The following is a 113,349-nucleotide window of genomic DNA, read 5'->3' as shown; positions in this document are numbered from 1 at the left end:
AAAGTAGACAAATAAATTCTTTGAGGAAAAGTTCTGTTAACTTACCTGAATGTAGCTATAAAAAGTAAGGTAACGGTCCTCATAATCTTGTTGTATTTTGATTAAAAAATTGATGTCTGATGGCAAAAAAAGGCTAATTACCTGAGTATAATTATTTAAACAATGATGTATGTAATGAGCTGTCGATTAACCTGAGATACACCGTTTTGGTAATCCTTTATATTGGTTTGATTATGTTTCGTTTAATGTTTTTTTTAATGTAAAATTGGTTAAAATGATAAGTTGTTAAGTTACACCGACATGAAGAAAAAACATTGTACTTTAATTATTTTTCCAATCTGAAGTATGAAGAAATATATTTATACGTAGAGCCTATACGTATACAAAAACTTTATGCATAAAATTAACGATGAGAGCAAATGTATTTTATAGGGAGTTAATGACTTTAATGTTCAGATATCTCCCTATGTGATATGAAAATTAATGATGAGGAGTCCAGGATAAAGGCCAATTTCAGGCGAGCGAAAGTATTGATCGTTGAGGATAGCGATGATCATTGGGTTCTGATCAAACGAGCCCTACAACACTGCCTTTCGGAGGTGGTGGCCGAACGGGTTTCTTCTCCCGAACAGGCATTGGCATTACTGAATACCTGGCGCTATGAAGAGTGGGAAATCCCTAAACTGATTCTTCAGGATTTATATTTGCCGGATAGCAAAGATGGCTGGGGACTGCTGCAACAAATTAAAAAAATGCCTGTTCCGTTTTGTCAGATTCCAATTGTTATTCTCAGTTCATCGGCTGTTCGTAGCGATGTTATGGAAGCCTATTCATTAGGCGCTTCTTCTTACATGATTAAGCCCATTACGTTTGACGAGTGGATTACCTATTTTCGGGAGTTACGCACCTATTGGTGGGAGACCGTTAGCTTACCGCCCCTGAACTATACCCTTTCCTGATAAAAATTCCTACGTCGACGAACCAATTTTCGCGCTGGCCGGGCAAAGCTGTTGCCAACTCGTCCGACCGGGCAATAACCGTTGCTCATTAACTGGACTAAAGACGACAAAAGCCCTGGGTACTGGCCTCTCAGAAATTCAGTGTAATCATTTATAAACCAATGGCTCATGTCCAGCCCCGCTACCTCAATTTATAAACATTCTTTCATTGGTTAGGGTAACTGTACGAAATGAATCTACAGTAGTACTATTTTTTACTTTACTCAATGAAAAACATCAACGATTTCAAACAAACAGCACCCACATTGATAGATGGCCGGCGACGGTCATTTCTGCGGACTGTTGGCGCAGCTGCCGTAACGGGCGGGTTGCTCACGGCCTGTTCAACAGCCGATGTACAAGTTAGTCCCGAGCGGGGTCGGGTAGCGGGCGATGTGATCACCTTACCGGGTGGCGACCTTGGTATTTTGAACTACGCCTTTGTGCTGGAACAGATCGAATCCCGCTTTTATGAATTGGTGCTGGCCAATCCGTACGAAGGCATGACCGCCATGGAGATGATGCTGTTTCAGGATTTGCGTAATCATGAAGTAACCCACCGTGCTTTTTACCGGGCGGCATTGGGTAGTGCCGGTATTCCGGATCTGACGCTCAACTTCAGCGACATTAATTTCCGCCAGCGTACCGATGTGCTGGAAGCGTCGAGGATGTTTGCTGAACTCGGCACGGCTGCCTACAATGGGGGAGGTAAGTACCTGACGGACCCCGAAAATCTGGCGGTAGCGGGCAAGATTGTGTCTGTCGAAGCCCGGCACGTGTCCATTATCCGCGAGATGGAATACCCGAACCAAACCGCTTTTTCGGGCGATAACATTGTACCTGAGGGGCTGTTCATCAAGCTCGAACCGTCTGAGGTGCTTCCCAAAGCGCAGAAATACGTGCTTGAAACCATCGATGCGCATAACCTCCCGACCAACCTCTCCTAACCCTTCTGAATACTCATGAATTTACAATCTATTTTTACCGAACTCGAAAAGGTTGATAGCGACTTCTTCGACCGGTTGGAGCATGTATCACGTCGGGGCCTTTTCAGCTCACTGACTCGTAAAACAGTGGCCGTAGCGGCTCCGGCTATCCTGGCCTCAGCCCTCACCAAAAGCTACGGACAAAGCAGTGAACTGCCTCAGAATGTAGTCGATGTGCTGAATTTTGCCTTACTGCTTGAATACCTGGAATCTGATTTCTACGAATTTGGCACCAACGTACCCGGTCTGATTCCGGATCAGGACAAACTGGCCTTCGAATACATTCGCCGGCATGAGGAGCTGCACGTTAAGCTGCTGAAGATGGTACTGGGAGCCAGGGCTATTGCCAAACCCCGCTTCGACTACACGGGCAAAGGGAATTTTCCGGATGTGTTCTCTAATTTCCAGACCTTCGCTGCGGTATCGCAGGCGTTTGAGGATACGGGTGTGCGGGCCTACAAAGGACAGGCGCCTAACCTGATGAATGCCAAACCCATTCTGGAAACGGCCTTGCGCATTCACGCCACGGAGGCAACGCATGCGGCCCGAATTCGGTACCTGCGTGGTCAGAAAGGATGGATTCCGCTGGCCAGTCCATCGGGTTTGCCTCAGGCAGCCGCAGCCGTTTACATGGGCGACGATAATGTGGTACAGAAAGGTATCAACCTGGCTGAACTGCTGGCAGGGCAAGTGCCCCTCGAAGGCCTCACCGAAGCATTCGACGAGCCACTGACAAAAGAGCAGGTGACGGCTATTGTAACGCCGTTTCTGGAATAGGAAAGCGTTGTATCGTAGACGGATGACAAGCCGCCGGGGTATTTTACCATACGCCCCGGCGGCTTGTTTTGATTACGGGAAGATGGCACGCCAATTTTTTGAATGCGGCAATAGGATAAACTAGAATTATCGCTTTACTTGACGGGCATAAAAACAGCCGTTTGGGCCTTAATTATCAACGTTCGCGATTATCCATGTCTGACGAAAACTTACCGCCTACTTCGCCACTTACGCCTGAAGAGCAGGACAAGCTAAAGGAATTGACCGCCCAAAGCTGGAACCTTGAATTAGCTATTTCCGGGGTTGCCATGTTTGCTATCCTGCAGTTGCCCGACCTGCTCGACTCCGCGTTTGGTTACATCCAGTTTAATTACCTGACCCAGGCCAACGGGATAGCGGGTATGTTGCCGTCACTCGCCTACAGCATGATCCGGGCCACTTGTTACGTCTTGTTTGCGGCCTTTCTGGCCAACTTCGTGATGCGGGCTTTCTGGGTGGGGCTTGTGGGTTTACTGGCCGTTTTTCCGACGGGTATCCGCTACGATCGTCTTCCATTCGCAACACCCTATTCGCAGCAACGCATGGCCGATGAATTTGGACCTCTCGATCGTTATATTCTCTGGCTCGATAAACGGTGTAACATCGTGTTTGCGCTCGCCTTTCAGATGGCATTTCTACTGATCGTGATAGCCTTTTTGTATGTGATGGGGCTATTGATCTACCTGGTCGTTCAGCCAAACGTCCCTGCCGACGTTTGGTATGGAATCAAAATTGCTGGCGCTGCGCTGGTAGTTCTATTCTACCTGGCCATTATTGTACTGAATCTAAAAAAGGTAAAAGAAACGCCAAGGGGTATGCAACTCCATTACCGGCTAACGAAAGGGAGCCGTCTATTTATGTACAAGCATACTTCATACGTCACCAACACATTTTACAGCAATATCCAACCTGGAAAGTTATCTCAGACGATAGTGATTTTCATGGTGGTGTTTTTGGTGGTGCTCTCCGTCGAGGTCATGACTGATGCCTCCCGCAACAACGGTCGTTTAAACAACCGACACCTCTATTCCGCTCGTGTCGATAGCCTTTACATTGAGCCAACGGCTTACGATAACCAACGTGCCGAGGGTGCGTTTATCAGCGTGGCTTCCATTCAATCAGACGTAATTCGGGAGCCTTACGTGCGCTTGTTCATTGCCTATCCCAAAGCCCTCGATACGCTGCTCACACGAGTGGCTCCCGAACCTGCCTGGAGCGATACGCTGTCGAAGCAAGCCAGGCGGCAACAGTATGCTATCTGGAGCCATCAGCAGATCAGTCGGTTGATTCGCATCACCGTCAACGATTCGGTCTACGTCCAGCCTGAACTGCTTTTTGCCAAAGCCGGGAGCCAGGAGCAACGTGGCTGGCAAACGGTATTAGTGCCGGGCAATCTCAAAACAGGTCATAACCTGCTCCGCATAGCCTTGCAGGACCCCCGAAAAAAAGAGGCTGATGAGTTGGTGGCTATTCCATTCTGGTATGTACCTGAGCCGTGACCCGTCCGCAGGTCGTGTAAGGCTGGTTTCCTGGTTTTGAGAAACCCCGCTGGTTTAAGGACCCGGCATTACTGAGAGTACAAAAAATGCTGGCGAAGCCGATTGATCGGCTTCGCCAGCATGATAAAAACGTTATCAACTAATTAGGGCTCTAATTAATCGCCTTCGCTACGGTCAGTTCCTGTGGCTTTTTGGGCTGGGTTTTCTTGCCCGTGAACCGGGCAATGATCCGGTCGACGACCAGATAAACCGATGGGACAACCAGCAGCGTGAGCACCAGCGAACTGCTCAGACCACCAATGATGACCCAGGCCATGCCGTTCTTCACTTCGGCACCGGCACCACTCGCCAGCGCAATAGGCAGCATCCCCACAATCATCGCCAGGGTGGTCATCAGGATAGGGCGTAACCGCTCCTTACCTGCTTCGATCAGGGCTTCTACCACGGGCATTCCTTCGGCTTTCAGCTGGTTGGTAAAGTCGACAATCAGGATGGCGTTTTTCGCTACCAGACCCAGCAGCATGATCATCCCCACAATGGAGAACACCGTCAGGCTTTGCATCGATAGGGCCAGTGCCAGCAACGCACCTACCAGCGCTACCGGGATGGAGAACAGCACGACGAAGGGATATACCACACTTTCGTACAGGGCCACCATGATGAAGTACACCAGCAGAATCCCTAATATCAGCGCCTGACCCAGGCTGCCAAAGGCGTCGGACTGTTGCTGTAACTGACCAAGGTACTGAATGGATATGCCTTCGGGCAGTTTCACATTCGCCATCTTCGCCTGTATATCCGCCCCCACCGAACCCGATGGGCGACCCACTACCTGCGAGTTGACCGAGATGGACGATAGCCGGTCGATACGTTGCAGCACGCTTTCGCCCACCTGCTGCTCAACTCGTGCAAATTGTGATAACTCGAAGGAACGGCCCTGGTTGTTCACAAACGTCAGTCGGCTTATGTCGGCGGCATTCGACCGGTCGAACTTGTCGAGGCTGATCAGGATGTCGTATTCGTTGCCGTTCTCCTTGAACTTGGCCCGGTCGTCGCCCCGGAAGGCAATTTGCAGCGCCTGCCCTACGTCGGTAGCGCTAATGCCCAGTTGGGCCATCCGCTCCCGGTTCAGCCGGACGTTTACTTCGGGTTTGGGGTCTTTCACGGAATACTGCACATCCTGCGTGCCCGGTATCGACTCCACCACTTGTTTAACCTGGGCCGCTGCCTGCCGTATAGACGGCAGATCGGTGCCTTTGATGGCAATCTGAATAGGGGCCTGCGTACCACCGGCAATGGAAACGGGGCTCACCGTTACCCGAACGCCGGGAATCCGGGCAATTTCCTGTTTGACCTCACTGCCAAAGTCTTCGGTCGACATGGTCCGGGCTTTTTTATCGACCAGCTTTACGTTCATATCGGCCACGTTGCTGTTCGAAGAAGTAGTAATACCACTGCTGGTGTAGCCCACGTTGGTGAAAACGTTCGTTACTTCGGGGTGTTTCAGCAGGAGTTGCTCAACCCGCTGCGAGACCTGATTGGTCTGATAAATGGAGGCCGTAGGGGACAGTTCGAGGCTGACGTTAAACTCGCCCTGGTCGCTTTGCTGCATAAACGCGGCTCCAATGAAACCACCGGGAACCAGCGCGATTGAGCCGACAAACAACACAATGACGGCAATAAATACCCAGCGTTTATGCCCCAGCGCCGATGTCAGAATACGGCCATAAGCCTCTTTCAACCGGTCCAGAAAGTTCTCGAAGCCGAGATTCAGCTTGCCCCAGAGGGTGTTGGGATTCAGCACTTCCAGCTTACCGAAGCGCGACACCAGCAAAGGCGTCAGCGTAAATGATACGAGCAAGCTCATCAGGGTCGAGAAAACCACGACGAGCGCAAACTCCCGCAGGATATTCCCGATCAGACCCGACGTTAAGGCCAGCGGCACGAACACCACAATATCCACGAGCGTAATGGCGAGGGCCGTGAAGCCGATCTCATTCCGCCCATCGAGCGCGGCTGTGCGCTTATCTTTCCCCATTTCCATGTGCCGGTTAATATTTTCCAGCACCACAATGGAGTCATCGACCAGAATACCAACCACCAGCGACAGGGCCATCAGGGTCATCAGGTTCAGCGAGAAGCCAAACACATACATCAGGATGAAGGTCGGGATCATGGACGACGGCAGCGCCACCAGCACGAACAGCGACGAGCGGACACTGTGCAGGAACATGAGCATAACCACCGATACGATCAGTACGGCCAGAAACAAATCGTCGACAACCGCTTCAGCAGACGCCAGCGTGTAGATCGACTGGTCGGCGGCAATGTTGAACTTCAGCCCAATGTTGGCATATTGTTTCTCGATGGAGGTAATCCGTTCGCGCACCAGCTGGCTTACGTCGACGGCGTTGGCGTCGGACTGTTTCTGCACCTGAACCCCGATGGACGGGCGGGCATTGATGTGGTTGATAGCCGTGGCTTCGGCCGTACCGTCGACTACCTCGGCCACATCCTGCAGTAGAATCTGCCCTCCATCGGCCCGGCGGGCAATGATCAGGCTCCGAAGCTTGTTGGTGGTAGCCACCGTAGCGTCAAAACGAATGGAATACTGGTTTTCCTGCGTTTGCAGCTGACCCGCCGGATAGCTCGCGTTGGCCGCGTTGATGGCTTGCGACACCTGCCCAATGGACAAGCCATAGGCCCGCAGTTTCTCCTGGTTGACGTTCACCTGAATTTCCCGCTCGGACCCGCCAATGATGCTGATCTGACCCACACCCGGCACGTTCGACAGCTGAGGCTTTATCTTGTCGTCCATCAGGTCGTACAACTGGGTCGGGGCGAGGTTCGCCGTCAGACCCATCCGCAGAACAGGCAATTCATCAGTGGAGAATTTGTTGAGTGTGGGCTTATCGGCTCCGTCGGGCAGCAGGTTCACGATCTGGTCTACTTTCCGCTGGGCGTCCTGCTGGGCAAGGTTCACGTCGATGCCGTTCTTCAGCTGAATAATCACAATCGACGCGCTTTCCTGCGAGGTGGAGTTGATCCGGTCCAGCCCTTCCAGCGACGACAGGGCGTCTTCAATCCGTTTGGTCACGTTGGTCTCTACCTCATCGGCAGAGGCCCCCCGGTACACGGTCGAAACACTAATGACGTTGGCTTCAAACTTGGGCAGGAGGTTGTAAGACAACTGCTTATAGCTCAAAAAGCCAAACAGAACCAGCACGGTGAAGATGGTCGTCACCAGCAGGGGTCGTTTTATGGCTATTTCGGTAATTGACATAGAAAAGAGTTGTTAGCTATCAATGGCTACTGTTTATTTCGTTACCTGAACCGGCGAGCCGTCGCTGAGGTTGATCTGGCCGGTTGTTACAATCTGTTCGCCCGCTGTCAGACCGCTGGTTACTTCGATGGTATCGCCGAAATCGCGGCCTACACTGATCTGACGCTGACGGGCCTTGCCGCCTTCGATCACGTACACGTAGGGATTTTTGACGCTGGCCACCAGTGCCGTACGGGGAATTTGCAGGGCCTGCTGGTTGGATTTCTTCGAGAAATCGACGTTCACGAACGTACCCGCTTTGAGGAGACCACCATTGGCAAGCGTAATTTCTACCGGGTAATTGTGCTCTTCATTCCCCTGTGGGGCGATGTACGAAATGCTGCCGTTGAATACCCGATCCGGGAATACATCAGCCGTAACGCGCACTGACTGGCCTTCGCGCAGGGCGTACACGTCTTTTTCGTTGACCAGCACCTGTACTTTCAGGCGCGAGATATCCAGCACCGTACCCAATACCGTTCCGGCGTTTACGTACTCACCCGCTTCAATGTTTTTCTTCACCACCCGACCGCTGATGGGCGCTTTTACGTCGGCATCCTGGATCTGTTTCCGAATCTGTTCGGCCTGGTTCACCGCGTTCTCGTAGTTGTACCTGGTTTCGTTCACCTGAATTTCGGTGGTGGCATTGCCCGCGAGGAGGGTGTTGTAGCGGGTCACGTCTTTCTTTAACTTCTCGATGTTCAGCTGCGTGGCCTCCAGCGACAGTTCTTTGAGTTTGCTGTCGACCTGAATGAGCGTAGACCCCTGCCGAACCGATGAGCCCAGATCGAAATTCACGCGCGTCACTTTACCGGCCGCCGTCGCCATGATGTCGGCTTCTTTGAATGGAATCAGGTTACCGGTTTTAATAAGTTGCTGCGACACGGTAGCCTCTGCCACGGTGGCGGCTGTTACCGGAATAGCTGTATTCGTATTGGTCGGCATCTGGTTCTTCTTATCAATTTCCTTCTTGTTGGAAGCCAGTCGAAAGCCGATCAGTGATACAACAGCCAGTATACCGGCAATCACGATAATCGTTGTCTTTTTCATAATGCAGTCAGTGATAGCGTTACAGTTGGTTATAGAAATTTAGGAGTGTACCCTGCGATTGCTCCAGGTCGAGCCGGGCCTGATACAGGTTGATCAATGAGTTAATGTAGTTCGACTGGGCCTGCCGGTAAGAGGTGTCGGCGTTGAGCAGATCGGTCAGTGATTTAGTACCCTGTTTGTACTGAAGCGTCGTGACGTTGTACACTTCCTGCGCCAGTTTCACATTGCGGTCGTCGGTCTGTACGCTCGTCTGCGCCCGTTGAATCTGCGACTGCGCGTTGTTGAACTGGAGCCGATAAGCCGCAATATTCAGCCGTTGCTGTTCTTCCTGAGTCAGTACCGTCAGGCGTTGTTGCTGTACCTGCGCGTCGCGCTGTAACCCGTCGAAAATGGGAATACTCAACCGAAGTCCCACGTTACCAAATCCAACGAAGTTGCTGAACAGCTTGTCGAAGGTTTGCGCACCGAGGTTAACGGCACCGTAGCTGGCGGTCAGGCTCAGGGTGGGTATGTAGCCTGCTTTAATCCGTTGTAGTTGTAAACGCTGCAAACTCAGGTTCGTTTCGGCCTGCTGCACAGAAACCAGACTACGGGCCTCAAAGGGTGTTTGTTCAATGGTGGGCAGTTGATTGAGCAGTGTGGAATCCGATAAGGTCAACGCCTGATCGGCGGGAAAACCCATCTGGTACTTGAGCCGGTTCAGGGCCAGATTCAGGTCATTCTCGGCCAGGCTCAGCTGCGACTGGGTGCTGTTGAAATTGACTTCTGTCCGGGTGTAGTCGACGGGTTGAATTACGCCGTTGTCCCGCTGTAATTTCAGGATATTCAGTACTTGCTGCGTCCGCTGGAGGTTGTCCCGAAGCAGGGCGATCTGCTGCTGGGCCACAAACACCTGGTAGTAGTTGCTGGCAATGTTATAAACAATGTCTTCGCGCGTTTTGCGGGTGTTCAGTTGCGCCAGTTGCTGGTTCGGCTTGCTGGCTTTGATTCCCAGCAGCAGCGAGCGATCAAAAATAGTTTGGGTCGCCTGCGCTGACAACGTCGTCTGGTATTTCTGACCAATGATGAACACGCGGGGTTCCGGCCCGAACACACCCGCCGGAATGATACTCTGCTGGAGCTTCAGGTTGTCGATGGCTGTTCCGGTAGCCGATACCTGGGGCAGGTAGAGGCCCAGCGCCTGCCGAGCCTGCTGGTTCGCATTTTCGGTCTGGTACTCCGCAATGCGGGTTGTGCCAAAGTTTTTCAGACCGTAGTCCACGCAGTCTTTCAGTCGAAATCCGGTGGGGGTCTGTGCCCATAATCCTGCTGGTAGTGCTGACAGCAAGACTAAGGCAAGTGCAATTTTACGTCTCATAAATACAAAAGTTGAGCTATCAACTGTAGACATATCAACTATTAAAACAAAAAAAGAGAACTATTGATCTAGAATGGTTGAGATTTTTTTCAGGACGCTTACGAGCGAATCGACTTCTTCGGTGGTTAGCTGGCTTGTCAACTGGCGGTCAAACATGTCGGCTGTTTCCAGAATTTTCTCCATGATGAGTTTACCGGCGGGCGTCAATTGAATCAGATTTTTGCGTCTGTCAGCGTTATCGGCGACAACGCGTAAGTAGCCATCCCGTTCTAATGTGCGAATAGAGCGTTGTATGCCTGATTTGTCCTTTTGTAACTGGTTGGCGATTTCCTGCTGCGAGGGCAACTCCGTTCCCCAGAAGTAGGCCACAAACAGTACGGGCAATTGCTCAAACTGTAGGGAGAAGCCCAGTTTTGCCAACTCTTTATTCGTCCGCCGAGAGAGCAAATGAGCCACCGTATTAATATTGAACACAACCAACCGACTCAGTTGAGCCGCTATGCGTTGCTGTACATCCATAGGAGGGTCCGTTATCATAGTGCAAAGGTACTAACGTTGATATATCAACCAATTGATTCGGGGAAAAGTTTTTTAGTTAAATACAATTTGATAGTGTGCCTGTGGCAGGCGGTGTAACCCGGGGGCTTCGCTCCTGCCGGGGGTCGGTGCCTACCGGGGGTCGGTGCCTACCGGGGGTCGGTGCCTGCCGGGGGGCGGTGCCTGCCGGGGGTGTAGCCCTCGGTAGGGGTGTAGCCCTCGGTAGGGGTGGACTACATTACCGTGCCAGCCGGTACCAGCCGGACCCGTAACCGGCCAGTTTTACCGGATAATTGCCTTTTTCACCAATCTGACTCTTTGCTTTTGTCATTAAGTTGAGCAATTGATCGTTGGTCTTCAAGCTGGTTTGAATCTGGCATTGCTGCGGCTCCTTGCTGAAGTTGTAGACCATCAGCAGCGAGCGGCCCTGGTAATCGTACTGGATAGCCATCACGTGGTTGGACCCTGTGTCGAGGAGTTTCCAGTTTCCCCAGCCTATTTCGGGACATTGTTTCCGTAATTGGGCGAATCGGGTCACTTGGTTGAGCAACGAGGCTGAGTCGGCACGTTGGGCGGCTACATTGACTTTCGTGTAGCTGTAAGGCCCCTGGCTAATGATGGGCCGGACAGGTTTGGTCCCTTCCGTAAATCCGGCATTTGGCCCGCTCGACCACTGCATGGGCGTTCGGATGGAAAGCCGCTCCTGTAGACTCAGGTCATCGCCCATACCGATCTCTTCGCCGTAGCGGATAACCGGCATACCCGGCAATGAAAACAGAACGCTGTAGGCTAACCCGACCAGCCGGGGATCGCCCAGCATAGGGGCCACCCGCCGACGAATGCCCCGGTCGTAAAGCTGCATGGTCGTGTCGGGGCCAAAGCGGGCGTAGACTTTATCCCGGTCCTTATCACTCAGCCGCCCCAGGTCGATTTCGTCATGGTTACGCAGAAAATGAGCCCACTGAGCCGTAGGCGGGATGCCTCGGGTATCGGTAAGCGCTTTTTTTAGCGACTCAGTTTCGCCGGTGGCGAGGGCATAGAACAGGTGCTGATTGGCGAAGAAATTGAACATCGTCTGCATGTTTTCGCCTTCCTTACCAAAAAAAGGCTCCTGCTCCTTTGGGTCGACGTTGGCTTCGCCCAGCAAAATAGCGTCCCGTTTGTGCCATTGAATATACTGGTGCAACTGTGTGATGATGTCGAACTGGTGTTCGGGTTTGTCGGGGTCAAAATCCTTGTTAGCCACCTCGATCAGGAACGGAACGGCATCGACCCGGAAACCCGCGACACCTTTATCCAGCCAGTATCGGACAATCTTCCGCATTTCCCGCTGCACGGCCGGGTTCTGCATGTTCAGGTCCGGCTGGAACTCATAGAAACGGTGGTAGTAATATTCACCCGCCTGTTTATCGAAGGTCCAGATGTCTTTCTGAACACCCGGAAACACCATACCGGAATCCCATTTCTTTGGGCGGTCTTTGGACCACACATACCACGATCGGTAGGGCGAATCATTGCGTTGCCGGGCTTGCTGAAACCACGGATGCTGGTCGGAGGTATGATTGGTGACCAGGTCCATCATCACCCGAATGCCTTTTTTGTTGGCCTGCTGCATAAACGCATCAAAATCCTGATTGGTACCCAGGCGCGTATCGATGCCGTAAAAGTCGGACACATCGTAGCCATCATCTTTGTTGGGCGTGGGCTGAAACGGGGCCAGCCAGATCGTTTCGACACCCATTGTTTTCAGGTAGTCCAGTTGCTGGGCCAGCCCGTTAAAATCGCCCACGCCATCTTTGTCGGAGTCTTTAAAAACTTCCACATCGACGCTGTAAATGAGTCCGTTTTTATACCAGAGTTCTTCGATAAAATCGGTTGGAATGGGGGCGGGAGGAACTTTGTTGGATTTAGTGTCATCGGCGTCTTTCTGACAGGCGACAAGGAGAACGACACACAGAAGTAGGGCTAGTTTTTTCATTGATAACGCAGTGATTTTCTTCGCTATAAAACCAACCACCTTATCAACCATCCTGTTAGCCGGAAGACCGTTTCCTGATTGTCTGGTCTATTAATTAGGCATACTTTATAGGTTATATGAAAAAACTTAGATTCTTCTCTCTATATCAATCTTTTTAGATAATCAGAAAGTTAAGCGGTCATGCAGAAAGAAGACATCCATCTAAGCGATTGGCAGCGAATTCTGATTGGTGATGCGCCCGTTGAGTTTTTATTGGAAGTGTTTATCCGTACATCCATTATCTACCTGGTGCTCCTGGTTGTGATGCGGTTGCTCGGGAAACGCATGAATGGGCAACTGACCAATCTGGAACTGGCCGTTATGCTCACGATGGGGGCTATTCTGGCACCGGCCATGCAGTTGCCAGACAGGGGCATACTCTCAGGTATATTGGCTCTGGTGTGTGCGCTGGGTTTTTTGCGGGGTACCAATTGGCTGGGTTTTCAGAACAGTAAAGCCGAAAAGACAATTCAGGGAACATCAACCGTACTCGTAAAAGACGGCGTCCTGCAATTGGAACAGATGACTGAAAACCGCCTGTCGCACCAACAGATTTATGCCGCTTTACGAAGTGAAAACGTCTATAATCTGGGTAAGGTAAAGCGCCTGTACCTGGAGGCTTACGGAATGTTCAGTATCTATCAGGACGAGAAAGGCAAACCGGGCTTATCCGTTTTACCCCCGGGCGATGCTGAAATTCAGTCGATTTATGACCAGACCACGGATCATCTGTCTTGTGGCAATTGCGGTAACACTATCCCCGCTCATCCAAAACCCGGTAATTGTTCCGTTTGTCAGGCTGACCAATGGGCAAACGCTATTTTATAAATTTCCATGCATAAGGAAGACCTTCATCTATCGGACTGGCACCGGATACTCGTCGGCGACGTGCCCGGTTTGTTTTACGTTGAGATTTTGATCCGGGCCGCCGTCGTTTATGGGCTGCTCATGGTTTGTTTGCGCCTGATGGGCCGACGCATGTCGTTGCAACTGAGCCGCAACGAAATGGCCGCTATGGTGTCTCTGGCCGCTGCCATCGGGATTCCTATTCTGGATGCGCAGCGGGGCCTCCTGCCGCCTTTTGTCATTGGCCTGATCGTTGTGGTTCGTCAGCGGTTTATTTCCTATTGGGCGTCCAGAAATCAGACGTTTGAAATGATCTCCCAGGGTCGCATCAGCACGTTGGTCGAAAATGCCGTTATTCAATTGCCGGGTATGAAGGAGTCAACCGTAACCCGCGAGTTGTTGTTTGCGCAGCTCCGTTCCAGCGGTATTACTCATTTGGGGCATGTAAAGCGGTTATACATGGAGGCAAACGGTGAGTTTACGCTTATTGAAGCCCCCGAGCCCAAGCCGGGCCTGTCCATACTGCCCGAATGGGACACCGATTTTATTGACCAGCAGGAAAAAGCACCCGACCAGCTTGTCTGCCTTTACTGTGGTAACGCCAAACCGGAATCGGAGCAAAAGGAAAAAGAAGATAAATGCGCCAACTGCGGGCATGATGAATGGGTGACGGCGTTGAAGTAAAAGTTATTCAATTACAGAATGGTGTCAACCAATTGTGGATTGTACAAGAACAAGCTTACCGCCTATAGCATGTTACAATCCGCTTTCGGTAATAGATTATTCTCTTTGCAGAGGGCTACTCAGGCACTGATTGACATGATGTGTTAATTTCTTGGTGGTATCTAGTAAATGCGCTAACTAACCATTCACTTGCTTGTAGCGAATACTAAACTGGTAATACCCCATGGCGCCCAGACTATTGATTGACTCGGTTAGAAAGCCCTGATCATTGACCAACGACTTCTTGATCATCACTTCATCAATTTCACGACAGCCATACGCAGGATCACAATTCTTGCGTTTGGTGTAAATCAAATTATTTGTTGTCAAACTGCTGCCCAAACCCACCAGCCCACTTGAATAAATCCGTCGATTAACCGTGCTGAGAATACCCTCCAGCAACTGCATTTCGCGTACCTGACTGAATACCGTCCGCTGATCGTCATACCGTTGCTCAATAATTTCCGTGCCCTTAACCGGGTTTTGTCTGGAATGAGCCACCCAATCCAGGTTTCCCTTTGGGTCAAATATGAGTCGTGTCAAACTGTTTCTAACGGGGAGTCCCTGCTCATCAATGGTCAGTGAACTTTGCTGTACCTCTTTGCCGCCAATCAGTAACCGAACGGCTACATCATTTCCCGAGTAGGCGAGTTCGAACCGGGCCGGTTGCTTTTCTTCATCGGCAACAGGGGCGTCAGCATTAACCGAAATCGACGTTAGATCAATGCGTGTCAGCCGATTGTCGGTGTAGGTAAACTGCACCCAGGGCGAACTGCTTCCTGAACTGCCCAGCCGCTCATCGCTGATGGACTGGAGTCGATTTCGCCCGTCGTAAGTCAGCGTAGAGCGATAGACGAGTGATGCGAGCGTACCCCCGTCGTCATGGTAATCGATGGTGACGGGCAAGCTAAGGGTCGGAGCCAGAGGCTTGAAATCGGGCTGGGGCGTCTGGACTACCTGAGGGGACTGTGCAGAAGGAGCCAGAGTTGACTGAGGCTGGCAAGCGGCCAGCAGTCCCCCAAGGAATAAACTGCCATAGCTAAGGATTGATGTAATTCGTAAAGAGCGCATATTCGGTAAGGTTGAACGAGTTAGTAAAAGCAGAAATCTGGCTTACAGGTCGTATATCAATAAAGTCATCGTCGCATTCTCGGAAATCACCAAAGAGCTAGCAAACAGACAGCTATTACCGAAACCGGTACCGTAAGCGGCCTTTACGCATTGTTCCGTGCTATTGGTAGTTGCCGGTCGCGTTTGTCTGGTGCTGTTCGGGATTAAGGAGATTGATTGTATGATCATTTTTGTGTCAAGTAACGCACGGTGAAAGACAACACAAAGAATAGTCATACACGATGAACTAAAATTTACTGATTGGTCAAAAACGAAGAAGCCCAATAAACGCGTGTTTATTGGGCTTCTTTAGTAAGAGTGGTAATAGACGGTTTCCTTGTGGGGGTGGGTGACTGTGACGTTCCCTTTGTTCGTTAAGCCTCTTCCGTCTGCAACTGTTTTTCGTACAGTTCGCGGTAGGCACCGTTTTTGGCGAGGAGTTCCTCCTGCGTGCCTTCTTCCACGATCTCCCCATTGTCGAGCATGATGATATAGTCGGCCAGTTTCGCCGACGAAACACGGTGCGAAATCACCACCGAGGTGCGGTCGGCCATGATGCGCTGGAGGTTGTTGAGGATAATGTTTTCGGTGTTAGTATCTACCGCCGAGAGGCAGTCGTCCAGAATCAGAATCCTGGGGTCGCGGGCGATGGCACGGGCAATACTCAGCCGCTGTTTCTGCCCGCCCGATAACGTGACGCCCCGTTCGCCCACGCGGGTTTCGAACTGCTCGGGGAAGTCCAAGACGTTTTGATACAGGTCGGCATCGCGGATGGCCTGATCGACTCGGGCCTGCGGCAGGTCGGGTTTGCCAAAGCGAACGTTATTACTGATCGTTTCTGAAAACAGAAAAACGTCCTGCGGCACGTAGCCCATCTGCCCTCGTAACGACGTCAGGTTGTAGTCCTTGATGGAAATCCCGTCGACCCGAATTTCGCCCGATGTCGTGTCGTACATACGGGTCAGCAGGTTCGCCAGCGTACTTTTTCCGGAGCCGGTGGTTCCCAGAATGGCCACTGTTTCGCCCGCCCGAACGTGCATCGAGAAGTTCTTGATGGCCACGATGCCCGAGTCGGGATACACAAACCGGACATTTTTGAATTCGATTTCGCCCTTGATCGAATGCTCGATATTCTTCTGCGAAACGATATCGGTTTTGATGTTCAGAAATTCGTTGATACGCTGCTGGGACGCGGCTGCCCGCTGGGTCTGGCTGGTGGTCCAGCCGAGGGCCATCACCGGCCAGGTGAGCATGTTGACGTATAAAATGAACTCCGTAATGTTGCCCGGTGTGAGTCGACCGGCAATGATTTCCTGACCACCCACAAAAATGACCAGCACATTGCTTAAGCCCACCAGAATGGCGACAATGGGGAAAAACAGCGAATCGACCCGCGTCAGACTCAGTGACTTGCTGCGGTACTCATCACTTTCAAGCTCGAATTTTTTGGCAGAATTATCTTCCTGAACAAACGCTTTCAGCACCCGGATGCCCGAAAAAGCTTCCTGCACATAGGTCGACAGTTGCGATAATGACCGCTGAATTTCTTCGGAGCGACGAATAATGATGTTATTGACAATGTAAATCGCCACCGACAGAATCGGCAGGGGCAGCAGCACATACAGCGATAGCCGGGCGTTGATGCTGACCATATACGTGATGACCAGAATGAATAGAACGATCAGGTTCAGGCCATACATGATGCTCGGGCCAATGTACATCCGCACTTTGCTGACATCCTCCGAAATACGCGCCATGAGGTCGCCGGTGTTGTGCTGACGATAAAAGCTAAGCGGAAGGGTCTGGTAGTGATCGTAGATTTCGTTCTTCAGGTCATACTCCACATGCCTCGACATGACAATGAGCGTCTGCCGAACCAGAAACAGAAAGAACCCTTTCAGCAGGGCCAGGGTAATGGTCATGACGCCAAAGAGCAGGATGCTCACTGTGAACACCTCATAGAGCGACGACTGAAGCGGTGATTTATCGTAGAGATAATAAATGTCCAGCGTTTCGCGTACCAGATCAAGGGCATAGCGCACCAGCTGCGCCGGGAAAATACCGAACAGATTGGAGATCGCCGTAAAGAGCGTCCCCAAAATCAGGTACCATTTATACTTGAGGAGGTATTTATTTAAATAGGAAAGTGCTTTCACAATAAGACCAGCAGCGTTTTGTTCGTAACCGCTCGGAACGGCGAAAAGTTGCAGGGAAGTTAGTGGAGTGGGTGGAGTAAGTGGAGTGGGTGGAGTGAGGATAGCAGGTGAAGCCAGTTAGCTATTTGCCCGTCTCTTTTTTCTACTTACTTTACCCATTCCACTATTTCACCCACTCCACTCACTTCACTTACTCCCCCGCTTGCCTTTCTCCCCGAAACTTCCTACTTTTGCACCCGATTTAAGCAGTTCTTTTTCATACTGGTAGCAAAATTAGACTTAGGCGGGATGCTCAATAGGCGACTACTCCGAATAAAGGTCATGCAGGCGATATATGCGCTTCGGCAGGCTGAATACTCCAATCAACAACTAGCCGTAGACGGCATCAATGATCTTTTCCAACCCGACCTAAACTCGATGCTGCCGCAGAACAAGCGGCAACTCGAAGGCTACCGGAAACTGGCCGCTCTTCTGTTTGAAGAAGCCATCAAAAACAACCAATCCGCTCAGGACGACGACGCCCCCCGTAACGTGCTTAAAGCCGCTAACGATGGGTTTGTGTTTTATCAGATTCGTACGAGAAAAGATCGCCAGCACCTGGCGCAGATGATGCTGAAGCAGGTGAACGGCATCTATGACGATTATCTGCGGGTAATGCTGCTGCTGGTTGAACTGGGTCATGCGGCCAAGATCGACAGCGAACGCCAGTACCGCGACGTGGACGAAACACCCTTCCCCTTCGAGTCGAACCTGAGCGATAATACCGTTATACAGGCCCTGTCGGAACACCAGCCGTTGACGAACGAAGCCGTTCGGCACGGGATCTCGTGGGTCGATGATCTGCCCTTTGTCCGCAAAGCCCTGCGCGAAGCCCTGAAAACGGATGATACCTACCGCGCTTACTGCGACAAACGCACCCATAGCGCCGATGAAGATCAGGCATTGGCACAACATGTGCTGCGTACCCTTATATTCAAGCACGAGGTTATCCGCGATCATCTGTCTGAAATCGACCTGAGCTGGGCCGAAAACAGCGAAGTGGTGCGGGGACTGGCCATTCGAACGCTGAAATCGGTTCAAAGTCCGACGGGTCTGAAACTCGAACCGCTCACCGACGATTGGGAAGAGGATGAACTGTTCCTGAACACCCTGTTTGAGAAAGCCATCGAGAACGACACTGACTATGAACAACTTCTGGCTGATCAGCTTCAGAACTGGGATGTTGAACGGGTGGCGATGATCGACAAAATCATCCTGAAATTGGCCGTTTGTGAGTTGCTCAGTTTTCCAAACATTCCGGTCAAAGTAACGATTAATGAATATATCGAGCTGGCGAAGGCGTACAGTACGCCTAAAAGCGGTAAATTTGTCAATGGAATCTTAGACAACCTGTCCGAGAAGCTACAAGCTTCGGGGCGTCTGCGGAAGAGTGGGCGTGGGTTGCTGGACAATAAATAAGGGCATTTGGGGTTTATGGTTACAGTTCGCGGAAGCTGATTTACCTAATTGCCAGTGCATGAGGAATCAATACCGAAGACATGTTATCATAAGTCCCAAAACCACAAACTTTTTTGAAAAATGAGCAGAATTGGCCGTGATTTAACCTTTTTGCTGACCGGTATTGCTGCCGGATCTCTTGTTGGATTACTGTATGCGCCCGACAAGGGCAAAATCACCCGTGATCGGTTGTCGTTCCGGTTGTCGAAGTACAGAGAGCAGATCAACCAGTTGCTGGAAGAGCTGGGCAACTCCGTGGAGCTTCCCGAAAATTTGTCGAAAAACGAAGGCCAGCGGGTTGTCAACGACGCTCGGGAGAAAGCCGAACGTTTGCTGGAAGATGTTGACCGGCTTATGGCCCAGATCAAGCAGCAAAACGCGTAGTAGTTTATAGTTTCAGGTTCGGGGTTTCAGACTGGCTGAGGCACGCCTGACCAGATACCGGAAGCCTTGAACCTTGAACGAAATAACGAGAATCTTTACCATGCAAGTTAAAAAGTGGCTGCTACTGGCAGTCGTTGGCGGTATAAGCTTTAGTCAGATAAGCTGCGATAACCGGCAGCAGGGGCAGGCCTCCAAGGCAACAGCCTCGGCCAAGATGCCCAGAATCACGTTTGCCGAAACAGGCATTTACGATTTCGGCACCCTCACGGAAGGCGACACCGTTGAGCATGTGTTCGCCTTCACGAACACGGGTGAATTTCCGTTGATTATCAACAACATCACCGCTTCGTGTGGCTGCACAACGCCCGAGTGGCCACGGGAGCCGGTGGCCCCCGGTGCCAAGTCGTCGGTACGGGTTCGCTTCAATAGTCGGGGCAAGATGGGGCAACAGAATAAAACCATCACCATCTTTGCCAACACCGAGCCGTCCATGACCGATCTTCAGTTCAAAGCCCTGGTGAAAGCCAAGGACGATACCACCAAAACATCCTAAAATAAGACCCCCATGTTGTCAATTCTGTTACAGGCCGCAGCCGGCTCCAACACCTCAATGATCTATAATGTGCTCCTTTGGGTAGCTATCATTGGTGTGTTCTATTTCTTCATGATCCGCCCGCAGCAGAAAAAGCAGAAGGACCAGAAGAGCTTTGTCGATAGCCTCAAAAAAGGGGATAATGTGGTAACCATTGGTGGTTTACACGGTAAGATCGCTTCCGTTGAAGCCACGACCGTGACACTTGAAGTGGATCGGGGTGTTAAAATGACCTTCGAGAAAACATCCATCTCGCGGGAAGCAACCGTGAAACCGGCTGAAGCTGAGAAACAATAGCGTGTGAATACCGTTCAAAACGTCCGCTCGTTTCAACCCACCAAGGCGTTGCTGTGCATAGGCGCAGCCGCGCTGTTCTGGTTTCTGAATGCCCTCAATAAACAAGGCTATACGCTAAACGTCGACTACCCCGTTCGGTTCGTCTACGACGACTCGTCGTTCGTGGCCACCTCGCCATTGCCGCACGCGGTGCGGGTTAATGTGTCGAGCGATGGCTGGGGATTGCTGCGCCATTCGTGGTTGCCCTTCCGTGTCGAACCCGTCGATTACATTGTTCAGAACCCACTGCGGGCCACGGCCATCAATACGTCATCGCTGGCAGCGGCTCTGGCGGAGCAGGTCAAGAAACTTCATGTCAATTACGTGGTTGCCGATACCCTCGCCATGAGTTTCGACCGGCGGCTAACGAAAACGGTACGCCTGCTTCCCGACAGTATGCACCTCGATATGGCTCCCCGGTTCATGGTATCGAGCGTTATTAACATGACACCCCGGACCCTGCAAATCGACGGCCCCGCCAAACTGGTTCGTGGCTTGCCCGATACAATCTGGGTACGCATTCCGCGCAAACGTATTTCCGATAACTACGACGAAGAACTGCCCCTGAACCAACTGCGTCACCCGCTCCTGCACACCAGTGCCGACCGGGTTGCCGTCAGTTTCGAAGTCGGCGAACTCTTATCACCTCCGGTAAAGAGCGAAAGAGCGAAAGAGTGAAAGAGTGAAAGAGTGGCAAACTCACCAGTGAGCCACTCTTTCGCTCTTTCACTCTTTCACTCTTTCGCTCTTTCATTCTTTGGCTCTTTCACCCTCATGCAAACACCTCTCCAGATTGGCGTAACGGGCGGCATTGGCTCAGGTAAGAGCGTTGTTTGCAAGGTATTCAGGGCGTTGGGTATACCTGTTTACGAGGCCGACGAACGGGCGAAATGGCTCACAGAACACGACCCAATTCTGAAAGCCGATATTCAGCGGGTGCTGGGAGCCAACGCCTACGATGCCACCGGAAAATACAACCGGGCCTGGGTAGCCTCTCAGGTGTTTTCTGACCCGTCGCTGCTGGCGGCACTTAACGGCGTTATCCACCCGAGAGTGTTTGCCGATACGGCCGCCTGGGTAATTGAACACGCCGACAAACCCTATGTGGTAAAAGAAGCTGCCCTGATGAAAGCTGCCGGAGACCACAATTCACTTGATAAGGTAGTTGTGGTTCAGGCACCCGTTGCGTTGCGCATCGCCCGTATTCGCCAACGCGACCCCCACCGGTCCGAAGTTGAAATACAGCATATTATTGATCGTCAGATCGACGATGCGGAACGGTTGCGGATCGCTGATTATGTGGTTGATAATGATGAGAGCCAGTTGCTGCTGCCACAGATAATTCGGTTACATGAAGAATTTTTATTGCTAGCGGCTGACTAACGCCCTTTCTGCCGTAATTTGGCTTATTACTTTATCAATAAGCCAAATCGAATGAAACAACGCTTACTTCTGCTTACTGCCTGCGCCAGCAGCTTTCTTCTTGGTGCGTTTATTACCAACGACGACCCCCAAAAACCGCTGACCACCGAGATGGTGGAAGTAGCCGCCAAAGTTTTCGGACTTGAGTTTACCCCCGCCGAGCGCGACTCGATGCTCGGTAACCTGAATAACGCCCGCACCAATTACGAGGCCCTTCGTAAAATTGATCTCCCTAATGATGTTGCGCCCGCTCTGTACTTCAATCCGCTTCCGGCTGGGTTTGTTATGCCCACCGGGCCATCATCGTTCAAAGCGTCGGTAGCAGGAAAGGTTTCATTGCCTCAAAACCGCGACGAGCTGGCATTTTATACTGTTGGGCAGTTAGGCGAATTAATTCGTACAAAACAGATTTCGTCGGTCGATCTTACCAAGTTTTTCCTGAATCGACTCAAAACGTACGACCCTAAGCTACACTGTGTGATCACGTTGACCGAGGACCTGGCGCTGAGTCAGGCCAAACGTGCCGACGACGAACTGAAAGCGGGTAAGTACCGGGGACCGCTGCATGGTATTCCTTATGGGGCGAAAGATCTGCTGGCTAAAAAAGGCTACAAAACAACCTGGGGGGCAATGCCCTATAAAGACCAGACGCTTGACGTCGACGCCACCGTTATTCAGCGACTCGAAAAAGCGGGTGCGGTACTCTGCGGCAAAATGACGCTGGGTGCCCTGGCGATGGGCGATGTCTGGTTTGGCGGCATGACGCGCAACCCCTGGAGTACCACGGCCGGTTCCAGCGGCTCGTCGGCTGGGTCGGCATCGAGCGTGTCGGCGGGCTTATTACCCTTTGCCATAGGCACGGAAACACTGGGATCTATTGTTTCACCATCGACGGTTTGCGGCACCACGGGTCTGCGGCCCACCTTCGGGCGGGTGAGTCGGCACGGGGCTATGGCGTTGAGCTGGAGTATGGATAAGATCGGGCCCATTACCCGGAGCGTGGAAGATTGTGCCCTCGTGTTCAATGCTATTTACGGACCCGATGGAAACGACCCTACCGTCATGGCGGCTCCGTTCCGTTATACACCGCTGACCACCTTGAAAGGTATGCGGATCGGCTACGTGAAAAAGGCGTTCGAAAGCAATTATCCCAACCGGGCCAATGACTCCCTCACGCTACAGACGCTGCGAACGTTAGGGGCCGAACTGGTTCCTTTCGATTTGCCAACGGGCGTTCCGGCGGGCCGTATTTCGTTTTTGCTGACGGTTGAAGCGGCTGCCTCCTTCGATGAACTGACCCGCTCGGGCCGCGATGACCTGATGGTGCGGCAGGGAAAAAATGCCTGGCCAAATTCGTTTCGCTCGGCGCGGTTTGTGCCCGCCGTTGAGTACATACAGGCAAACCGTGCCCGAACCAAGCTCATCAATGAGATGGCCGCGCAGCTAAAAGCGGCCAGGATTGATGTGTATGTCTCACCGGCCTACGCGGGTGGGAACCTGACACTCACTAACCTGACGGGTCATCCCTGCGTGGTATTGCCGAATGGGTTTACGAAGCAGAATCTACCCACCAGCATCACATTCAACGGGCAATTGTTCGAAGAAGGAAAAGTGCTGGCAGTGGCAAAGGCGTATCAGGATGCTACCCAGTGGCACCAAAAACATCCCACGTTGCAGTAGGAACCTTACCTCACAAAATACAAACCTTTGAATAAGACTATAAGTTAAGTAGAGTGAACAACAAACAACTCTACGTTATGAAGCGATTACTGAGTATAGTTACTTTTTTAGCATTGATTTATGGCTGTGCACCACGCGTAACCGTCGACAGCAACAGTCGCGCTGATTTTAGCAAGTACAAGACATTTGCCTGGATGGACAACGATGTGAAAGCGGGACAAAATCCATTGTATTACAATCAGATAGCCACCGAGAATGTGGAGAATACGATGGCTGGCGTGTTAAAACAGAAAGGATTGAATGAAGTCCAAACCCGCCCTGATTTATTGGTAGGCTATCATTTTTTTGTTGAGGATAAAACCCGGAACGTAGCGACACCGTCGCCTTTTTATGGTCCCTACATGGGTTGGGGACGTTGGGGATACGGCGGCTGGGGACCCGGCTGGTGGGGCTGGGGTGGTCAGCAATACACCCAGGAACAGTACCAGGCGGGTACACTGGTCGTCGACATGGTGGATGCCCGTACGCACAAGCTGGTTTGGCGGGGTTCGGTACAAAACGCCGTTGGCGACCCGGCTCAAATTGCGGCTAAACTAACGAAAGAAGCTGAGCGAATCGTCGAGAAATTCCCCGAGCGTACGAGTTAGGATTACAGTGATTAAACGCAAAAAGGTTTATTTACCACAGAGGCACAAAGTGCACATAGGTTTCATCAAGAGCCCTCTGTGCACTTTGTGCCTCTGTGGTAAATAAACCTTTTTACCTATACTTATTATGACTTCCTGGTATGGCTACTAAACGTAAACATCCGACCGCTACGGCACGTAAAACCTTGAATGTCAAACGCTGTGGCTCATTATTTATGTTATTTACCACAACGTTGACGGATAGGCTCCATCATCGTGCAACTGCTTCAGGGCAGCCTGCACCACGGGCTTATCGTCGGGGTAGGTAACGCCGAACCAGGCCGACTGACTGCGGAACACTTTGCAGTGACCCGTATCCGTCTGAATCAGGTTTGACATCACAGTAGGAATGTAAAATTCTGCCTTAGGCGAATTGATGTTCGCGATGGCATAGCTCTCAAACTGGTGCTCCACCAGCGGGAACACACTTGGTTTAAAGCCCCAGAAGTTCATCGAGACAGGCGTGTCAGGAGCCAGTGGCGTCAGGCCGTCAGCTTCTTCAAAGACAATCTTCTTCTCCGTCGCACCATTTTCCTGCTCATAAATTTTCGTGCGCTCAATGACGGAAATCAGGTTGCCGTTTTCGGCTACTTCACAAACTCCCCTGGATACCGACCCGTTTTCTGACAAGGTATTTTTGACTTCATAGCCCACCATGGCGTGCAGCTCGTCATTGGTATCGGTAGTGAGGAAATTGCTGATGAGCTGAAACGCTTCCAGACCGTAAAAATCATCGGCGTTAATGACTGCAAATGGAGTCTGTGTATGATCTTTGGCGCACAGCATGGCATGGCCGGTACCCCAGGGCTTGGTACGTCGTACTTCGCCCACTTCAGCAGGCACATACGAATCAAGCGCCTGAATGGCATAATCGACCTCGAGTTTACCCGCTAGCTTAGCACCAAAAACTTCCTCAAAATCGTGGCGGAGTTCTTCCCGAATGATAAAGACAACCTTACCAAAACCAGCCCGGATGGCATCGAAGAGAGAATAATCTATAATGGTTTCGCCATTGGGGCCAAATTGGTCCAGTTGTTTGATACCACCGTAACGGCTGCCCATACCGGCCGCCAGAATCAAAAGGGTAGGTTGCATTTCAGAGATCACCGGCGAACCGGCGCGTTAAACAGTTAATAGTCTTCAGGTATAAAAAACGTTGCCCGCCCAAAATTAAAAAAAGGGGGTGGGCTTTACTATTCAAAGCAAATTTTAAGCATTCCTGTTTGTAGCTACTCCGTTTAATAAAATTTTATCTAAACAATATACCATTTTAAGTAGTTGTCGTTATAATTGTGTGTTAGACAATAGTTGTTGTGGCAAATAAAAATAACTAACTGGATTCGCTACCACAATCGCCTGTTTTATCTGATTAACGAACGGGTTAAACTTTTACAGCCATGCCTTTTTATCACACGCTGGGTCAGATTCCGCCCAAACGCCACACCCAGTTTGCCCGACCCGGTGGCGCTGCGGATGGAGTGACTGGTCAGCAAAACGGGCCGTTTTACTACGAACAGTTGTTTGGGACCATTGGCTTCGAGGGCATGTCGTCGCTGCTGTATCACGTTCATCGGCCAACGATGGTGCGCGAAGTGCTGGAGAGTGTGGACATGACGCCCAAACCGGCGGTGCCGAAGAATATGCTATCCCGGAAGTTGCTCGGGTTTCAGGTCGAACCCGCCGATGATTTTCTGGAAAGTCGGGTGCCGCTGCTTATGAACAACGACCTGGTGTTCGGGCTGGCGGCTCCTCGTCAGTCGTTGACGACTTATTTCTATAAAAATGCCGATGCCGACGAGCTGCTGTTCGTGCATCGCGGCTCCGGAAAGCTCCGAACGCTCTTCGGGACAATTCCATTTCAGTATGGCGATTACCTCGTTATTCCGCGTGGGGTGATTTATCAGATTCAGTTCGATTCGGTCGATAATCGGCTGTTGTACGTTGAATCGCATTCGCCCATTTATACGCCAAAGCGGTACCGGAATCAGTTTGGCCAGCTGCTCGAACATTCGCCCTTCTGTGAGCGGGACATCATTCGTCCGGGTAGTCTGGAAACGCACGACGAAACCGGCGATTTCCTGTTGAAGATCAAAAAACAGGGATCGCTTCATTCGCTGGTTTATGCCTCGCATCCGTTCGATGTGGTTGGCTGGGACGGCTACAATTATCCCTATGGGTTCTCGATTTTCAATTTCGAACCCATTACCGGGCGCGTGCATCAGCCGCCACCGGTACACCAGACTTTTCAGACCGATTCGTTTGTAGTGTGTTCCTTCGTGCCGCGTCTGTACGACTACCATCCGCAGGCGATTCCGGCTCCGTACAACCACTCAAATATCGACTCCGACGAGGTTATCTATTATGTCGACGGTGATTTTATGAGCCGCAACGACATTGCGCCCGGCCATATCACCCTGCACCCCGGCGGTATTCCGCACGGCCCGGCACCGGGTGCCATGGAGCGGAGTATCGGCAAAAAAGAAACGCAGGAATACGCCGTCATGGTAGATACCTTCCGGCCCCTCATGCTCACCGAGCAGGCCGTAGCGATTGACGACGGGAAATATTACAAATCGTGGATTGACTAACCTAACGTGGGTTACCACCCGCGCTACACATCAACAAACATGGAAACACTCGAACTTGAACAACCAACAATTCAATCTTCAACCGAGGATTTTCTGCCGCTAAACGGCACCGATTACATTGAACTGTATGTCGGCAATGCCCGGCAGTCGGCGCACTATTTCCAGACGGCCTTCGGGTTTCAGCCGGTAGCCCACGCAGGCCTGTCGACGGGTTTGCGCGACCGTGAGTCGTATGTCCTGCAACAGGATAAAATCCGGCTTGTGCTGACATCGCCCTTGCACGGTGATACCGAAATAGGCCGCCATATCGACCAGCATGGCGATGGCGTTCGGGTGGTGGCCCTGTGGGTAGACGACGCAGCGAAGGCCTTCGAGGAAACAACCAAGCGGGGAGCAACCCCATATCTGGAGCCTCGTCGCGAGCAGGATGAGCAGGGCTATGTGGTGCGGTCGGGCATCTATACCTATGGCGACACCGTGCATGTATTTGTGGAGCGGAGTCAGTATAACGGGGTTTTCCTGCCGGGTTATCAATCCTGGACACCCGCCTATCAGCCGACGGATGTGGGTCTGAAATACGTGGACCATATGGTTGGCAATGTAGGCTGGCACGAGATGAACCAGTGGATGGCTTTTTACCACGATGTAATGGGTTTCCAGCAACTCGTTTCCTTCGACGATAAAGACATCTCCACCGACTACACGGCGCTGATGAGTAAAGTCATGAGCAACGGAAACGGGCGCGTGAAATTTCCGATCAACGAGCCGGCCGAGGGTAAAAAGAAATCGCAGATCGAAGAGTATCTGGATTTTTACGGCGGTCCCGGTATTCAGCATATCGCTGTGGCGACCAACAACATTGTGGAAACGGTACTGGCCCTGCGCGATCGGGGTGTTGAGTTCCTAACCGTACCCGAAACGTATTACGAGCATCTGTCGGACCGGATCGGGCCGATCGACGAAGCAATCGACACGCTACGTTCGCTGGGCATCCTGGTCGACCGGGACGATGAAGGCTACCTGTTGCAGATTTTCACCAAGCCCATCTGTCCGAGACCGACGCTCTTCTTCGAGATCATCCAGCGCAAAGGAGCCCGTTCGTTCGGGAAAGGTAATTTCAAAGCCCTCTTCGAAGCCATCGAACGCGAACAGGCGCTACGGGGGACGTTGTAACCGCTGCGAAAGAGTGAAAGAGCGAAAGCGCGTTTCGTGCAAGGTTTCGCTCTTTCACTCATTTACTCTTTCGCTCTTTCACCATGAACCAGACATACACAAAATACACCCCCAACGATCAGGCCGTTTGGCGGCTTTTGTTCGAGCGGCAGATGGCGCAGCTGCCGGGAAAGGCCAGTCAGGCGTACCTGGATGGGATCGAGACCACGGGTTTTCGGGCTGATCGCATTCCTGATTTCGAGCAGGACCTGAACCCGCGTTTGCAGGCACTTACGGGCTGGCGGGTACAGGCTGTGGAGGGATTGATTCCTAATCGAGACTTTTTCGAACTGATGGCCAACCGGAATTTTCCGGCCACCACCTGGCTGCGTCGGCGTGACCAGCTGGATTATTTGCCCGAACCCGATATGTTTCATGATACGTTTGGGCATGTGCCCATGCTGTCGAATCAGGCGTTCTGCGATTTTCTGGCGTCACTGAGCCAGATTGCGCTGCATCATATCGACAGTGACGAAGCGATTGCCATGATCTCGCGGCTGTACTGGTATACCGTTGAGTTTGGACTGATTCAGGAAGGCGATCAGCTGCGGATTTATGGGGGTGGCATCCTGTCGTCGGTTGGCGAAACGACCTATAGCCTGTTCAGCGACCAGCCCAAGCGCATCCCGTATGATGTGGAGACATTGCTCAAAACCCCGTACATCATCGACCATTTTCAGGAGCAATACTTCGTCATTCAATCCTACGAACAGCTTTATCAGTCCGTTCCGCAGATCGAAGAAACACTGGAAGGCTTATTAGTGAGTTAGATTGGTTATTTTTGTCAGTTATCAAGACCACTTTCTGCTAACCGACGCCGATCACCGACAATGACCCACCCCTCCGATACGCGTGCTTATTTTTTTAAGATTGATACAACGATCAAGAAAATCCGCAATGCCCTTCAAAAGCAATTTACCGATGCGGGTTTCGATCTGACCGTCGATCAATGGGTAATCATTGACCACCTCTACCGCAATCCGGGTATCAGTCAGAACACGATTTCGGAGATGACGACCAAAGATGCTCCCACCGTCACGCGAATCATTGACCTGCTTAGTCAAAAAGGGCTGACCGAACGGCGCATGGCGGACACGGACCGGCGTAAATTTCTGGTCTACCTGACCGAAGCTGGTGAAGCGAAGTACCACGAAGTGCTGCCCGTAGTATCGGCCATGCGACGAAAAGGCTGGGGTGACCTGAGCGACGACGATTACCAGCACTTTGTCCGGATCATGGACTCCATTTATAGCAACATCAGTGAGTGATGCTGGCGCGAGCATAGGCTCGTGCCATTTCAAAAAGTCAGTATTCACTGACGCAAGCGAATGCTTACCATATGAAGCTGGCACGGGCAAATGCCCGCGCCAGCTTCCGAAATCCGCGTTACTTCAACGGCAGCGTTAACTCGACAGACTGCTGGTTTCGCATGACGGTTACCGCTAGCCGACCGGTCCAGTTTATTTGCTGCTGAATGGCCATGAGCCGCACGATCGTCGGCACATCTTCCTGATTGGCGGTTCGAATAACGTCGCCCTTTTTCAGCCCGGAGGTAGCCAGCAAACTGCCCGCCGGAACGTCGACAACAATCACGCCTTTCTCATCAGGAAGCCCAAACGCCGACCGGTCGCCCAGGCCCTGCACATTACGGACCGACGTTCCCAGCCAGACCATTTCCTTCACCGTTTGCTCCAACTGTGTATTGAACAGAACGGGTATTTTTGGCGTGTCGGCAATGAATCGCAGCGCGGGCCGCTGCACACCAAACTGATTCATCGGAAAGTTTTGAAACCCCAGTTTGAGTGCCGGGCTGTCTTCCTGCACCCGGTAGTCGCCTTTGGCGGCATTCACGAAATGCGGGTCACCTGCCAAACTATGCGTATCAGTGCCGTTGGCCTGCGCTTTTTGCAGGGCAGCCGCATCGGGGAAGAGGTTTAAATCTAGCTCTTTGCCCCAGTCCTGGATGCCGATGGGCGCGTAGGGGCGCATCACGATATTCTTCCGAAACACATCGCCACTGTTCCGAAACCACACATGCGGGTGGAAGGAGTTGTTGATCAGAATATTATTTTCGGCTACCCGGTTGAATCCCTCCCGAAACTTGAGCCCGCCGTTGAGCAGCACATTGTTGGCGATGTAGTAATTCGTGCTACCGTCGTCGAGGTCAATATCCCAGCCATGATCGCAGCGGAAACGGTTATACTGAATGATGGTTGTCGTTTGCGCATCGAGCTGAATCAGTTCGGGGTGGGCCGCAGCCAGACTGTCCATCGTAGCGCGGTTGGGATGCCAGAAACGGTCGCGCCCCCACGAATTGAACGAGCCGTGATCGCCCGTTTCGAGCACCGTATCGAACACATCGTTGTATTCGAGCAGATGCCCGCCCCAGGTCCCTTCGCTGATGTTGATGCCCGCCCGGGGCACCTGATAAATGGAGTTGTGCCGAACGATAATGCCGGCCGCCATCGAAATTTCGACGCCCGTAGCCTGTTTTTCGATCTGGCCAATGTGGTGAATCAGGTTATCCTGAGCGATGCACTGCGCCGGATAAGCCTCGCTCTTCGGCCCCGACTGGCGGTCCAGTTTTGCATAGGGCATCGAATGTTCATAGCGGAACAACGGCGACCGCACCGCCGACGAATCGCCGACAAAGCAAATCGCACTGGCACCGATGGCGTGAAAGTAAGAGCCTCGCACGCCGGAGTTTCGGTTGTAGGCGCTCAAAAACAGGGCGTTGCCGCCCAGCTCCGTAAATTCGCAGTTGGCTAGCTGGCAGTTTTCGGTGTTTTCCAGAAAAACAGCCGCTCCCCGGTAAATCATCCAGTCGCTGCGTAAAAGCGGCTCGTTGGTTTGCATGAATGTTCGCTCGGCGTTGACGAACCGGATGCCCTGAATGTGTACGTTTTTGAGCGGAACCTGCGGGCTGCCGGTCAACTCTAACAGTCCCTTCAGCCTCGACACATCGACTCGGGCGGTGGTCAGATTGACACCCGGCGGAGGAATGACGGATAACGTATGCGTGGTTCGGTTATAAAACCACTCGCCGGGCGCGTCCAGTTCTTCGGCAATGTTCTCCACAAAACGCTCCTGTGGGTGCATGGGCGCGGGGCGGTTGTTCTGCCAGCCGCCTTCCAGCGTTACCTGATTGCCGGTTTTGCCCGTAATTCGATAGTGGAAATCGCCCCATTCACCTTTGTGCAGCGCATGAACGTAGCCGCCTTTGGGATTTTTCCAGCGGCTCACGCGCTCTTCGCTCAGGGCATCGGCGGCTGTGCCGTTGTAAACACGGGCGTTAACGTCATAATTCGGGTAACGGGCTAAGGTCTGTTTCTGGCCGTTGAGGAAAAACTGCTCGAAAGCAGGCCCCGGCACAATGGCCGTCCAGACACCCCTGGCATTCTTTTTCCACCGAAGTTGTAGCCGTCGGCCACCACTGAGCTGAGCGGTTTCGGTCTGGTAGTTGCTGATGGTCAGGCTCTTTCCCTGCGTGACTGTCGGGTCAATATGAATCGTTTTCGGGAGGTAATAAATGCCCTTCCGCATAAAGATCTGAACCCGCTCAGAGGGTGCCGATTTTACCTTTTCCAGGGCTTTGTCCAGGCTGGCGAGCGGCCGCGTAATCGTTCCCGGATTGGCGTTATTGCCGGTAGGAGCAACAAACAACTGCGTTTGCGCACAAACGGCTGATGTAACAGACAGCAGAAAAAGGAGTAAACGATTTTTCATGTAAAGTCGTGGCTAACCATGAATAGACGACAAGGTATTTAAATCAGATTACAGTACGTTGAGACGGTAAATTGGTTTATCATTACCAATAATTATACCCGCTGGTCAGCTTGTTTGGCAAACATACTAAAGACAGAACGCATTCTATAATTGATTGACGCCACAGTGGAACTACTGCCGCGTCTAAATCAAATTCCTTATTACTTAACGCCTATGCTCTACGGCATTTTTAGTTACGATACCTCAACGCCCCGTGTGGGGCTGAAACACAACGATCACGTTCTTGATCTGGAGGTAGTGGGCTTGCTGGGCTATTTCGATAGTCTGTCGATTGATTCCGCCGTGTTCACCAGACCGTTTCTCAACGATTTCATTGCTCTCGGTAAGCCGGTACACCGCGCCATTCGTTGGCGGCTGAGTGAGTTACTTGCCGATGAGGCTACGGCCTTTGCCGAGGTGCACGACCAGGTGTTTATCCACGAGTCGCGGGTGCAGATGCACCTGCCCGTTCGTATTGGCGACTATACCGACTTCTACGCGGGCATTCACCATGCCGAGAATGTGGGCCGCATGTTTCGCCCCCAGGCCGATCCGCTGCTGCCGAATTACAAACATATGCCGGTGGCCTACCACGGCCGGGCGTCGTCCATTGTGGTATCGGGAACGCCGGTTCGTCGTCCGAATGGACAGTTTATGGCGGGCGATCAACTCACCTTTGGTCCGTCGAACGCGCTGGATTTCGAACTTGAGCTAGGGCTGATTATTGGAAAAGCATCGACATTGGGTGAGCCAGTTTCGGTTGACGAAGCGGAAGACTATATTTTCGGGATTACGCTGTTCAACGACTGGTCGGCCCGCGACATTCAGCGGTGGGAGTACCAGCCGCTGGGTCCTTTTCTGGGGAAGAACTTTGCGTCGAGTCTGTCGGCCTGGGTGCTGCCGTTTGATGAGCTGGAGCCTTTTCGGGTGGTTGGTACGCCACAGGAGCCAACGCCTTTGCCGTATTTACAACCGTCTGATAGTTCTGCTCCCGGTCATTTCGATCTTGAACTGGATGTATGGCTAAAGCCCGCCGATGGCGAAGAGGTCTGCATCTGTCGCTCGAATGCCCGGTATCTGTATTGGACCTTTGCCCAGATGATCGCGCACCATACCGTGGGCGGCTGCAATCTCAACATTGGCGATGTGCTGGCAACGGGTACTATTTCGGGGCCCGAACCCGGCACTTTTGGGTCGCTGCTCGAAAGTAGCTGGAACGGACAGCGCCCCCTGCACTTTTCCCACACGCTATCCCGGACATTTCTGGCCGATGGCGATACAGTAACGTTGCAGGGGCGCGGATTCCGGGAGGGTACGCGCGTCGATCTGGGTGAAGTAACAGGAAAAATCTATCTATGAAAACAGTCAACCCGGCTGATCTACAGCCTAACGAATTTTACCGGTACATGATCGGTACCATTGGCCCACGCCCTATTGCCTTTGCCAGCACCGTTGATGCGGAAGGTACGGTTAACCTGAGCCCGTTCAGTTTCTTCAATGTATTTGGCTATAACCCGCCAACGCTGGTCTTTGCACCGAGTATCAATCGGCTGGGCCAGAAGAAACACACGCTCCTGAACCTCGAAGAGGTGGGTGAAGTGGTGATCAATATTGTCAACTACGCTATGGTGGAGCAAATGTCGCTGGCCAGTGCCGAGTTTGATCGGGGCGTTAATGAGTTCGGTAAAGCAGGGTTTACGGCTATTCCGTCGGATAAAATACGACCGCCAAGGGTGGCGGAATCGCCGGCTGCTTTTGAGTGCATTGTGAAGCAGATCATCGCTACCGGCGATGGACCGGGTGCCGGGCATCTGGTCGTATGCGAAGTGGTCATGGGCCATTTTCACGATACCATTTTCAACGAAAGGGGGGGCGTCGATCCGCACCAGCTCGATCTGATCGGTCGTATGGGGGGCGATTGGTATTGCCGCGCGAATGGCGACGCGCTGTTTGAAGTAGGGCGGCCGCAAGTGGGTATTGGTGTAGATCGGATTCCCGCCCGTATCCGCAACAGTGCTATTTTATCGGGGAATGACCTGGGGAAGCTAGGCAGCTTTCCGGCTTTGCCCAATGCGGAAGAAATAAACGCCTATCGGCAGTCGGGCGTCCTGAATCCGTTGGTCGACGAAGCCCGAAACGGGTGCCAGTATCTACCGGATCTGCTTCACCTTCGGGCGAAGCAGCTGCTGGCCGAGCGGAACGTAAAAGAAGCCTGGCTGACACTGCTGGCCTATCAGGGGTAGATTGTTTATGCCTTTTAGGTGAAACATGTAAGCAATTATGTAAGAGTATTTAACGTGGCTAATGGTCATATGCATTGAATTGCAAACCGCAACGTGGTCATTACTCACTTTATTTAACGACAGACCGTCTCTGTCGTTAAATATCCTTTTACTGATATAATTCAATTTTGGCCCGGTTCGAAACCACATAGCTTCTGGATTTTTCTTGAGTAAATAGGTAGGCTTTAACCTTATTTTAATAAGTTGCCGGCCTCAACTAATTACTGAAGAAAAATATGAAGCTTTTTTCTACTTCTCTGGTAGCGGCTCTGCTCTTATGTGTACACGTTCAGGCTCAGGATGCGCCCACCCGCGAAATTGGCTTGCGAACAAGTGACCTTAGCAGCGTGGGATTGGTTTACAAAAAACAGGTCAGTGAAAATACCTACCGCCGGTATCGGCTGGCGTTTGGCAGTCTCAGTGGTACATTCGTCAGCAGTAATTCATTAATTGGCTTTTCGGTGGGTGGCGCTATGGGCAAAGAAAAACGCAGGTCCCTCTCCGATAAGTTACAATTCGTGTATGGTACCGAATTAATTGCCAGTGTCAACCTCAACTCCACGAACACCGGCAAATTGACCATTGATAATGGCTTAGGTGGTACAACTACTTATACCGGTTCCAGTATTTTGGTCGTGACGCCCTCCGTTGGCGTCGGTTTTGTGCTGGGTGCCCAATATAATTTCAACCCCCGTTGGTACCTCAGTGCCGAACTGATCCCGTCCATCACCGTCAGCGGTGCGTTTGGGGGCGAAACGTCGATATATAATTTTCAAGCGGGCTTTAATTCGTCGAGCGCGGGTATTACGGGCGCGTATCGGTTCTAGAACGCTGATTCGTTCATCTTCGTAAAATACAACTTTCAGTTTCGGCTGCCCGTTTGCATACTGCAAGATCGGCAGCCGAAACTGCTGATAGCTACTCCGGCAGAAAGCAAGCCCGACTGATGCTCCGGCATACCGTAAATAAATAAACCGCTTGAAGGAAGGTTATTTGCTGAATCTATTCCAACCTTTTGGGTCATTTCTTCCTCTTCCTGTTGCTTTGACGGGTTACTGTTCATAACGGTCGGCAACCTGGTTTGTATTGTTTCTGAATTCATTGTCTGCATGCTCAACTCACGTTATAGAAACCTGACTCAATTTTTTCGTAAAGAATCTGTTCTGCTAAGCGCTTATGTTGGCATAACGCTTCTGGCGAGTATACAACAGTACCTCTTGCCCGACCAACCCATTGGGCCCAGTGTACAACGCTACTCAAATTATAATAACTACGTCATTTTTGAGAGGTCGTTCGATCATCTGCTTGCCAACAAAAATCTATATATACTTTACCTGACGGAGCAGTGGGATCTGTTCAAGTATTCGCCCACCTTCGCCCTGGGAATGGGTTTGCTGGCGTTTCTGCCCGCCTGGCTGGGGCTAACGGTCTGGAATCTGTTGAATACGCTGGTCCTCTTTTTTGGCATTAAACACTTGCCCGTACTGACCGAAAGCAGTAAGGTGAAAATCCGTTGGTTTATTCTGATCGAGCTGCTCACCTCCATTCAGAATTCGCAGAGTAATGGATTGATCGCCGGACTTCTTATCTGGAGCTTTATCTGGCTGGAGCGGGGAAAATCCGTATGGGCTACGTTGCTGATGCTCCTTAGTGTTTTTATCAAGATTTTCGGTGTGGTAGGCTTTGTCCTGTTTTGGCTCTACCCGCGAAAATCAGCGGCTTTTTTGTACACCGCTGTCTGGACAGTGCTGCTGATGGCGTTACCGCTGCTGGTGGTGTCTGATCAGGCGCTGCTGGCTCAGTATCAAAACTGGTGGGCTATGCTCCAGACCGACCACTCCAATTCGGTGGGCCTGTCGGTGATGGGCTGGCTAACGACCTGGTTTTCGCTCGATCCTTCTAAACTCATGGTGGTGCTTACCGGCGCTGTGTTGCTGGTGCTGCCTTTGCTCAGAACCAGTCAGTATAAGGCCTATCAATACCGGTTGATGATGCTGGCGTCGGTGCTGGTCTGGGTCGTCATTTTCAACCATAAAGCCGAGTCACCCACGTTTATTCTGGCTATAGCCGGGGTAGGTCTGTGGTACTTTAGCCAGCCGGTTACGGTCGTTAACCGGGTGCTGGTGATTGCCACGTTTATCTTTACTTCCCTCTCCTCAACCGATGTGTTTCCGGCTTTTCTGCGGGATCAGCTGGTACTGCCTTATGTGTTGAAAGGCTTTTTCTGTATAGCCGTATGGGCGAAAATTACGGCAGATCTGTTGATGAACAACTGGATATCCGGTGAGGTGATCGTGGAAGAACACCCCCTGGTGCTTCAATAGCCAGTTAGGGCTACCCGGTGGCTCTTACTGCTGGCTGTTGCGGATCAGGGTAATGTAAAACAGGATCAGATTCCTGTAATCCTTGCGGCTAATGCGCTCGTTGGTGCCGTGAATACCTGCCATTTCGGCTTCGCTGATGGGAAGGGGCGAAAATTTATAGATGGAAGGTGTCAGGGCCGAATAAAATTTGGAATCGGTAGCCCCCAGCATAACGAAGGGTGCCACGGCAACATCCGGGAACACACTCTTGATCGTTGTGTGAATGGACCGGAAGGCTGCGTTCTCCGTACTGGCCAGCGGGGAAGGGTTGTTTCCTTTCCCCAGCACACTTACGGTAATGCTGTCATTATCGATAACCTCTTTCACCCGGCTGATAACCCCTTCAACCGTATCGCCCGGCAGTATCCGGAAATTGACGGTAGCGACGGCATCGATGGGCAGCACGTTATCCTTGGCTCCGGCCCGGAAAATGGTGGGGGCCGTTGTTGTGCGTATGGAGGCATTGCCCGACTTCGTTTCGCTTAGGAAAGACTTGATGACGGGGCCAAAAAGCCAAGAGTTGGCGAAGACAATCCGTTGCCCGAAAGACACTTCTGAAGAGAGGTAATCCAGTAATTGACCGGTACCCCCATCCAACCGCGCCGGAAAGGGGTTGTGCTCCAGCTTACTGACGGCTTCGGCTACCATGCCAATGCTGGTTTCTTTTGGAGGCATGGAGGAGTGTCCGCCCTTGCCGATAGCGGTTAGTTCCAGACTCATATATCCCTTCTCGCTGATCCCGACCAGGGCAACCGGTTTGTTGATACCCGAAACGCCTTCAGGCCGGATAACACCCCCCTCATCCAGAATATACTCCAGCGAAACAGACCGTTTTTTCAATGCTGCGGCAATGGTCTGGGCACCCCGCTGGCCCGATGTTTCTTCATCCTGCCCGAAGGCCAGCATCAGGGTCCGTTCAGGCTGAAAGCCGGTACGCAGCAGGTATTCAACCGATTCGAGCAGGCCCATCATGCCCATCTTATCGTCGAGCGTACCGCGCCCGTAGAGATAGTCATCGTCCAGTATACCTCCAAACGGTGGCCGTTTCCACATCCGCTGCGTTCCCTGAATAACGGGCACCACATCGTAGTGAGCCATCAACAGAACAGGTTTCAGGGCTGGATTTCGTCCTTTCCATTCATACAATAAGCCATAGTTGTTGAAGGTCTGGGGGTTCAGGCGTTGATGAACGAGTGGGTAAGAAGCTCGGATGTACTGAACATATTTGTCAAACTGGGTAGTATCCGTCAGCTCGTAGTCGGTATAGGAAACCGTTGGAATGCGAATGGCACCGGCAAGCCGCTCTATGGCCGAATCGGGAATGGAAACAGGCGTGGCGGGCGGCACGTTCGTTAGCTGATGAGACGTGAGCCGAAAGGTATTAACGAGCAGAACGATCAGTAAAAGGACAAGCAGAATACCGATAACTCGTAGAATGAAGCGCATGTACAGACGGTGGTAAAGAGTGATGTGAATCGCCTGATAACCTGAATGTCCAGACGGTTTACGCTAATGAAGTTGCCAAAAACGGCATTATTTGTCAAATGCAAAAGCTTAGTTGGATAAGCCGGTGCTATTCGTTCGAAATTAGCTGGAATCCTGATAGTTATCAGGTTAAACAACCACCAGGTCAATAGTTCGGATTACGGGTATGTGCAACCGTTGTTTGGGAAGTCGCTTTTTTGGGTTAAGCTTCCTCCAGCACTCGGGTATCAATCTTTGTCATCTGCAGCATGGCCTGCATCACCCGCCTGCCTTTTTCCGGATCTTTGCTGGCTAACAATCGGCCCAGCGCTTCAGGCACGATTTGCCACGAAACGCCGAACTTATCCTTTAGCCACCCGCATTGGCCGGGTTCACCGCCTTCGGTTAGTTTCTCCCAGTAAGCATCCACTTCCTCCTGCGTATCGCAATGGACGAAGAGCGAAATGCCCGAGGCAAACGTAAAGGAAGGTCCACCGTTCATGGCAATAAACTCCCGCCCGTCAAGGACAAAGCTGACCGACAGAACGGTGCCTGAAGGTAAGCGCCGGGTCTGTGTGATTGTTGAGTTTTTGAAGATCGACGTGTACAGGGTCGCGGCTTCTTCGGCCTGGTTGGCAAAGGTCAGGAAGGTTGTAATTTTCGGCATGTTGTTTACGGGTTATCGTCAGACAAAAGTAGGGTAGGGTAGTGTCGTTACAGTAGCCAACGGGTTGTTCCTGTCTTTTGTCATCACAGCCGTTTACCTCGAAATCGAAATGGGTCGGGTAGACTGTATGAATAAATCAGGTTGTTTCGAAACCCTATGAAGAAGTTTGCTGCCCTGTTTTTACTTACTTACCTGCCCGGTCTTTTATTGGCACAGCAACCGTTTTCGGGCGGGCGGCTGCGGGTATCGGATACTAAACGGTACCTGGTTCATCAGGATGGTACACCGTTTTTCTGGCTGGGCGATACGGCCTGGGAACTGTTCCACCGGCTCAACCGCGAAGAAGCCGACCAGTACCTCAAACGCCGGGCCGAGCAGGGTTTTACGGTGGTACAGGCGGTAGCCCTGGCTGAGTTCGACGGCCTTAAAGAGCCGAATCCCTATGGCGAAGTGCCACTGGTAGACAACGACCCGACCAAACCAAACGAAGCCTATTTCAAACACGTCGATTACATTGTTGATAGAGCCGCTCAGTACGGCATCGTCGTTGCTTTTTTGCCCACCTGGGGCGATAAGGTCTTTAAAAATACCTGGGGTAATGGCCCGGAAATTTTCAACCCGACCAATGCAAAAGTCTATGGACGTTACCTGGGTAACCGCTATAAAAACCGCAATAACATCGTCTGGGTACTCGGGGGCGACCGTCAGCCGCGAGATGGTTCATCGGATGTTGACCTTTGGCGATCAATGGCCGCCGGTATTCAGGAGGCCGTTGGTGGAGCTGATAAAGCACTGATGACCTATCACCCACAGCCCAACGGTCTCGACGGGGGCGCATCGAAGTGGTTTAAGAATGATGCCTGGTTCGATTTCAACATGCACCAGAACGGGCACTGCCGCAACAACGCCATGTACGACAACATCACGGTGTCGTACAACAACCAGCCCGTGAAGCCTACCATGGATGCCGAACCTATTTACGAAGACCATCCGGTTTGCTTCAATGCCAAAGATCTGGGTACATCCAACGCCTATGATGTTCGGCTGTATGCCTACCTCGATTTGTTTGCCGGGGCTCACGGCCACACCTATGGCTGCCACGACATCTGGCAGATGTATAGTGCCAAACGACCGGCTGTTAATAACCCGCATATTTTCTGGCAGGAAGCCCTCGACCTGCCGGGCGCGAACCAGATGAAACATGTCCGGCGGCTGATGACGGCCCGCCCGCTGCTTGATCGCGTACCCGACCAGTCGTTGATCGTTGAAAACAACCTCGGCCCCGCCGAACGCATTCAGGCTACTCGGGGTACGGATTATGCCTTTGTGTACTCCGCCGTTGGGAAGCCGGTTACGGTCAATCCGGGAAAAATTTCGGGGAAAAGCATTACGGCTACCTGGTTCGATCCGCGTTCGGGGAAGACGCAATCAGCGGGTACGTTCGACAACCAGAAACCTATGCAGTTCAAGCCCCCCACGCAGGGCTACGGGCAGGATTGGGTACTGGTGCTGGACGATGCCGCAAAAAACTACGCGGCTTTGTAAATAGAACACTGATTTTTAGGATCACTATGGTTTACACTGTTTTTGTATAATTCCTGTATTGAAACCGGATGTCCCGTGGTTCCCGTGGTGCCAGGTCCTTATACCTGACACCACGGGAACCACGGGAATAAATCTTAACGATCCTAAAAATCAGCGTTCTATTATAAAAAAGGCCACTCATCCGCAGCCCTTAAAAATGCCTATCCTTATGAAGTTTTGCTTGAATACATCAGGACGATTACTGCTCTTGCTCGCCGTTTTACTTAGCCAGACATCGGGTTTTGCCCAGTCGCCAGAAAAAGTGGTGTCGCTTTTCGATGGAAAAACCCTGACGGGCTGGAAGACCGTAGACCCGGCCCATCAGAAACTATGGTCGGTTGCCGACAGCATGATCATGAGCGGTGACGGCGTTCATAAAATACCCGAAAACACCTACCTGCATACTCTGAAAGAATATGGCGATTTCGAGTTTCGCTGCCTGTTCCGGCTGCATGGCGATCCAAAAACGGGGATGATCAACAGCGGTATTCAGTACCGGTCTGTGCTGGAAGGCGGTAAAATAGTGGGTTATCAGGCCGACATTGGCAACGGGTTCTGGGGTGATCTGTACGACGAACACCGGCGGGAAAAACTCGTGAGTGGCGACCTGCGAACGCTCCGGCACATCCTGAAAGAAGACGGATGGAACAGCTACATCATTCGCTGCAAAGGCAACCGCCATGAGCTGTACATTAACGGTGTAAAAACCTGCGATTACATTGAGAAGGACCGTGAGATTCCAAAGAAAGGCGTCATTGCTGTTCAGATTCACAGTGGGGGCGTCGCGCAGGTCGAGTTTCGGGATCTGGTGATTGTGGAGTTGTGAGGGGACCACCCCCAACCCCCTCCTAAAACAGGAGGGGGCTCTAAAACGGGCTACCCTTCGGTATAGCCCCCTCCTGTTTTAGGAGGGGGTTGGGGGTGGTCCCCTTCTCCAATCAGTAGAAAATCAAGTCATTTAGTTTCATAGATAAACACGTTTACATTCACCGGCTTACGACTTATTCCCATGAAGAGGTCCTGTTTATTCATCCCCTTTGTCGGCGCGGCCCTTGCTCTGACCAGCCTACAGAGCATCGCCCAATCGACCAAAGTCAAATCGGCTGCTCAGGCACCGGAGAAGGTTGATCGTGAGTATGCGATGGAGGCTACCATGCTCGGTTATTTCTCAAAAGACGGTGCCCGCAACCCTACGCTGAAGGCCAACAAAGGCGACCGTGTTCGGATCACCATTACCAACGGCGAGCAGATGACGCACGATATTTCGCTGGAGAAGCTGGGCGTTAAAAGTAAGTCGATCAATGATAAGGGAGCCAGCACCAGCATTACGTTTACCGCCGACAAAAGCGATACCTATTACTGCTCGGTACCGGGTCACCGGGCGGCTGGCATGGTCGGTAATTTCGAGGTGGTGGAAGGCTCGTTGACCACGGCCACCGTTGCCGGACAGGTGCCGATGAAAAACGGGAAACCGCTCAACCTGAACTTCGAAACGGGCACCCTGGCCGACTGGACCGCTACGGGCGATGCGTTTACCAATCCACTGGTCGATAAGGATCCCTCGCCGGTACACGATAAGGAGATGCACATTGGCTTCGACGGCAAGTATTTCCTGAGCAGCGGGGGTACCGTCAACTACAAGCAAACCGGTACGTTGACCTCTGTTCCGTTTACCGTCACCCAGCCGTTTGCGGCTTTCAAGGTATCGGGTGGGGCGTTGCAGGATACGCGGGTTGAACTGGTACAGGCCGGAACCGACAAAGTTATTTTTCACAGCACCGGGCAGGGGCGGGCCACGCTACAACCGGTGGTGGTCGATCTACAGCCTTATCTGAACCAGGAGATCTTCATCCGGATCATCGACAACGAGACGGGTATTTCGCAGATTCCATATATCCCGAATGATAAGCTGGCGCATATTAACTTCGATGATTTTCAATTCTACGCCACCCGGCCCGTTTTTCCGAACGAGCTGAACCAGAAAGACATTATTATTCTGCCGCCCCTCGATCCCGTTCTTCACGCCGGGCTGTCGGGCATCGAAGCGGCCAAAGTAATGACGCTGCCCAAAGGATTTAAAATCACGCTGGCAGCCGCTGAACCGGACGTTGTCAAACCCATCTGCTTTACTCTCGATCCACGGGGTCGTCTTTGGGTCGTTGAAGGGCATACCTATCCCGTTCCGGCACCGGAAGGCCAGGGTCGCGACCGCATCCTGATCCTCGAAGATACCAACGGTGATGGCACGCTGGATAGCCGGAAGGTCTTTGCCGAAGGACTGAATCTGGTGAGTGGTATCGAAGTGGGCATGGGGGGCGTATGGCTGGGGGCAGCTCCGTACCTGTTGTTCATTCCCACCGATTTTAAAACGGATAAACCGCTGGGGCCACCTCAGAAAATGCTCGACGGCTGGGGCACCGACGATACCCACGAAGTGCTAAACAGCCTCCGCTGGGGACCCGACGGCTGGCTCTACGGCACGCATGGGGTGTTTACGCACTCCAACGTTGGCAAACCCGGCGCGCCCGATTCAGAACGGACGAAGCTGAACGCCGGTGTCTGGCGTTTTCATCCCACGACCCAAAAGTTCGAACTGTTTTCTGAAGGCACCAGCAATCCCTGGGGACTCGATTTTAACGATTACGGCCATGCGTTCGTGACAGCTTGTGTGATTCCGCACATGTACAACATGATTCAGGGCGGGCGTTACTTCCGGCAGGCGGGTAAGCATTTTAACCCCTATACCTACGACGACATCAAAACCCACGCCGACCACGTTCACTGGGTGGGCGAACGCGGACCCCATGCCGGTAACTTCCGGTCGGCTTCAGCGGGTGGTGGCCACGCCCATTCCGGCGCTATGATCTACCTGGGGGGCGATAGCTGGCCAAAGGAATACCGGAACGATATTTTTATGAACAACATCAACGGGGCCAAGCTCAATAACGATCACCCCGTACGGGCCGGGTCGGGCTATATGGTTACCCACAAGCCGGATTTCCTGACCATGAACGACTCCTGGTCGCAGTGGCTGAATATGAAATACGATCCCAGCGGTTCGGTCTGGGCCATCGACTGGTATGACAAAAACCAGTGCCATAGCCCAAACCCGGATGTGCATAACAAAACGATGGGCCGGATTTTCAAGATCACCAACGACAACGACAAATGGGTTCAGGTCGATCTGGCTAAAGCATCGGACATGGAACTGGTCAATTACCAGCTAAACGCCAACGAATGGTACGTACGTCAGGCCCGTACCCTTTTGCAGGAGCGCGGCCCGAATAAAAAAGTACACAAAGCCCTCAAGGAAATACTGGCGAAAAACCCCGATCCGACCCGCAAGCTCCGGGCCTTATGGGCGTTGCACGTCACGAAGGGCCTTTCGGAAAAAGAGCTGACGGATTTGCTGGCGAACGAAAATGACTACGTCCGGAGCTGGGCCATCCAGTTGCTGACGGAAAATAAGAGCGTATCGCCCGAAACTCTGAAACGGTTTGCGGCTTTGGCGCAGAATGACAACTCGGCGCTCGTTCGACTGTACTTGACGTCGGCCATGCTGCGGCTGGACCCGGCTCAGCGTTGGGACGTAATGGACGCGCTTGTTCAGAAAGTTCAGGACAAGGATGACCACAACCTGCCGCTGATGGTATGGTATGCCTCCGAACCGCTGGCCGCTATCGACATGAAGCGGGCGCTGTCCATGGCTCAGAAGTCGAAGCTGCCGAAACAGTTGGCGTACACGATTCAGCGCATTGGTGCCATCGGTACAGATGAGGCCAAGAAGCTGCTCAAAGAACTGAACGACCGCGTGGGTAAACTCGACCATTCGCACGAGAACCACGAGATCCAGGAGCTGATCGCCAGGGTACTGGAAGAGTGATAGGATGACGATGTAGGGATATATACAAGGGCTATGCCCTAGCGGGGCTGCACCCCTGACCACAGTCCCCTACCGAGGACATAGCCCCTGACCACAGTCCACCACCGCCGAGGGCTACGCCCCCGGTAGCAAGCCTGACCCTCATCATGACCATGAGCCTAACTAACCAACTCCTACATACCATCCTGCTCACCTGCTGCCTGACAAGCGTCTACAGCCAGGACAAGAAAACCCTCTTCGACGTCCGCCAGAAACAGGCCGAGACGGCGACGAGGGCTTCCAGTTCAGCAACCCCCGTCGTTCCGGCGGGTGATTTTAAAAAGACGACCCTCACCCGTGATTTCCTCTCGGAAGGGGTGGCCGTGGCCGATCTGAACAAGGACGGACGCATGGACATTGTGGCGGGCTATTACTGGTTCGAAGCCCCCAACTGGACCCGCCACGAGATGGCCCCCTCCCGCACATTCGACCCCCGGAAGGAGTATAGCGAATCATTTCTCAATCTGGGCATGGATGTTAATCTCGACGGGTGGGACGATGTCGTGATCATTGACTTCCCCGGCAAACCCGCTTTCTGGTTCGAGAATCCAAAAAAGAAGATGGGCGAATGGCAAAAACACATCATTGCTGATTCGGTCGGCATTGCTAATGAATCGCCGGGTTTCATTGATATTGATGGCGATGGACGGCTCGATATTCTGTGTGGCGACAAGGCTAAAAAGCAGATTGTCTGGTTGAAACCCCCATCGAAACCCGGTGAAACGGCCTGGGCGCGCTACCCGCTGAGCAAAGAAAATGTACCCGGCACGGAGATCTTCTCTCACGGTATCGGCTACGGTGATGTGGACAAAGACGGTATCAAAGACGTGGTAATTCGGGATGGCTGGTTTAAAGGAACGGCCGATAACAAATCCGGCAATTGGGTGTTTCACCCGGCCGACCTGGGCGAACCCTGCTCGCATATGCAGGTGCTGGACGTGAATGGCGACGGTAAAATGGATGTTGTCAGCGCATCGGCCCACGCGTTGGGTATCTGGTGGCACGAGCAGGTAGCCGATGAGCAGGGTAGCATTAACTTCAAAACTCATATGATGAGCAACACCACCGCCCAGACCCACTCGTCCATCATGTCTGACCTCAACGGCGACGGCCGCGCTGACTACATCACGGGCAAACGGTTCCTGGCGCACCACGGCCGCGACCCCGGCGACAGTGATCCGGGCATTCTAATGTGGTTTGAGTTTACCCCCGGCAAGGCCCCTTACTACAAAGAGCACATCATCGACAACGACTCCGGCGCGGGCCTCAACATCGTAGCACAGGACATGAACGGCGACAAAAAGCCCGACATTGTTATTGCCAACAAGAACGGCGTTTTTCTATTCGAGAATAAGGTAAAGAAGTAGGAGGTCCGGTTTTCGGGTTATGGTTTACGATTAGGCGGGACTTATGGAGAATACTAAATTCAATCGTACTTAAGAGAAATAACAGGGCGTTCCAGGTTGGCTAAGCTCCACTCTAATCCCGTCAATATAGAGGAGGAAGCTAGTTCCCAAGCTAAAGCTTGGTTGTCCGTTGAACGCCATATGATATTTTGCTGCACTTGGAGATAATATGTTTTTGATGTACCATCTACAATTTCAACCGTCGAGACTGGCGTAATATGATATAGTTTCTTCCTCTTCGTAATCTGTAATGCAGCAGCGCACTGGTCTGCCAGATCAAAAGGCAAATAACAAACAGGTTGGTCCGAGAGAAGCATTTCTTGCCAAAGGCGGATTAACAAAGCAACATCAGCTTTCTTGCCCGCTATTATTTCTTCTTCACTCCATACCGGACTGGTATCACTAGCAGAAAAGTCTGCGGGGTCGAAAAACGCACCTAACCAGGTAGTATCAGCTACCCAAGCTCGGCTTGGGCTTCCATCGATTTTAATGAATAAATCATTCGTGTAGCTTCCTTGCTCGTCCAGTATAACTCTTAGCATTCGTTTGAAATTTATCGATTAAATCACTAGGTTCTCACTCCACCACCCACCAGCCGTAACTCTCCGGCTCAATATCCACTGTCAGGTCAACTTCGTAATTCCGGTTCAGTTTGTACGATTTCGCTTTGCCTTCGCCCTGACGAATCATCGCTGTTTCGCGCAGGCCAGTGTAATACAGCGGCAGTTTAATGGTACGGGTAATTTTTGTTTTAAGGGGGTTGAAGAGCATCATCAAGCCTTTCTCCTTACCCGTTGCGTTCACGTGCATGAACCCGTCCCAATCGCGGCCGTCGGCCCGGCGGAGGTGAATCAGGTCGGCGTTGAGGATGGGGCGGTACTTTTTATACCAGTTGATGACATCCGTTACGGTTTGTTTGGTGGCGTCGGTGTCGTAAAGTCTTGGGCCCCGGTAGCAGGCTTGTACACCCGCGCCGTAATACTGCATCATCAGCTGTTTGTAGTCGGTCAGGTGTTCGCTGAGGGGTTCCAGTACGGCTTCGGGGCCACCGCCCTGGTACTTGGTGAGGGGCACGAAACCCCAGCCCATCGTGGGCGTTTTCTCCCAGGTGCCGTCGAAGATATTCTGTCGGTTCAGGATTTTCTGCTGCTCGCGGGAGAGCGAGAAGTTGACCTCCCGGTAGCCGAGAGCAATCTTGTTGGTGCCGTCCATGAAATACCAGTCGGGGGCGTTGATGTACACCCCTTTTTCGTTCAGGAAACGGTAAAAGCCTTTCTGCATTTCCATCTGCACCCATTGCGAATCGTCCAGCCCTTTATGGCCGGGGTGTTTCGTCGATGCACAGACATCGCCGGGGTAGGGGCCATCGTGTTCGAGCAGGTCAAAGCCGGTTTCGGTGATGAACTTCTTCAGGCTGTTGAGGTAGTTGATGCCCCATTTACTGGCCAGACAGGGTGCGTTGCCAAAGAAAGCTCCTTTATCGGGCAGGCCGGTTTTGGGGTCGATTACGTCGTTCTCATCGTCGATTCGGCGGCTGCTGAACAGCGAATAACCACCCAGCAAAATGCCCTTTGAATGGGCGTAATCCGCTAGTTCTTTGAATTTTCGGATGTTCGCGTCGCTGGCATCTTCCATGTTCAGGCCACTGCCGAAACTCAGAATCACCATTTCATAGCCCGTTTCGACACATTGGTCAATGGCCCGTTTCACAATAGCCGGATCGGTGCTGACGAGGTGCATGAAAATCGGATTCTGGCTTGTCCAGGGCGTAATGGTCTTGTAAAACTGCCGACGCGCCAGCCCGTTTCGCTCCCGGTCGTAGCTGTCCAGCAGGAGTTCGTAGGTGCGGATGGAGGTATACGTATGCCCCGGTTCGGCCTCAATGCCAACGCCAAGGCCGGGGTAAACTTCGAGCACGCAGGGTGTTTCGTAATTGTAATTGACCTGCGAGGTGTAAAGCGAATCCGTTTTCCAGTGCGTCGCCTGATCGGAGAGGTCGTATCGCATGGCGTTGTTGAAGGCAAAGTTGTTCTCGATGTAGATTCGCTGGGGTTTCTTCATCTGCTCCGGCTTACCCACCACCGCCGACTCTTCTTCGGGCGTGGCCAGAATTTCATTGACGACCTGATTGATATGAAGGGCTTTCTGTGTTTTATTCGAGATGGTCACCCACTTGCTGAGTGCCGGTAGTCCATCGTAAAGTGCATAGTGAACGGCCACGTCGACGCCCTGCAAATCGGGTTGTATTGAGGAAAAGTGCAGGGTAAGTTCCTGGCCGGTGGGCTGCTTTCGGTTGAGTGTCCAGGTGCGGGATTGCCAGTTGATATACGGCTGTATCGGAGAAACGCTGAAGGATGTATACTGAAAATCAGTGGGATTGGCGGTAAATCCATCGAGCCATTCTTCGCGCAGATATGCCCGTTCTTTCTGGCCATACAGTCCACCAACGGCGTAGGTTTTTCCATTCAGGGTCACCCGTGCTTCGGGGCTCACCGACCGTACAAACTGCTCATTCGTAGATAAATTCTGAAAATCGACCGTTGCCAGGTTCGGACTAATCCGAAACCGGCGGCTGATGAGACCGTTTGACAAAACCAGCTCTTTGCCACCATTGGCCTGATAAACCCCTGCTTTCTGCGCAACGGGTGTAATGAGCCAATCGTTCTTGACAGGTGTAGGCTTGTAGATGGGTAAGCTAGCCAGTTGGGCAAGGCTGTTTTGAGCCACAAGTCCGCAAACCAGCAGCCAATAGAAAGTACGCATTCTCGTGTAGTTTTAGTGAGTAGCCCTTCACGTTAGGTATACAAACTACAAAAGATGCGTTTTGGTAAGAGATACCGTATTTGGTTAAAAACAGGTCATGAACACAGAGAGACAAAAACGCGGAGAACACAAGGAAAAATAAAATTCTGTGTTCTCCGCGTTTTTGTCTCTCTGTGTTCATCAACTTTATAGACCCTTATGCGTGCTGGCCCTGGTGCTTGCCCTCGCGGATTTCTTCGATCATTTTGCGATTGAAAGCCGGAATATCGTCGGGTTTGCGGCTGGTTACCAGACCCTGATCCGTTACGACCTCTTCATCAACCCAGTTGGCCCCGGCGTTGACCAGATCCGTTTTGATCGATGGATAGGAGGTGAGCTTACGCCCGCTCACGACGCCCGCTTCGATCAGCATGGTTGGCGCGTGACAGATGGCCGCTACCGGTTTGTGTGATTCGAAGAAGTGCCGGACAAACTGCACGGCTTTAGGCTCCGTGCGGAGTTTATCGGGGTTCATGACACCACCGGGTAACAGAAGGGCATCATATTGACTTGGGTCGGCTCCGGCCAGGGGCAAATCGACGGAGAAACTGTCGCCCCATTCGGTTTCGTCCCATCCTTTCACTTCACCCCCATTCGGGGCAATCAGGTGCGTGGTAGCCCCTGCGTCCTGTAAGGCCTTACGAGGCTCGGTCATTTCAATCTGTTCAAAGCCATCGGTTAGCAGAATCGCCACCTTCTTTCCCTGCAATCGTTGCTGCGTTTCCATACTACGTTGAGTGTTTTGTTGTTCTGTTATTAATCATTATCGCGTCAATTCAATTGACCATTGTCTGCTATGGTGATGACATGGATTGAAGCGATAGTCTTGTTTGTAACTAGAGAAGTAAGGAGAAGGTTATCAGGCAGGCAAGTAGTCAGTAGGAATCATCTGATAAACTACTTCCGGAAAATGGGTTGTCAGATGGATGATCAGGCAGTCTTTGAACCTATAACTCACTGAAAAGCACCTTGACGAGTCGTTTTTTGTTACGTTTGTACTATGGATTCTAAAGCATGTGAGAAGGCAACCGGCGCCATTGCTGATAAATACCGGCTCTCGATTTTACTGGAGCTGGCACAGCGTGAACGGATGACACCTTCCGAAGTTCAGGAGATGACGGGGCTTTCGCAGCCTTGTGTATCACACCATGTTAAACTTCTGACAGATAGTGAGTTAGTGACAGCCGATAAAGAAGGGCGAAATGTGTATCTGCGTCTGAATAAGGACACGACGCGTCAATTGTCGCTTTTTCTGTCGAAGCTGACCTAAAATTTAATTAAAAACATTTAAACTTTTAAATATATCAAACGGTTTTCTGTCCGAATACGACCAAAAAACTCGTACGTAAACGGATACTACACATGGCACAAAAACTTTTCTCGGCGGCAACGCTGGGCAACCTGACGCTTCAGAATCATATTGTCATGGCTCCCATGACCCGGAACCGTGCCACAGTTGATCATGCTGTAACGGATATAATGACAACCTATTATGAACAGCGCGCATCGGCTGGCCTGATCATTACGGAGGGCGTTGCGCCTTCGCCCAATGGGAATGGCTATGCTCGTGTGCCGGGTCTGTATACTCCCGAGCAGGTTGCAGGCTGGAAGAACGTGACCGATGCCGTTCATGCAAAAGGCGGTAAAATTTTCGCCCAACTCATGCATAGCGGACGTGTTGGTCACCCCGTTAACATGCACAATGGGGGCGAAGTCATTGCGCCATCGGCCATTGCTGCGGCCGGGCAGATCTATACCGACACAGACGGTATGGTCGACCACCCAACTCCACGGGCGTTAACTACAGAAGAAGTAAAACAGACGGTTCAGGAGTTTGTCGAGGCCGCTAAAAACGCTATTGAAGCTGGTTTCGACGGTGTAGAAATTCATGGTGCAAACGGCTATCTGGTGGAGCAGTTTCTGCGTTCAACTACCAACCAGCGTACCGACGAGTACGGTGGCTCGGCTGAAAACAACGCCCGCTTTGCGCTGGAGATCGCCGAACAGATTTCGGCTGCTATCGGCAAAGAGAAAACCGGTATTCGATTGTCGCCTTATGGTGTGTTCAACGATATGCCTTACTCACCGGATGATGATAAAATCTATCATTACATAGCCGAGAAGCTGTCGGATTATGTCGTGTACGTTCACCTGGTCGACCATGAGTCGATGGGCGCACCAGCCGTTGATCCCGCTATAGTCGACGCGATTCAGGAAAACTATAAAGGTACGCTGATTTTGAGCGGAGGTTATGATGCCGAGCGGGCAGAAGAAGCGCTGACAAGTGGTAAAGCAGATTTGATCGCTGTAGGTCGGCCGTTTATCGCTAACCCCGATCTGGTAGAGCGTTTGAAAACCGGTGCTGAACTAAATCAACCCGACTTCTCGACCTTTTATACCCCCGGCGAGAAAGGCTACACCGATTACCCGGTGCTGGAGTCAGTAAAAGCTTAAGGAGAAAAGGGAGGAGGGGGAGTAAGGGGAAGAAAGGAAGAACTGCGTTGTGCGTTAGTATCCCTTTCTTCCCCTTACTCCCCCTCCTCCCTTTTCTCCTTTTTTATACCAATACTGCCTTCAAAATTTGCTCCAGAATGAGCCGTCCGTCGGTATTGCCGAGGACGGGGTCGGCAGCCCGTTCGGGGTGGGGCATCATGCCGAAAACGTTCTTGCCTTTGTTGGTAACACCGGCAATGTTTTCCAGACTTCCGTTGGCGTTGGATGCCTCGGTAACGATACCGTTTTCGTCGCAATACCGGAACAGCACCTGGTTGTTGTCATTGAGCGCTTTCAGCGTATCGGCATCGGCAAAATACCGGCCATCACCATGGGCAATGGGTATCTTGTACGCGGGCTTATCCAGACCCGCCGTCAGCAGCGCATCGGTCGATTCTGGCTTCAGGTAGATGTTTTTGCAGACATATTTCTGGCTGCTGTTTTGCAGCAGGACACCCGGCACCAGCCGCGCTTCGGCCAGAATTTGAAAACCGTTGCAAATGCCCATCAGGTAGCCGCCCCGATTGGCATGGGCAATCACTTCATTCATGATGGGCGAAAAGCGGGCTACTGCTCCCGTGCGCAGGTAATCTCCATAGGAGAAACCGCCGGGCAGGATAATGAAATCGCAGCCTTGCAGGTCATGATCTTTATGCCAGAGTTTTACGACTTCCTGGTCCATCAGTTCCAGAGCGTCTACTGCGTCCTGATCGCAGTTAGAGCCGGGAAAAACAACAACGCCAAATTTCATAGCGGGAGAATTGCTAAATCCAAGTAATACACAAAGATAGCAGTTCAATCGCTACTTATGCGTATCAATTGCCGGAAAAGGGATGATGGGGAGGAAAGGTAGGAGAGCGGCTCCTGATTTTACTTCGTCCGTTTATTCCCTTTCCTCCCCATCATCCCTTTTTCTTACCTTTACAGCATGCAATTGCTCTTTCACCGGGTCGACCTCCGCCTGAATCATACCTTCACCATTGCACACGACAGCCGCGATGTGCAGCCAACCCTCATTGTCGAATTACGCGATGGCGAGTACAGCGGTTTTGGCGAAGCTACCGCCACCCGCTATTATGGCATTACTATTGACGGTATGGTGGCCGCTCTTGAAGCCATACGGGAACTCATAGAAAGCCATTCCCTAACTGATCCCGCAACATTCTGGGCTGACATGCAGCCGCATCTGGCGCAAAACCCGTTTGCCCTTTGCGCCCTCGATCAGGCTGCCTGGGACTTATTTGGTAAACAACAGCACCAGCCGCTGTACAAACTCTGGAAGCTGGACCCGGCCAACAGTCCCATCACCGACTACACCATTGGGCTCGACACGCCCGAACGGATGGTCGAAAAAATGCAGGAACGGCCCTGGCCTCTGTATAAGATCAAGTTGGGTCGGCCAGAAAAAGACATAACGCTTGTCACCAGCCTCCGTGAGCATACCGATTCGGTGTTTCGGGTCGATGCCAACTGCGGCTGGACAGCAACCGACGCCATTCGTAAATCGCAGGTGTTGAAGGAGCTGGGCGTCGAATTTATTGAACAACCCTTGCCTGCCGACGATTGGGAAGGAGCCAAAATGGTATATGAACAAAGTGCATTGCCCATCATTGCCGACGAAAGCTGCATAGTCGAGAGCGACGTGGACCGGTGCGCGGGCTATTTTCACGGGGTGAATATCAAGCTGACCAAATGTGGCGGCATAACCCCCGCCCGGCGCATGATCAGTCGCGCCCGCGAACTGGGTCTGAGTGTGATGGTGGGTTGTATGACCGAATCGAGCGTCGGAATTTCAGCCATTGCACAACTCCTGCCGCTGCTGGACTATGCCGATCTGGATGGCGCCATGCTCATTGCCAACGACCCCGCCAGGGGCGTTACATTCGACTACGGTAAAGTTGTTTACGCCACGGAAAATGGTACCGGGGTGAGTTTATTGTTGAGCAATGAGTGAGATTTTTTACATAGACCAGCTCCCGAACCGAACCGTACGTCATAACGGCCAGGACTACCTTTTTTTTAGTGGAACGGCTTATCTGGGCATCCCGCAGCATCCTGCTTTTCACCAGCTTATGATGGAGAGTATGCAGCGTTACGGAACTGTTTTTGGCAGTTCCCGAAACGGCAATGTTCGAATTCGGGTCTATGAAGAGGCCGAAGCCAAACTCGCAGCGGGTATCGGAGCCGAATCGGCCCTGACGTTGTCGTCGGGCATGATGGCCGGGCAGGTGATCAGCCAGTGGCTTCGGAGCCAGAACACGACGTTTGTTTACGCACCTCATGCGCACCCGGCTCTCTGGCATCAACCGGTTGTTGACCTGCCTCAGCTCCCGTTTGGTGAGTGGGTGGCGCAGCTACCCGGACAGCTACAGGCGTTGCCGCCCGGGCCGGTCGCTATCCTGATGAACTCCCTCGATGCTGTTTGTTCGGATTATTATACCTTCGACTGGATCGACAACTTACCCGATGACCGGCCCATTACGCTGGTCGTCGACGATTCGCATGGCCTGGGCGTACTTAATCAGGGGCGGGGAATCTGGCCGCAGATTTCCCATCACACGAGTGCGGCTAAAAATCAATTAACGGTATTAGGAACGGGCTCGCTGGCCAAAGGCATGGGGTTGCCGGGAGGGGTGGTTTTTGGCGATGCCGACACCATACAAACACTACGGCAGAGCGCCTTTTTTGGGGCTTGCTCACCCATAGCACCCGCCTGTCTGGACGCTTACCTACGTGCCGATGCGCTCTATGCCGAAGGCTACGAGCGACTTCAGGCGAATATTCAACTGGCAGAAAAATTACTGCTGCCCACCGGTTTGTTTCGTCATGCCACCGGTTATCCGGTCTTTTATACCGAACAGGATGAGCTATACACCGACCTGTTAGAGCATGACATTCTCATCTATTCGTTTGCCTATCCGACCCCGGCTCACCGAGCCAATACCCGTATTGTGATCAGCGCCTTTCATGAATTGTCCGACATTCAGCAGGTCGCCAATAGGATTCTGGCAAGATGCGGGACCGTTCTGTAAAAAATTAGTAATTAATTGCCATAAACTATGATTAATCTGCGTATATAGCGTAGCTGGTAGTCAGTTACGAACATGCGATACGCTCTCCTTGCCTTTGTTTTATTAGTTTTTGCCGCTTGCAGTAAAAAAACGGATGTTCATCCGCACGATCCCGTTGCACAGGTGGCGGGCACCTATAAAATGACTGCCCTGCGCTACGATTCAGCAAACGTAAGTATCTATAACCTGACGTTGCCAATGACTGGCCCTCTAACCGGGAAGATGGTCGTTCGCCGGGATTCGGCCACGGTAATTTCGACAACCTACACCGTTAAACAGCCGGGGAGCGCCGATATTTATGATACGTTTGGCCAACTGACATTGAAAGGAATCACATCGCCCTACGATATTTATTATGGCGATAACAAAATAGGCAGTACAGATGGCAAAACGTTTACCATCGACTATGCCTACACCGACAATGGCGTTCTGTATCGGGAAGTATATACCGGAGTTAAGGTAGTCGGTAAGTCGGTAAGTCAGTAAGTGATTCTACCGCAATCCCGATAGAAACGCCAGGCTTGGCATCATTTGCTCCACCGACCGGGACGATTCATCTTCAATAAAAAAGTGCTTTACGCCTGACTTCTTCGCCTGCTTCATAACGGCGGCAATGCCCACATCGCCCTGCCCAAGCGTAACATTCGATTCTACGTCTGAACGCCCGTTGTTACTGTCGGGCGTGCCGGGTTTGCGGTCTTTCAGGTGCATCAGTAGAAACCGTTTGCGGTACTTCTGGAGTAGAGCAACAGGGTCGTAGCCGGGTGCTTTCACCCAGAACACATCCATCTCGAAATTGACCGACTTCGGGTCAAGGTTCTCCGCTAAGTAGTCGAAGAAAGTGCCGTCTTTGTAGGTCTGAAATTCGTAGCCGTGGTTATGGTAGCAGAACGTGATGCCGTTTTCGGCCAGTAGTTTTCCGGCGGTGTTGAACACGTCGATCGCCCGGTCGGCGTCATAAATGGTGAAGGCGTCGCCACCGTGGGGAATCCAGGTGCAAACAACGTATTTGGCACCCAACGCCTTAGCTTCGGCAATAATCTTCGGTACGTTGTTATCCAGATCCTCGAAGCTGGCACCCGTACTGATGGCTTTAATGCCATTCTGGTCCAGCAGTTTCCGAAAATCGGTCAGACTCAGCCCATAGGTACCCGCAATCTCTGCTTCCCGAAAGCCCATCTCCTTTACTTTGGCCATTGTTCCCGGCACATCTTTCGCAAACTGGTTGCGGAAACTGTATAACTGTAAACCAACGGGAGCGGGTTTCTGTGCTAGCGACACCAGACAGCAAAGTAGCAGGCTGGCAAGGAGTAAAGTAGATTTTATAGTCATGGAGCGAAGGGGTTTAAGGCGTATTTGGGTTACGGTTTACAGGACGTCAGTTAACCATAAACCGTAAACCGAATACCGTAAATTATCTACCCGTTTGGGTCGTGAACGTGCTTTCGAAGATCTTGTCAGCGTTACCGGTTTCGAATCCTTCGCGCCGGTGCTGGCGGGTAACCTGATCGGTGGGTAGATGCTGAAACTCAGGGAGTACGCGCCGTTCGGCAAATTCGACATACGACCCCGCAATGCGAAACACGTCACCCCCGGCAAATTCGGCGTCGATCATCTGGGCCACGGTAGAGGACTGCCGGAGCCCACCGTCCGGGCTGACTTTGATAACACCCCCCGCCGAATTGAGCTTGAATCCACGGTTTTGCAGGAAAGCCACGTATTCATCGATGGTGTTATAACCCGGCTTCAGGTTGTGCACGCTGATCGTAAAGTGGTTCAGGTAATAGCGATTATAGATCACCCAGGCCGCGTATTCGCTTTCGGCCAGCAGGGTCTGGTAATCGGCCAGCGTAGGCGTTTGCCAGAGGGGCTGGTGCAGAAAGCGGTCAACGGCTTCGGCATCGTCCAGGTCCAGCGAATCGACGGGATCGCTCGTGACGGTATCCGTATAGGTATGAATGATGCGCTGGGCTTCGTCGGAGAGTTCATGCACGCGTAGTTCGCTGGCGAATATCCGGGGGAAGTGTGGTTGCGGAGGGCTATACCAGTAAGCCGTTAATTTTTTGCCGGTAAAGTCAAATTCGTCGCGTCGTTCGTAGCCGTAGTGCAGGAAAATCTTCTCGAACGAAGCCAGTCCCAGATTTGGCACGCCCATCGTCCGAAAGGCGATGTGATCATTCTCGATATCCTCCGGCGACTGAATAATGCCCGCATCGATCATGGCATTCACCACGTTTTTCACGTCAGGAACACGTTCGCTGTACCGGCGCATCAGGCCACTCATGACAGCGTCGAGGGTTTGGATGGTTGATGAAGTAGTCATGGTTGTTCTTGTCATGCTGGAACGCCAGCCCGGTAAAACTAACGCCATCGGCTCCGCGCCAGGATCACATCTTTGCCCGATTCGGTTTGAACGATCCGGTGCAGCAGCGAGTCCGACGTTTCGATGGCGGTTTGTACGTCCAGCCAATCGTGCCAATGGCTTTCGGTCCTGTAAACTAAATCAATTTCAGCAATTTCCCGCGTTTGTAACGTATCTGTATTGATCGATTCGAGTAGCCACTGCACATACGCCACATTGTTGACATGCTGGTTCTGGTCGATGCTGAGCCAGCCCACCTCTACCGGGCGGGTCTCATTCGGCATAAAGGGCAGCGTCTGAAAATCGGGCTTGAGGGGCAGCGTAGGCAATGGATCGACGTTAGTGGGTGCGCTTAGCCGACGGATGAAGTCGGGGAGGGGCACCATGCTTCGTTTTTCCATGCTGAAAACCAGCCAGATACTGCCCGCATCGGCCAGTAATGTGCCATCCTCGGCCAGTACCCGAAAATCGCGGTGAATAAAATATTTCTCTACCGTGGTCGGGTAGGTCATTAGCTGAATCGTATCGCCATAGCGCGGGTACTGGTGCATCCGCAAGCAAAAGCGCATGAGCATCCAGCCAAAGCCCTGCCGGGCCAGATCAGTAATGCCGATGCCGTAGTCGATGGCATTTCGGTTCGCTGACTCCTGCATCAGGTTCATCAGGGCCGGTAGGCTCATTCGCCCGAAGGCATCGCACTCGTAGCCGCGTATGGTAAAGGTATCTGTCTGAATAAACGCCATGCTGCAAAGAACGATGAAACGCGTATTGGTACGATTAAACGGGGCGAAACATTGTCCTGTTATTGTACCGGACCGCATCCTGCTGTCCAGCCGTTAGGCTAAAATTGCGTGTACTAATGTAAAAAAATTAGCCTGACGGCTGGACAGCAGGATGCGGTCCGATACATCAATCAAAATACAACATAACGTATTGTACACTGTAGTCAAAAATCCTAAAAATACCGGCTTTTCTGATTTCTTTTGCCGGGAATTAGTCTGCTCAGTCAATAAGATTATTATCGGTAAAATTTTTTGCTATGACAGTCTGGTACATAATGGATCTGGTCGGTACGGGCGTCTTCGCGATTTCGGGAGCTTTGTCGGCGCTTAGCAAAAAGATGTACCACGATCTGTTTGGCCTCTTTTTTATCGGGTTCGTCACGGCCGTGGGCGGGGGCACTCTCCGCGACATCATCATCGGGGCGCATCCCCTTGCCTGGATACGCGACCCTCACTACCTGATCGTTATCCTGAGCAGCGTGCTGCTGGCCATCTTCTGCCGGAAATGGTGGCTGGGGGCTTTGCAACGGCCACTGCTCGTTTTCGATACCCTTGGCGTCGGAATTTACACCATACTGGGAATGCAAAAAGCCCTGGCCCTGGGCGTTAACGACTGGGCTTCTATCCTGCTGGGCATTATTTCGGCCCTGTTCGGGGGCGTCATCCGGGATACGCTGGTTAACGATCTACCCCTGATTTTCAGCAAGCAACTGTACGCCACGCCCTGTCTGGCGGGGGCACTTCTCTACCTGGTTGGCCGATCACTCCCTATCGAGCCAAACGTAACCTTCATGGCATCCGTCGCCCTGATTACCGCATTCCGGCTCGTAGCCATCCGCAAGAACTGGTCGTTGCCACAGATTCGATGAGTGGCTTGTATTTGGTATTGTAACCTTTTTGGGTGATTTCAGACATAAAAAGGTTGATTTCAGCCATATTAAACTGGCTTTATTAGGTGGGGTACCACAAATTCCTTAATTCGCCTGGAATTGAAATGTGGTTACATGTCTTCGTGTCTCCGCATCAGACAAGCCCTAGTATGCTCCAACCACACCCTTTTGAGAATCCCACAGACTGTACCTTATTTTCAGGTCTGGTTGACCTGACGCCCTGCGAATGGAAAGTACTATTTTGTGTAGCCAATGACTTAACAACGGTTGAGATTGCCGACAAACTTGCCCTGACGCCAAAAAGTGTGGAGAACTACCGCACACGTATTGGGCGCAAACTGACTATGCAAGGCCATCACAAACTAGCCCGGTTTGCCCGGAAGTATGCTAGTGAACTGCGGCAATGGCATGACGAGTTATTGCGGGCATTACCCCCCCCCTAGAAACAAAATAAAGTTACATAGATGTAACGGTTAGTTTGATGTGAAACTATCAATCGACTGATTGTGATAAATCGTTTCAAAAATTGAGGGGTTTTCCCTCTTTCGCGCGATACATCATCCGAATACCTTTGATACAGAAAAAGCCCCACGACAGTTTGGCGACCGGACGCGGGGCTTTGAAGAAGTTCAATGTTTCACCATTATACATGTCAAATGTAATGAAAAAAACAGCGTTTACCCTTGTATTCTTCTTACTAGTCAGTCTTGCTTGTGAACGGCCCGAGTCCTTGACAACTAGCCTGCCCAAACTTGCCAATCAGGAAAGCCTGTCCATTGCCGACGCCAAAAACTATTTTATCAAAACAGTTTTACCTTCAAACCCTTCTGGCAGAGTAGCGAGCCAAAACAAGTACGAGCGTGATATTGACTGGAATGCGGCCAAAAAAGTAAAACAGACCAACGGCCTGGAAGTGGTTGCCGCTCCCGTGATCTACAAGACCAATAGCCGGCCGGGGGTAATTCTTTGGGATGATAAGACATCGGACGATGAAAAGCGACCTAAGATCGAGAATGTACTGGACGCCAGGGAGTGCTTACTGACGTATAAGGACAAATCCGGCAATTTCCAGACTCAGATCGTCCAGTATATTCCCAGCAAAGAGTACAAGACAAAGAAAAAGGGGGTTATAGCCGATGATTTTAGTGGATGGGTGATGGCCCTAACTTGGGATGAGAAACTCATTACAGGTTATGAATTTAAGAACGGGAAGGATGTCCGGCAACTAACAACGACAAAAGCGGCTGCTGGCGGGCGTTTATCCTCCTGTGATTTTACGTACTACCAAAGTGTTACGGCGAATTGCTATTCCTGTGGGACTAATTGTACGGCCTGCGATGTGTCTGTGTCGGGGGGCTATCAGGGTTATTGCACCGGCCCTTCCAGTGACAGTGCGACGGATCCAAATACGAACGTAAGTTATGGGGGACAAGGTATTTACTATTATACGGCAGCTGCGCCATCAGATTATAACTATGGTATTAGTTGCACTACATTTGTATTTACCAAAACAACACCATCTTGGCAAGAAGCAGGTGTGAAAGGGTTTTATATGAATATTGTCTACTGGACCCAGCAGCGTAGAGAAGTCCGTCGATACGATATACCAGGTCAAGTAGTAATTGGTATGCCCCTTAATAGATCAAATGGGCAAGCAATATCGACTGGGCAAGCCGCAACTATCGCAGCGTATATTGTAGCCAATGCTTCTGATCAAACATTTCTAGAATACCGTGACCGGGAGGATCAGCCAAGCGATTGGGAAGTAGAACGATCGTTCCGAAATAATCTAAAAAATGCTGCCACTGCTATGGGCATAGGCGCTAATGCTAGCACAAATGGCTCTGGTTCTCCACTTATTCTTATAAAGCAATCTGAGTTCACTTTCTTAGGAAATGGAAACTGTGACAGTAATTAATTTTCATCTTGGTAATAGCTACGAATTAGTTCGTAGCTATTACATAATTCTGCAGCAATGTGAAAGATTTTCGTTTTATTCAAGAAATAATAGACTTCGTTAGTACCATCAATGACCAGAATAACGAAGTCCAAGTAGTCTCCATGGATAATTTGGAGAATGAATTTTCGCGATTAAAAGCTACCTATAGAATTAAAGATTTTGAGGCACACTTATATAATATTCCCCTTGAACGGTTTACGCTCTTTAAATTAAATGACAGTAATGTTGTAGCGATACATCTTTTTGTAAAGCCCAATAAAAATTTAATTGGCCTTATAGAAGCTGATTTGGGAGATTATCATACAGCAGCGAGTTGGGGTATTGAAGAGAAGGCGGATTTGAAAATCGTTAGTTGGAATTATGGACGTTTTATCGTCGATTTACGAAAAAACGTCAAGAACCTTGACCGTGATTATACATTTATGCCACCTTATGATGTCATTACCATTAGTAACGATGTTTATAGAAAGCTAAAATAGGAGACCCTTTAAAATTATTGGTCTACCCATACTTTAAACAGGTTTGCTGAATACAAGGCTAACAAACCTAGTTCCATCAGCATCAACAAAAACTCCCCCGCTGCGTTTGACCGCAGCGGGGGAGTTTTTGTTGATGCTGATGGAACGACTACTGGGCAGTCGAAGTCGGCGTTGCGTTTCTTTGGTGCCATACCGCTTGCGGAACTTGTCCACACGACCGGCCGTATCGAGCAGTACCTTCTTAGCCGATTGATATGGGAAGCGTTTCAGCTGTAAAAAAGGTGTTCAATAAATCATCGGCTGTTTTGAAAAGCTGAACGTTGGCCTTTACCGTGATAGCCGAGGCTAACTGAAGGGAGTCCAAGCTACGGAGTCCGCGCTGTCCGTATTTATCAAGTAACTGGCGGGATAACTCCAGGAGAGACTCATCCGTAGCGATAATTGTGTAAGAGGCATAGTCTTCATCGAACGCATTGAGAAGCAGGGTGGCCTGCTGAACCGTGATTTCGTTCATGCGGACTCTGCGCCATACAATGGATCGAAATTCAATGCCAGCTAATGCCGATAGATAAATCTGCTCGATGGAGTGCAACTCAAATAATTGATCTAATTCGGTCGAGCCATTTTCCTGAAAATATAGCTTAAACAAAGACGATGTGTCCAGGAAGATGTTCATAATGCTTCCCGGCGTTCCCGAATGACTTCGTCGCTCAATGAACCCTCGTAGTTTTTCAGCGCTTCCCGAGTCTTACGGAAAGAGAAATCATCCATCGTCAACCGTTTGTGCTTTGATGCGATGGTCGGGTCTTCCAGAAACGTGACAATAACCTTTGTCTCATTCTCGAACGGAACTTTGTCATGCAGGTAAACCTGGCCATTTTGATAGACGCCCTCAACAGCTACTAACATAGTCTTCAGTTTTTATCAAATATACAAAAAACTCCCCCGTCGCGTTTGACCGCAGCGGGGGAGTTTTTTATTGGCGCTGATGAAACGACTACTGGGCAGTCGAAGTCGGCGTAGAGTTTTCTTTGGTGCCATAGCGCTTGCGGAATTTGTCCACACGACCGGCCGTATCGAGCAGTACGTTTTTGCCCGTGTAGAACGGGTGCGACTGCGAGCTAACTTCAATCTTTACGAGCGGATAGGTCTGGCCTTCATACTCGATACTGTCTCTTGTTTGAACCGTAGAGCGAGTCAGAAATTTATAATCGCTCGACAGGTCGTGGAATACCACTTCGCGGTAGTCCGGGTGAATGCCCTTTTTCATGATTAATCTCAGTTTCTTGTCATCTTCTCGGTTTCCGACCGAAAAGGACTGCAAAGGTACGGCGTTTGCCCGGAATACCAAAGTCTTTTTCAGCTTCTTTTAGCAGTTGATTATGAAGTCACTAAATCAGTGCCGTTTCCTAATATTAGCATAATCCCGGCTTGTGCCTATCCCGCTTTATTCTTACTTTTCCATGGAAATATACTTCCTCTGGAAAACAGTTCAGGGCGGAGTTTGACCTGGCTGGCCGATCAATAAAATCTCAATTTTTTATTTCCAAGACTAGCGCTACAGTGGGCTATTGGTAAGTCGCTAAGGCTGACGACTTAACAATTTCTTAACCTGTCTGATAGAGTTGCACCTTTCAATGAATTCCGGAAATTCCCGAACCTTCCGGGTTGCTTTTCCGTCTATTTCAAAGGAACTTTAAAACGGCATTTGATTTCGGTGATAGCGTTCAACAGTTGTTGACTTCGCACGATCAGCTTCCTGATGAATGTCGACCAGGGGAGAAAACCCGCCTATGGCGCAGCTAAAGCCCTTTATTCATAACATTTACCGCATTTATCATTTTTTCATATAGTATAACTAACCCAAACGCTCATGTTTGTTGTTAAACGCGATGGCCGCCGGGAGTCGGTTAAGTTCGACAAAATCACGGCTCGGATCGAGAAGCTTTGCTACGGCCTCGACCCCGCTTATGTACAGCCGGTAGAGGTGGCTGTAAAGGTCGTTAGTGGACTCTACGACGGTGTGAAAACCACCGAGCTCGACAATCTGGCGGCCGAAACAGCCGCGTCGATGACGACCAAGCACCCCGATTACGCTATTCTTGCTGCCCGGATCGCCATTTCGAACCTGCACAAAGAGACGAACAAGTCGTTCTCTGGCACCATCAAGAAACTGTATCAGTACGAAGACCCGAAAACCGGCGAAAATGCCTCGCTGATTTCGAAAGAAGTGTATGATGTAGTTCGACAGCATGCCGCTCTGCTGGATTCTACCATTATTTATGATCGGGATTACGGCTATGATTACTTTGGCTACAAAACGCTGGAAAAATCGTATCTGCTGAAACTGGATGGCCGCATTGCCGAACGCCCGCAGCATATGCTGATGCGCGTGGCAGTCGGTATTCACCAGGAAGACATCGACTCGGCGATTGAGACCTACAATCTGCTCTCCGAGAAGTGGTTTACCCATGCCACGCCGACGCTGTTCAACGCCGGTACGCCTAAGCCACAAATGTCGAGCTGTTTTCTGCTGACGATGAAGGACGACTCCATTGATGGTATCTACGATACGCTGAAACAAACGGCTAAAATCTCGCAGTCGGCGGGGGGTATTGGCTTAAGCATTCATAACGTTCGGGCTACGGGTACCTACATCAAAGGCACCAACGGTACTTCCAACGGGATTGTACCTATGCTGCGTGTGTTTAACGACACGGCCCGCTACGTCGATCAGGGTGGTGGCAAGCGCAAAGGCTCTTTCGCGATTTATCTGGAGCCCTGGCATGCCGATATTTTCGACTTCCTGGATCTGAAAAAGAACTCGGGTAAAGAAGAAGGCCGCGCCCGCGATCTGTTCTACGCCCTCTGGACGCCCGATCTGTTCATGAAGCGCGTAGAAGACGACGACGTTTGGTCGTTGTTCTGCCCGCACGAGTGCCCCGGTCTGGCCGATTGCTACGGCGATGAGTTCGAAGAACTGTACACGCGGTACGAGCGCGAAGGCCGCGCCCGTAAAACCATCAAGGCGCAGGAGCTGTGGTTCAAAATTCTGGAATCGCAAACCGAAACCGGCACACCTTATATGCTGTATAAGGATGCGGCCAACAAAAAATCGAACCAGAAAAACCTCGGTACCATCAAGTCGAGTAATCTCTGTACCGAAATTATCGAGTACACGGCTCCCGACGAGATCGCGGTTTGTAATCTGGCGTCCATCGCGCTGCCGAAGTTCATCACGCGCGGCACCGATGGCATCATGCGCTTCGATCACCAGAAGTTGTATGAAGTGACCAAAACGGCCACCCGCAACCTCAACAAGATCATCGACATTAACTATTATCCGGTCGAAGAGGCTCGTCGGAGTAACATGCGCCACCGGCCAATCGGTCTGGGTGTGCAGGGGCTGGCCGATGCTTTCATTATGCTTCGGATGCCGTTTGAATCGGATGAAGCGCGTCGCCTGAACGAAGATATTTTCGAGACTATCTATTTCGGCGCCATGACTTCGTCGATGGAGCAGGCTAAAGAATTCGGTCCGTACGAAACCTGGAAAGGGTCGCCGATCTCGGAAGGCAAGTTCCAGTTCGATATGTGGGGTGTTAAACCAAAATCAGGTCGCTGGGATTGGGAAAGTCTGCGGAAAGATGTTGTTGAACACGGCGTTCGGAACTCGCTGTTGCTGGCTCCCATGCCAACAGCGTCGACCTCGCAGATTCTGGGCAACAACGAATGTTTTGAGCCGTATACGAGCAACATCTACACCCGTCGCGTATTATCGGGCGAGTTCGTGGTCGTGAACAAACACCTGCTCAAAGACCTGGTGAAGCTGGGCCTGTGGAACGATGCCATGAAGAACAACCTGATTCTGGCCAACGGCTCGATCCAGGCGATTCCGAACATTCCGCAGAATATCAAAGACCTCTACAAAACGGTCTGGGAGATCAAGCAGAAGCACATCATCGACATGGCCGCCGACCGGGGCGCTTACATTTGTCAGTCGCAGTCGCTGAACATCCACATTCAGGATTCGAACTTCGGCAAGCTGACGTCGATGCACTTCTACGCCTGGAAAGCGGGTCTGAAAACGGGTATGTATTACCTCCGCACGAAAGCGGCTGCCGACGCTGTGAAGTTCACCGTGGTACAACCACAAGCCGAGCCTCAGCTGGAGCCGGTTATGGCCGAAGCCGTAACGGTAGAGAAACCCCTCGATTACGTACAGTACGCCAAGGAGCACGCCCAGAACACAACCCCGCAACCCGTACCGATGGTAACGGACCTCGAACAGCAGTATGCCGCCATGACCTGCTCGCTCGACGATCCGGAAGGATGCGAGATGTGCGGAAGCTAGTTTAGACTGACATTTTGCGAGTTTTTAACTCCCGGCTGTGGTTAACATGGCCGGGAGTTGTGTTTTAAAGAGCCTCATGAACGCTTTAGGAGGACTATCATCCTACCCCATCAGCATGCAAATACACTAGCGGTTGTAAGTTGACGTGAAGGATACGGTTAAGGGTGGTGTTGGGTTCTTCAACCCGACACAGTAAGGTTTCTTAAAACCTTCTCTTAAGAATAGTGAAAGGTAGGTTTTGAGAAACCTCCCCTGTCAGGTTGAAGAACCTGACACCACAGGAACAGAAGATGATTGTGTATTCGGGTTCGCCAACGGCCATTGTAGGGATTTTAAACGAAACAAATTATACGAAGCGTTTAGGATGCGGGGAAAATTCCCTCTTCCTAAGGCTTTGGGTTTCTTCTATTAGACTGAATCACTTCGCCACCGTTGTCACCATGCCATCCGGCGATAATTTGCGGATGCAGTCATTGCCTCCATCTATGATGTAGATGTTTTGCCGGCTGTCAATAGCTATGTCGCAGCCCAGAGGAAAGTTGAATAAGGCCACCAGCGCGTTGCCGTCTTTGTAGCCTTCCTGTGCCCGGCCACCCATGTTCACGCTGTTAGACTGAATGACGCTACCACCGGCAATGGTTGTTACTTTGTTGTCCGCAATTTTGATGATGCGATGCAGGCGTCCATCGGAAAAAATAACCTCCCCCTTTTTGTTGATGAGAATATCCTCTGGGGCCATCAATTCGGCTTTGCTGATATCGCCCTGCACATAAATCGGTCGAAATTCCCGTTTTCCGCACAGCCCGGCTACTGTTGTGACGGTGCCATTGGGAGCCAACTTCTTAATGCACCGGCCATCGCCGTCGCTTAGGTAAAGATTACCAACCGCATCTATACCCATGTCGGCGATCCACTTGGTTTGTAAAGCCGGATTTTCCCGGGTGTTCACCAGCGTAGTGACCATCCCTTTGGTGTCTATTTTTCGAATCAGGTAAAAGTCGCCGAGGTTATCTTTGTTGGTGTTATCGCGTTCGGCAACGTAGATAGTACCGGCCGGGTCAATTTCAATGAGTTCGATACTCCTGAACTGAGCCGTTTGTAACGGGCCGTCTTTCACGCGGCTCATAAACGGCACACCGGCAAAGAGCGTTATCTTACCGTCGGGGGTGAGCTTCCAGATCACGCTTTCGTCGGCCATGTAAATGTTATCCTGACCATCAATGGCCATGGCGTTGCAACCCGGATAAGGCGGCCGCTTTGCTTCTTTCTGAATGTCTTCGTTGATGTAGGAAAGTTTTCCATCGGGGGTTAGCTTCATTATCCGTCCCCGATAGATATGCACAATCACATTGTCTTTGCTGTCGACCACAATGGATTTAGGCGTCGAGGGTAGCTTAGGAACAGGCGATTGAGCCCTTGTTGGCAGGGAAAGCAGACTGAGCAGAAGAAACAGTGTGTAGTGCATCGCTTATGTCAATTTATTACCCATCCACCGGCCGCGTAGAATCCTGAATGACCAGCTCGCCCTCCAGATTGGCCTGTGTAATGGTGTTGTTTTTAATAATACTCTCCAGTAAAATTTTGGTGGCCAGCTGGCCCATCTCCAGCAGGGGCTGTTTGATGTAGGTGATCGACGTATGGAAGAGGTTATAAGACTCGGCCTGGTCGATGCTCACGACGGCTACCTGTTCTGGAATGCTCAAGTGCAGGGTATTCATCTGCTGCAGGCCGTAGAGGGCGAGCCTGTTGGACGCAAACAGAATCGTGTCAACGGGTTTGGGGCCCTTTAGCAGCTCGTCAACGGCTTTGGCTATTTCGTTTCCGGTCGTATCGAGTCGCAGTTCTTTCAGCCACGTTTTCCGAAATGGGATTTTATGCTCTTTCAGGGCTGTCAAATAGCCCCGTTTGCGTTCGTTAAGGTTAAATAACGTTGTGTTGAAGGTAACCATACCGATGCGCCGATAGCCGGAGCCGATCAGATGATACATGGCTTTATGAATAGCCCCGAAGTTGTCGAGCGCCACATAACTGGTCTTAAGGTCAGGGAAATAGCGGTCAATCAGAACAAAAGGAATGCTTTTTTTCTGTAGTTCGGCCAACTGGCTTTCGGATTCTTCGGAGGGGAAAATGAGCAAGCCATCGACCTGGCGGTTGAGTAGGGTTGTGATGAGTTTCTGAGCTTTTTGCGGCTTTTCGTCGGAGCTGCCGAAAAGCACCGTGTAGTTGTATTTGTCCGCTTCATCTTCAATGATCCGGGCCAGCGACGAGGAGAACGGGTTTGAAATATCGGCTACCACCAGGCCGATCGTGTGAGTCTTGTTTGTCTTGAGACTCCTGGCAATCTGGTTCGGTATGTAGTTCAGTTCGTTGGCAACGTCCCGGATTTTCTTGGCGACCAGTTTACTGATTCGGTTTTCCTTTTGATTATTAAGAACATACGAAACAAGCGCCGTTGACACCCCTACGGCTTGGGCGATATCTTTTAATGAAGTCTTTTTGGTCATAACAGACAAACATAGAAAAATCCTATTAATAAGTTAATCGTTTAAACAATCTTCTTGTTTCTTAAACATATGAAGTAAGTGGTAAATCATAAAAAAAGAATATAAATAGGCTATTTATTGTATTATACTAATATTTTTACGCGGCTATATAAAGAACTTTCCCGGTTTTGGGTGCTTTGTGTTTAAACGTTTAAACCAATATCTTTTGGTTGTGGTTTTTATAGCTGAAATGCCTACGATAAATAGTTGGCAAACAAGCTTACTAAGAGCGAGTTATCGAGTTATGTAATTAGTCCCGTTGACGAATGAGGAGAGTAGCGTCTCAAAAGGGTTGAGACCAATATTTACGGGAAATAAGTAAACCGGGACTGTTCAAAAAAGGAGACCTGCCTTGTGCACACTTTCTGAAACGGACCCATTAACAACCGAGAAAGCAATGAAACTACCATACGCCCATACGAACAAGACGACGTCAACTGACTTTACTCTTTCGTTGCGAAGAACAGTTTTAACATTTATCAACCAACATGCGGGGGTGTTCGAAGCACTGGCCCGCCAGCAAACGCCGTTCGGCGGTTCGCTCCTGGCAAACGATCGTTGAGCCAGCAAAATCAATCGAAAGAGTAGCGGGAATAAACCCCGGGTGACAATCCGTGTCTATACATTCAATCCATTAAATAGGGACGAACGTACTTAACCGGATGGGGATCGCTTACTCAGTATCAACATTAACTTCCATCAACATGAATCGTTTCTCTGTTTTATATATGCTTAAAGGGCAGTACCATCACATTGGTGCTCCTACCCATTCAGAAGCGCTGTCCATTCTGCAAAAGCTGTCAGCAAGCACAAAACGGGTGCCGGTGGGTATCTACGACGCCAAAACTGAACTCATTGAGTGGGAGCCCGGCCGTCAGCAGAACTACGATCAGGCCGACTTTCAGGAGCAGGGTAAACTGGCTGATCAGGTCATTACCATTGCGCAGGCCTTACGGCGCAGAGATGCTACCTGGCAGCCCGCCAGTACGTTCAAACAGCCCAGCTTCTTCGCCTAAAGAACGAACCCGTTCCGAAGCGTCGCCTATACAATCTGACTCAACAACATAAACTTATTTTTCGATATGTTCACAACTATTCAGGAGGTGCATACGGAAGACCGTACTCTCCGGATGCTCGACACATCCCACACACTACTGGCTTATCCGGCTTTTCTGGCCGGGTATCGAACAATACACGAGGCTGTAGCCGATGGCTGCCTTAATACATACCTGCGGACTTCTCTAACCATAACGAATAAGTCGCTGATCAATGCCCCCACTAATGAACTGGAAGAACGCATTGACCAGTTGATGTACCACGTGGCGAGCCCGGAAGAGGACGATTCTCTTGTTGACGTATGCCGGGATGGAGCCTCCAAACTGGCTACTTACATCCTTCCTGCCCTTCGCGACCGGCTCGAACAGGGTAAAGATGTATCATCTTTTGCCTTCCTGCTGGCAGCCTACGGGCAGTACCTGAAAGCGGGTGTGGATGATAAAGAGGAGCAGTATACGGTCGATGAACCGGACTTGACACCGAACGACTGGAAGATACTGACGCATGGCGATGAGTTGTCTCTGCTGGACATTTCGGCATTTGCACCGGCACATTTGCGTTCGTTCCCTCAGTTCGTGACCCGCTATAAGTCGTACAGTCGCCAGATTGCTTCCCATGGTCTTATCTTTTCGCTCAAACAGACGCTGTGCGCGTTTGGGGAAGACGACAGTCCGGTGAGCGATAGATAAACGATTGAAAGGACTTTTGTCTGAAAAACACGCCGGCAAGTCCGGTAATGGCAAGAAATATGGAATACAGACAGCTAGGGGCATCGGGCCTGCAGGTTCCGGTGTTGAGTTTCGGCACGGCTACCTTTGGGGGCGGTAATGAGTTTTTTAAAGCATGGGGCAGCACCCAGGTCGACGAGGCAACCCGCCTGGTCGATCGCTGCCTCGATGCGGGCGTGAATCTCTTCGATACCGCCGATGTTTACTCCGATGGCCTTTCGGAAGAGATTCTGGGGAAGGCCATCGAAGGAAAACGCGACAGACTGCTGATCTCGACCAAGGCCACATTTCCCTTTGGCGAAGGACCAAATAATCAGGGGTCGTCGCGTTTTCGTCTGCTCAAACAGTGCGAAAGCAGTCTCAAACGATTAAAAACGGACTATATCGACATCTACCACATGCACGGCTTCGACGGCGTTACACCCCTGGAAGAAACCATGCGGACGCTGGACGATCTGGTGCAAAGCGGCAAGGTTCGCTACATTGCCTGTTCCAATTATTCGGGCTGGCATCTGATGAAGTCGCTGGCTATTTCGGAGAAATACGGATGGAATCGCTTTGTGGCCCATCAGGTTTATTACTCGCTGGTGAACCGGGAATACGAGTGGGAGCTGATGCCGCTGGGCATCGACCAGAAGGTAGGAGCGTTTATCTGGAGCCCATTGGCGGGTGGTCGTTTGGGCGGTCGATATGGCCGCAACAAGCCCGCGCCAACCGAAGGCCGGGTTTCGGAGGGTAAAAGCCCGGTGCCGCAAGCCGTTGTTCCGGAAGAAACGTTTTATAATATCACGGATGCGCTGGACGAAGTGGCGGCCGAAACCGGCAAATCTGTAGCGCAGGTGTCGCTGAACTGGTTGCTACAGCGCCCAACGGTATCGAGTATCATCATTGGTGCCCGTAACGAAGAGCAGCTTACCCAGAATCTGGAGGCCGTAGGCTGGAATCTGACAGTCGATCAGGTCAAAAAACTCGACGCTGCCAGTGATGTACCGACCATTTACCCATACTGGCACCAACGACAGAATCTAACCCTCAATCCACCCCCGAAATTTTACTAAGCGCATGATTCAGTTTACCCGGTTAGATCATGTGCTTGTCTCCATTCCGGAGGGGAAAACGATGGAGGCCAGAGCTTTTTATAGTGAGGTGCTGGGGCTTGCCGAGATCCCGGGCGAACATCCGGGTGGGGCAATCTGGTTTGCGATTGCCGACATTCAACTGCATTTGCGGGAAGAAGCTGGTGGCAGTTTATCACTGCGGCATCCCGCTTTCGAGATTGTAAATCTGGAAGCGGCCAAACTCGAACTACAGCAAAAGGGCGTAGCGCTTTCCTATTCATCCGACATTGATGGGCGACAGCGGTTCTTTATCCGCGATCCCTTTGGTAATCGGATGGAATTTCTGGAATTTGTGCGCTGAACGAGCCTTCATAAAAGGCTGAATGGATGCCTATGCGCTACGTACTATTGCTGATGATGGGTTGCCTGGCTACGGCAGTCATGGCTCAAACGCCTTTTGCCGATCAACTGGCCAAACATCGGGAAACCTATAAAAAGGACTTGCTATCGACGGCGGGCGGGCCCTTGACCGAGGAGGGCGATTTAGCTTATGTGACGTTCTATGCACCCGACTCAACGTATCGTGTAACGGCTACGGTAGAGCGGATGCCCAATGCCGAGCCGTTCGAGATGCCCACGTATAACGGAAAAACACGCTCGCACGTGGCCTATGCCTTGCTGTCGTTCAAGCTGAACGGTAAGCCACAGACATTGACGCTGTATCGCAACCTGAACGTGATTCGAATGCCTGAATACCGTGATTACCTCTTCCTGCCGTTTAAAGACGCAACTTCAGGTACGGAGACCTACGGCGGAGGCCGCTATCTGGATTTACGCACGGGCGAGATCCAGAACGGACGTGTAACGCTCGATTTCAACAAAGCCTACAATCCATACTGCGCGTTCAAAGAGGGCTATCCCTGCCCCATTCCCCCTAAAAATAACACGCTGACGGTGGCTGTGAAAGCGGGAGAAAAAGCCTTTGGAAAAGATCACTGACTAATGGGTCTTCTATTAAAAACCATTTCCCCTCTTCCTGAGTCCGCGTGGACATAGGAAAAGGGAAAATGGTACAAGCACACGTTTATAGATTAGGTTGGTTAATTTTTCACGAAAGACAGGTGCTCATCTTCGGCTGGCTCTTTGTCATCGAGTTGTAGATTCGACGAGGTCGATGCGCTGTTCAGGTTCCAGGTGCCGTTTAGCAGATCGTATGGCTTCGAGGTGCCCATGTTGAGAGTTATGGATGCTAAACCGTTGCCGCCATAGTAGGTTACGGCCGGTGAGTACACCCATGTCCCTTTGGTCGTTTTGTTATTCTCGGTGGCTGTAACTGTGCCATCGGCTGAGAAAACAAAATTTATATTTTTGAAATTGGATGATTTATCTTCCGTTCGCTGACGCAGGGAGCCAACAGACCAGTTGCCAACCGGCATAACGGCTTTTACGTCGATGCCAGACGCTGTTGAAGCGGGCACGGCCTCATCGGCCTTCTTGCAGGAGAACGTGGTAGTAACGAATACCAGGAGTAGGAACACGACAGATTTCATGGGTAAAGCGCGTTTAGGATTTCCCTCAATACGGAAACGCACTAAGTTGAGTTGCGTGAACTACTTAGAAAATTTTGCAGGCTATAAATAGAGGACTCTGTACCGCGCGGGAAACCCGAGTAGCCAAAGCCAGCAACCTATTCTTCTGGTTAATCTTTGGCTACTCGGGTTTCCCTTCGGCATACGAAAATTATATTTTTCGGGCCCAGATCAGGCTGTAGTCCATTTGTGTTGGAATGTTGTCGGCAGTGGGGTGCAGACCAGCTTCCGTAAACCAGCTTCGGTACTCGGCCCGGCTGTAACAACGGCCTTTGGTGACCCAAAATAACTGGGCTGAATAGTCGGCTACGGCCAGGGGACCGTCGAGCGTATCGTTCAGGAACGCATCATGAGCCCACAGTTCGCCACCCGGTCGCAAGGCCGAAGCAAAGCGATGGGCCAGCGACTGGCAGGTTGATGTGGGCCAGTCGTGAAACAGGCTGGCGGCCAGTAGAATATCCGTTTGCGGAAGCTCGTCTGTTAGCATGTCGCCCGGTAGCAGGCGAACCCGTTCCCTGAGGCCATCGGCTCCCGGACGACCACTTTGGCTAAGCTCGTCCAGAATTTCAGCCGCTACCGTCAATACCGCCGGGCGATCCAGGATGGTGGCAGTCGATGTGGGGTTGTTCAGCAACCATTCGTAGGTATAGTAGCCCGTACCCCCGGCCACATCCAGCAGATGACCTTCGCGTTTCGGCATCTTTGCCGCCACCACGGGCGACAGGTATTTGGCACGCCCGGCCAGGCTTAGTGTAAATTTTCGGGATAGCTCAGGGTCATCCATGGGCGAAGGGCCATCGCCTTCCTTCACAAACGAGATGCCGTCCGGAGCTGCCAGAGGGCCGTCGTTTTTCAGCAACTCAGCCATTTCCAGTGCGCCTGCATCGTCTTTTTCCAGACCTGTGTAGCCTGTCAGGTTGGGCGTTTGGGTCTGTGTAAGATACTGCCCCAGTGCTGTGACATACAGGTGGCCAGATTCATTGAAGGCCAGAAGATCCATAGCGCAGAGAGCCGGGAAGAGCACCATAGCCGGGCGCTCTTTTAACCCCAACCGAGCACCTGCTTCTGCTAGTGAAAGGGATTCTGTGCTTAACAGCTCGAAGACTTGCAGGTGATGAACGGCTGCAATCAATAAGCGCGAGCCATACATAGCGCGCAAGTGGCGGGTAATTGGGGCGAGGTCGAGTTGAGGGTTCAGCGGCATCGAAAGAGTAGGTTTCCAGACCGGATTAGCCGGCCTGGGCGAACGCCAAAGATACAAGCACTCTATCGAAAAAGAACCGCACAAATGCCGGGCTTCACCTCAATTGGCCGTCTTGACAGCCTCCTTGTTCGATGCGGCTTTGGGGTCATGCTGCACCATCCAGTTGAATCTGTCGATCAGCACAAGACGGCCGGCCAGTGTTCGATTATTGATATTATGATTCAACACATACTGGTTCAATTCCCGATCGTAGGTAGTCATCAGTGGTGTGTAAATGTCTTTATGGAACCGGTCGAGGTTCAGCAACTGACCGGCGTCGTATACAAAATAGTTGAACAGATCCGTATCCTGCGCTATTTCCGGCTGGTCGTTGATCGTGGCCGGGTGACTAAGCCAGCGCTTGAATAACCCACGCGGCTTTTTTAACCGTCGAACTACCGTCAGGGGGCCATCCATGCAGATTTCGTGAAACACCTGACTTTCGTAGTCTTTATTAACGGGTTTTGCCAGCGAGATAAAAACGCGCAGTTTATGCGTCGAGTAATCAAACCAGGTGAAGCGACCAACCTGATTGGCCGAAAAGGTTCGAATCCGTCCGTTGGTTTCACGCAGCGATACCATCTCGGCCGCCCAGTTGTAGGCAAGGTCGCCTTCTAGCGTTGTTCGATCCCAAAGTTCCAGCTGACCCGCTCGCCAGATAATTTTCGGTCCGGCCGCCTGACTGGAGTTAACAAGAAAAAATACAAATAATAAGGCGAATGTAAATTTTAGTAAATTTTTCATAGGTATATTATTCAGGTTGTATGCGTAGAATTGCTCAGAAGCTACCCACGTAAGTCGAGGTGATCAACGAGCTCTGTCATGTCAATATAATCAATAGGTAACTGCTTTGTTTTCAGATAATATATTGTTCTATTTTTGCTTTTAAGACTATATTTAGATGGAATTGAATCCGATTGGGAAAAGAATTGTATTGTTCTATTTTTCTGTTTTTAAGTCAAATTAGACCGGAAGGAAATAGTTATCCAACGGTTAGTAAGTATTCGTGCCTGTTTAAGTGATAATGGTATAGTGCAAAAAAAAGACGCCCTGTTCAGGGGCGTCTGTGTACATAGTTGAAAGCAATGAGGCTGAGCAATCTATACCTGCGTAGCGTAGATCGTTGAGTCCAGGAACGCGTTTCGGAACTTGCCTTTCGGGTCATATTCTTTGACCAGCTGTTTGAAGGCAGGCAGTTTCTCATAGCGCGATTGAAGTACCGATGGAGCCATGGTAAATAGCTTACCCCAATGGGGTCGGGCTTTAAACGGGGCCAGTTCTTTCTCGATCATGGGAAGCACTTTTTTCACCGACGCCCAATCCTGTTTCCATGTAAAGTGAATAGCCAGACTGGGCTGCTTGTAACAGGGGCTCATCCAGAGGTTGTCGGCGTCGATGGTGCGGAGTTCCGAAATCATCAGGTGAGGGCTTATCTGATCACGCAAGCGCTCAACGGACAGAATGGCTTCCATGGCGTTTCGGCGAGGGACGAAATACTCGGATTGCAGTTCTTTGCCACTGCTGGGTGTAAAGCCCATGCGGAAGTGGGGCATGCGCTCATACCACGGGCCGGGCACCCCCATTTGCTCAGTGCAGTTCACGGCCGAGAGTTCGGCAATGGGGTGTAGGTTCTTCTTGGCAAGCGTTGCCCCGAAGTAGTCCGATTTGGCATCCAGTTTTACGCCCTTGTCAATGCGTCGTTTAATCCAGACTTCACTAACACGGCTCTTCTGCCAGTCGGTGAATAAACTCACGCTATACCCGCCCGACACGATAGCGTCAAAATGCTCTTTTAACTGGGCCATGGGCAGATTCTCGTAAACGTCCTGCCGCATCTGGAAAGTCGGCTGAATATCGAGGGTCACTTTTGTCACCACGCCCAGCGCCCCCAAATGCACTACGGCCGCCCGAAATACATCGCCGTCTTTAGCGCGGGAGAGCGTCCGGATCTCGCCCTCGGCGGTAACGATTTCCATAGCCGCCACCGCCGTCGACAGGTTACCATTTTTCACACCCGAACCATGGGTTGCTGTAGCACAGGCTCCGGCAATGGAAATATGGGGCAATGACGCCAGATTATGCAAGGCAAACCCTTTTTTATCGAGGTAAGGGGCCAACTGGCCGTATTTCATACTGCCGTCGACGGTTACCGTATGGGCTTTTGTATCGAGCGAGATCACGTCATCCATGGCCTGTAGCGAAAGCAGGTTGTCTTTGCTGTCGGCAATGGCGTTGAAGCAATGGCGAGTGCCCAGAACCTTTAACTTCGGCTGTTTTTTGACGAATTCCTGTACCTGACTGATGGATTTAGCCGGGTACAGTCGGTCGGTGCTGTATTGTAAATTACCAGCCCAGTTTTTCAACTTCTCGTCGGCTGTCCAGCCAACCAGGGGAGCTAATGCAGGTGTTGCCAACAGCGTAGAGGACAGTTTAAGGAATGTTCGTTTATTCATCGTTCAAGGGTTTAACACTAATCTAATTAGATAATTCTTGAAAATTGGCTGGGTGCAAAATAAAGAAGGAAAAATACCGGAAATTTTAGTGATAAACAGGGTTGGTGAGTAGCCGGTAGGCTAAACCAGACTTTATAAATGCAAGCTACATACAAGCCTGATTGAATGACACCTGCCAACATTACAGCACTTTTCCACCGATTTTCTACTTCCAGAGTCGGTGTTATCGGCGATTTTGCCATTGATCTCTATTTTACGCTGCAAACCAAAACGGGCGAACGCTCGCTGGAGACCCAGAAAGATGTGTTCTGGGGAAGTCGGCCGAAGGCGTCTTTGGGCGCAGCGGGTAATGTAGTGCAGAATCTGGTTGCTTTGGGTGTATCGCACTGTCAGGTAATGGGCTGCGTAGGCAACGACCTGTTTGGCCGGGAAATGAAACACCTGCTGAATGAGTTGGGCGTGAATACGCACGCGCTGCACACACTTGAAACCGACTGGGATACCTGCCTGTATACCAAGCCTAACCTGGATGGACAAGAAGCCAATCGAATCGACTTTGGCATCGCCAATCAACTCTCCGATGCCCTTTTTGCGGATCTTATTGCCAGTCTGGAGCGGGCACTTGACAGCCTGGATGTGGTGGTCATTAACCAGCAGTTTGCCAATCCCCTGCTCACAAAACACCGGGTGGGCGTGCTCAACGATCTGATCGCCCGTTTTCCAAATGTGCGCTTTCTGGCCGATATGCGCGATGTAGGCACACTAATTCGGGGAGCCACCTTAAAAGTGAACACCACCGAACTGGCCAACTTTATGTCGCTGCCCGTACCCGAGTCGCCTGATCTTGATTGGTGCGTTCAGCAGGGCAACGCCTTCAGGAAGCAGTCGGGTGGTCCCTTACTGATTACGCGCGGTCCGGCCGGTATTCTCTATCTGGACGATCAGGGAATGCATCTGGTTGACGGACTGCCCCTACAGGGAGAACTCGACACGGTGGGGGCTGGGGATACGGTGGTGGCTACCTGGGCCGCCTGCCTGGGAGCCGGAGCCACGCCTGACGAGGCTGTGCAACTGGCCAATCTGGCGGCTGCTGTAACGGTTCAAAAACTAAATCAGACGGGCACGGCGAGCCTGCCCGAAATCCTTGACTTGTATCAAACCGCACACTAATTGGTTCACAGAGGCTAGGGATTGAATAAATCAGCGCTGATTTTATCCGTGACAATCCGTTTAATCTGCACAATCTGCGAGAAATATTTATTATGACGAACGAAGCCCTGCTCCAGTGCCGTCAGGAACTGCACACTCATCTAACCACAGAATTGCTGCCTTTCTGGACTGCCCGTACCGCCGATTACGTAAACGGCGGTTTCATTACTCACTTCGATCAGGATGGCCATGACTCGGGCGAGGACGAGAAGTCGCTCATTGCCCAGACCCGCTCCATTTATACCTATGCGTCGGCCCATCGGGCGGGCTATGGCGGTGGTGCCCTTGCCGATCTGGCCCGTCATGGCGTCGACTACCTCCTGAACCGGATGTGGGATACCGAACATGGTGGGTTTTACTGGATGACCAACCGGAGAGGTGAGGTGCTGAATGACCAGAAGATCGTATACGGGCAGAGTTTTGCTATTTATTGCCTGAGCGAATATACCCTGGCTACGGGCGACCCGCGTGGCGTTGAGTATGCTCAAAAGGTATTTGATTTCCTGCAAAAGTACGGAGCCGATACCTGTTACGGGGGCTATTTTGAAGTATTCGACCGTCGGTGGACCTTAACCGGTCCGGGCGCTGCCGGTGGAAATCGCAAAACGCTCGACGCCCATATGCACCTGATGGAGGCCTTCACGACCCTGTACGAGTGCACGGGCCAACCCATTCACCGCCGTAAACTGCTGGAAGTGATCAGCCTGCTGGTTGGGAAAATTATGCACCCTGTTTACGGTACGGGTGTCCCGCAGTTCTGGGCCGACTGGCGCGTGGCTCCCCAAATTAAATTCGATGTGATCTGGGGGTGGGATCGCTTCACCGAAGATGGCGTGAAGCGTGAAGCCGAAGACAACACCAGTTACGGCCACAATGCGGAATTCGCCTGGCTGCTGCTGCATGCGCTGTCGGTGCTCGATATTCCGCACGAGACTTATTTCAGCCACCTACAGAAAGCCCTTTCCCATGCTGCCGACCACGGTGTAGACTGGGAGTTCGGGGGCGTATTTGTGGAGGGGTCGCATAGCGGGAAGGTGTATGATCGGGAAAAGGAATTCTGGCAGCAGGCCGAGGTACTCATTGGCTTTCTGGACGCCTACCGCATTTTCGGAGATGAGAAATACTGGCGGGCTTATGAGAACGTTCACCGTTTCGTGATGGATAAAATGGTGCATCATGAAGTAGGGGAGTGGTGGCCACTGATGACCCGTCAGGGGGTGCCGATCTGGACGCACATGAGCCATTCGTGGAAAATAAATTACCATACCGTTCGGTCGATGGTGCAGTCGATTCACCGGCTCGATCAGTTGATGAGTCAGTAAACGGCTTCGCCTGAGTTGGTAAGTCAGTAAGTTAGTAAGCGGCTTCGCCCAAGTTAGTAAGTCGGTAAGTGGCTTTGCCTGAGTCAGTGGTTATGAGAGACTAAAAGGGCATTTATGACTTTAAGTGATTATACTTTACGAATGAGAATAAATACATACAGATAATTCATTATTTGTACAATAAAAGTGCAAAATAATGTTTGTTTATTCTTATTTTGTTTATTAGATTGACCGGTAACTAAACACTTTCTGGTCATGAAAACGCTCCTTTTGGTAACCGCCTTGTTGCTGAGTACCGTTATGTGTGGGTTGGCCCAGGCCGACAACGATGCCATTAAACGTGTGTTGCGGAGTGAAACGGAAGGATTTTTTAAGCGAGACAAAGCCGAGTGGTCGAATGCCTGGGCACATACACCCTACATTCATTTTGCGGCCAACTTGTATGGGGGCGATTTTATGCTGATAAAAGGGTGGGATAATCTGGAAAAGCAGTTTGCCAGCCAGTTCAGAAGCTCAAAAGTATCAGACAAGGTTACCGTACAGAACGCCAATTATACTATTCATCAGAATGGCAACATGGCATTCGTTGCGTACGACCAGACGCTCGTGGACAGCCACGGGAAGACAGAGTCGAAAGAGTCGCGCACACTCGAAAAGATTAACGGACAGTGGAAGATCATTAACGTTACAGCCCTAACGAACCTGAAGAGTTTCGGACTGGCGCAGAAGTCGAATTAAGATTGATGGACATAAATGTTACAAAAAATCCGGCCACACACTGTGGCCGGATTTTTTGTAACATTAGGGTGTAAAAACCTTATTGGTTTGATGAAAATTGCTTCACAAGCCCTTCCAGCGTATGCAGGTTCTGCACGCCCGACTGCCGCCAGACGATCTTGCCGTCTTTAAACAGAATCATGGTTGGAATACTCCGAATCTGATATTGCTGAGCTGCCGCCTGGGCTTTATCGACGTCGATTTTAACGACGCGAACTTTATCGCCGGAGCGCTCGGTCAGTTGCTTTAAAATAGGCGCCTGTTGCTTACAGGGGCCGCACCAATCGGCATAAAAGTCGACCAGTACCGGCTTATCGCCATTGATCAGGTCTTTAAACGATTGCTTATTCATGGTCTTTGTGTTTTTAGGATGGTAAGCGGCTTCGCCCAAGTCGGTAAGTCGGTAAGTGGCTGACCGTACCAGTGGACCGGTGCAGCAACACTTTTGCGCCAGCCACTTACCGACTTACCGACTTAGGCGAAGCCGCTTACCCACTTTTACTGTTCCTCATTCACCGGCTCATTCATAATGGTATGACCCATTTTGTCTCGTTTTGTTCGGAGGTAGCGCTCGTTGTGTGGGTTCGAGGCAATTTCGATGGGTACCGTATCGACGATTTCAAGTCCGTAGCCCATCAAACCAGCCCGTTTTTTGGGATTGTTCGAAATGAGTCGGAGTTTACGAACGCCCAGGTCCCGTAAAATCTGCGCCCCCACGCCATAATCGCGGGAGTCCATCGGCAGGCCCAGGTCGAGGTTGGCTTCAACGGTATCGCGGCCCATTTCCTGAAGTTTATAGGCTTTAAGCTTATTGATCAGGCCAATGCCACGACCTTCCTGAAACATATACACCACAATCCCTTTTCCTTCGGCTTCCACCATTTTCATAGAGGCCTGAAGCTGTGGGCCGCAGTCGCAGCGGCACGAGCCAAAGATATCTCCCGTCACGCAGGAGGAATGCACGCGTACCAGCACCGGCTCATTCGGCTCCCAGGAGCCCTTCACGAGCGCCAGGTGTGTATCGCCCGTATTGCTTTGTTTATAGGCGATCAGGTCGAAATGGCCCCACTGCGTGGGCATGTCAACACCGATCTCACGACGAATCAGGGTTTCGGTACGCAGCCGATAGGCAATCAGATCCTGAATGCTAATGAGCTTCATGCCGAAACGATCGGCCAGTACGCGTAGCTCGGGCAGGCGGGCCATGGTGCCGTCTTCGTTCAGTACTTCAATCAGCACACCCGCTGGCGACAGACCGGCCATCCGTGCCAGATCAATGGCAGCTTCGGTATGGCCTGCCCGACGAATAACGCCACCTTCAACGGCTCGCAGGGGAAAAATATGACCAGGTCGGCCCAGATCATCCGGTTTCGTGTTGGGGTCGACCAGCGCCTGAATGGTCTTGGAGCGATCAGAGGCCGAAATACCGGTTGTACAGCCATTCCCCAGCAGGTCGACCGATACCGTAAACGGTGTTGTATGCACAGAGGTGTTGCTGGTAACCATCATATCCAGTCCCAGTTCGTCGCAGCGTTCCTGGGTGAGCGGGGCACACATAAGACCGCGGGCTTCGCGAACCATGAAGTTAACCAGTTCGGGGGTAATCATCTCGGCCGCGCAGATCATATCGCCTTCATTCTCGCGGTCTTCATCATCCACCACCAGGATAATTTTGCCCGCCTTAATATCGGCGATGGCGTCTTCGATACGATCCAGTCGAATAGCCGCTGACTCGGTCGAAATTCCCGAATTTTCGGGAGTGGTTTCAGAGTTGGTACTATTATTGCTCATTTTTTTGGTTGATGCGTGTCTGTGCCGGTATTTTTGGTAAGCAGTTCTCCGCTTCAGTTTAAACGGAAAACTGATTTTAAGAAAGATACGTTTCGCCGGATGCGAAAATGTAGATTGAAGCCGTTTCCAGGTATAGAAACGTCTTGTTTATACAAACGATAAAAATTTACCCTTCGTGCGAATTTTACGACTGTGGCCGACTGATTTCAGGGTGAAGACCAGCCTATCTGCTGGTTGGCTAATAGCCATATTTTTTTTTATTGTACTTCCAGTCAACCCTTTGTTTGCTCAGGTTGACCCTAACTCTGACGCTAACAATAATTATTGCGTGAATCCTAAAGGTGCGTTAGCTGGAGGGTTTCTTTTGGAAAGCAACCGAATATGTGTTGGTGGATTTGTTCGTGTTAAAAATGGTAGTGTTTCGTCCAATTTGAGGAATGTTGGTTATGTAAAAGATTACAATGGTAAGGGAATTCCGCTTTCCTCTGAACTAGGGCCAAGTTTTCAGTATACTAAGCCCGGTTCATATACCATTTTACAGGTAGGTACTATTAATGGAACAAGTGCTTTGGCCTGTCAAACCATTACCGTTCTGCCGCTCGATGCCGTTTCTTTCACCGCACAGGCCTGCCTGGGCCGTCGGGCAACGGTAACTGTTGATCCATCGACATTGGGTCAATATGATAGTTATAACGTCCGTTGGGGCGATGGGGTTGTTGCGAACTTAAGTCGCGACGAAATGCTGGCGAATCCAGCTCATACCTACAACACATCGTCAACGGGTACGCCGACCATTATTATAGAAGGAATATACGGTTCGGCTGCCTCACCGCTTTGCAGCGGTGCGCAAAAGTCCCAGTCTATTACACTACTGGCTACGGCCACCCAGCCTATTATCAACGCCTTAACCACAACGAGCGATAAAGCGATTGATATCCGGTATCAGACCAGCACAGGAACGTCGGTACTGCTTTATCAGAAAATAAACGGCGCCTATACATCGACGGGCCAGAAGGGATCAGGTGCGGGGACTTTTACCGTACAGACCGATGCCAGCCAGGTTCAGTGTTTTCAGTTGGTTACGCAGGATGCCTGCAACAGCACGCCCCTGAAGTCGGATGAAGTGTGCAGTCTGGTACTGGACGTCAAGGCCGCCAGTAAACAAAACAATCTGAGCTGGCAACCCTATGCCGGGACAGCTTCACTCTTTCGGTACTACCGCATCACACGGAACAATGCGCCAACTGGTGGCACAATAACGAACCGAACAACCAACACTTATGCCGACGCCAACAATATTACCTGCGGAACGCAGTATTGTTACGCACTGGAAGCTACCGTTGGGCCAACACTGATAACATCTGCCAGGGTATGTGCTACTGGTATTAATGGCGACACGCCCGGCGATGTCGGGAATGTGATTGTATCGGTCGAAGACGGGCAACCCAGGTTAATTACGACGCCCCCCGCCACCATTGGCGCCACAGACAGTTATACCATGATTGTAAGCCGGGCCTCTTCGCCGTCGGGGAGTTTCCAGCCCATTGCTACCCTTGAACGCAAGAGCACCTACACTGACGGCAGCGTCAATCCAAATACGGGGTCCTATTGTTACCAGGTTGTCTATCAAAACAGTTGTGGGTTGTTTTCCAAGCCGTCAGTGCCGGTTTGCACGGTGTTTCTGGAGGCCAAGTCAAACACGGGTATCGACTGGAACGCTGACTCACCCTTCACGCCCGAATCGATTGACAGCTACACGGTTGAAGTTATCGACTCGGTGAATGGCACCAAGCGCGAAATTCTGGTTGGCGGTAATACGCACTACGAGCCCGACCCGAACGATCCAAACCTCCAATCGCAGAAATACCGCATCATTGCCGTATCAAGCAGTGGAACTGTTTGCTATTCTAATTTTTACACCTTCCGGCGGGAGGCCAGAATTCTGGTGCCCGATGCGTTTACGCCCAACGGCGATGGCATGAATGACGAGTTTCTGGCCAGAGGGATTTACGTTGACCGTTTCATGATGAACATTTACAATCGCTGGGGAGAGGTTGTATATAGCACAGTGAACAAATCTCAGGGTTGGGATGGTACGATCAATGGCCAGAATGCCGAGGCTGGCCAGTATATGTATCGAATTGAGGTCGTCGATCTGACAGGACTGAAAACTGTTCGTACAGGCGCGTTGTTATTGATACGATAGAGTCGGTAAGTCAGTAAGCGGCTTCGCCTAAGTCAGTAAGTGGCTGAAGCAAAAACAGTGATCATGCGTCAACCGCTTACCGACTTAGGCGAAGCCGCTTACTGACTTACCGACTTACTGACTAAAAAGACTACAAGTATGAATATGATGGATATGTTTGGGAAAATGAAGGAAGTTCAATCCCGAATGAAAGATGCTCAGGAGAACCTCAGCGCCGTTACCGAAACGGGTGAATCGGGCGCAGGGCTGGTAAAAGTGACTGTGAATGGTCTGAAAAACGTCCTGAAAGTTGAGATAGACCCGGATTTGATAAAGTCGAACGCCCCCGCAGATCGCGAAATGCTGCAGGATCTCATTGTGGCGGCTACCAACAAAGCCATGGCAAATGTGGAAACAAAAGCCCGCGAACATCTGCGTCAGGCAACCGAAGGGTTACTGCCCAATATCCCTGGCTTGAACCTGGACGGGTTAATGTAGGAAAGTGTTCGTAAGTTTACGGTTTATAGTGCGCGCGTTCTGGTTTGCCACTGCCCGGTTGGACCGTAAACCAAAAACCGCCGACTGTAGACCGTAAATTTTAAGCGCATTTTGTGGATACCCTTGCCATTGTTATCCTGAATTACAACGGACAACCGTTTTTAGCCAAGTTTCTTCCCACCGTACTGGCCAATGCGGATGGTCACCCGGTTTATGTGGCCGATAGTGCATCGGCAGATTCCTCAGTACCTTTCCTGCGGGCTAATTTTCCTACTGTCCGCGTCATTGAACTGCCTCGTAACGAAGGGTATGCGGGGGGCTATAACCAGGCACTCGACTACATCCGAAAACACTACGGCGGTGCCAAATACTATGTTCTTCCCAACTCCGATATTTCTGTAACAACCGGCTGGATTACGCCGGTCCTCAGTTTGTTGGAGGCCAATCCCGCCATTGCGGCCTGTCAGCCTAAAATAAGATCATACGATCAGCCTGAGATGTTCGAACATGCGGGAGCGGCCGGAGGCTTTGTCGACTGGCTGGGTTACGTATTCTGTCGAGGGCGGGTATTCGCTACTTTTGAGGCAGATAAAGGGCAATATGACGATAACAGGCCTGTTTTTTGGGCTACCGGTGCCTGTCTGTTCATGCGCGCCAGCGTATTTCACGATACCGGTGGATTCGATGCCTCTTTCTTTGCCCATATGGAAGAGATTGACTGGTGCTGGCGTATTCAGCGGCTCGGCCATGAGGTGTGGGCCTGTGGGGAGTCGACGGTCTATCACGTTGGGGGCGGCACCCTCCACAAATCCAATCCGCATAAAACGTACCTCAACTACCGCAACAGCCTGTTGATGCTGTATAAAAACTGGCCTGCCGATGGCTGGTTATGGCCTAAAATCATGTTTCGGTTGGTACTCGATGGGTTGTCGGCGATTCTATTTCTGAAGGTAGGACAGTGGCGCGATGTGTGGGCCATTGTGCGGGCGCATTTCGCTTTTTACGGTCGATTGCCGCAGCTCCGCCACCAGCGCAGACAGTTAAATGCTCAACAAAGGAGGGAGGTAGGCTTATACCCGCGCAGCATTGTCTGGAAATACTTTGCCGAAGGCAAAAAGACGTTTAGAGAGATGTATGATGTATGATGTAGGGTATGTGATATGGCTGGACACATTTTACAGCGTACATAAAATCACAGTTCCCAGATAGTTGGGTGGGCATGTCGACGGAGATGTTTGCTCATTTCCATCCAGAAAGCCATAATAAGATATAGAATAACGGGTGAGCCTAACGTTAAAAACGACGTATAAATAAAATACAGCCGAATACTGCTTGCCGAAATATTCATTTTCTCGCCAAGTCGAGAGCAGACGCCAAACGCCTGACTTTCAACAAAATATCTGATCTTATCCATGTCTCTAATTTGCGATGCGTGTTTAGGAATAGGCACTCCATTTAGCCGAACTAACGTCTACACCTGATAGATTGTTTGCCGTTTACACAAAATGCCCATATAAACATAGTGAAAATAGCTAAAAAAACGTCGGTCTCTACTTGTAGTAAGAACATTTTTCTTTTCTTTGTAGTGTAACCACGTGACTAGTCTTTAAAGGCTATTTTTGGTTTTACGTCCAACAAATATCGCAGATTTTACCTATGTATCTATTGAATAAGATACCCTGCTGTTTGGTTCGCGTTCTTTGTTGATAACTGACCCTTTAAGTTTTTAAATTGTTAAATTGTTTAAGTTTTATGCAAACAGGTGTAGTAAAATTCTTTAACGAAAGTAAGGGTTACGGATTCATTGTTGAAGACGATACCAACCGGGACATCTTCGTCCATATCACCGGCCTGAACGGTACGACCATTCGCGAAAAAGACCGGGTTCAGTTTGAGGTGGTTGACGGCAAAAAAGGACTAAATGCCGTAAAGGTAAAAAAGTTAGACTCAGAATATTAAGCTTCTAGCTCGTCTACATATGAATGTGTAACCCCCGCCCGATAATGTCAGGCGGGGGTTTTTATTTTTAGTTAGTAAGCGGCTACGCCTAAGTTGGTAAGTCAGTAAGTGGCTACGCCTAAGTCGGTAAGTCGGTAAGTGGCTACGCCTAAGTTAGTAAGTCAGTAAGTAGCTGGCGCAAGAGCAATGTGTATGCGCCAGCTACTTACTGACTTACTGACTTACTGACTTACCGACTTACCGACTTACCGACTTAGGCGTAGCCACTTACCGACTTACTCACTTACCAACTTAATTAACTCACCCACCCTTTTACCTCATCCAGCGTTGGCATTTTGGCTTCCAGTTTCAGCTTTTTGCGAACGCCACCCAGGTCGTTGAACAACTTGTTTGGGTTTGCTCCCTGTAGTTGCTCGACGGTCATAAAGCCTAGTTTCTGTACAGCGGGTACCCATTCGGCCGGAACGCCTGCCGTAATGAATTCGCTTTCGTCGGCCACTTCCTGTTTCTTCTCGGGGCGCATCTGTGGGAAAAACAGCACATCCTGAATCGACGCCTGGTTGGTCATGATCATCGACAAACGGTCGATGCCCAGTCCTACACCCGCGGTTGGCGGCATCCCGTATTCGAGGGCCCGCAGAAAATCTTCATCGAGGACCATGGCTTCCTCGTCGCCCCGCTCGGCTAAACGCAGCTGTTCTTCAAACCGCTCACGCTGGTCGATAGGATCGTTCAACTCCGAGTAGGCGTTGGCAATTTCTTTACCATTGCAAATGGCTTCGAAGCGTTCAACCAGACCCGGTTTGCTCCGGTGCTTTTTGGTCAAAGGCGACATTTCAACGGGGTAGTCGGTGATGAACGTGGGCTGAATCAGGTTGGGCTCACAGGCGTCGCCGAACAGCTCGTCGATCAGTTTCGATTTGCCCATCGTGCTATCCACTTTAATGCCGCGTCCTTCGGCTACCTGCCGCAGTTCAGCCTCTTCCATCGCCGACACATCGACGCCGGTATACTCCTGAATGGCTTCGAACATGGTAAGCCGTTTCCAGGGTCGTTTGAAATCAATAACGTTTTCGCCCACGGTAACTTTCGTCGTACCGGCCACATCCAGTGCTACCTTCTCGACCATCTCCTCGATGGTGTCCATCATCCAGAGATAATCCTTATAGGCAACGTAGAACTCTACCTGCGTAAACTCCGGATTGTGGGTGCGGTCCATGCCCTCGTTCCGGAAATCTTTGGCGAACTCGAACACACCGTCGTATCCGCCAACAATCAGGCGTTTCAGGTACAACTCGTTGGCAATTCGCATGTACAGCGTCATGTCGAGGGAGTTGTGATGCGTACGGAATGGGCGGGCAGTGGCTCCGCCATGAATGGGCTGCAAAATGGGTGTTTCGACTTCCAGATAGCCTTTTTCGCTCAGGAACTGCCGAATGGAGTTGACCAGTTTTGTGCGTTTAATAAATACGTCGCGCACCTGCGGGTTCACAATCAGGTCGACATACCGCTGGCGATACCGTTGTTCGGGATCGGTGAACGCGTCGTAGGTTTCCTTTTCGCCCTTTTCATTCACGACCTCTTTCACCACTGGCAACGGGCGCAGCGATTTGTTAAGGATTTTGAATTCCTTCACATAAACCGACAGTTCGCCGGTCTTGGTGGTGAACACGTGTCCCCGAACACCAATGATGTCGCCAATGTCCAGCAACTTCTTGAATACGGTGTTGTAGAGCGTTTTATCTTCGCCGGGGCAGATGTCGTCGCGTCGGAAGTAGAATTGCATCCGTCCGGTGGAGTCCTGTATTTCGGCGAATGAGGCACTGCCACTAATTCGAAACACCATCAGGCGACCCGCCAGTTGAACATTTCCCCAGCGTTCGTCGCCGGAAAAATCCTGTTCGGGGGCAATCTCGGTGCCAGCGCCCCCGGTTTCGAAAGCCGCCCGAATGTCGGCTATAGTTGTCGTTACGTCAAATAATTCGGCAGGGTAGGGGTCAATGCCCATCCGCATTAATTCTTCGCGCTTTTGTCGGCGATTTATTTCCTGTTCACTCAGCAGCATGATCGTTATTGAGTCGGTTAGCCAACAAGCTAACCAGTATTAGAGGGCGCAAAAATAGTGAAAAGGATTGGCGTTTACAGTGATATGGTTAAAGAAGCCACTGATGGAGTTGCCCGACCGTTCTCATAATTTTTTCATCATGGAAGAAAAGAATATCTATCATTGTGCTATCAAAATGATATTACTTTATTGAACTAATTTTTACGGTCATGCAGGAAAAACAACTTACATCTGCTTCTGGGTATCTGTATTTGGGGATAGCCTTGATCTGTTTTGCCATCGCAGTCATCGCCTTTAGCTATGGTGCCGGAATTTTGGGTGGCTTTCTGGGGTTTGCGGGCTTCTTTATTTTAAAAGGTATTGTTGTGATTTACCCAAAGGAGGGTATGGCAGCTACCTTCTTTGGCGATTATGTGGGTACCATTAAAGAAACGGGTCTGCAATGGGTGAATCCGCTTTACAGCAAAACCAAGATTAGCCTGCGCGCCCGAAACCTGAACGGGCAAACGCTGAAAGTTAACGACAAGATGGGCAACCCCGTTGAAATTGCGGCTGTTGTTGTCTGGCAGGTGAAAGACACCGCCAAAGCGCTCTTCGAGGTGGATAATTACGTAAACTTCGTACAGATCCAGTCTGAAGCGGCCGTACGTAAACTCGCCAATTCGTATGCCTACGACCATATGGAAGACGAAACTTCGTCGGTCACTCTGCGTGATAGCAGCGGCCAGATCAATGTGTTTCTGGAAGAGGAGTTGAACGAACGACTCGAACGGGCTGGTGTGGATATTATTGAAGCCCGTGTTAGCCACCTGGCTTATTCGTCCGAAATTGCTGGCGCCATGCTACAACGCCAGCAGGCATCGGCCATGATTGCCGCTCGTCGCCTTATTGTGGAAGGAGCCGTAGGTATGGTTGAGATGGCCCTGGAGCGACTGGAAAAAAATGGCGTAATTGCCCTGGACGAAGAGCGCAAAGCGGCTATGGTTAGCAACCTGCTCGTGGTGCTTTGTGGCGAAAAATCCGTTAGCCCGGTCGTCAATGCCGGAACACTGTATAATTAAAGGAGTGAGGAGTTAGCAGCGAGGAGTGAGGAGGGCTGACGCATGCCAGGGCGCAGGAAGATAGTGTCTATAACGTATTGAGGAGTGAGGAATGGGAAGTGAGGAGGGCTGACGCATGTTTTCGTGCTACTGCGTCAGCCCTCCTCACTTCTCACTCCTCGCTCCTAACTCCTATAAAAAAACATGGCTTCCGAAAAAAAAGCATTTGTCTTAAGGATTCAACCGGAAACGTTGAAAGAGCTGGAGCGTTGGGCGCAGGAAGAGTTTCGGAGCGTTAATGGCCAGATTGAATATTTATTGAACGATGCGTTGCGTAAACGAAAGAAACGCAGCCCCGGCGTGGCTGATGACGAGACATCCACATCGGTGGAAGAGCAGTAGTAAATTGGGGAACTAGTGGAGTGGTTAGTTGAGGTTCATGAGTGCGCCTTGCTGTTTTTTCATTTTATTATTCCACTACTCCACTACCGTCTATGCTACCTGCTACAAATTCGCCAATCAATCGAATACCATCGAGGGTGAGGGATGGCACAATATCGGTAAATACATCCTGCAAGGAAGGAATTCGGGCCGACAGTCCACCCGTGGCAACGGCTATGCAGTCGCCGTTTAGTTCCGTTTGAATCCGGCTAACCAGGGAACGAACCAGCCCTTCATACCCTAACACCACGCCAGCCTGAATGGCGTGGGTCGTACTGGTGCCGAGTGCCGATGAAGGTACCTCGATCGGCACTTCGGGCAGTTGGGCCGTATTGGCGAACAAAGATCGAATGGCTGTTTTCAGGCCCGGTGCAATCGCTACACCCAATAGCTTACCCTCGCCGGACACGGTTGTAAAGGTTAAGGCCGTGCCAAAATCAACGACGACACAAGTGCGTTGGTAGCGGGTAAAAGCCGCCAGTGCATTGGCCACCAGATCCGCTCCAATTTCGTGCGGACGTAAAACCTCGATAGGCAGGAGTGGATAAATGCCCGGGCCAACCACTACCGGCTCAAATCCGAACAATTCGTGCAACATAGTCCGCAGTGTAGGACTTAAATCTGGTACGACGCTGCTTAAAACCGTTGTTTTCACCGCGCTCAACGGGATGCCGGCTTCGAGTAACCACAGCCTCAACCGACGCTCATAAGAGTCGGCTGGCTCATCTCGCCGGGCGGGGGTTCGCCAGATGTGTTGCCAGGTAACTGTAGAATACAGGCCAAAAACGGCGTCGGTGTTGCCAATATCAACGATAATCTGCACGAGTACAAGAGGTAGTTGCCGGGGCGAAATAAGGGGAAAAAAGGCATATTCCCTCGCTGCTGCTTAGTGCTTGTGCGCAAAGTCCCTTCTTTCAGGGTTGGAACATTGGCTTTTTAGGCTTTATGGCCATGAAATCTTTCAGATAAAAGGGTTCAAAGGAAGCAACATCTTCAAACTGGTTTTGGTCGAAAGCGAGCGCTGCCAATTGCCCAATGGTCCGGGCTGAAGGGAGAATGAGTTTATTGGGGAAAATGGCATTTTTGTGCGCACTTAACAGCGAGCGACATTTCTCCGCGCCATCACCGAAAAAGACAACGGGCCTTTGGGACAACCACTCGTTAAACGATTGTTCGTCGATAATTTTGGCGGTAGTTGCCTGAACCTCCTGCCCACCGTTGGTATAGAGCGCGCAATACACTTCCATCCGTCGGGCGTCGATCATGGGGCAAAGCAGATGATCGGCGGGGAAAAATGCCCTGATCTGTTCAGCCATTGCCTGTAAGGTGTTTATAGCCATCAGCGGTTTGTCGAGGGCAAAACAGAGCCCTTTAGCGGTAGAAACGCCAATCCGTAAACCCGTATAAGACCCTGGTCCTTTAGCAACTGCTACCGCATCTAACTGAGTCAATTCAAAACCTGCCTGACTAACAATTTGGCTTATGAGCGTGGTCAGCATGGCTGAAGAGGTTCGTTCGGTAAAAAGTTCGTAAGAACCGAGTATACTGGAACCGGTCGTGTTGTTTTGATGATGCAGCGCAACGGAACAGACGGTTGTTGAGGTATCGAGGGAGATGATGAGCGACATAAGACGGACAAGTAACAGCGGTCAATGTAACCGGTGATAAAATATTTTCCAAGTGAAAAGAATCAACTCGTTATTTAACCAGTCTCAACAATAAGATTATTCATGTATGTACAATTTTTTTTCTTTATTTCCTTTATAGATGAAACGATGCCTTTTAGTATACAGTGCCGATAGAACTTTATCAAAAAAGCATCATTAACAGCGGGGAAATGAGTAAAAATCTTTGTTCGTATGAGTATAAATACGGAAAATAGTGAGTAAAAGCCTTGTATAGGCTAAGTATGCTATTGCCCTAAATTGTTAATTATTAGTAGGCTCTTAAAATAAATAGTTGCTTCAAGGTGACTTTTTGTAAACTATAAATTCTACATTAGCAGTAGGAATCTAATATTGTCTCAGAATATAGATGGAAAAAATTAGAAGAAATCGCGCAGAAACCACACAGCGTATCGTAAATGCCCTTGAGGATGTCCTGGCTGAGCAAGGTCTTGAAGGGGCTCGGATCAATCAGATTGCTGAAAAAGCGGGAATTAGCAAAGTGCTCATCTACCGATATTTTGGTGGTCTGGATGGCTTAATGGAGTATTACGTGCGCATGGGTCGTATGTTCCCACAGTTCACACCGGCGATGCTGGACCAAATTCGGCCTATGCATCAAGATGATCTGGCAAAAGTATGGTATCGGCAGGCAATACAGATGTTTCGTTACATGCGGACATCCAAAGCTGCGCGGGAAGTGCTGAAAGCTAACGTTGTCGAAAACGATCCAACTGCAGATGTTATCAGCAAAGCTCAGGATGACGAGATGATGCGGCTGGTCAATCAACTTTCATTTATAGAGGGGCCAGATAATCAGGCAATTTCAGCGGTAATGCTGGGTGCTCTGTCCTATCTGACTATTCAGGCGCAGAATAACCACACGATGGTGGGTATTGATCTTCGGAGCGAGCAAGGATGGCAGCGCATCGAGGGAGCAGTAAAAATAATTTATCTGGCATTAAACAAAATGGCTGTTGAGTCGCAAATGGTCAAGTTGAGCCCACAAGCAAAAGCTATACCTACAAGCCAATGGTGAATCGAGTAACGCTATTTGTCTCCCTAAAAAAAGCTTCCCATTTCAGATAGGAAGCTTTTTTTATGCCCTTTCGGGACTAAAGCAGGGTGAAGTTGAGCATTTCGCGGCCAAATTGCTGAATGAGGGCTTCGATCTGCTGAGCCTGCTGCACAGTTGGATATTGTTTACTTGTCATGAACTGGCTCAATAAGTCCAGTGGAATGTTGGTTTGCTCAGCCAGCGCATTAATTCTGAATTGCTGGAAAAGTTCTCTAACCCGGGTGAGGTCATAATGATAATCAAACACAAAATCGGTAGGGATCGCGTGTGTTCGATCGTTTTGTTCAGCCAGAAAGCGGGTGAATTCGGTGAGTTGAGAACTTAGTTTTTTAGCAACAGATTCCGGCGTATTTCCGATGGTTAGTGTTAGGGAACCTTGTCTTTCAATGCGCCCCCAAACCTGACTACCCTGCTTTTCGAGTATAACCGTTAAGACCGAAAGTGGATTAGGTGCATAGTTAATGTTTTTATGGATTGCTTCCTTCGATACATATCTTGACCGGAATATACTGTCTAAAGTGCCTGAAGGCACCCTTCCTATACTTCTAAGAGGCAACACAAGATACTGTCCGTCAAGGGTATATATACTACATGTACTTCCTGTATGAGCTAGTACCCAGTCTCTATTATGTAATATATTTATTGAAGTCTGTAAATTCATAGTATATACTTTGCAGCTTTTGCAAATATGCAACTTTTTTGGGTTTGGGCTAAGTGTTTAATCCCCTAATATTAGTTATTTACCATTCTTAGTGAGAATAATAAAAAAGAATATCGTATTGAAATATATAAATTAATTTATGTAGGTATTAATACGTAAATAATAGCCAAATAATATATGTGTTTATGTGATATAGTTTCATATATATCACTACTGTTTTTTTATATTAACAATTGTGTAAAATAATTTCCTTCGATATTAATATTGGCTTCTTTTTTAAAAGCATTTATTTATTAAAATTGATATTCGTTAACATTATATACACGATATTATTTGTATTTATAAAATTGTAGCAATATATTTGAACGTCAATATCAGTAACTACCTATTTATCAAAGACGTAAATCAGTCACTAAAAGGAAGTTTTTATAGTTAATAGATAATCTTTGAATATAAGGTGGTACATGGCTCAGTAAGGGCTGTAAGCCGATTTTCAGTTTCTTAATTCTTATTTATATAGCTCGTTTATTTATTTATGATAGTATCCTCTTCTCTCAAAAAGCTATCTTTATTTATTAGCATAGCTTTGACTACACTCGTTTCAGGATGTATTTCCTCTAAAAAGTTAGTCTACTTTCAGAATCAGGTGGCCGCGTCTGATTCAATAAAGCTGACAGATCGATTTATTCCGACAGTTCAGCCAGGCGACATCCTGTCAGTGCGGGTAAGCAGTCTAAGTCCGGAAGCTGCTTCGTTTTTCAACCCGCCATCCGCTACCGTGCCGATGGATAAGCTCATGACGCCCACCACCATCACGGCACTGCCAGAGCTAACGGGTTACCTGATCAATCCGGATGGCACCATTGAATTGCCATTAATCGGTAGAATGAAAGTTGGTGGTTTGAATACGGTTCAGATCGCTGACCTCATCCGTGGTCAGCTGAGAGACTACCTCAAGGAGCCAACCGTAACGATTCGTAATCAGAATTTCCGGATTTCGGTGATGGGCGAAGTCGCCAGACCCTCGCTCTTTACGATTCCCAATGAGAAAATCAACATGCTGGAGGCTTTAAGCCTGGCCGGCGACATCACCATCTATGGCCGACGTGATAACGTGCTGCTCATTCGGGAAGAGAATGGCCTGCGCACCTTTACCCGTATTGACCTAACCAGCCGCGACCTGTTCCGCTCGCCTTACTTCTACCTGCGTCCCAGCGACGTTGTCTATGTTGAACCCGGTCGGGCCCGCCAGGCAAGTGCCGACAGAACCTATCAATTACTACCGATTGCTTTAAGTGCCCTTTCTTTTTTAGCTATCATATTTAGTCGCTTCTAACTATTATACATATGTCAGAAAATGCTTACTCATATACGCCTTATCAGGTTTATAGCACAGATAATCAACCCAACATTCGGGTAATACTACTTCGCTACCTGAAGCACTGGAAATGGTTCGCCTTATCACTAACGCTGGCTGGAGTTGCCGCCTACGTTTACCTGCAATATAAAACGCCGGTTTATAAAATTCAGGCGAGTCTGTTGATCAAAGACGAAGCCAAGGGGCTCGACGGTGAGAATATCCTGAAAGAAATGGATATTCTGACGCCTAAAAAAACGGTCGAGAACGAAGTGGAGATCATACGGTCCTACACCTTAATGAATAAGGTGGTCAATCGCCTGGATCTCGACGTTGAATATTTCCACCCAACGGCAACCATCGACGAAGAGATATATGGCGGCCTGCCGCTCCGTCTGGTGGTAGAGCGCCCGGTTGCGGCTCTGTACGAAGAGAAGTTGCAGCTTAGTGTTGTCGACAAACAGCATGTACAGATCAATGATGTCGTATACCCCGTTAATCAGTCTATTCGTACACCTTACGGACGCCTGCGTGTGTTTACCCGCCAGCCACTGGCCGCATCTATGGAACCCCTTATTATTAAAGTGGCTCCCCGTACGGAAACTGTAAACGATTACCTGAAGCGACTGACGGTAGAAACCACCAGCAAAGCATCGACCGTATTGCAGATCACGCTGGAAGAAACGGTACCTGCCAAAGGAGAAGCTATCCTGAGCCAGCTCATCGACGAGTATAACCAGGCGGCTGTGGTCGATAAGAATCTGGTAGCGGCCAGCACACTTAACTTCATCGAAGATCGGCTTCGGTTGATCTCGGGTGAACTGACATCGGTTGAAAAAGATGTTGAGTCCTATAAAACCAGCCAGGGAATTACGGATCTGGGTATGCAGGCGCAATCGTTTCTCCAGACAGTACAGGCCAACGACACGCAGCTGAATCAGGTAAATATGCAGTTAGGTGCCCTGAGTGAGATCGAAGCCTATGTCGATAGCAAGTCTTCCAGCCGGGGCACTACACCTGCCACACTCAGTTTAAATGACCCAATACTGTTAGGCCTGGTGTCGAAGGTATCGGAGCTGGAACTGCAGCGTGATCTGATGGCTCGTACAACCTCTGAGCGTAACCCATTATTACAAACACTCGATAGCCAGATCAAATCAACCAAAGAAGGTATAACCGAAAACATACGGAACCTGAAAGAGCAGTTGACCAGTACACGGGGGCAACTGATGACGACCAATCGCAAACTCGAAGGGATGGTCCGTACGGTGCCGCATAAAGAACGGGCATTGCTGAACATTACCCGGCAGCAGGCGATCAAGAACAATCTCTATACCTATCTGCTCCAGAAGCGGGAAGAGACAGCTTTATCGTATGCATCGACGTTGCCGGATAGCCGTACCGTTGATGTACCCCGGCACGAAACAGATCCCATCAAGCCTGTGCGGGCCTTAACGTTCCTGCTGTTTGGTCTTGTTGGCCTGATGATGCCCGTAGGTGTGCTTGCCTCCGGCGATATGCTGAACAACCGCGTTCGGCGTCGGTCCGATGTTGAAGAGGCTTCGCAGGTGCCTATCCTGGGCGAAGTGGTTGAATCGGATGGAAAGAAGGCGCTGGTCGTTGTATCCAAGAGCCGGTCAGTAATCGCCGAGCAGATACGTGCCCTTCGCACCAACCTGCAGTTCCTGCGGACGAACCCAACGGGTAGCCAGGTTATTCTGTTCACCTCCAGCATTAGTGGCGAGGGTAAGTCATTTATGTCCATGAACCTGGGAGCCAGCCTGGCACTGGTCGATCGGCCAACGGTTATTCTGGAAATGGATTTACGGAAACCGAAGCTTCACATGTCGCTGGGCATGCGCAATGCGGTCGGTATCAGTAACTACCTGATTGGTGAGGCAACCCTCGATGAGGTGCTGCAGCCGATAGAAGGCTTCCCGAACTACTTCCTGATCAGCAGCGGGCCTCTGCCGCCAAACCCGTCGGAGCTACTCAACGGTCCTTATCTGGCCCAGTTGATTCAGGAACTGCGCGACAGATTCCCGTATGTCATCATTGACTCGCCACCCATTGGTCTGGTGACAGACGCTCAGGTCATTGCGCCTTTGGCTGATGCAACCCTGTACATGGTTCGGCATGATCTGACGCCAAGAAATCACCTTAAAATGGTGGATACGCTTTATAAAGAACATCGGTTCAATAACCTGAACGTCATTCTGAACGGCGTTGATGATGGGGAGTCTTACTACTACAGCTACAGTTACGGGGGTTATTACGAAGAAGACAAATCGTCTCGATCGAAGTCCCGGAAAGCGATATCCTAGTTCATTTATACACACATGAAAAGCAAATCAAATACTTACTATGCTTAGTAATGCCTCACTTTCTAACACCAGACCATACATAGACACCCAGAACGAGGAACTTACATCGACAGCTGTACATGAAGGGTTATTACCCAAGCGCTTATTTGATATCACTTTTTCGCTGCTGGTTAGCCTGTTCGTTCTGTCGTGGCTGCTCCCGTTACTAGGTCTGGCCATCCGATTCAATTCGCCAGGTCCCATGTTGTTCGTCCAACTGCGTACCGGGCGTAATGGCCGCCAGTTTCGGTGCTTCAAACTGAGAACGATGATTGCCCGCCCCGAAGCCGAGTTTCGTCAGGCCAGTAAAAACGATGTACGTATTACAAAGCTGGGTCAGTTGCTGCGTAAGACCAATCTGGATGAGTTGCCTCAGTTTCTGAATGTGCTCCTGGGCGATATGAGTATCGTAGGACCTCGCCCTCACCCGATTCCGCTGGATGCCATGCACTGGCATACGCTCCCACGGTATTCCGAACGCTATAACGTGAAGCCCGGTATAACCGGACTAGCGCAGGTACGCGGTTGCCGGGGCGAAACGGATACCCTTCAGAAAATGGAACACCGGGTTCGTCTGGACCGCTGGTACATCGCCAACCGTTCTCTGGGACTGGATGTAAAAATTTGCTGGTGGACAGTGATCAGCACAATTAAAGGAGATAAAAAAGCCTGGTAGACTATGAAGTGTAGCATAATTATACGAGCATTTAACGAAGAAAAACATATTGGAAAACTCCTCGACGGTATCGCTTGTCGGGAGAGTCAGCATGAAGTAGAAATTATATTAGTCGATTCGGGCTCTACTGATAATACCGTACAAATTGCCGAACAAAAAGGCGCTCAGGTAGTGCGTATTCGTCCCGACGAGTTCTCGTTTGGCCGGGCGCTCAACCTGGGATGCCAGCGGGCTACCGGCGACATATTGCTGTTTGCCAGTGCCCACGTGTACCCGGTCTATACCAGTTGGATCGACCGGATGCTGGCTCCTTTTGAAGACGCTAAAGTAGGCTTGACCTATGGCCGCCAGATCGGCAATCACCTCAGCAAGTTTTCCGAGCAGCAATTGTTTGCCAAATGGTTTCCGGCTGTTTCCAATTACAACCAGCCAATTCCGTTTTGCAATAACGCCAATACTGCCATTCGGCGCTCTCTTTGGGAGCAGTTGTCGTACGACGAATCATTGACCGGGCTGGAAGATCTGCACTGGGCGGGTACCATTCAGCAGCAGGGCCACAAGATTGCCTACGAAGCCGATGCGGTAATTGTGCACGTGCACGAAGAAACGCCCCGCAAGATCTTCAACCGATACTATCGGGAAGCGATCGCCTTTAAACGGCTGAAGCCCCTTGCCCACTTCAACCTCTGGAACTTTGCCTACCTGTCGGTGACCAATATCCTGAGTGATTATATCGCAGCCATACACGAGGGTACGTTTCTGGCCAATTTCTTCGATATCCCCATGTTTCGGGTACTGCAGTTCTGGGGCACCTACCAGGGCTACCGCTTTATCGGTACGCTGGACCGTACGCTGCGCGAGCGCTTTTACTACCCTAATGAGTTGATCCGGCGCGAGAGAGACGAACGTTCCGCTCAGCCGTTTATGAAACAGATCGCGTATGAATAGCCAGGCTCTCATCGATATTTCGGTTACGCTCTGCCCAACGCTGCCCACGTGGCCGGGAAGTATAGGTGTACAGACCAGCTCCCTGCAAACCATCGGCCCTGATGTGGATGCCAATGTGAGCCGGTTGGATATGGATGTACATACAGGAACGCACCTCGATGCGCCCCTGCATTTTGTGGCCGATGGTGAGGACACCAGTTCGCTGTCGCTGTCGACACTGTTGGGAACCTGCCGGGTTGTCCTGATTCCCGATACCGATACCATTACCCGGTCGTTGCTGGAGCAGCATGTAGGGGCTGAGGTGCCCCGCCGGTTATTGCTGCGCACCGATAATTCGCTGATTCGGTGGGAAGAACAACCGTTTCGGGAATCGTTTACCGCCCTGGCGGCCGATGCTGCCGAGTGGCTGGTCGATAATCAGGTGGAGTTGATTGGCATTGATTATCTGTCCATTCAGAAGTATGCCGATTCGCCCGCTACGCATCAGATTCTATTACAAAATAAGGTGGTCATTCTGGAGGGTATCTACCTCGGCCAGGTGGCGCCCGGAACGTATCAGTTAGTGTGTTTGCCGTTAAAAATAAAGGGCCTCGAAGGGGTTCCGTGCCGTGCCGTATTGTATCAAAATTAATTATCTAAAACTATTCTAATCATCAATAATAGCTTATGTCATACTCAGTTGCAGCTATTGTACCCATGCGTCATTCCAGCGAACGTGTTCCTGGAAAAAACTACCGTGACTTCGCCGGTAAACCGCTCTTCCATCGTATCATCGACACCCTGCTGGAGTGTCCATCCATTACCCAGGTCGTTATCGATACCGATAGCCCGACCGTTATTGAACAGGCTGAAATTTATTACCCATCGGTAACCATTCTGGAGCGCCCCCAACACCTGCGCGACGGAGCCATCCCGATGAATAACGTGCTGCTTAACACCTGCGAGCAGGTACCCGCCGATTTTTACCTGCAAACCCACAGCACCAATCCGCTGCTGTCGGCCGAAACGGTGGAGAAAGGGGTAAAGCAGTTTCTTAATCAATACCCGGTATACGACACGCTGTTTGGCGTAACCCGGATGCAGACGCGGCTGTGGGACCCGCTGGCCCGTGCCATCAACCATAATGCCAACATTTTGCTGCGTACGCAGGACCTGCCGCCGGTATACATGGAGAACTCCTGCATGTACATCTTCAAAAAAGAAACCCTGATCCAGAAAGGCAATCGAATTGGTGACCGGCCCTTTATGTACGAGATCGCCGAGATCGAAGCCCAGGACATCGATGTTGAACTGAATTTTAAAGTAGCTGAATTCCTCTTTACTGAACTTTATCCTGAATTGGCGTTATGAAAGTATTGATTACCTGCCCACCCATGCTGGGCCAACTGGCTGAATTTCTACCCATTTTCGAAGAAGCAGGCATTGAGGTCGTCGCCCCAAATGTCGTTCAGATTCTTTCGGAAGAAGAATTACTGGAACTCGTTCCAACCGTTGATGGCTGGATCATTGGCGATGATCAGGCTACGGAAAAGATCTTCCGGGCTGGCAAAGCCGGTAACCTGAAAGCCGCTGTGAAATGGGGCATTGGCGTCGACAACGTTGATTTCAAAGCCTGTAAAGAACTGGGTATTCCCATTATCAACACGCCGATGATGTTTGGCGCCGAAGTCGCCACCATCGCCGTATCGTACGTGCTGGGGCTTGCTCGCCAAACCTACTACATCGACCGCGAAGTGCGGGCGGGCAACTGGGTGAAACCCGCCGGTATGTCGCTGGCCGGTCATACGGTGGCGCTGGTTGGTTTCGGGGATATTGGTAAGGCTACGGCCCGCTTCCTGAAAGCCTTCGACATGCACATCAATGTGTACGACCCTTTTGCCAACCGAACAGAAGCTGACGAAGAGGCTTACCGCTTCCTGAGCTTCCCCGAAGAGCTGGAGAATGCCGATTTCGTGGTGACCACCTGCGCTCTGACGCCCGGCACCAAACACATGATCAACGCCGAAAGCATTCAGCGGATGAAAGATGGTGTGCGGATCGTGAATGTATCCCGTGGACCGATCATCGACGAAGCCGCTTTGCTGGCGGGCCTCAAAAGTGGCAAAATTCATTCAGCGGGTCTGGATGTGTTTGAAGTAGAGCCACTACCGATGGACTCCGAGCTGAGAACATTTGACCGGTGTATTTTCGGTACCCACAACGGCTCCAACACCATTCAGGGTGTACGTCGCGCCAGCCATCAGGCTATCCGTACCATGTTCGAATTTCTGGAAATCGGTGTAACTGCGTAAGGCCATGAAAAAAGTATTGATTACGGGTGTACTGGGGGGAATAGGCAGTGCCCTCGCCCTGGCCTTTCGCGAAGCCGGATTTTACGTCTACGGTCTGGATATTCAACATTCCGACCGCCACGAAGCCGATCAACTGATTCAGTTCGATCTGCACCAGTTCAGCACCAGCGAGGAATACCGGAATGAGTGGAAACGCACGTTCAACGTATTGATTCCCGAACTGCATGTGCTGGTCAATAATGCAGCGGTACAACTGCTGGACAGCCTTGCCGACCTGAAACTGGACGACTGGAATCACACCATGACGGTCAATCTAACAGGACCTCTGTTACTCAGCCAGCATTTTCTGGAGTCGTTGGAGGAAAATAATGGCTGCATCATCAACATTGGCAGCATTCACCAGCAGCTCACCAAACGTCGGTTCATCAGCTATGCCACATCGAAGAGTGCTCTGATCGGACTGACCCGCGCGTTAGCGGTAGACCTCGAAGGGCGCGTTCGGGTAAACGCCATCAGCCCGGCAGCTATCGAAACTGACATGCTGCTGGCCGGCTTCGACGGAAACCAGGGAGCGCTGGACGAATTACGGAAAATTCACCCGGTGCAGCGCATCGGCAGCCCGAACGACGTAGCCAAGATGGCTTTATTCCTGGCCTCCGAAAGCTCCGGCTTCATCCACGGGGCCAACCTGACCCTCGATGGAGGTATCAGTTCGGTGCTGAAGGATTTGTAGTAAATGATAGTTTGGTAGACACAGATATAAGAAGTATGAGCAAAGTATGATTCTTTGCTCATACTTAAAGTAGTTAATAATAAAAAAACTATTATATAACGTATATAGATAACCGTAGTAAATAATGGAATTAGTTATACGTAAACTTTGGAATTCGCCTACTATAGCAACTTGGATGAGTTATTCAACTAAGGCAATAAGCCTTTTTGTGGTACTCCCTTTAATATTAAAGCGATTTACAGAAGGAGAAGTCGCTCTATGGTACCTGTTTTCAACAATTATATCATTACAGGGCCTATTAGACATGGGCTTTAGAAATACATTTATTCGATTATTTTCATATGCGCTGGGCGGTTTAACTGATATAACCTCCACATTCCAGACAAAAGTCTTAACGAAGAAATCTGAGGAACCAAACTGGGACCTTTTGGGCAAGATATATGCCAACATGGTTCACATCTATGGCTGGCTTACTATACTTGTGATTATCGTCATGGGTACGTTAGGAAGTTGGTCAATGCTGCGTCCAATTTCGTTTGTAAAAGACTCCCAATCAGCCTGGCTAGCATGGGGGTGCATAATCATTGCTTCTGCCTATAAATTTTATGGTTCTATTTATTCAAACTACCTGGAAGGGTTAAATAAAATTGCTCTGGTCAGAAGGTGGGAAGCACTAACTTCAGCAGCATCTATTACTTCTTGTGTAATAGCTCTAGCAGTCAATGATAGCCTGTTACTTTTAGTTTTTATAAATCAGCTATGGGTTATTTTATCGGTTGTTCGTAACTACTTTTTAAGCAGGGCGGTTGATGATAAACAATTTGAAAAAATTAAAACAGATTACTCTTTTGATCGCAAGATTTTTGCTGCAATTTGGCCAGTAGCGTGGCGGAGCGGACTCTCAGGGTTTATGTCAAATGGACTCAACAATTTAAGCAGTGTTTTGTACGCGCAAATCGGTAACAGTGCCAGTGTTGCTTCCTATCTTCTTGCCTTACGAATTATAGCACAGATAAAGGAAATTTCAATGGCTCCCTTTTATAGCAAAATTCCTTTATATGCACGTCTTCGTGTACAAGGTGATCTGAATCAACTAATTCAAAAAGCACAAAGAGGAATGTTTCTTTCTCATCTTGTCTTTGCATTAGGTGTTATTGCCGTGGGTATTACTTCTAATTACTTGCTAATCTACATAAACAGTGATATAAAATTTGTCTCGAATGAGTTATGGCTACTCTTGTCTGTAGCCTATTTTATTCACCGCTACGGGGCTATGCATATGCAGTTATATTTGACAACTAATCATGTCATTGGCCATATTGCTGATGGAATTTCTGGTGTGATTTTTGTTGCTGTGACATTATTATTAATTAACACATATCAAATTTATGCAATCCCAATTGGTATGATAGCTGGATATTTGGGTTTTTATGCTTGGTACTCAGCTTACTATTCATACAAATCTATACATATAAGTGCTTTTAAGTTTGAATATAAAGTATCATTAGTACCATTTATGTTGTTAATCATTTATTCAGCCACCCAACTAATTTAGCATCATGGACTTACTTGAAAATCAAAATATTCAACTAAGAGAAACATTAAATCCATACAGACAGGCCGCTTTACTAATAAAGAACAGGTTAAAGTGGGATCTTAATAAATTATCTTGGGATTCCAGAAAAAAACTAAAATCAGTTAAAGATAAATATGAAGGCAAGAAGGCAATTATTATTTGTAATGGGCCTAGCTTAAATAAAGTAGATTTTCAACAGTTAGAGGGTACTTTCACCTTCGGTTTAAATAAAATTAATCTTTTATTCGATAGAGGAAATTTTCGTCCATCTGCAATAGTTGCCGTGAATAGTATGGTTATTGAGCAGAACTATAACTTTTTCAATGAGACGAATATTCCACTTTATATAGATGAGAAGGGAGCTAGTTTAGTACAAAATCGCCAAAATGTAACCTTTCTTCATTCTTCTCCAATAAAAACATTTGCAAAAGACTGTTCATTGAGTGTAAACCAAGGGGGGACAGTTACTTATGTGGCTCTGCAACTCGCATTTCACTACGGATTCACTAAAGTTGGTTTAATTGGTTGCGATCATTATTTTAAAGAAAAAGGCCCTGCGAATGCACTTGCGGTTTTCAGCGGCCAAGATGATAATCACTTCGATAAAAACTATTTTGCTAAAGGTCAAAAATGGCATCTACCAGACCTGCCACAGAATGAATACAGTTATTCTATGGCAAATGAAATATTCAATGCATATGGCAAAAAGATATACAATTGTACGGAAGGAGGATATCTAGAATTGTTTGATCGTTTACCACTTCAAGAATTTTTGAGATTATGACTTTTAATATCTTTATACCTAATAAAAAGGGCCATTATGAAGATTATTCTAAATTTCTAGATAATCTTTTGGAGAATCATGATGTGAAAATTGTAAGGAGCTTTAATGAAAAGCTTAAAACAATTTTTAGACTTAATCAAAACGTAATATTTCTTAATATAGACCACAAGGATATTTATTGGTCTTTGGTTAGGAGTTTTTTTACTAAGAAAAACTTCGGGGTATCGGTTTCTGTTGATTCTTTAGTAAATAATAAGGCTTCATCCACATCACATTACAAAAATTTTGTCAATCTAGCTAAGACTAATTTGAAGTATCAGCTATTTAAAGGGCTGAAATCATCTAATAGGTTAAAGCTGATATCAATTCATAAGATGACAAGCTATGAGGATCAATTAAAAGAAATTATCTCATTTCTTACTTATGACTTCCAATATTACGATTTGCCATATTTAAATATTAGTTATTCACAACCTAAAGAATTACAAAACTATAATGCTGATTTAGCAAATGCCCGTAAGAAATCTGTACTAGTATTTAATAATACTAGTAAGGCTAAAAAAAATTTAACAGACTTGGCAGCATGGATTGAAACATCACAAAAGTACCAATTTTTCATAGTAGGAGATTCATCTTTTTTAAAGGGTAATCAAAATGATAACGTTGTAGTTATCAATAGATATGTGAGTAATGAAGAAATGATGTACTTTATGAAAAAGCTGGATATTATCTATTGTTTCTATAACAATGATAAACCAAGTGGATTCATGGGAAGAGCCATGCAATTGGGTAAGAAAGTCATTGTACCAACTAATAGCTACTTAGGTTCCATTCCTTACATTAATTCAATACGTGTAACAAGTTTATGCGAAATGGAGAAAGTGGAATTTAGTCTGACTGAAGATCATAATCTGAATGGGGCTAAGTTAGGCCAGTTTGATGATTCGGATTTATTAAGACAATTTTTATTGAATACTAAATAGATTTTTTAGCTATTATTTTTATAGAGATTAAATAGATGTTATTAGGTGGAGACTAGCGGTATAATGAACCTTATAAAATCAACATTCGCACATTATGTATTTTCTGATTTTTGCCATAACTATTTCGTTATTACAGGTCAATTCGTATTCTGATTCTGTGTTAGTTAAGGTCTTGCCTCTAGGGGCATCTGCTTTGGCTTTTTTCTATTTTCTATCTTTAAGTAATGGAAAGCTATTACTCAAATCTTTAGGAAATAACTTACTAGCTTTTACTTTACTTATTTTTGTTTTAATCGGTAATTTTCGATCAAATTATCCGGATCAAACACTAGAATTTACTATTAGTCGAACCCTAAATACAATTCTGTTATTTGGTGCATTGTTTTCAGCCATTCACTATTTTAGAAATACAGAAAGGCTAGGTACTATAGATATAATTATTAAATTTATTATTACTCCGTTTTTTATTTATTGCTTAATTAACTTTTTATTATGGGCTATGGGTGTATCCATAAAGGAGAGTGTGATGACAGATGAAGTAGTTAATAAAGAAGCTGTAATACTTTCGTATCTAGGTATACATATAGATAGAGTGCAGTTTCCACTTTCAACAGGGTTAAATAATTATGCAGTAATCATAGGTGCGATGTTTACTACATGTTTATTATTAATATTTGTAGTGAAGGTTCGATCATCTAGATTATTTATTATGTCTAGTTGTATAGTATTTTTTATTACGTTGTTGTTGATTGATTCTAGAGCGTCTATTTATTATCCAATCATAATAACAATCGTATTCGGACTTTACCAGAATTCAAGAACATTCTTAAAACTTATACCGTATTCGCCGACTTTAGTAGTATTAGGGCCATTGTTTTTATATTTAATGGTACCACTTTTAATGTCACTTCCATTTATTGATTCATTAACACGAAATAGTGAAGAGTTAGCAACAGGTAATTCACGATTCCTTATTTGGTCTGCTTGTCTTTTAGAATTTATAGATTTTAAACCGATTCACTTAATTGGTTACGGATATTTTGGGCATTATGGTTCAGGTGTTTCTTCTGCTTGGGCTAGTATATTTTCGACTTGGAATGATGAAGAGTTGAAAACATCCCACAATACTTTTTTTACAATATTGTTTGATTATGGCTATGTAGGATTGTTCGTATACTGTGCGCTTATATATAATACAGTAAAAAAAATATCACTACAGTGGAAAGTAAATAAATATGGTAACTTACTTATATTTGGTTTCTTTGCTTTTAATTTACTTGCTGGTATTACTGAAACGTTAATAGGTTTCTATTCACCTAATTATTTTATTCTTTTCTTTCTTTTTCTTTTTGCTAATTTTTTTGGTAACTCACCTATCTTGGTTGAGCAAAATAATTTTTATCGATTTGTAAACGTGAAACAGAATAAAAAACCTCAAGTGCCTTCGAATTTAAATAGTGTAGTCTGTTGATAAAAAGTGTAAAAACATTTTTTTCTAAATTTTGAGGTTTATATAGTTAATAATTACCTACTTAGATATTGATGACCATGATCGATTTAACCAGGTTCACTCCATCCAGAATCCTTCCAGCCGTAGAACGTCGATTGAAAGAGGTCCCGTTTACCCAGGCTTGGTACCACTCCCAACCCGGCGAGAAAAACAGGGAGTACCTACAGAAAATCCACAATCTGTATGAAGGGAAGCGGCTGTTCTTGATTGCTAATGGACCCAGTATTAAAGATATGGACCTGTCGGTTCTGAAAGATAAATACACCATGTGCATGAATCGCTTCTATATCTATTTTGATAAAATTGGATTCACCCCCACTTTCTTAACCTGTGTTGAAGAATTAGTACTTGAACAGTTTAAAGACGATTTTAATAACCTGCCCTGCGAGACGTTCTTTAACTGGCGGTTTTACAAGCAGTTTCCAAAGGCACATTTTCTAAAAGAAGCGTACTCGTTTAATCCTTTTTTTCAGGAAAATCTCCTGGAGCCTGCGCACTTTGGCGGAACCGTGACCTATGCCAGTCTTCAGCTAGCCTATTACATGGGCTTTACAGAAGTGGTCATTATTGGCATGGACCACAGCTTTAAAGAGAAGGGTATGGCCTCAACGGTTGAGGTACGTAATTATGAGAAGGATGAAAGCCATTTTGATCCGAATTATTTTCCAAAAGGTGTCAAATGGAAACTGCCGGATTTAGATAAATCAGAGTACTCGTATGCCTTAGCTCGTGATTTTTATAAGAAGAATGGTCGTAAAATAATTGATGCGACCATTGGTGGGAAATGTACCATTTTCGAAAAAGGGGCTTTCACTGATTATTTATAGGGCTAACCTAATAAGTTAAATTATACTTTTCAACCTGAATAAGAAATGATCTATACGTCTAATACTTTGTTTACTACGCCCAGGCTTATCATTGCCGTAGATGGCTACTCGGGATGCGGAAAAAGTACTACAGCAAAACAAGTGGCAGCTCAATTAGAGTATGCGTATATAGATACGGGTGCCATGTATCGTGCTGTTACCTTGTATTTTCTTCATAACGAAATTGTTCTTGATGATCTGACAGCTGTACGTGATGCACTTATGCAGATCGTAATCTCTTTTAACTTCGATACTGCGACGGGCCGTAATGAAACTTACTTAAACGGTATCAGTGTAGAAGATGAAATCAGAAAACTGTACGTAGCCAATGCTGTCACCAGGGTGAGTGCGCTGCCGGATGTACGTCAGGCAATGGTCAAACTACAACAACAAGCGGGTAAAAAGGGCGGTATCGTTATGGATGGCAGAGATATTGGTACCCATGTCTTTCCCGATGCTGATCTCAAAGTATTTATGACGGCCGATCCATATATTCGGGCCGAGCGCCGACAAGCTGAGTTGCTGGATAAAGGTAATATTGTTGGCCTCAATGAAATTCTGGACAACATTAAAAAGCGCGACCACGACGATACCACCCGCGCCATAAGCCCTTTGCGTCGGGCTGAGGATGCTGTGCTTCTTGATACTTCATACATAACGATTCGTGAACAGGTGAGCCAGGTAGTGCAACTGGCGATGGAACGAATTAATCAGTCTGAGTCCGTCATGAGTCTTGACAATACGATTTAGACATTCCAGCCCTTTGACACTCCGGGCTACTAATTACAGCCTTTTATAGAAACCTCTCACCCGTAAGGAATAAGCCTATCCAGGAAAATTTAAGAAGGTCATTTGCTCCACGCAGATCGTGCTGGGTAAGGGATTTTATTGGCCAATCAGCCGGTCATCTCCCAGGACCTGACCGGCCAAACATTGGTTTTGCTATCCTTAAATAAGAATGCCATCATGGAAACGTATATCGCCGTAACCAAACCTACCTCTCAGTCAATCGTTGATAAAGTTGACCTTATTGAGAACGAAGCCCATACCGACCGAATATTTACAAAAGCGCTCTCTGATACAAGTTCGACGGTTATTTCGTACATCAACGCCCACGCTTTCAATCTTTGCTTTACAAATAATGATTTTGCTGAGGCTCTTCTGAAATCTGATTATTTACTGCGCGACGGTACCGGAATCGAAATGCTTTGTAAAGCTATTGATCGGAACCCCGGTATAAATATGTGCGGTACCGATACGATTCCTCAGTTACTGACACTGGCTAAAGGCAAACGGATAGCGCTGATTGGCACGCAGGAGCCTTATCTTCAGCAGGCAAAGGATATGCTCAAACAAAAGGGTCATAATGTTGTCTTAACCGCTCATGGCTTTCTGGATATTCCAGATTATTTGCCCCTGGTACAACAAGCCAGGGCCGATGTAGTTATTCTGGGGATGGGTATGCCAAAACAGGAACGTTTGTCTATTTTTTTGAAGGAACGGCTTAATAATCCCTGTGTCATTGTGAACGGAGGAGCAATTATTGATTACTGGGGTGAAAAAGTCAAGCGGGCACCCGCCTGGGTTCGGCAGATGGGCATGGAGTGGGTGTTTCGATTGATCCTGGAGCCTCGTCGACTGTTTAAACGATATGTGATTGGAAATGTACTTTTTCTCCGGCGGGTTCAGGAACTGAAACGACAGGAACTGGCTGCTCTTAATCGTGTACCTAAAAGCACTTATACCCACTGACAACTTTCGTCCTATGCGCTGGCTCTTTCTGTTGTTAATACCCGCTTTCATTTGGCGTGCTACCAATAAATCTCAGGAGCCCGGACAGGATAGGATGACCTTACGGCAGGCCGCACCCTTTCCGTTAGGGGTAGCGGTTAATTCGAAGTTACTGGCCACTGATTCAGTATACCGGAATACAGTCGAGCGGGAGTTTAACAGCTTAACGTCTGAGAATGCCCTGAAAATGAATCGTATTCATGTCGCCCCAGATCGATTTGATTGGTCGCAAGGTGATGTGATCGTTAATTTTGCCCGTCAAACAAACAAGCGTATGCATGGGCATACGCTTGTTTGGCATGTAGCTGTACCGAAATGGGTAGAGACTTTTCAGGGCGATTCGCTGGCTTGGGAAAACCTGTTGAAAACCCATATTCAGACTGTTATCAGCCATTATAAAGGAAAGATCAGGTCATGGGACGTCGTCAATGAAGCCTTCAACGATGACGGGTCGTTACGCGAAACAATCTGGATGAAACATTTGGGCCCCGATTACATAGCCCGATGCTATCAGTACGCTCATGAAGCTGATCCCAGCGTGTTATTGTTTTATAATGACTTCAGTCTGGATATCAAACCATTGAAAGAGGCTGCCGTAAAGGCGATGTTAGTAAATTTTAAACGGAGAGGAATTCCCATTGATGGAGTTGGTTTACAGGCCCATATATCCATTTACAACTCAGATGGTAAGTTCAGGGACTGTTTAGCTGATATGGCGTCTACCGGCCTGCTAATTCATATTTCGGAATTGGATATTCGGCTAAATCCAAAAAAAATAAAGGTTTTTTCAATTTCGGATGTACTTCTGAAGCAACAGGAGCAAAAATACACAGCCATAGTGCGGGCTTACAGAACGGCTGTTCCCAGAAAGCAGCAATATGGAATCACGATCTGGAGTGTTGGCGACAAGGATAGCTATTTAAGTAATGAATGCAAATGCCCCGATGCTCCTTTATTGTTTGACTCCACCTATAGAAAGAAATTGGCCTACAAAGGATTCATGAAGGCATTGGGTCAGTAACGATTACGTTTCATTCCTCCAGACGCTGTTTGAGTTACTCGCTTTGAATCTGCAAATCAAATCGACTAACGCAAACAGCGTCTTATTCTTTTTCCTGCTCTTGCGTTTAACGCGGCTGTTTGTACCGTTGGTTTGGTTGCTTATCGTGAAAAACAGGGCTCTTCTCTAAAAACCAACGCACTGGCTTGTTGTCCCGCAGGAGGCTGTCAACCAGACTGGTTCCAGTTCCGTTTCATAAGTACCAGGCTCAATCGAAGCGATACGGATAAGCTTCATCAGGTCGCCCCGATGAAGCTTGGTACTGCCTTTTCTACCCATAGGGCAATCCAATAACATTAAGCGACTGAAAGGGAAAAACAGATTTTTGTAAGAAGCCCTGCGAGCAGAAGAGATGGAATATCTTTCAGGGTATAAGGGGAATACTGTGTACAATGAATGGATGGCCTGATTGTATCTGATAGACAGCCAATTTGTTCGGGGCTAGTTAAGAGCAGTTTGACACGAATAAACAGGCTTCGGGGTAATGGTCAGAACCATTACCCCGAAGCCTGTTTATTCGTAGCAATAACGCGAGATCCTATTGTCTATTCGGTTAAACCCTGCATAAAACCGTAGTAGGATAACTTTCTGTTATAGTTCTTGTCGAAAAGCAGGGGATAATCTTCAGTTGTGCTTTCTGTTAATAACCAGCTATCGGCATCACTTAGATTCCAGTTTGTGATACCAAACTGTTGTCCGCTTGTGACAACACTTCGGTAAATTTTTGCTATGGTTTTGTACTTAAGAGCATGTGCATTCTTTATGGCATCCGTTGCTACAAACGTTGTTGAAAGACTGTAGTTCATCCGAATATCTAACTCCGAGATGTGAATTAACAAACCTGTGCTTGCGTATTGGCGAATAACTGATGAAAGTGCTGACTCCGGGGTGTTAATCGTAATGTGCATCTGTAAGCCAACTCCGTTGATGGGGATATTGCGCTGTTTTAAATTTTTAAGCATAGCGTATACAGCGTCCGATTTCTTAGGCTGATAGGCTGAGTTATTATCATTGTAGAAAAGTAGTGCTTCAGGGTCAGCTTCGTGTGCATATTGAAAGCAACGCGCAATATAGTCAGCTCCTAAATGTTCAGACCAAACTGATTTCCGTAACGATCCATCAGTTTCAAATGCTTCATTAACTACATCCCAAGATTTAACACGGCCTTTGTAACGACTTACAACGGCTTGGATGTGCGTTTTCATAAGCTTTTCCCAAGCTAATGAATCACCTTTAAAACTGGTGACCCAGTTTGGCAGAGCTGTATGCCAGATCAACGTGTGACCGTGAACTTTCATGTTTGATTGCTGAGCGAAGTTCACAAGCGCATCCGTTTCAGTCCAATTGAATTGACCAGCTTTAGGCTGAATACGATTCATTTTAGCGCTGTTTTCTGTGGTGATGCTATTGTAGTTTTTTTGAAGAGCCGCTTTATAAGCTGGGTTCGAAGCGATCAGTTGAGGATTGATAGCGGCTCCGATTGGGAAAGAAGCGACAGCTTTCAGGGTGTTGTTGCTGTCGCTGGAAGCGATGGCCCGGAGGCTGGAAGCGAATGGTACTTCTGTTTGACTTTCTGGATTAACCGCATCTGACTTTGGGCTACAGCCGGTCAGGTTGAAAAGAAGAACGATCAGGGCTGCCAGGATAACAGCACGGAAGATGTTAACTGTTGATTTGTTCGTGTTTTTGGTTGCGGTGAAAGTTGCCATTTCTTTGATCTTTTTGCGTTTGCTTGATCAAAATTGGCATCTAAAAAGGGGGTAGGCCGGTTCTATTCGATAAGCTGCTCGTTCTACCCGTTAACTGGTAGTTTTTACCGGAAAACTGTTTTACATAGTAACCTTGTTTTTGTATTATACTTATAGTGATCGATTGTCTGTTTTTATTAATTCTAGGTGTATAAATACAGAATATCGGAAATTACCCTCAAAAAGGCCAAAAAACAGCCGTTTTATACGCTTCATCGAATAAAAAGCTCAAATTCCAGAATTATATTATGGTTTTGAGAAACATAAGAATTAAAGTGATTTTGTACTTTTTCTATATTGCCAAATTAACTTACACGTCTGATTTACACTAAGCTGATTGCAGAAATTACTTAGTCAGATGCCTATAAAAACAAATCGGTCGGCTCTTGCTGAAGTGCTGAGCCGACCGATTTTTAGAAAAGAGATGATCCTGTATTCTGTATACTTAAAGTAGTATGTGTATATAACAGGTGAATTATTTTTTAGGGATGTTTTTCGGCTGCTTAGCCCAGCTATTATTGGTGAGTTGCCAGGTCATTACGTAGTGATCCATTGCAGCAGACAACAGGAGACTAGTACAGCTCAACCTGCTCAGCCAGCGGTGTTCGGTAGGTACGGCGAACAATGTAGTTCTTCTTTCCCTGCGATTCGTGGTACGTTCGCATTTGAAGGTCCAGAATCAGGCCAAATGCCACGAACTGCAAACCGGCCAGGAGCCAGACCATACCCAGGGCGAATCGATCGAGGCCGTTAACCGTCGGGTCAGAATTCCATAAGAAGCGCATACTCAGGAAAACGCCACTTAGCGCGGTTAATATGCCCAGTAGGCCAAATAAATGCATGGGCTTGCTCAGGTATCGTTTGATGAACAAAAGGAGCAGCAGGTCGCTTAAAACACGCCCTGTGCGGCCTAGCCCATATTTAGACTGTCCAATGCGTCGGGCATGGTGCCGCACAGGTACCTGAATGATCCGGGCGCCATCGAAGTGTGCCAGTATGGTGATGAAGCGGTGCAACTCGCCGTAAAGTTTTATCCGTTTGGCGACGCTGGCGCGGAATACTTTTAAGGCGCAGCCATGATCCGAAATAGGCAGGCCAACGGCTTTTCGAATCAGGCCATTGGCCAGTCGGCTGGGGAAACGGCGCAGCCAGGCATTGTCCTGCCGATTTTGCCGATGCCCGACTACCAAATCGACATCCAGATTTTCGGCAACCCGGAGCATGGGGATAATGTCGAGTGGGTCGTTTTGCTGGTCGCCGTCCATGGTGGCAATAAAGGCCCCTCTGGCTGCGTCTATGCCAGCGGCCAGCGCAGCACTCTGTCCGTAATTTTTCTGTAAATCAATAACCGTCAGCCGTTCGTTCTGAACCGAAAGCAGCTCTGCCAATGTCCCATCTGTGGAGCCATCGTTGACGTAAATGATCTCGTAATCCAGCGAGTGCAGGGCCGCATCAATCTGGTTAATCAGGGGCTTGCTGTTGCCGGCTTCGTTGTAAGCACAAACAACGACCGATACATAGGGATGTTTCATAAATCAGAATTAGTCGAGGGCTGGTGTATATAGGTGGCTCTGCAGATAGCTGGCGACCATGCGCCGTAATCCGTCCTCCAGGTTGGTTGCAGGATGGTAGTCAAGCAGCCTTCGGGCCTTCTCGATCGATGCGTGCGTGTAGGGCACGTCGCCGGGCTGCATGCCAAGCCACTCGATCGGAACCCGTTGCTGGGTTAGCTGTTCAAGCTGGGCAATAAGGTCCAGTAAGGCGACCGGTCGGGCGCTTCCCAGGTTAATGATCTCGTAGCCTTTTACGCGCTCAATGGCCCGGCTGATACCCGCTACGATGTCATCGACATAGGTGTAATCGCGCTGGCTCTGTCCGTCTCCGAAGAGGCAGATGGGCTGGCGGGTATGGAGCTGGTGAATAAAGCGGGAGATGGCCATGTCGGGCCGTTGCTGCGGACCATATACGGTGAAAAAGCGCAGACAGAAAACCTGAAGTCCATACCGCTGGTGGTACTTAAGGCACAGCCGTTCGGCGGTTCGCTTCGATAATGCGTAAGGCGATACGGAATCCTCGGCCGGGTCGCTCTCCCGGAAGGTGCCCCCCTCCCGAACGCCGTACACAGACGATGAGGAAGCAAAGACCAGCCGCCTGACGCCATGCGCCCGCATAACGTCCAGTAAAACGGCCGTACCGTTTACATTATGGTCGACGTAAGCCGCCGGATTTTGCAGCGACGCCCGTACCCCGGCCAGACCTGCCAGGTGAATAACGCCATCTATGGGGTGGGTTCGAAAAATAGAGTGCAGGAATCGCTTGTCGCGAATGTCGCCCTCAAAAAGAAGCCAGTTATCCAGATGGCTCAGCGACTCGATATGCTGCCATTTGATGGCCGGGTCGTAGCTGTTGTTAAAGTTATCGACCAGCAGCACCCGGTGCCCCTGCTTCAGCAAATAGCTGGTCAATGTATGGCCAATAAAGCCCGCTCCGCCAGTGATCAGGATCGTCATCGTGTGAATTGGTTAGCGTATGATTGAAAAGCTCTGCACGTTTGCCGGGAGCTTGTAAGAGACTATTTTTTCGGGTTGTTAAACTGCACAATGGAAGCCGGGTGCCGATCGAAAAGCACGACCCGCCCAACCGGCCTGTAAGATTCATGAGCCAGGGTGAGCGAATCGCCGATGTACAGCGCACCCGGTATTTTTTGATCCGTTCTGCGCAGGATTTCGCCCCGTACCGCCGTCAGATGGAACGTACTGACATCGGTAGCCGGACCATCGCCAACGGTTGTTTTATAGCCGTACAGGGGATAGCCAAGCGTTTTGCGGGCTGCCTGAATGGCG

At 49.7% G+C, this 113,349-nt stretch carries 106 protein-coding genes and 1 pseudogene (1 of these 107 running past the window's edge); 68 read left to right on the top strand and 39 right to left on the bottom strand.

Annotated elements, in window-relative coordinates:
* The first annotated feature begins 473 nt into the window (after positions 1-473).
* The 4 genes from ACYVK4_RS08930 (at position 474) to ACYVK4_RS08915 (ending at position 4,299) form a co-directional block, all read left to right on the top strand.
* On the top strand, positions 474-959 hold the full coding sequence (locus ACYVK4_RS08930) for a response regulator (protein WP_461127147.1): 486 nt from the start codon (positions 474-476) through the stop codon (positions 957-959).
* A 266-nt stretch (positions 960-1,225) separates the two neighbouring features.
* The gene (locus ACYVK4_RS08925; RefSeq protein ID WP_461127146.1) at positions 1,226-1,945 is read left to right on the top strand and encodes a ferritin-like domain-containing protein; all 720 of its coding nucleotides are present in this window, start codon (positions 1,226-1,228) and stop codon (positions 1,943-1,945) included.
* Positions 1,946-1,960: 15 nt separating this feature from the next.
* A complete protein-coding gene (locus ACYVK4_RS08920; protein ID WP_461127145.1) occupies positions 1,961-2,761 on the top strand; it encodes a ferritin-like domain-containing protein in 801 nt (266 codons plus the stop codon).
* A gap of 194 nt (positions 2,762-2,955) precedes the next feature.
* The gene (locus ACYVK4_RS08915; RefSeq protein WP_461127144.1) at positions 2,956-4,299 is read left to right on the top strand and encodes a hypothetical protein; all 1,344 of its coding nucleotides are present in this window, start codon (positions 2,956-2,958) and stop codon (positions 4,297-4,299) included.
* 151 nt (positions 4,300-4,450) lie between these two features.
* Here ACYVK4_RS08915 and ACYVK4_RS08910 read toward each other — a convergent pair whose 3' ends face one another.
* The 5 genes from ACYVK4_RS08910 to ACYVK4_RS08890 form a co-directional block, all read right to left on the bottom strand.
* Complete coding sequence (locus ACYVK4_RS08910; RefSeq protein ID WP_461127143.1) at positions 4,451-7,582, bottom strand: efflux RND transporter permease subunit; 3,132 nt, start codon at positions 7,580-7,582, stop codon at positions 4,451-4,453.
* 33 nt (positions 7,583-7,615) lie between these two features.
* Complete coding sequence (locus ACYVK4_RS08905; protein ID WP_461127142.1) at positions 7,616-8,671, bottom strand: efflux RND transporter periplasmic adaptor subunit; 1,056 nt, start codon at positions 8,669-8,671, stop codon at positions 7,616-7,618.
* A 19-nt stretch (positions 8,672-8,690) separates the two neighbouring features.
* On the bottom strand, positions 8,691-10,028 hold the full coding sequence (locus ACYVK4_RS08900) for a TolC family protein (RefSeq protein WP_461127141.1): 1,338 nt from the start codon (positions 10,026-10,028) through the stop codon (positions 8,691-8,693).
* Positions 10,029-10,088: 60 nt separating this feature from the next.
* Positions 10,089-10,565 carry a MarR family winged helix-turn-helix transcriptional regulator gene (locus ACYVK4_RS08895; RefSeq protein ID WP_461127140.1) on the bottom strand — a complete coding sequence of 159 codons (477 nt, stop codon included), beginning with the start codon at positions 10,563-10,565 and terminating at the stop codon, positions 10,089-10,091.
* A 238-nt stretch (positions 10,566-10,803) separates the two neighbouring features.
* Positions 10,804-12,543, bottom strand: a complete 1,740-nt coding sequence (locus tag ACYVK4_RS08890; RefSeq protein ID WP_461127139.1) for an alpha-amylase family protein — start codon at positions 12,541-12,543, stop codon at positions 10,804-10,806.
* Positions 12,544-12,723: 180 nt separating this feature from the next.
* On the opposite strand from ACYVK4_RS08890, the gene ACYVK4_RS08885 reads away from it, so the two are divergent.
* Positions 12,724-13,410, top strand: a complete 687-nt coding sequence (locus ACYVK4_RS08885; RefSeq protein ID WP_461127138.1) for a DUF421 domain-containing protein — start codon at positions 12,724-12,726, stop codon at positions 13,408-13,410.
* A gap of 6 nt (positions 13,411-13,416) precedes the next feature.
* Positions 13,417-14,112, top strand: coding sequence for a DUF421 domain-containing protein (locus ACYVK4_RS08880; RefSeq protein WP_461127137.1), 696 nt, complete (start codon positions 13,417-13,419; stop codon positions 14,110-14,112).
* Between the two features lie 177 nt (positions 14,113-14,289).
* Here ACYVK4_RS08880 and ACYVK4_RS08875 read toward each other — a convergent pair whose 3' ends face one another.
* Both ACYVK4_RS08875 and ACYVK4_RS08870 read right to left on the bottom strand, forming a co-directional pair.
* A complete protein-coding gene (locus ACYVK4_RS08875; protein WP_461127136.1) occupies positions 14,290-15,222 on the bottom strand; it encodes a hypothetical protein in 933 nt (310 codons plus the stop codon).
* Between the two features lie 413 nt (positions 15,223-15,635).
* On the bottom strand, positions 15,636-17,417 hold the full coding sequence (locus ACYVK4_RS08870) for an ABC transporter ATP-binding protein (RefSeq protein ID WP_461127135.1): 1,782 nt from the start codon (positions 17,415-17,417) through the stop codon (positions 15,636-15,638).
* Between the two features lie 321 nt (positions 17,418-17,738).
* Here ACYVK4_RS08870 and nusB point away from each other — a divergent pair, with 321 nt between their 5' ends.
* From nusB to ACYVK4_RS08830, 8 genes are all read left to right on the top strand, one after another.
* Positions 17,739-18,875: a transcription antitermination factor NusB gene (gene nusB / locus ACYVK4_RS08865; RefSeq protein WP_461127134.1), complete on the top strand. Its 1,137-nt coding sequence runs from the start codon at positions 17,739-17,741 to the stop codon at positions 18,873-18,875.
* Positions 18,876-18,995: 120 nt separating this feature from the next.
* Positions 18,996-19,298 (top strand): YtxH domain-containing protein, encoded by a 303-nt coding sequence (locus ACYVK4_RS08860; protein ID WP_461127133.1) that lies wholly within the window; start codon positions 18,996-18,998, stop codon positions 19,296-19,298.
* Between the two features lie 100 nt (positions 19,299-19,398).
* Positions 19,399-19,851: a DUF1573 domain-containing protein gene (locus ACYVK4_RS08855; RefSeq protein ID WP_461127132.1), complete on the top strand. Its 453-nt coding sequence runs from the start codon at positions 19,399-19,401 to the stop codon at positions 19,849-19,851.
* 12 nt (positions 19,852-19,863) lie between these two features.
* Positions 19,864-20,187 carry a preprotein translocase subunit YajC gene (gene yajC / locus ACYVK4_RS08850; RefSeq protein ID WP_461127131.1) on the top strand — a complete coding sequence of 108 codons (324 nt, stop codon included), beginning with the start codon at positions 19,864-19,866 and terminating at the stop codon, positions 20,185-20,187.
* A gap of 3 nt (positions 20,188-20,190) precedes the next feature.
* Entirely contained in the window at positions 20,191-20,904 is a 714-nt protein-coding gene (locus tag ACYVK4_RS08845) for a YbbR-like domain-containing protein (protein WP_461127130.1), read from the top strand.
* Between the two features lie 96 nt (positions 20,905-21,000).
* Positions 21,001-21,609 carry a dephospho-CoA kinase gene (gene coaE, locus ACYVK4_RS08840; protein WP_461127129.1) on the top strand — a complete coding sequence of 203 codons (609 nt, stop codon included), beginning with the start codon at positions 21,001-21,003 and terminating at the stop codon, positions 21,607-21,609.
* A gap of 51 nt (positions 21,610-21,660) precedes the next feature.
* Positions 21,661-23,328 (top strand): amidase, encoded by a 1,668-nt coding sequence (locus ACYVK4_RS08835; RefSeq protein ID WP_461127128.1) that lies wholly within the window; start codon positions 21,661-21,663, stop codon positions 23,326-23,328.
* A 77-nt stretch (positions 23,329-23,405) separates the two neighbouring features.
* Positions 23,406-23,975, top strand: coding sequence for a DUF4136 domain-containing protein (locus tag ACYVK4_RS08830; RefSeq protein WP_461127127.1), 570 nt, complete (start codon positions 23,406-23,408; stop codon positions 23,973-23,975).
* A 222-nt stretch (positions 23,976-24,197) separates the two neighbouring features.
* On the opposite strand, the gene ACYVK4_RS08825 is transcribed toward ACYVK4_RS08830, so the two are convergent.
* A complete protein-coding gene (locus ACYVK4_RS08825) occupies positions 24,198-25,109 on the bottom strand; it encodes a nucleotidyltransferase family protein (RefSeq protein ID WP_461127126.1) in 912 nt (303 codons plus the stop codon).
* A gap of 302 nt (positions 25,110-25,411) precedes the next feature.
* Here ACYVK4_RS08825 and ACYVK4_RS08820 point away from each other — a divergent pair, with 302 nt between their 5' ends.
* From ACYVK4_RS08820 to ACYVK4_RS08805, 4 genes and pseudogenes are all read left to right on the top strand, one after another.
* On the top strand, positions 25,412-26,602 hold the full coding sequence (locus ACYVK4_RS08820) for a homogentisate 1,2-dioxygenase (protein WP_461127125.1): 1,191 nt from the start codon (positions 25,412-25,414) through the stop codon (positions 26,600-26,602).
* Between the two features lie 39 nt (positions 26,603-26,641).
* Positions 26,642-27,775 carry a 4-hydroxyphenylpyruvate dioxygenase gene (gene hppD, locus ACYVK4_RS08815; RefSeq protein WP_461127124.1) on the top strand — a complete coding sequence of 378 codons (1,134 nt, stop codon included), beginning with the start codon at positions 26,642-26,644 and terminating at the stop codon, positions 27,773-27,775.
* 32 nt (positions 27,776-27,807) lie between these two features.
* Positions 27,808-28,584, top strand: a pseudogene (phhA, locus tag ACYVK4_RS08810) (phenylalanine 4-monooxygenase); the annotation flags it as partial.
* 60 nt (positions 28,585-28,644) lie between these two features.
* Complete coding sequence (locus ACYVK4_RS08805; protein WP_111348022.1) at positions 28,645-29,082, top strand: MarR family winged helix-turn-helix transcriptional regulator; 438 nt, start codon at positions 28,645-28,647, stop codon at positions 29,080-29,082.
* Positions 29,083-29,200: 118 nt separating this feature from the next.
* Here ACYVK4_RS08805 and ACYVK4_RS08800 read toward each other — a convergent pair whose 3' ends face one another.
* Positions 29,201-31,540 (bottom strand): PDZ domain-containing protein, encoded by a 2,340-nt coding sequence (locus tag ACYVK4_RS08800; protein ID WP_461127123.1) that lies wholly within the window; start codon positions 31,538-31,540, stop codon positions 29,201-29,203.
* Positions 31,541-31,732: 192 nt separating this feature from the next.
* Here ACYVK4_RS08800 and fahA point away from each other — a divergent pair, with 192 nt between their 5' ends.
* The 4 genes from fahA (at position 31,733) to ACYVK4_RS08780 (ending at position 36,185) form a co-directional block, all read left to right on the top strand.
* Positions 31,733-32,938: a fumarylacetoacetase gene (fahA, locus tag ACYVK4_RS08795; protein ID WP_461127506.1), complete on the top strand. Its 1,206-nt coding sequence runs from the start codon at positions 31,733-31,735 to the stop codon at positions 32,936-32,938.
* Positions 32,935-33,822, top strand: coding sequence for a flavin reductase family protein (locus ACYVK4_RS08790; protein WP_461127122.1), 888 nt, complete (start codon positions 32,935-32,937; stop codon positions 33,820-33,822). The genes fahA and ACYVK4_RS08790 overlap by 4 nt, the downstream gene beginning before the upstream one ends.
* A gap of 275 nt (positions 33,823-34,097) precedes the next feature.
* Positions 34,098-34,688, top strand: a complete 591-nt coding sequence (locus ACYVK4_RS08785; protein WP_461127121.1) for a hypothetical protein — start codon at positions 34,098-34,100, stop codon at positions 34,686-34,688.
* Between the two features lie 282 nt (positions 34,689-34,970).
* A complete protein-coding gene (locus ACYVK4_RS08780) occupies positions 34,971-36,185 on the top strand; it encodes a glycosyltransferase family 87 protein (protein WP_461127120.1) in 1,215 nt (404 codons plus the stop codon).
* 24 nt (positions 36,186-36,209) lie between these two features.
* Here ACYVK4_RS08780 and ACYVK4_RS08775 read toward each other — a convergent pair whose 3' ends face one another.
* Both ACYVK4_RS08775 and ACYVK4_RS08770 read right to left on the bottom strand, forming a co-directional pair.
* On the bottom strand, positions 36,210-37,670 hold the full coding sequence (locus ACYVK4_RS08775; protein WP_461127119.1) for a M20 family peptidase: 1,461 nt from the start codon (positions 37,668-37,670) through the stop codon (positions 36,210-36,212).
* A 241-nt stretch (positions 37,671-37,911) separates the two neighbouring features.
* Positions 37,912-38,355 (bottom strand): VOC family protein, encoded by a 444-nt coding sequence (locus tag ACYVK4_RS08770; protein WP_461127118.1) that lies wholly within the window; start codon positions 38,353-38,355, stop codon positions 37,912-37,914.
* 156 nt (positions 38,356-38,511) lie between these two features.
* Here ACYVK4_RS08770 and ACYVK4_RS08765 point away from each other — a divergent pair, with 156 nt between their 5' ends.
* From ACYVK4_RS08765 to ACYVK4_RS08750, 4 genes are all read left to right on the top strand, one after another.
* Complete coding sequence (locus ACYVK4_RS08765; protein ID WP_461127117.1) at positions 38,512-39,900, top strand: glycoside hydrolase family 140 protein; 1,389 nt, start codon at positions 38,512-38,514, stop codon at positions 39,898-39,900.
* Positions 39,901-40,108: 208 nt separating this feature from the next.
* Positions 40,109-40,765 carry a 3-keto-disaccharide hydrolase gene (locus tag ACYVK4_RS08760; RefSeq protein ID WP_461127116.1) on the top strand — a complete coding sequence of 219 codons (657 nt, stop codon included), beginning with the start codon at positions 40,109-40,111 and terminating at the stop codon, positions 40,763-40,765.
* Positions 40,766-40,948: 183 nt separating this feature from the next.
* Positions 40,949-43,822: a PVC-type heme-binding CxxCH protein gene (locus ACYVK4_RS08755; protein ID WP_461127115.1), complete on the top strand. Its 2,874-nt coding sequence runs from the start codon at positions 40,949-40,951 to the stop codon at positions 43,820-43,822.
* 152 nt (positions 43,823-43,974) lie between these two features.
* Positions 43,975-45,228 carry an FG-GAP repeat domain-containing protein gene (locus ACYVK4_RS08750; protein WP_461127114.1) on the top strand — a complete coding sequence of 418 codons (1,254 nt, stop codon included), beginning with the start codon at positions 43,975-43,977 and terminating at the stop codon, positions 45,226-45,228.
* 59 nt (positions 45,229-45,287) lie between these two features.
* Here the strand turns inward: ACYVK4_RS08750 and ACYVK4_RS08745 are convergent, their stop codons facing one another.
* From ACYVK4_RS08745 to ACYVK4_RS08735, 3 genes are all read right to left on the bottom strand, one after another.
* On the bottom strand, positions 45,288-45,809 hold the full coding sequence (locus tag ACYVK4_RS08745; RefSeq protein ID WP_461127113.1) for a hypothetical protein: 522 nt from the start codon (positions 45,807-45,809) through the stop codon (positions 45,288-45,290).
* A 34-nt stretch (positions 45,810-45,843) separates the two neighbouring features.
* Complete coding sequence (locus tag ACYVK4_RS08740; protein ID WP_461127112.1) at positions 45,844-48,030, bottom strand: alpha-galactosidase; 2,187 nt, start codon at positions 48,028-48,030, stop codon at positions 45,844-45,846.
* Positions 48,031-48,226: 196 nt separating this feature from the next.
* The gene (locus ACYVK4_RS08735; RefSeq protein ID WP_461127111.1) at positions 48,227-48,796 is read right to left on the bottom strand and encodes a type 1 glutamine amidotransferase domain-containing protein; all 570 of its coding nucleotides are present in this window, start codon (positions 48,794-48,796) and stop codon (positions 48,227-48,229) included.
* A gap of 273 nt (positions 48,797-49,069) precedes the next feature.
* Between ACYVK4_RS08735 and ACYVK4_RS08730 the strand changes: the two genes are divergently transcribed.
* On the top strand, positions 49,070-49,339 hold the full coding sequence (locus ACYVK4_RS08730; RefSeq protein WP_461127110.1) for an ArsR/SmtB family transcription factor: 270 nt from the start codon (positions 49,070-49,072) through the stop codon (positions 49,337-49,339).
* A gap of 92 nt (positions 49,340-49,431) precedes the next feature.
* Complete coding sequence (locus ACYVK4_RS08725; RefSeq protein WP_461127109.1) at positions 49,432-50,523, top strand: alkene reductase; 1,092 nt, start codon at positions 49,432-49,434, stop codon at positions 50,521-50,523.
* 103 nt (positions 50,524-50,626) lie between these two features.
* On the opposite strand, the gene purQ is transcribed toward ACYVK4_RS08725, so the two are convergent.
* Complete coding sequence (gene purQ, locus ACYVK4_RS08720; protein ID WP_012930791.1) at positions 50,627-51,313, bottom strand: phosphoribosylformylglycinamidine synthase subunit PurQ; 687 nt, start codon at positions 51,311-51,313, stop codon at positions 50,627-50,629.
* Positions 51,314-51,490: 177 nt separating this feature from the next.
* On the opposite strand from purQ, the gene ACYVK4_RS08715 reads away from it, so the two are divergent.
* From ACYVK4_RS08715 to ACYVK4_RS08705, 3 genes are all read left to right on the top strand, one after another.
* Positions 51,491-52,516: a dipeptide epimerase gene (locus ACYVK4_RS08715; RefSeq protein ID WP_461127108.1), complete on the top strand. Its 1,026-nt coding sequence runs from the start codon at positions 51,491-51,493 to the stop codon at positions 52,514-52,516.
* Entirely contained in the window at positions 52,509-53,594 is a 1,086-nt protein-coding gene (locus ACYVK4_RS08710; protein WP_461127107.1) for an aminotransferase class I/II-fold pyridoxal phosphate-dependent enzyme, read from the top strand. Before ACYVK4_RS08715 ends, ACYVK4_RS08710 begins: the two co-directional genes overlap by 8 nt.
* A gap of 72 nt (positions 53,595-53,666) precedes the next feature.
* Positions 53,667-54,119 (top strand): hypothetical protein, encoded by a 453-nt coding sequence (locus ACYVK4_RS08705; protein ID WP_461127106.1) that lies wholly within the window; start codon positions 53,667-53,669, stop codon positions 54,117-54,119.
* A 6-nt stretch (positions 54,120-54,125) separates the two neighbouring features.
* Here ACYVK4_RS08705 and ACYVK4_RS08700 read toward each other — a convergent pair whose 3' ends face one another.
* The 3 genes from ACYVK4_RS08700 to ACYVK4_RS08690 form a co-directional block, all read right to left on the bottom strand.
* A complete protein-coding gene (locus tag ACYVK4_RS08700; protein ID WP_461127105.1) occupies positions 54,126-54,965 on the bottom strand; it encodes a sugar phosphate isomerase/epimerase family protein in 840 nt (279 codons plus the stop codon).
* A gap of 82 nt (positions 54,966-55,047) precedes the next feature.
* The gene (locus tag ACYVK4_RS08695; RefSeq protein WP_461127104.1) at positions 55,048-55,956 is read right to left on the bottom strand and encodes a 2-oxoadipate dioxygenase/decarboxylase family protein; all 909 of its coding nucleotides are present in this window, start codon (positions 55,954-55,956) and stop codon (positions 55,048-55,050) included.
* Between the two features lie 38 nt (positions 55,957-55,994).
* Positions 55,995-56,738 (bottom strand): acyl-[acyl-carrier-protein] thioesterase, encoded by a 744-nt coding sequence (locus ACYVK4_RS08690; protein ID WP_461127103.1) that lies wholly within the window; start codon positions 56,736-56,738, stop codon positions 55,995-55,997.
* A 296-nt stretch (positions 56,739-57,034) separates the two neighbouring features.
* On the opposite strand from ACYVK4_RS08690, the gene ACYVK4_RS08685 reads away from it, so the two are divergent.
* From ACYVK4_RS08685 to ACYVK4_RS08670, 4 genes are all read left to right on the top strand, one after another.
* Entirely contained in the window at positions 57,035-57,646 is a 612-nt protein-coding gene (locus ACYVK4_RS08685) for a trimeric intracellular cation channel family protein (RefSeq protein WP_461127102.1), read from the top strand.
* 170 nt (positions 57,647-57,816) lie between these two features.
* Positions 57,817-58,110 carry a helix-turn-helix domain-containing protein gene (locus ACYVK4_RS08680; RefSeq protein WP_461127101.1) on the top strand — a complete coding sequence of 98 codons (294 nt, stop codon included), beginning with the start codon at positions 57,817-57,819 and terminating at the stop codon, positions 58,108-58,110.
* Positions 58,111-58,238: 128 nt separating this feature from the next.
* Positions 58,239-59,585 carry a hypothetical protein gene (locus ACYVK4_RS08675; RefSeq protein ID WP_461127100.1) on the top strand — a complete coding sequence of 449 codons (1,347 nt, stop codon included), beginning with the start codon at positions 58,239-58,241 and terminating at the stop codon, positions 59,583-59,585.
* Positions 59,586-59,644: 59 nt separating this feature from the next.
* Complete coding sequence (locus tag ACYVK4_RS08670; protein WP_461127099.1) at positions 59,645-60,106, top strand: hypothetical protein; 462 nt, start codon at positions 59,645-59,647, stop codon at positions 60,104-60,106.
* A 14-nt stretch (positions 60,107-60,120) separates the two neighbouring features.
* On the opposite strand, the gene ACYVK4_RS08665 is transcribed toward ACYVK4_RS08670, so the two are convergent.
* From ACYVK4_RS08665 to ACYVK4_RS08650, 4 genes are all read right to left on the bottom strand, one after another.
* Positions 60,121-60,297 (bottom strand): hypothetical protein, encoded by a 177-nt coding sequence (locus tag ACYVK4_RS08665; RefSeq protein ID WP_461127098.1) that lies wholly within the window; start codon positions 60,295-60,297, stop codon positions 60,121-60,123.
* Between the two features lie 50 nt (positions 60,298-60,347).
* Positions 60,348-60,782 carry a type II toxin-antitoxin system VapC family toxin gene (locus tag ACYVK4_RS08660; protein WP_461127097.1) on the bottom strand — a complete coding sequence of 145 codons (435 nt, stop codon included), beginning with the start codon at positions 60,780-60,782 and terminating at the stop codon, positions 60,348-60,350.
* A complete protein-coding gene (locus tag ACYVK4_RS08655; protein ID WP_461127096.1) occupies positions 60,779-61,015 on the bottom strand; it encodes a hypothetical protein in 237 nt (78 codons plus the stop codon). The genes ACYVK4_RS08660 and ACYVK4_RS08655 overlap by 4 nt, the downstream gene beginning before the upstream one ends.
* 88 nt (positions 61,016-61,103) lie before the next feature.
* Complete coding sequence (locus tag ACYVK4_RS08650) at positions 61,104-61,376, bottom strand: type B 50S ribosomal protein L31 (RefSeq protein ID WP_461127095.1); 273 nt, start codon at positions 61,374-61,376, stop codon at positions 61,104-61,106.
* Between the two features lie 603 nt (positions 61,377-61,979).
* On the opposite strand from ACYVK4_RS08650, the gene ACYVK4_RS08645 reads away from it, so the two are divergent.
* The gene (locus ACYVK4_RS08645) at positions 61,980-64,460 is read left to right on the top strand and encodes a ribonucleoside-diphosphate reductase subunit alpha (protein ID WP_461127094.1); all 2,481 of its coding nucleotides are present in this window, start codon (positions 61,980-61,982) and stop codon (positions 64,458-64,460) included.
* A gap of 418 nt (positions 64,461-64,878) precedes the next feature.
* Here the strand turns inward: ACYVK4_RS08645 and ACYVK4_RS08640 are convergent, their stop codons facing one another.
* On the bottom strand, positions 64,879-65,925 hold the full coding sequence (locus ACYVK4_RS08640) for an NHL repeat-containing protein (RefSeq protein ID WP_461127093.1): 1,047 nt from the start codon (positions 65,923-65,925) through the stop codon (positions 64,879-64,881).
* Positions 65,926-65,941: 16 nt separating this feature from the next.
* Positions 65,942-66,964 (bottom strand): LacI family DNA-binding transcriptional regulator, encoded by a 1,023-nt coding sequence (locus ACYVK4_RS08635; RefSeq protein ID WP_461127092.1) that lies wholly within the window; start codon positions 66,962-66,964, stop codon positions 65,942-65,944.
* 436 nt (positions 66,965-67,400) lie between these two features.
* On the opposite strand from ACYVK4_RS08635, the gene ACYVK4_RS08630 reads away from it, so the two are divergent.
* The 6 genes from ACYVK4_RS08630 (at position 67,401) to ACYVK4_RS08605 (ending at position 70,844) form a co-directional block, all read left to right on the top strand.
* Entirely contained in the window at positions 67,401-67,565 is a 165-nt protein-coding gene (locus tag ACYVK4_RS08630; protein ID WP_461127091.1) for a hypothetical protein, read from the top strand.
* 142 nt (positions 67,566-67,707) lie between these two features.
* A complete protein-coding gene (locus tag ACYVK4_RS08625; RefSeq protein WP_461127090.1) occupies positions 67,708-68,019 on the top strand; it encodes a hypothetical protein in 312 nt (103 codons plus the stop codon).
* 66 nt (positions 68,020-68,085) lie between these two features.
* Positions 68,086-68,748, top strand: a complete 663-nt coding sequence (locus ACYVK4_RS08620; RefSeq protein ID WP_461127089.1) for a mannitol dehydrogenase family protein — start codon at positions 68,086-68,088, stop codon at positions 68,746-68,748.
* Between the two features lie 59 nt (positions 68,749-68,807).
* Entirely contained in the window at positions 68,808-69,845 is a 1,038-nt protein-coding gene (locus tag ACYVK4_RS08615) for an aldo/keto reductase (protein WP_461127088.1), read from the top strand.
* A gap of 4 nt (positions 69,846-69,849) precedes the next feature.
* Positions 69,850-70,206 (top strand): VOC family protein, encoded by a 357-nt coding sequence (locus ACYVK4_RS08610; RefSeq protein WP_461127087.1) that lies wholly within the window; start codon positions 69,850-69,852, stop codon positions 70,204-70,206.
* A gap of 32 nt (positions 70,207-70,238) precedes the next feature.
* Positions 70,239-70,844, top strand: coding sequence for a DUF1684 domain-containing protein (locus ACYVK4_RS08605; RefSeq protein WP_461127086.1), 606 nt, complete (start codon positions 70,239-70,241; stop codon positions 70,842-70,844).
* Positions 70,845-70,945: 101 nt separating this feature from the next.
* On the opposite strand, the gene ACYVK4_RS08600 is transcribed toward ACYVK4_RS08605, so the two are convergent.
* The 4 genes from ACYVK4_RS08600 to ACYVK4_RS08585 form a co-directional block, all read right to left on the bottom strand.
* Complete coding sequence (locus ACYVK4_RS08600) at positions 70,946-71,395, bottom strand: hypothetical protein (protein ID WP_461127085.1); 450 nt, start codon at positions 71,393-71,395, stop codon at positions 70,946-70,948.
* Positions 71,396-71,585: 190 nt separating this feature from the next.
* Positions 71,586-72,638: a methyltransferase gene (locus ACYVK4_RS08595; protein WP_461127084.1), complete on the bottom strand. Its 1,053-nt coding sequence runs from the start codon at positions 72,636-72,638 to the stop codon at positions 71,586-71,588.
* 99 nt (positions 72,639-72,737) lie between these two features.
* Positions 72,738-73,421, bottom strand: coding sequence for a hypothetical protein (locus ACYVK4_RS08590; protein ID WP_461127083.1), 684 nt, complete (start codon positions 73,419-73,421; stop codon positions 72,738-72,740).
* 356 nt (positions 73,422-73,777) lie between these two features.
* Positions 73,778-75,130, bottom strand: coding sequence for a D-arabinono-1,4-lactone oxidase (locus tag ACYVK4_RS08585; RefSeq protein ID WP_461127082.1), 1,353 nt, complete (start codon positions 75,128-75,130; stop codon positions 73,778-73,780).
* Between the two features lie 165 nt (positions 75,131-75,295).
* Between ACYVK4_RS08585 and ACYVK4_RS08580 the strand changes: the two genes are divergently transcribed.
* From ACYVK4_RS08580 to ACYVK4_RS08570, 3 genes are all read left to right on the top strand, one after another.
* Complete coding sequence (locus ACYVK4_RS08580; protein ID WP_461127081.1) at positions 75,296-76,300, top strand: bifunctional heptose 7-phosphate kinase/heptose 1-phosphate adenyltransferase; 1,005 nt, start codon at positions 75,296-75,298, stop codon at positions 76,298-76,300.
* A 92-nt stretch (positions 76,301-76,392) separates the two neighbouring features.
* Entirely contained in the window at positions 76,393-77,661 is a 1,269-nt protein-coding gene (locus tag ACYVK4_RS08575; protein WP_461127080.1) for an AGE family epimerase/isomerase, read from the top strand.
* A gap of 255 nt (positions 77,662-77,916) precedes the next feature.
* Positions 77,917-78,399, top strand: a complete 483-nt coding sequence (locus tag ACYVK4_RS08570; protein ID WP_461127079.1) for a hypothetical protein — start codon at positions 77,917-77,919, stop codon at positions 78,397-78,399.
* 79 nt (positions 78,400-78,478) lie between these two features.
* Here ACYVK4_RS08570 and trxA read toward each other — a convergent pair whose 3' ends face one another.
* The gene (gene trxA / locus ACYVK4_RS08565; RefSeq protein ID WP_461127078.1) at positions 78,479-78,790 is read right to left on the bottom strand and encodes a thioredoxin; all 312 of its coding nucleotides are present in this window, start codon (positions 78,788-78,790) and stop codon (positions 78,479-78,481) included.
* Positions 78,791-78,936: 146 nt separating this feature from the next.
* Positions 78,937-80,229: a bifunctional 3,4-dihydroxy-2-butanone-4-phosphate synthase/GTP cyclohydrolase II gene (locus tag ACYVK4_RS08560; RefSeq protein ID WP_461127077.1), complete on the bottom strand. Its 1,293-nt coding sequence runs from the start codon at positions 80,227-80,229 to the stop codon at positions 78,937-78,939.
* 568 nt (positions 80,230-80,797) lie between these two features.
* On the opposite strand from ACYVK4_RS08560, the gene ACYVK4_RS08555 reads away from it, so the two are divergent.
* The 3 genes from ACYVK4_RS08555 (at position 80,798) to ACYVK4_RS08545 (ending at position 84,057) form a co-directional block, all read left to right on the top strand.
* Positions 80,798-82,435, top strand: a complete 1,638-nt coding sequence (locus ACYVK4_RS08555) for a T9SS type B sorting domain-containing protein (RefSeq protein WP_461127076.1) — start codon at positions 80,798-80,800, stop codon at positions 82,433-82,435.
* Positions 82,436-82,573: 138 nt separating this feature from the next.
* Positions 82,574-82,912: a YbaB/EbfC family nucleoid-associated protein gene (locus ACYVK4_RS08550; RefSeq protein WP_461127075.1), complete on the top strand. Its 339-nt coding sequence runs from the start codon at positions 82,574-82,576 to the stop codon at positions 82,910-82,912.
* Positions 82,913-83,025: 113 nt separating this feature from the next.
* Complete coding sequence (locus tag ACYVK4_RS08545) at positions 83,026-84,057, top strand: glycosyltransferase family 2 protein (RefSeq protein ID WP_461127074.1); 1,032 nt, start codon at positions 83,026-83,028, stop codon at positions 84,055-84,057.
* A gap of 47 nt (positions 84,058-84,104) precedes the next feature.
* Here the strand turns inward: ACYVK4_RS08545 and ACYVK4_RS08540 are convergent, their stop codons facing one another.
* Positions 84,105-84,326 (bottom strand): PspC domain-containing protein, encoded by a 222-nt coding sequence (locus tag ACYVK4_RS08540; RefSeq protein ID WP_461127073.1) that lies wholly within the window; start codon positions 84,324-84,326, stop codon positions 84,105-84,107.
* Positions 84,327-84,664: 338 nt separating this feature from the next.
* Between ACYVK4_RS08540 and ACYVK4_RS08535 the strand changes: the two genes are divergently transcribed.
* Positions 84,665-84,871, top strand: a complete 207-nt coding sequence (locus ACYVK4_RS08535; RefSeq protein WP_461127072.1) for a cold-shock protein — start codon at positions 84,665-84,667, stop codon at positions 84,869-84,871.
* Between the two features lie 295 nt (positions 84,872-85,166).
* Here ACYVK4_RS08535 and lysS read toward each other — a convergent pair whose 3' ends face one another.
* A complete protein-coding gene (gene lysS / locus ACYVK4_RS08530) occupies positions 85,167-86,936 on the bottom strand; it encodes a lysine--tRNA ligase (RefSeq protein ID WP_461127071.1) in 1,770 nt (589 codons plus the stop codon).
* Positions 86,937-87,145: 209 nt separating this feature from the next.
* Between lysS and ACYVK4_RS08525 the strand changes: the two genes are divergently transcribed.
* Together ACYVK4_RS08525 and ACYVK4_RS08520 are read left to right on the top strand one after the other, a co-directional pair.
* Positions 87,146-87,997 carry an SPFH domain-containing protein gene (locus tag ACYVK4_RS08525; protein ID WP_461127070.1) on the top strand — a complete coding sequence of 284 codons (852 nt, stop codon included), beginning with the start codon at positions 87,146-87,148 and terminating at the stop codon, positions 87,995-87,997.
* Positions 87,998-88,180: 183 nt separating this feature from the next.
* Positions 88,181-88,378, top strand: coding sequence for a type II toxin-antitoxin system antitoxin (locus ACYVK4_RS08520; protein WP_461127069.1), 198 nt, complete (start codon positions 88,181-88,183; stop codon positions 88,376-88,378).
* 67 nt (positions 88,379-88,445) lie between these two features.
* Here ACYVK4_RS08520 and ACYVK4_RS08515 read toward each other — a convergent pair whose 3' ends face one another.
* Entirely contained in the window at positions 88,446-89,240 is a 795-nt protein-coding gene (locus ACYVK4_RS08515) for a type III pantothenate kinase (protein WP_461127068.1), read from the bottom strand.
* A gap of 91 nt (positions 89,241-89,331) precedes the next feature.
* Positions 89,332-90,045 (bottom strand): tRNA (adenosine(37)-N6)-threonylcarbamoyltransferase complex dimerization subunit type 1 TsaB, encoded by a 714-nt coding sequence (tsaB, locus tag ACYVK4_RS08510; protein ID WP_461127067.1) that lies wholly within the window; start codon positions 90,043-90,045, stop codon positions 89,332-89,334.
* 406 nt (positions 90,046-90,451) lie between these two features.
* On the opposite strand from tsaB, the gene ACYVK4_RS08505 reads away from it, so the two are divergent.
* The gene (locus tag ACYVK4_RS08505) at positions 90,452-91,120 is read left to right on the top strand and encodes a TetR/AcrR family transcriptional regulator (RefSeq protein WP_461127066.1); all 669 of its coding nucleotides are present in this window, start codon (positions 90,452-90,454) and stop codon (positions 91,118-91,120) included.
* A gap of 76 nt (positions 91,121-91,196) precedes the next feature.
* Here ACYVK4_RS08505 and ACYVK4_RS08500 read toward each other — a convergent pair whose 3' ends face one another.
* Positions 91,197-91,691, bottom strand: coding sequence for a hypothetical protein (locus ACYVK4_RS08500; protein ID WP_461127065.1), 495 nt, complete (start codon positions 91,689-91,691; stop codon positions 91,197-91,199).
* A gap of 715 nt (positions 91,692-92,406) precedes the next feature.
* Here ACYVK4_RS08500 and ACYVK4_RS08495 point away from each other — a divergent pair.
* The 16 genes from ACYVK4_RS08495 to ACYVK4_RS08420 all read left to right on the top strand — a co-directional run bounded on the left by ACYVK4_RS08495 (position 92,407) and on the right by ACYVK4_RS08420 (position 108,719).
* Positions 92,407-93,156 (top strand): polysaccharide biosynthesis/export family protein, encoded by a 750-nt coding sequence (locus ACYVK4_RS08495; protein WP_461127064.1) that lies wholly within the window; start codon positions 92,407-92,409, stop codon positions 93,154-93,156.
* Positions 93,157-93,167: 11 nt separating this feature from the next.
* Entirely contained in the window at positions 93,168-95,501 is a 2,334-nt protein-coding gene (locus tag ACYVK4_RS08490; protein WP_461127063.1) for a GumC family protein, read from the top strand.
* Positions 95,502-95,541: 40 nt separating this feature from the next.
* Positions 95,542-96,216, top strand: a complete 675-nt coding sequence (locus ACYVK4_RS08485; RefSeq protein ID WP_461127062.1) for a sugar transferase — start codon at positions 95,542-95,544, stop codon at positions 96,214-96,216.
* Positions 96,217-96,219: 3 nt separating this feature from the next.
* Positions 96,220-97,164 (top strand): glycosyltransferase family 2 protein, encoded by a 945-nt coding sequence (locus ACYVK4_RS08480; RefSeq protein ID WP_461127061.1) that lies wholly within the window; start codon positions 96,220-96,222, stop codon positions 97,162-97,164.
* On the top strand, positions 97,157-97,795 hold the full coding sequence (locus ACYVK4_RS08475; RefSeq protein ID WP_461127060.1) for a cyclase family protein: 639 nt from the start codon (positions 97,157-97,159) through the stop codon (positions 97,793-97,795). Before ACYVK4_RS08480 ends, ACYVK4_RS08475 begins: the two co-directional genes overlap by 8 nt.
* A 35-nt stretch (positions 97,796-97,830) precedes the next feature.
* The gene (locus ACYVK4_RS08470; RefSeq protein ID WP_461127059.1) at positions 97,831-98,514 is read left to right on the top strand and encodes an acylneuraminate cytidylyltransferase family protein; all 684 of its coding nucleotides are present in this window, start codon (positions 97,831-97,833) and stop codon (positions 98,512-98,514) included.
* Complete coding sequence (locus tag ACYVK4_RS08465) at positions 98,511-99,455, top strand: phosphoglycerate dehydrogenase (protein WP_461127058.1); 945 nt, start codon at positions 98,511-98,513, stop codon at positions 99,453-99,455. Before ACYVK4_RS08470 ends, ACYVK4_RS08465 begins: the two co-directional genes overlap by 4 nt.
* A gap of 4 nt (positions 99,456-99,459) precedes the next feature.
* On the top strand, positions 99,460-100,188 hold the full coding sequence (locus ACYVK4_RS08460) for an SDR family NAD(P)-dependent oxidoreductase (protein ID WP_461127057.1): 729 nt from the start codon (positions 99,460-99,462) through the stop codon (positions 100,186-100,188).
* Positions 100,189-100,312: 124 nt separating this feature from the next.
* Complete coding sequence (locus ACYVK4_RS08455; RefSeq protein ID WP_461127056.1) at positions 100,313-101,743, top strand: polysaccharide biosynthesis protein; 1,431 nt, start codon at positions 100,313-100,315, stop codon at positions 101,741-101,743.
* Positions 101,744-101,747: 4 nt separating this feature from the next.
* Positions 101,748-102,548, top strand: a complete 801-nt coding sequence (locus ACYVK4_RS08450) for a 6-hydroxymethylpterin diphosphokinase MptE-like protein (protein ID WP_461127055.1) — start codon at positions 101,748-101,750, stop codon at positions 102,546-102,548.
* Positions 102,545-103,531, top strand: a complete 987-nt coding sequence (locus tag ACYVK4_RS08445) for a hypothetical protein (RefSeq protein ID WP_461127054.1) — start codon at positions 102,545-102,547, stop codon at positions 103,529-103,531. Before ACYVK4_RS08450 ends, ACYVK4_RS08445 begins: the two co-directional genes overlap by 4 nt.
* Before the next feature lie 94 nt (positions 103,532-103,625).
* Entirely contained in the window at positions 103,626-105,002 is a 1,377-nt protein-coding gene (locus ACYVK4_RS08440) for an O-antigen ligase family protein (RefSeq protein WP_461127053.1), read from the top strand.
* A gap of 77 nt (positions 105,003-105,079) precedes the next feature.
* Entirely contained in the window at positions 105,080-105,868 is a 789-nt protein-coding gene (locus ACYVK4_RS08435; protein WP_461127052.1) for a 6-hydroxymethylpterin diphosphokinase MptE-like protein, read from the top strand.
* A gap of 45 nt (positions 105,869-105,913) precedes the next feature.
* On the top strand, positions 105,914-106,657 hold the full coding sequence (gene cmk, locus ACYVK4_RS08430) for a (d)CMP kinase (protein WP_461127051.1): 744 nt from the start codon (positions 105,914-105,916) through the stop codon (positions 106,655-106,657).
* A gap of 216 nt (positions 106,658-106,873) precedes the next feature.
* Complete coding sequence (locus tag ACYVK4_RS08425; RefSeq protein WP_461127050.1) at positions 106,874-107,659, top strand: WecB/TagA/CpsF family glycosyltransferase; 786 nt, start codon at positions 106,874-106,876, stop codon at positions 107,657-107,659.
* A 13-nt stretch (positions 107,660-107,672) separates the two neighbouring features.
* Positions 107,673-108,719, top strand: a complete 1,047-nt coding sequence (locus ACYVK4_RS08420; RefSeq protein WP_461127049.1) for an endo-1,4-beta-xylanase — start codon at positions 107,673-107,675, stop codon at positions 108,717-108,719.
* Positions 108,720-109,303: 584 nt separating this feature from the next.
* On the opposite strand, the gene ACYVK4_RS08415 is transcribed toward ACYVK4_RS08420, so the two are convergent.
* The 4 genes from ACYVK4_RS08415 to ACYVK4_RS08400 form a co-directional block, all read right to left on the bottom strand.
* Positions 109,304-110,467: an endo-1,4-beta-xylanase gene (locus tag ACYVK4_RS08415; protein WP_461127048.1), complete on the bottom strand. Its 1,164-nt coding sequence runs from the start codon at positions 110,465-110,467 to the stop codon at positions 109,304-109,306.
* Positions 110,468-111,078: 611 nt separating this feature from the next.
* Positions 111,079-112,038, bottom strand: coding sequence for a glycosyltransferase family 2 protein (locus ACYVK4_RS08410; protein WP_461127047.1), 960 nt, complete (start codon positions 112,036-112,038; stop codon positions 111,079-111,081).
* A gap of 9 nt (positions 112,039-112,047) precedes the next feature.
* Complete coding sequence (locus ACYVK4_RS08405) at positions 112,048-113,016, bottom strand: NAD-dependent epimerase/dehydratase family protein (protein ID WP_461127046.1); 969 nt, start codon at positions 113,014-113,016, stop codon at positions 112,048-112,050.
* Between the two features lie 62 nt (positions 113,017-113,078).
* Positions 113,079-113,349, bottom strand: the final stretch of a protein-coding gene (locus ACYVK4_RS08400; RefSeq protein WP_461127045.1) for an ArnT family glycosyltransferase. 1,442 nt of this gene lie beyond the right edge of the window; the window shows 271 of its 1,713 coding nt (coding positions 1,443-1,713); its start codon lies beyond the right edge, outside the window — the gene reads right to left on this strand; the stop codon is at positions 113,079-113,081.

It is taken from the genome of Spirosoma aerophilum (assembly GCF_054782495.1).
This window is presented reverse-complemented; position numbering and strand designations above follow the sequence as displayed.

Excerpts from the sequence above, each read along its gene's own strand:
- ACYVK4_RS08930 (WP_461127147.1), top strand. The coding sequence starts at position 474 with ATGAAAATTAATGATGAGGAGTCCAGGATAAAGGCCAATTTCAGGCGA.
- ACYVK4_RS08925 (WP_461127146.1), top strand. The coding sequence starts at position 1,226 with ATGAAAAACATCAACGATTTCAAACAAACAGCACCCACATTGATAGAT.
- ACYVK4_RS08920 (WP_461127145.1), top strand. The coding sequence starts at position 1,961 with ATGAATTTACAATCTATTTTTACCGAACTCGAAAAGGTTGATAGCGAC.
- ACYVK4_RS08915 (WP_461127144.1), top strand. The coding sequence starts at position 2,956 with ATGTCTGACGAAAACTTACCGCCTACTTCGCCACTTACGCCTGAAGAG.
- ACYVK4_RS08910 (WP_461127143.1), bottom strand. The coding sequence starts at position 7,582 with ATGTCAATTACCGAAATAGCCATAAAACGACCCCTGCTGGTGACGACC.
- ACYVK4_RS08905 (WP_461127142.1), bottom strand. The coding sequence starts at position 8,671 with ATGAAAAAGACAACGATTATCGTGATTGCCGGTATACTGGCTGTTGTA.
- ACYVK4_RS08900 (WP_461127141.1), bottom strand. The coding sequence starts at position 10,028 with ATGAGACGTAAAATTGCACTTGCCTTAGTCTTGCTGTCAGCACTACCA.
- ACYVK4_RS08895 (WP_461127140.1), bottom strand. The coding sequence starts at position 10,565 with ATGATAACGGACCCTCCTATGGATGTACAGCAACGCATAGCGGCTCAA.
- ACYVK4_RS08890 (WP_461127139.1), bottom strand. The coding sequence starts at position 12,543 with ATGAAAAAACTAGCCCTACTTCTGTGTGTCGTTCTCCTTGTCGCCTGT.
- ACYVK4_RS08885 (WP_461127138.1), top strand. The coding sequence starts at position 12,724 with ATGCAGAAAGAAGACATCCATCTAAGCGATTGGCAGCGAATTCTGATT.
- ACYVK4_RS08880 (WP_461127137.1), top strand. The coding sequence starts at position 13,417 with ATGCATAAGGAAGACCTTCATCTATCGGACTGGCACCGGATACTCGTC.
- ACYVK4_RS08875 (WP_461127136.1), bottom strand. The coding sequence starts at position 15,222 with ATGCGCTCTTTACGAATTACATCAATCCTTAGCTATGGCAGTTTATTC.
- nusB (WP_461127134.1), top strand. The coding sequence starts at position 17,739 with ATGCAGGCGATATATGCGCTTCGGCAGGCTGAATACTCCAATCAACAA.
- ACYVK4_RS08860 (WP_461127133.1), top strand. The coding sequence starts at position 18,996 with ATGAGCAGAATTGGCCGTGATTTAACCTTTTTGCTGACCGGTATTGCT.
- ACYVK4_RS08855 (WP_461127132.1), top strand. The coding sequence starts at position 19,399 with ATGCAAGTTAAAAAGTGGCTGCTACTGGCAGTCGTTGGCGGTATAAGC.
- yajC (WP_461127131.1), top strand. The coding sequence starts at position 19,864 with ATGTTGTCAATTCTGTTACAGGCCGCAGCCGGCTCCAACACCTCAATG.
- coaE (WP_461127129.1), top strand. The coding sequence starts at position 21,001 with ATGCAAACACCTCTCCAGATTGGCGTAACGGGCGGCATTGGCTCAGGT.
- ACYVK4_RS08835 (WP_461127128.1), top strand. The coding sequence starts at position 21,661 with ATGAAACAACGCTTACTTCTGCTTACTGCCTGCGCCAGCAGCTTTCTT.
- ACYVK4_RS08830 (WP_461127127.1), top strand. The coding sequence starts at position 23,406 with ATGAAGCGATTACTGAGTATAGTTACTTTTTTAGCATTGATTTATGGC.
- ACYVK4_RS08825 (WP_461127126.1), bottom strand. The coding sequence starts at position 25,109 with ATGCAACCTACCCTTTTGATTCTGGCGGCCGGTATGGGCAGCCGTTAC.
- ACYVK4_RS08820 (WP_461127125.1), top strand. The coding sequence starts at position 25,412 with ATGCCTTTTTATCACACGCTGGGTCAGATTCCGCCCAAACGCCACACC.
- hppD (WP_461127124.1), top strand. The coding sequence starts at position 26,642 with ATGGAAACACTCGAACTTGAACAACCAACAATTCAATCTTCAACCGAG.
- ACYVK4_RS08805 (WP_111348022.1), top strand. The coding sequence starts at position 28,645 with ATGACCCACCCCTCCGATACGCGTGCTTATTTTTTTAAGATTGATACA.
- ACYVK4_RS08800 (WP_461127123.1), bottom strand. The coding sequence starts at position 31,540 with ATGAAAAATCGTTTACTCCTTTTTCTGCTGTCTGTTACATCAGCCGTT.
- ACYVK4_RS08790 (WP_461127122.1), top strand. The coding sequence starts at position 32,935 with ATGAAAACAGTCAACCCGGCTGATCTACAGCCTAACGAATTTTACCGG.
- ACYVK4_RS08785 (WP_461127121.1), top strand. The coding sequence starts at position 34,098 with ATGAAGCTTTTTTCTACTTCTCTGGTAGCGGCTCTGCTCTTATGTGTA.
- ACYVK4_RS08780 (WP_461127120.1), top strand. The coding sequence starts at position 34,971 with ATGCTCAACTCACGTTATAGAAACCTGACTCAATTTTTTCGTAAAGAA.
- ACYVK4_RS08775 (WP_461127119.1), bottom strand. The coding sequence starts at position 37,670 with ATGCGCTTCATTCTACGAGTTATCGGTATTCTGCTTGTCCTTTTACTG.
- ACYVK4_RS08770 (WP_461127118.1), bottom strand. The coding sequence starts at position 38,355 with ATGCCGAAAATTACAACCTTCCTGACCTTTGCCAACCAGGCCGAAGAA.
- ACYVK4_RS08765 (WP_461127117.1), top strand. The coding sequence starts at position 38,512 with ATGAAGAAGTTTGCTGCCCTGTTTTTACTTACTTACCTGCCCGGTCTT.
- ACYVK4_RS08760 (WP_461127116.1), top strand. The coding sequence starts at position 40,109 with ATGAAGTTTTGCTTGAATACATCAGGACGATTACTGCTCTTGCTCGCC.
- ACYVK4_RS08755 (WP_461127115.1), top strand. The coding sequence starts at position 40,949 with ATGAAGAGGTCCTGTTTATTCATCCCCTTTGTCGGCGCGGCCCTTGCT.
- ACYVK4_RS08750 (WP_461127114.1), top strand. The coding sequence starts at position 43,975 with ATGAGCCTAACTAACCAACTCCTACATACCATCCTGCTCACCTGCTGC.
- ACYVK4_RS08745 (WP_461127113.1), bottom strand. The coding sequence starts at position 45,809 with ATGCTAAGAGTTATACTGGACGAGCAAGGAAGCTACACGAATGATTTA.
- ACYVK4_RS08740 (WP_461127112.1), bottom strand. The coding sequence starts at position 48,030 with ATGCGTACTTTCTATTGGCTGCTGGTTTGCGGACTTGTGGCTCAAAAC.
- ACYVK4_RS08735 (WP_461127111.1), bottom strand. The coding sequence starts at position 48,796 with ATGGAAACGCAGCAACGATTGCAGGGAAAGAAGGTGGCGATTCTGCTA.
- ACYVK4_RS08730 (WP_461127110.1), top strand. The coding sequence starts at position 49,070 with ATGGATTCTAAAGCATGTGAGAAGGCAACCGGCGCCATTGCTGATAAA.
- ACYVK4_RS08725 (WP_461127109.1), top strand. The coding sequence starts at position 49,432 with ATGGCACAAAAACTTTTCTCGGCGGCAACGCTGGGCAACCTGACGCTT.
- purQ (WP_012930791.1), bottom strand. The coding sequence starts at position 51,313 with ATGAAATTTGGCGTTGTTGTTTTTCCCGGCTCTAACTGCGATCAGGAC.
- ACYVK4_RS08715 (WP_461127108.1), top strand. The coding sequence starts at position 51,491 with ATGCAATTGCTCTTTCACCGGGTCGACCTCCGCCTGAATCATACCTTC.
- ACYVK4_RS08710 (WP_461127107.1), top strand. The coding sequence starts at position 52,509 with ATGAGTGAGATTTTTTACATAGACCAGCTCCCGAACCGAACCGTACGT.
- ACYVK4_RS08705 (WP_461127106.1), top strand. The coding sequence starts at position 53,667 with ATGCGATACGCTCTCCTTGCCTTTGTTTTATTAGTTTTTGCCGCTTGC.
- ACYVK4_RS08700 (WP_461127105.1), bottom strand. The coding sequence starts at position 54,965 with ATGACTATAAAATCTACTTTACTCCTTGCCAGCCTGCTACTTTGCTGT.
- ACYVK4_RS08695 (WP_461127104.1), bottom strand. The coding sequence starts at position 55,956 with ATGACTACTTCATCAACCATCCAAACCCTCGACGCTGTCATGAGTGGC.
- ACYVK4_RS08690 (WP_461127103.1), bottom strand. The coding sequence starts at position 56,738 with ATGGCGTTTATTCAGACAGATACCTTTACCATACGCGGCTACGAGTGC.
- ACYVK4_RS08685 (WP_461127102.1), top strand. The coding sequence starts at position 57,035 with ATGACAGTCTGGTACATAATGGATCTGGTCGGTACGGGCGTCTTCGCG.
- ACYVK4_RS08680 (WP_461127101.1), top strand. The coding sequence starts at position 57,817 with ATGCTCCAACCACACCCTTTTGAGAATCCCACAGACTGTACCTTATTT.
- ACYVK4_RS08665 (WP_461127098.1), bottom strand. The coding sequence starts at position 60,297 with ATGGCACCAAAGAAACGCAACGCCGACTTCGACTGCCCAGTAGTCGTT.
- ACYVK4_RS08660 (WP_461127097.1), bottom strand. The coding sequence starts at position 60,782 with ATGAACATCTTCCTGGACACATCGTCTTTGTTTAAGCTATATTTTCAG.
- ACYVK4_RS08655 (WP_461127096.1), bottom strand. The coding sequence starts at position 61,015 with ATGTTAGTAGCTGTTGAGGGCGTCTATCAAAATGGCCAGGTTTACCTG.
- ACYVK4_RS08650 (WP_461127095.1), bottom strand. The coding sequence starts at position 61,376 with ATGAAAAAGGGCATTCACCCGGACTACCGCGAAGTGGTATTCCACGAC.
- ACYVK4_RS08645 (WP_461127094.1), top strand. The coding sequence starts at position 61,980 with ATGTTTGTTGTTAAACGCGATGGCCGCCGGGAGTCGGTTAAGTTCGAC.
- ACYVK4_RS08640 (WP_461127093.1), bottom strand. The coding sequence starts at position 65,925 with ATGCACTACACACTGTTTCTTCTGCTCAGTCTGCTTTCCCTGCCAACA.
- ACYVK4_RS08635 (WP_461127092.1), bottom strand. The coding sequence starts at position 66,964 with ATGACCAAAAAGACTTCATTAAAAGATATCGCCCAAGCCGTAGGGGTG.
- ACYVK4_RS08630 (WP_461127091.1), top strand. The coding sequence starts at position 67,401 with ATGAAACTACCATACGCCCATACGAACAAGACGACGTCAACTGACTTT.
- ACYVK4_RS08625 (WP_461127090.1), top strand. The coding sequence starts at position 67,708 with ATGAATCGTTTCTCTGTTTTATATATGCTTAAAGGGCAGTACCATCAC.
- ACYVK4_RS08620 (WP_461127089.1), top strand. The coding sequence starts at position 68,086 with ATGTTCACAACTATTCAGGAGGTGCATACGGAAGACCGTACTCTCCGG.
- ACYVK4_RS08615 (WP_461127088.1), top strand. The coding sequence starts at position 68,808 with ATGGAATACAGACAGCTAGGGGCATCGGGCCTGCAGGTTCCGGTGTTG.
- ACYVK4_RS08610 (WP_461127087.1), top strand. The coding sequence starts at position 69,850 with ATGATTCAGTTTACCCGGTTAGATCATGTGCTTGTCTCCATTCCGGAG.
- ACYVK4_RS08605 (WP_461127086.1), top strand. The coding sequence starts at position 70,239 with ATGCGCTACGTACTATTGCTGATGATGGGTTGCCTGGCTACGGCAGTC.
- ACYVK4_RS08600 (WP_461127085.1), bottom strand. The coding sequence starts at position 71,395 with ATGAAATCTGTCGTGTTCCTACTCCTGGTATTCGTTACTACCACGTTC.
- ACYVK4_RS08595 (WP_461127084.1), bottom strand. The coding sequence starts at position 72,638 with ATGCCGCTGAACCCTCAACTCGACCTCGCCCCAATTACCCGCCACTTG.
- ACYVK4_RS08590 (WP_461127083.1), bottom strand. The coding sequence starts at position 73,421 with ATGAAAAATTTACTAAAATTTACATTCGCCTTATTATTTGTATTTTTT.
- ACYVK4_RS08585 (WP_461127082.1), bottom strand. The coding sequence starts at position 75,130 with ATGAATAAACGAACATTCCTTAAACTGTCCTCTACGCTGTTGGCAACA.
- ACYVK4_RS08580 (WP_461127081.1), top strand. The coding sequence starts at position 75,296 with ATGACACCTGCCAACATTACAGCACTTTTCCACCGATTTTCTACTTCC.
- ACYVK4_RS08575 (WP_461127080.1), top strand. The coding sequence starts at position 76,393 with ATGACGAACGAAGCCCTGCTCCAGTGCCGTCAGGAACTGCACACTCAT.
- ACYVK4_RS08570 (WP_461127079.1), top strand. The coding sequence starts at position 77,917 with ATGAAAACGCTCCTTTTGGTAACCGCCTTGTTGCTGAGTACCGTTATG.
- trxA (WP_461127078.1), bottom strand. The coding sequence starts at position 78,790 with ATGAATAAGCAATCGTTTAAAGACCTGATCAATGGCGATAAGCCGGTA.
- ACYVK4_RS08560 (WP_461127077.1), bottom strand. The coding sequence starts at position 80,229 with ATGAGCAATAATAGTACCAACTCTGAAACCACTCCCGAAAATTCGGGA.
- ACYVK4_RS08550 (WP_461127075.1), top strand. The coding sequence starts at position 82,574 with ATGAATATGATGGATATGTTTGGGAAAATGAAGGAAGTTCAATCCCGA.
- ACYVK4_RS08540 (WP_461127073.1), bottom strand. The coding sequence starts at position 84,326 with ATGGATAAGATCAGATATTTTGTTGAAAGTCAGGCGTTTGGCGTCTGC.
- ACYVK4_RS08535 (WP_461127072.1), top strand. The coding sequence starts at position 84,665 with ATGCAAACAGGTGTAGTAAAATTCTTTAACGAAAGTAAGGGTTACGGA.
- lysS (WP_461127071.1), bottom strand. The coding sequence starts at position 86,936 with ATGCTGCTGAGTGAACAGGAAATAAATCGCCGACAAAAGCGCGAAGAA.
- ACYVK4_RS08525 (WP_461127070.1), top strand. The coding sequence starts at position 87,146 with ATGCAGGAAAAACAACTTACATCTGCTTCTGGGTATCTGTATTTGGGG.
- ACYVK4_RS08520 (WP_461127069.1), top strand. The coding sequence starts at position 88,181 with ATGGCTTCCGAAAAAAAAGCATTTGTCTTAAGGATTCAACCGGAAACG.
- tsaB (WP_461127067.1), bottom strand. The coding sequence starts at position 90,045 with ATGTCGCTCATCATCTCCCTCGATACCTCAACAACCGTCTGTTCCGTT.
- ACYVK4_RS08505 (WP_461127066.1), top strand. The coding sequence starts at position 90,452 with ATGGAAAAAATTAGAAGAAATCGCGCAGAAACCACACAGCGTATCGTA.
- ACYVK4_RS08490 (WP_461127063.1), top strand. The coding sequence starts at position 93,168 with ATGTCAGAAAATGCTTACTCATATACGCCTTATCAGGTTTATAGCACA.
- ACYVK4_RS08485 (WP_461127062.1), top strand. The coding sequence starts at position 95,542 with ATGCTTAGTAATGCCTCACTTTCTAACACCAGACCATACATAGACACC.
- ACYVK4_RS08480 (WP_461127061.1), top strand. The coding sequence starts at position 96,220 with ATGAAGTGTAGCATAATTATACGAGCATTTAACGAAGAAAAACATATT.
- ACYVK4_RS08475 (WP_461127060.1), top strand. The coding sequence starts at position 97,157 with ATGAATAGCCAGGCTCTCATCGATATTTCGGTTACGCTCTGCCCAACG.
- ACYVK4_RS08470 (WP_461127059.1), top strand. The coding sequence starts at position 97,831 with ATGTCATACTCAGTTGCAGCTATTGTACCCATGCGTCATTCCAGCGAA.
- ACYVK4_RS08465 (WP_461127058.1), top strand. The coding sequence starts at position 98,511 with ATGAAAGTATTGATTACCTGCCCACCCATGCTGGGCCAACTGGCTGAA.
- ACYVK4_RS08460 (WP_461127057.1), top strand. The coding sequence starts at position 99,460 with ATGAAAAAAGTATTGATTACGGGTGTACTGGGGGGAATAGGCAGTGCC.
- ACYVK4_RS08455 (WP_461127056.1), top strand. The coding sequence starts at position 100,313 with ATGGAATTAGTTATACGTAAACTTTGGAATTCGCCTACTATAGCAACT.
- ACYVK4_RS08450 (WP_461127055.1), top strand. The coding sequence starts at position 101,748 with ATGGACTTACTTGAAAATCAAAATATTCAACTAAGAGAAACATTAAAT.
- ACYVK4_RS08445 (WP_461127054.1), top strand. The coding sequence starts at position 102,545 with ATGACTTTTAATATCTTTATACCTAATAAAAAGGGCCATTATGAAGAT.
- ACYVK4_RS08440 (WP_461127053.1), top strand. The coding sequence starts at position 103,626 with ATGTATTTTCTGATTTTTGCCATAACTATTTCGTTATTACAGGTCAAT.
- ACYVK4_RS08435 (WP_461127052.1), top strand. The coding sequence starts at position 105,080 with ATGATCGATTTAACCAGGTTCACTCCATCCAGAATCCTTCCAGCCGTA.
- cmk (WP_461127051.1), top strand. The coding sequence starts at position 105,914 with ATGATCTATACGTCTAATACTTTGTTTACTACGCCCAGGCTTATCATT.
- ACYVK4_RS08425 (WP_461127050.1), top strand. The coding sequence starts at position 106,874 with ATGGAAACGTATATCGCCGTAACCAAACCTACCTCTCAGTCAATCGTT.
- ACYVK4_RS08420 (WP_461127049.1), top strand. The coding sequence starts at position 107,673 with ATGCGCTGGCTCTTTCTGTTGTTAATACCCGCTTTCATTTGGCGTGCT.
- ACYVK4_RS08415 (WP_461127048.1), bottom strand. The coding sequence starts at position 110,467 with ATGGCAACTTTCACCGCAACCAAAAACACGAACAAATCAACAGTTAAC.
- ACYVK4_RS08410 (WP_461127047.1), bottom strand. The coding sequence starts at position 112,038 with ATGAAACATCCCTATGTATCGGTCGTTGTTTGTGCTTACAACGAAGCC.
- ACYVK4_RS08405 (WP_461127046.1), bottom strand. The coding sequence starts at position 113,016 with ATGACGATCCTGATCACTGGCGGAGCGGGCTTTATTGGCCATACATTG.